The organism is Caulobacter vibrioides (genome assembly GCF_002858865.1).
Lineage (GTDB): Bacteria > Pseudomonadota > Alphaproteobacteria > Caulobacterales > Caulobacteraceae > Caulobacter > Caulobacter vibrioides.
On the sequence record NZ_PJRR01000015.1, the window covers coordinates 1 to 108,651 of the forward strand.

Here is a 108,651-nt window from a genome sequence, read left to right on the forward strand (position 1 = left end):
GCGCGTGCAGCGTCGAGCCCAGCGGATCAATCGCCAGCCCATCGCCCAGCATACGCTCGGCGAACACCGCATCCGGCGCCTCCTCCAGCGCCGAAACCCAGCCCTGCAAGGGGGCCGTGAGAACGAGATTGGACACGATCAACGCTTCCTGGACACTAGTTCGCGGGCTTGAGGGTCATGCGCTCGACCACCCAGAAAGGATCGAGGCTCCTGGAGGTGAAGGTCAGGCAGAGATCGGCCTTTTCCGCCCGTGCGGGCAAGCGACCTTCGATGGTCGAGAGGCCAGGATTGCGCGCGGCGTCGCCAAGCGGAATCGCGGCGATCCTTTCGCCAGAGCAGCCCAGGCGCACCTCCAGCTCGCCGCCCGGCGTGGCCGGCGGATGCAGCGGGATCTTGTCGCGGTCTTTGCCGACCTGGAAGTTGAACGGGATCTGGGTGACGCGGGCGCTGAGCATCGCGCCCTTGTCGAGGCGCGCGCCTTCCCAGATCCAGCAGGGATTGAAGATGTCGACCATCATCATCGGACGCTGATCGAGCGCGGCGGGCGCATCGTCGATCATGGTCAGCGGCACCTGCTGGGTGCAGAGCTTGAGCTGACCGCTCGTTCGCGTCTGGAGAAGGTCCGCCGACATCGTCCAGGACCGCTCACGACCCAGCGGCTGGCCCTCAACGAAGGTCTGCGCTTTCAGCACCGCGCCGGTGGGTAGCGCTATGGGGCCGGCATAGGTCGAAGACGTCGCCGTCGGCGCCTTGCCATCGGTAGTGTAGCGGATCTGACCGACGCCGAGGCCCGTCGACAACGCCACACGCGTCTTGCCCCCCTCGGCCTCCGACAGCGCCGGCTGCGGCTCGAACGGAACCGGATTGGCCGCAACGCCGAGGACCTTCAAGCGCGCCATCTCGGCGGGGAGCCGCTTGGCGAAGCCGTCCCAGTCGGCGCTGGCTTCGGGCGACCAGGCCCGCTCGGCCAGGGCCACAGCGCGCGGGAAAGCCATCAGCTGCATGCGCTGGTCGGTCTGCATATGCTCGGTCCAGACATTGGCCTGGACGCCGAGGATGTGCTTGCGCTCGTCCGGTGTCAGTTGGACCGGCGCCGGGTCGAAGGCGTAGACGTCCTTCAGGCTGGAGATGTGACCTCGTCCGGTCGGCTCCTCGGCCGAGGCGCTCTGGCGGTGGTCGAGATAGAGCACCGGATGCGGCGACAGCACCGTGTCATGGCCCTGCTTGGCGGCGGCGATCGCGCCGTCGATGCCGCGCCAGGACATCACCGTGGCGTTGGGCGCAAGACCGCCCTCGAGGATCTCGTCCCAGCCGATCAGGCGGCGGCCGCGCTTTTCCAAGCTCTTGCCGACGCGCTGGATGAACCAGCTCTGCAGCTCATGTTCGTCCTTGAGCCCCAGTTCCTTGATCTTGGCCTGGACCTTCGGGCTGGCCTTCCACTGGTCCTTGATCGCCTCGTCGCCGCCGACGTGGATGAAGGTCGACGGGAAGATGTCCATCACCTCGTTCAGCACATCGTCGAGAAAGGCGAAGGTGGCGTCATCGGTGTTGTAGAGCCACGGGAAGATCCCCCAGTCGCCCATCTTGCTGGCGTCCGGCGGCGCGGTTCCCAGCTGGGGATAGGCGACGATCGGCGCCAAGGCGTGACCGGGGGTCTCGATCTCGGGAACCACGGTGATGTTGCGCGCGGCGGCGTAGGCGACCAGCTCACGGGCCTGGTCCTGAGTGTAGAAGCCGCCGTACTTCGGATACCTCACCGCCGCGCCGGGGTTGCGGCGCCAGGCGGCGACCTGCGTCAGCTTCGGATACTTCTTGATCTCCAATCGCCAGCCCTGATCGTCGACCAGATGCCAGTGGAAGGTGTTGAGCTTGTGCGCGGCCATCGCGTCGATCACCGCCTTGAGGGTGTCGAGCGACTGGTAGTGGCGGGCGCTGTCGATCATCAGGCCGCGCCAGGCGAAGCGCGGCGCATCCTCGATGCTGGCGGCGGGAAGCGCGACGGGCCCCTTGGCCTCGTCCGGGGTCGCCAGCTGCCAGAGCGACATCGCGCCGTAGAACAGGCCGGCGCGCTTGGCGGCGGCAATGGTCGCGCCCTTGGCGTTGATATCGAGCTTGTAGGCTTCGCCCCCCGGACCTTCGCGCGTGAGGACGATGGCGTCGGCTGCGGGCGGCCCCTCAACCACCTTGGGCCGGAAGCCTCGCGACCTCTGGATCAGGTCGGCCAGTTGCAGCGCCACGCCCTTGGCCTCGACGTCGCCCCTGGCGACATGGATTCGGGTGGCGGCCGACAGGGTGAAGGTCCCCTCGGCGCGAACGACCTTGGCGGGCGCCGGCGTGATCGTGAGACTGTCGGCGAAAGCGCCGGTCGCGAGCGCAGCGGTCAGCGCGAACGCCGAGACGGCGACGATACGGAGCGGGGTCAAGGTCACGCAGCCTCGCAGGAAAGGTCGTGGGCGGCCGGCAAAAAGCGGGCGGGACGGCAGGGCCGCCCCGCCCCAGCTCCATGCTTGCAGTCAGGAGGGGTAGGATCAATGCGCAATGACCGGAGACTTCGGATCCCGCCGAAGCCTCCGGCCGCTGACCGTCTTAGAACGCGACGTTCAGCGTGACTTGCAGCTTGCGGCCCGTGCGGTAGACGCCGCGCGGCAGGGCCGTGGTGTTTGCGTAGGCGTAGTATTCGCTGTCCAGCAGGTTCTGGCCGGAGAGCGACATCGTGATGTTCTTGGTCACGGCGTAGCCCACGGTGGCGTCGAGGGTCTTGGCGGCCTTGACGAACATGTCGTCGCCGCGATCGACGCCGGTGAAGTACTTCGAGCGCCAGGTGAAGGTGGCCCGGGCCGAGAACGGACCGTTCTCGTAGAAGGGGCTGAGGTTGACCTGGTTCTTCGAGCTGTAGGGCAGCGGCGCGCCCGACTGGCCCGAGGCGTCGGCGTAGGTGTAGTTGGCCAGAAGGCCAAAGCCCCCGCCGAAGGTCTGCTGGTAGGCCATCGCCAGACCCTTGACCTCAGCCGAGCCCGCATTGAACGGACGGCTGATCTGGTAGGTCGTGACCTTGCCTTGCGACTGGTTGAAGTACGATTCCGGCTGGGTGCGCTGCAGGATGTAGTTGGAGATGTCCTTGTAGAACACCTCCGCCGACAGGATCGCCTGGGGCTGGAAGTACCACTCGGCCGAGGCGTTGAAGTTGCTCGACTTGTAGGGCTCCAGCGCCGGGTTGCCGCCGCCGCCCGTGAGGATGCCGTCCGACAGCCAGAAATAGTTGGTCATGTCCGAATAGTTCGGACGCGCGATCACCTGGGCCGCCGCGAAGCGAAGGACGAGGTCCTCACGGGCGTCGACGATGATGTTCACGCTGGGCAGGACATTGTCGTAGCTCTTCTTGGTCGACTTCCAGCTCCAATCGGCCGCCTTGTTGCAGGCCGCGCCGGGCTTGCAGACATAGCCAGCGCTGTCGACCGAGGTCTTCACATAGCGGACGCCGAAGTTGCCGCGCACGTTGTCGGCCTTGAAGTTGGCCTGGGCGTACAGGGCGTCGATGTCTTCCTGGATGTTCCAGTTGCCGGCCGTGAACTCGGCGGCCGCGAAGATCGACGGCTTGGGCATGGTGGCGCCCGCCGCCAGCCACTTGCCGCTTTCGACGTACGAGACCATCGCATTGCCGTCGATGCGGAAGCGGTTCTGCATCTGGGTCCCGACGCCGTCGAAGCCCTTCAGATAGTTGCTGGGCACGGTCGAGGGATTGAACGACGAGGCCGGAGCGGCGACGCCGGTGATGGCGATGCCCGCGTACTGCTGGCCCGTCTGGTGTTCACGACGCTTATAGCCGACCTGGACGCGCTGGATCACGCCGTCGAAGTCCTTGCCGAAGTCGAACTGGGCGTACTTTTCCTCGTCCGAGGTGGGCTTGCTGACGAGGTTGCCGCTCCAGCCCGGATCGGTCGCAAACGCACTCGGATTGCCCAGCACGTTGGTGGTGTAGGTCAGGCTGCCCGGGCTCTTGGGCGCGCCGCTGATGTCGACCGTGTAGCTGGCCCAGTTCAGGAATTCGAGGAACACCTGACGCTTGGTGCCGCCGTCGGCGGTCGACTTGCCGACCTCGCCGTTCAGGTCCCAGCCATCACCCTTGTAGCCGCCCTTCAGATGGAAGGTGTCGGACTTCAGGCCGGCCTCACGGTGCTGCACGTCCAGAACGCTGAGCGCGTTGTTGAACGAAGCCTTGGAGACGACGCCATTGTTGACGGTCAGGCCGGTCAGGGCGCCCAGGCTGTTCCACGTGTTGCCCTGGAAGGCGTACATCGACTGGTTGGTGTTGTCGTAGTCGGCGTCGATCTTCAGCCAATTGAACTCCAGCGAGAGCTGGTCGTTCGGCTTGTACTGCAGCGCCGTGGTGTAGGTCGTGCGCGTGCGGCCCTGCTCGAAATAGGACGCGCCAAAGGCGTTCGGGCTGCGGGCGCCCAGGTTCGCCGTCAGCGTGCTGGCGCACGAGCCGACGCAACCCTTAGTCCGCGAGTCGACCGGATTGTCCGGGTTGCCGCCGGCCCACTGGTTCGCCGCGATCGTGCCGTAGGTCTCGACGCCGTCGCGACGCAGCTGATCTTCCGCGCGCTGGATCGAGAAGCTGGCGCCGAAGGTGTTGTCAGCGTTCTTCCAGCTGGCCAGCAGCGAGCCCTGCAGATCGCCCTTCTTCGAGCGATCGGTGTAGAGATAGCTTACCGCGCCGGCGATCGTGCCGGACTTCAGGTCCAGCGGCTTGCGGGTGTTGACGATAACAGTGCCGCCGATGCTGCCTTCGTCTATGCGCGCTTCGGGCGACTTGTAGACGTCGACCTTGCCGACGATCTGCGGCGCCAGCAGCGCATAGTTGAAGGTGCGGCCCGGAGAATCCAGGATGAACCAGTCGGCCGAGGCGACGGTCTGGCCATTGAGCAGGGTGCGGTTCAGCGCGGGGTCGGTGCCCAGGATGCTGACCTTCTCGCCTTGACCGAAGGCGCGATCGACGGTGACGCCCGGAACGATGGTCAGCGCCTCGGCGACGTTCGTGCTCGGGAACTTGCCCACATCCTCGGCGGTGACCACGTCGACGATCGCGTCAGCCTTGCGCTTGGACTCGATCGATTGCAGCAGCGAGGCGCGGATCCCGGTGATCACCACCTGCTCCACCTCGTTGCCGCCGCTCTGGGCCATGGCCGGCGCGGCGATCATGACCACCATGGCGCTGGCGGACGCCGCCAGGACGGATTTACGGATAGTCTTCATACTCGGCTTCTCCCCATTGTGCCGGGCCGATCAAGCCTGGAGCCGAACCCCAAGCCCAATGTGATACCAATTTCCTGGGAGGATCCGCAGAAAGTGGTACTTCTCAGGCCTCGGGAGGCGACTGTGACGGAATTTTCTCGAATGACAAGACCAAAAAGAAACCAATTGCAGACCGGGTCGTTATTGGTATGAGAATGGTCCTATGTTATCGGAGCGGACGGGGAGCGCCGCTCAGAGGCGCAGGGAAGCTCAAGGCAGGGAGGGCGCAGCCATGACGTTTGCGGAACGAATCGGCCGTCTCGACGCCACCGGCGATCACGCCCCACTGTACCGGCAGCTGCAGCGCGCGCTGCGCGAAGCCATCCAGAAGAAGGTGCTGGCTCCGGACGACGCCCTTCCCGCCGAGCGGGACATGGCGGACGAATTCAACATCTCGCGCATCACCGTTCGCAAGGCGCTGGACGGCCTGGTCAGCGAGGGCCTGCTGACGCGCCGCCAAGGCGCCGGGACCTTTGTCGCCGCGCGGGTCGAGAAGAGCTTCTCCAAGCTGTCCTCGTTCACCGAGGACATGATCTCTCGCGGCCGCGTCCCGCGCAGCGAGTGGATCAGCCGCAGCGAGGGCCAGGTGACCCCCGAGGAGTCGCTGACCCTGGGCCTGTCGCCCGGAACCCCGGTCTATCGGTTCGCACGGATCCGCTATGCGGACGGCGCGCCGATGGCGGTGGAATACACAACGATCGCGGCCTTCGCCCTGCCCTCCACCGAAGTGGTCGGCACATCGCTCTATGAAGCGCTGGAGACGACCGGTCACCGCCCGGTGCGCGCGCTCCAGCGGCTGCGCGCGGTGCTGTTCCAGGCCGAGCAGGCGGACCTGCTGGGCGTGCCCGTCAAGGACGCCGGCCTGCTGATCGAGCGGCGAGGCTTCCTGAAGGACGGGCGGGCCGTCGAGGTCACGCAATCCTACTACCGCGGCGACGCCTACGACTTCGTCGCCGAACTGAATTCCCTGTCCTGAGTACGCGCTGAAGTCGGAGGAGTAGAGCTTGGAGGCGACCGTCTTGACCCGTCATGAGACCCCCGCGCCCACAGGCGCGTCGCCTCCGAGCCTGGCGCCGGCCTCGACCCACATGTTTCGGGAGGCCGGCGAGGCCGCCAGGGTCGCCGCCGTCCAGCTGACCGCCAACGCCCCGAAGATCCAGGCGCTGGCCCAGCGCCTGCGCGCAAACCCGCCCAGGGTCGTGGTCACCTGCGCCCGGGGCAGCAGCGACCATGCCGCCACCTTCGCCCGTTACCTGATCGAGACCAAGGCCGGGGTGCTGACCTCGTCTGCGGGCCCTTCGGTCAGCTCGGTGTACGACGCCTCCCCTAACCTTGAGGGCGCGCTCTATCTGGCCATTTCCCAGTCGGGCAAAAGCCCCGACCTGCTGGCGGCTGTGAAGGCCGCCAAGGCGGCCGGCGCCCACGCCGTGGCGCTGGTGAATGTCGTCGACTCGCCGCTGGCGGCGCTGGCGGACGAGGTCATTCCTCTGCATGCCGGGCCAGAGCTCAGCGTCGCAGCCACCAAGTCCTACATCGCAGCCCTCGTCGCGGTGACCCAGCTGATCGCGGCCTGGACCGAGGACGCAGAGCTTACTGCGGCTCTGCAGGACCTTCCCGCAGCCCTGGCGGCCGCCTGGACCCTGGATTGGTCCCTCGCGGTCGAGCGCCTGAAGACCGCCAGCAACCTCTATGTGCTGGGGCGCGGCGTCGGCTTTGGCGTCGCCCTGGAAGCCGCCCTGAAGTTCAAGGAGACCTGCGGCCTGCACGCCGAGGCCTTCAGCGCCGCCGAGGTGCTGCATGGCCCGATGGCCCTGGTGAAGGACGGCTTCCCCGCCCTCATCTTCGCCCAGAACGATGAGAGCCGCGCCAGCGTCGACGAGATGGCCGCCGGCCTGCGGGCGCGCGGCGCCAGCGTGCTGATCGCCGGTGGCGCCGGCGACGCGCCAGACGCGCTGCCGACCCTTGCCAGTCACCCTGTGCTGGAGCCGATCCTGATGATCCAGAGCTTCTACCGCATGGCCAATGCGCTCTCGGTCGCGCGTGGCTATGATCCAGATAGCCCGCCGCATCTGAACAAGGTCACCGAAACCGTCTGATGCCGGCTGCTCTGATCAATGGCCGCGTCCTGACGGAGAGCGGCGTCGTCGAAGGCAAAGCCGTCCTGGTCAAGGACGGTCTGATCCTGGACGTCATCGACGCCGCGCAGACGCCTTCGGACGCCAAGCCTCGCGACCTGAAGGGCGGCCTGCTGGTCCCCGGCTTCATCGACACCCAGGTCAATGGCGGCGGCGGCGTGCTTTTCAACGACGCGCCCACGGTCGAGACGATCGCGACGATCGGCGCGGCGCACCGTCGCTTCGGGACAACGGGCTTCCTGCCCACCCTGATCAGCGACGATCTGCGCGTCGTCGACCAGGCGATGCGCGCCACCGAGGAGGCCATCGCGCAGGGCGTGCCTGGGGTCCTTGGCCTTCACATCGAGGGCCCATTCCTGAACCCCAAGCGCAAAGGCATCCATGACGCCGGAAAATTCCGGGTGATCGACGACGAGGCGCTGGCGCTGCTCACCTCGCTCAAGCGCGGCAAAACGCTGGTGACCCTCGCGCCGGAACGCACCACGCCCCAGATCATCCGGCGCTTGGCGGACGCCGGCGTGATCGTGGCCGCAGGTCACACCAACGCCCTCTACGCGACCATGCGTCAGGCCCTGGAGCATGGCCTGACCGGCTTTACGCACCTCTTCAACGCCATGTCGCCCCTGACGAGCCGCGAGCCCGGCGCAGTCGGCGCGGCGCTGGAGAGCCCGGACGCCTGGTGCGGGATCATCGTCGACGGCCGCCATGTCGACCCGGTGGTGCTGAAAATCGCTCTGCGGACCCGCGCCCTCGACCGCTTCATGCTGGTCACCGACGCGATGCCGACGGTGGGTCTGCGTGACAAGCGGTTCAATCTTCAGGGCCGGGATATCCGCGTGGTCGACGGTGTCTGCGTTGATGACCACGGCACCCTGGCGGGATCGGATCTCGACATGATCGGCGCAGTGCGCAACGCGATCGACCTGCTGGACCTTAGCTTGGACGACGCCGTGATGATGGCGTCCCACGCCCCGGCGAGTTTCCTGGGTCTTGGACACGGTCGCGGCCTGATCGCGCCGGGCTATGCGGCGGACCTATGCTTGCTGAATGACCGCCTGGAGGTCGCGGCCACCTGGATCGACGGCCAGGAAGGCTGAGACGGGTGCTTTGGATGCAGAAAGGGCGCCGACCGTGAGGTCAGCGCCCTTTCCATCTTTAGCCCTGGAGCCAGTGGAAGCTTAGAACTTCCACTTCACGCCCAGATAGTACTGACGACCGTAGTGCACGTACTCTTCCGAGATCATGCGGGTCGAGTCGTTGAGCTTGCTGTCCTTTTCATCGGTCAGGTTGATCATTTCCAACGTGACCGTGAAGTTCTTGAAGTTGTAGCTGACCTGGCTGTCGATGTTCAGCGTCTTTTCCTTGATGCGGACATCGTTGTTGTTGGTCGCCGACGGCGCCACCTGGATCAGGTACGGGTCACGATACGAGGCCGAGATACGGGCCTTGAAGTCGTTCTTTTCGTAGTAGAGCGTCGCGTTGTAGGCGTCGGGCGACAGGTTCACCAGCGGCTGGGTCAGCATGACCGCCGGCGTGACCAGGGCGCGGGGCGTGCCCGCATAGACCGGGTTGGCGATCACGTACTGGATGTCGCTCTGCACGTGGGTGTAGTTCACGATGCCGCCGAAGCCATCGAACGGCGCCGGCAGGAAGGTGAACGGACGCTGCAGCGAGACTTCAAAGCCCTTCAGCTTGCCGCCGGGGGTGTTGATCTGGGTCGTGACCGTGAACAGCGTATCGGCGGTGTTGCCGTTCGACAGCAGGTTGTCCGGCAGCTCGGTTTCAGCCCACGGCACCGCGACCGACGAGGTCTGGATGTAGGACTTGATGTCCTTCTGGAAGAAGCCGACCGAGAACAGGGTTTCCTTGTCCGGATACCACTCGAAGCTCAGGTCCAGATTGTTGGCGAGCATCGGGTTCAGTTCGGGATTGCCGCGCGTCAGGGTCTGAGCCTGCTGGCTCATCGCCGTGAAGCCGGGCGACAGGTTCGGCAGCTGCGGACGCGTCATCACCTTGGCGGCGGCGAAGCGGACGAAGAAGCTGTCGAACGGCTGGGCCGAGATGTTCAGCGACGGCAGGGTGTTGGTGTACTGGCGCCGGACCGTCTGGGTGGCGGCGATCGGCACGCGCTGGCTGAAGGTGCCGCCCAGCGTGGTGACGGTCTGGGTGGTGTTGCCGGTGCTGTAGTTGCCGGTCGCTTCCTGCTCGGTCTTCACATAACGGACGCCGAAGTTGCCGCGCACCGGGATGTTGAAGATGTCGTAGTCGAAGTCGCCCTGGATGTAGAAGGCGGTGTCCTTCTCGGTGATCGCCCGCATCGCGCCCAGTTGGTTCATGACGCTGAGACGGAAGTCGCCGTTGGCGTTCACGCAGTTACAGTCATAGCCGAGCTTCTGGCGCAGCTTGTCCAGGTCCGGGGCCAGCCACGAGGTCGGCACGCCGGCCGGGATGTCGAGACCACGGCCGAAGCCGGTGATCACGCGCGACACGTCGGCCACGGTGACGCCGGGCGGCAGGCCGAACGCGGCTTCGTTGGTGAAGGTGGTGGCGGAGTTGCCGGCCAGCACGCGCGAGTTCAGACGCTTCTCCCACGAGGTGAAGCCGTACTCCTTGTACTTGGCGCCATAGCGCAGCTTGAAGCCGTCGAGGATCTGGTAGTCGACGTCAGCGAAGATGGTCTTGAACGTGTTGACCGCCTTGCTCGGACGCATGCGCAGCAGCGAGGCGTCACCCAGGGTGTTCGAGCTGCTGTAGACGTAGTTGGCCGGGTTCGTCGCATCGAAGCCGTAGTTGAAGCTCGGCAGCTTATCGTTGGCCGAGTAGTCGTAGCTGTAGTTGTCGCTGTCGTAGCGCTCGAACGAGAACGTCGTCTGTTCCGGGTTGTCCTGGATCGAGCGCGACTGGCCGTAGCCGACCTTCAGGTTGCCGCCTTCACCAAAACGGGTGTCGTAGGTCAGGGCGAACTGATTGAACTCGGTCTTCAGGGTGTCGTGGCGGTACTCGGTCCGCACGTCGACGTCGTCGAAGGTGCCCTTGATCAGGGTGCCCTTGCTGTCGGCCGTGAAGTTCACGACGTCGGTCTGGGGCAGGCCAGCGCCGCTGCGGGCGAACGAGATGATTTCCAGATAGGTCTCGTCACGATTGTTCTGGAACTTGGCCAGCATCGTGTCGAGGGTCAGGGTCGAGCGATCATTCGGGCGCCATTGCAGCGAGCCGGTCACGCCCAGACGCTCTTGATCATAGTCCAGACGGCCGTAGCGCGGGATCCGCGGGTGCCAGAGGTTGTTGGCGGTGCCCGCGGCGGCGGTCACAGTCGGGGCGGTGCCGCCCGTGACCGTGCCGATCTGGGCGCAGGTCAGGGCCGGACCGCTGACAGGGTTGTAGGCCGCGCCCGTGCACGGGAACGCCGTCGAGGAGTTGAAGCGGACCGAGGGGTTTTCCCAACGACCGGTCGAGGAGCCTTCTTCGCGCTGGGCGCGGGTGGCGTAGGCGACCGACAGCAGCGCGCCGACTTCACCGATGCCGGTGTCCCAGCGATTGCTGACCAGGAAGGTGTAGCGCGGGTCGTTCTTCCGCGACAGATCGTTGTAGCCGACCTTGGCGCTGGCGCTCATCGTGAACTTGCTGAAGTCGAACGGACGGCCGGCTTGCAGGTCGACGATCGCGCCCAGCGAGCCTTCTTCGTTCATGGCCGAGGTCGACTTGCGCACCGTGACGCTGTTGAACAGCTCCGAGGCGAAGATCGAGAAGTCGAACTGGCGGCCGCGGTTGGCGCCGCCGGAGCCGTCCTTGCCGCCGGTGGTGGCCAGGGCTTCCAGGCCGTTCAGGCGCACGACGGTGAAGTCAGGACCCAGACCGCGGACGGTGATGGTGCGGCCTTCGCCGCCGTCACGGTCGATCGAAACGCCCGGCACGCGCTGCAGCGATTCCGCCAGGTTCAGGTCGGGGAAATCCGCGATGTCCTGCGCCTTGATGACGTCGACAAGGTCGTTTTCACGACGCTTGACGTCGAGCGCGTTGGCCAGCGAGGCGCGGAAACCAGTGACGACGACGGCTTCGATCTCGTCGGACGCGGGGGCCGGAGCGGTTTGCGCGCTCGCCGCGCCCGCGAAAGCCATCGCCAGCGCCAGGGCGCCGCCCGAGACGCCGTATTGCAGGCCGCGCACGCGCCCCGTGGTATTCTTGGACATAGAACCTCCTCCCGTTCGACCATTGGACGGCGACGTAGCCGCCGCCTTGGCCTTCGTCTCGGCTCCGCGTCCTTCCCGCGAAACCGCCCCTTGGCCTTGAAGTCTTCGTTTTTTGCCACCGGTGTCAGAAACCGATCTGTGTTCCTGACACCGGTATCAGAGTGCTAACAAAGCCGGGGGCGACCGGCAAGGCCACAAAGCGGTCACAACCCAACAGACTCCGCCGGTCGTTGCGTTTCCGACACAATGTTCGCTCAGCGAAGCGGGCCTCAGGCCTCTTCGGGGCGGAAATGACTGACCTTGTAGAGCCCCTGGAGCATGGAGTCGCGCTGTGCGGTTGGCAAGCTGCCCCCCACACTCCGCAAAAGCTTCAGGGCGTTCAGGTGGACGTCGACCGCGTCCCATCGCCAGGCGCCAACCTCAGCGCAGTTGTCCGCCAATCCGCAGAGAGACATGGCGGCGCGATCCAGACCGGTTCCGGCCACAAAGGCGCTGACGTCGATGATCCGCGACGCGAGGACGTACAGGGCCTCGAACGACTCGGACTCCCGGTTCTCGGCGCCTTTGCCAAAACGCGTCTCGATCTCGGCCAGGGTCTCGTCCAGGGCGGCCAGGGACGCCTCCCGAAGAGACTCCACGCCCGCCTCGGCCGCCGCGATGGCGTCCTGGGCGAGCAAGCCCCCCCGTTCCTTGATCATCTTGGACAGGCGGTTCGGTGGTTTAAATTTGCGGACGGTCATATCTGCACCTTCGCTGGGCGCATCATATTGCTGATTTCATCGTCGGACAGGTTGGGCGTCTGCGCCTCGCCCACCTCCGCCGGAAGGTCATCCTTGCGCCTGCCATCCGTCCCCGGAGGCGGGCCCATATGCTTGAATCGTCGATCCGGCCCGACGAAGGTCGGGCATTCGATGAACGCTCGGTCCTCGCGCGCGACCCAGAAGATGCGCTCCAGCAGCACCTTGGGCGTAATCGGCTTGGCCACCACATAGTTGGCGCCGGCGTCACGGATCTTGACGATCTGCGAAGTCCGCGTGTGACCCGTGACCAGGATGACGGGAATGAAGCGGTTGGCGTCCCCGCCCTCGCGTCTCAGCCACTCGATGAACTCGATACCATCGGTGACCGGCATCTGGACGTCGCTGATGATCAGATCGAAGGTCTTGGTCTTAATCAGAGACTGCGCGTCAGCGACGCTCTCGGCGCGATGCAGTTGCTTGACGCCGAAGCCGGAAACCACCTGGGACAGAATGTCCAGCGAGGGCCCGTTGTCGTCCAGCACGAGCACCGTCGCCCGTTCAAGGTTGATGCGGGTCGAAGGAAGGAGAGCGTCTGTCATCGGCGCCCTAGAAGAAGTCCAGCTCGCCGGCCTCGGCTTTCCACTCGGCTTCCTCGCTGGCGCGCAGCCTGACGACGAGATCCGAAAGGCCAAGCCCCTCCAGCAGCGGCTCGATCGACATGCTCCACTCCCCGGACGCATGCTGCCCGATGCGTTGAAGCACGGCCGAAAGGCCGTGAAGGCGTTGGCTCAGTTCGTCGAGCGCCTGAAGTCTGGTCAGGTTTGGTAGCGCCGCGCCACCTTCGGCCAGGTCGCCCACGAGGTGCTCGCAGTCCTGACAGATGGCAGCGGCCGAAGCCAACTCCGCCGCCAGACGTCGCGACAACTCGCCCACCGGAAGGAGCTCTTCGGGTGTCGCGATCGCGCTGGCCTGGAGCGGTTTTGCGGCCATGCCCTAGAACAGATCCACGTCGCCGCTCGCCACCGCCGGCATCGGCGGGGGAGTCGGACGCCGGACGTCCTGCGGCGCGTTGTCGACGGCGACCAGACGCTGACGAACCCGACCGGACGCCGGCCAGAACTCCACGCGCCGGGCCGAGACGCCGCCTGTGCTGGACGAGACGATCGGAATGCCTTCGTCGCGCAGGAAACGTTCGGCGAAGGCGGCGTTGCTGGCGCCCACGTCCGACAGGCCGTCGAACAGCTTGGCGCCGCCGAAGATCTTGGCCTCAAGACGCTCACGCCGCGCGCCGCGCTTCAGGAGGTCGTTGATCAGCACTTCCATCGCATAGGCGCCGTAGCGGACGGCGTCGCCGTCCCGGCGCCCGTCGCCGGAGTCCGGCAGCAGGAAGTGGTTCATGCCACCGACGCCGCTCTGCGGGTCGCGGATGCACGCGGCGATACAGGAGCCCAGCACCGTGGTCATGACCACGTTGGGATCGGCCGTCACATGGCTTTCCCCCTGTGTGACGTGCACCTTGACCGCGCGTTCCGGGTCGTCGTGATGGAATGAGGTCATGTCAGCTGCCCGAACACTTGCTCGATTTTTTCCTTCAGGCCTTGGACCGTGAAGGGCTTCACGCAGTAGTTGTTCACACCGAACTGCACGGCGCGCTGGACCAGTTCGCGGTCGGCGCGGCCCGTCAGCATCACGAAGGCGGTCTGGCGGATCGGCGGGTGCGAGCGAACCGCCCGCAGCAACGCCAGGCCATCCATCTTCGGCATGTTGAAGTCCGAGATGACGAGGTTCGCCGGCTTGGCCAGGAGGTTCTTGAGAGCCTCCTCGCCATCGGGCGCCTCACGGATGTCCTTGAAGCCGATCTGCTGAAGCGCATTCCGGATCAAGGCCCGCATGGTGAGCTGGTCGTCGACCACCAGAACGGAGATGGTGCTTGCTTGGGGCATGGTCTATCGCCTCGCGGAGGCCAAATCGAGGATGGACTGGCCCATCGAGGACAGGCTGACCTGTCGCTCCACGGCGCCGATTTCGAAAGCGGATCGGGGCATGCCGTAGACGACGCAGCTTGCTTCGTCCTGGCCCAGCGTCTTGGCGCCGGCCTTGCGCATCGTCAGCAGGCCCTGGGCGCCGTCGCGGCCCATGCCGGTCAGGATCACCCCCACCGCCTTGTCGCCGACGGCGTGCGCCACCGAGTTGAACAGCACGTCCACCGAGGGGCGGTGCCCGCTCACGGGGTCGCCCGCGACCAGACGGCAACGCAGACCCGCCGAGCGAACGACTTCGAGGTGCGTCGCGCCGCCCGGCGCCACGTACACCTTGCCGGGCTCCAGCAAAGCGCCGTCGGAAGCCTCCTGCACCTTCGCGCCGCTCGAACGATCGAGGCGGGCGGCGAAGCTGGCCGTGAAGGTGGCCGGCATGTGCTGGGTGATGACGGTCGGCGGACAGGTCTCGGGGAACAGTTGCAGGATCGACAGCAGGGCTTCCACCCCGCCGGTCGACGACCCGATCGCCACGATGTCGCCCGAGGGCATGAAGTCCTTGCGGCGCGTGGGGGCGCTGGTCGGCGCCGCGCCGGCGTTCGTGCGAACCGAGGCGCGGGCGGCGATCTTCACCTTCGCGACGATCTCGGCCAGGGCTTCCTGGGTGCCGGTGGCGTCGGCGGGCTTGCCGACGCAGTCCACCGCGCCCAGCTCCAGGGCCCGCAGCGTCATTTCCGCGCCGGCCTGGGTCAGGGTCGAGACCATCACCACCGGCATCGGCCGCAGGCGCATGATCTTCTCAAGGAAGTCGATGCCGTTCATGTTCGGCATCTCGATGTCGAGGGTCACGACGTCGGGGTTCAGGGCCTTGATCATGCCCCGCGCCTCGAACGGGTCGCCGGCGCCGCCGACCACCTCGATATCCGGATCACGGTTGAGGGCCGCCGAGATCAGGCTCCGCATCGTGGCGGAGTCGTCGACGACAAGAACGCGAATCTTGGCCATCAGCGTCCCACCTTCCGGTAGGCGGTCAAGCCGCAGCTCTCGAACGCGGTCACCGACGTGCCGACGCGTTCGGAGTGGCCGACATAAAGACGGCCGCCGGGTGCGACGAGCGGCGCAAACCGGTTCCAGACACGTTCCTGAGTAGGTTCATCAAAGTAGATCACGACATTCCGACAGAAAATGGCGTCGAACGGGCCTTTCATTGGCCAGGACGGACCGTTGAGATTTAGTTCGCGGAACGCGACGAGGCTTCTCGCCGCCTCACAAACACGCCAACCGCGGCGATCGCTTGTATCACGCTCGAAGTATTGGCCGCGCGCGGCGGTAGGAATGCCTTCCAGCAGGCTCTCGTCGTAGACGGCGGCCCGGCCCGTGGCGAGAACGTTGGTGTCGATGTCCGTGCCCAGGATCCGGATGTCCAGATCCGCAGCGTTCGGCCAGACCGACAGCACCGTGAAGGCCATCGAATAGGGCTCTTGCCCCGACGAGCTGGCGGCGGACCACAAGCGCAGGCGGCCACCGGCGCGGACCTTGTCGGCGACCGGCTCCAGGACATTGGCGCGCAGATCATCGAAGTGGTGCGGCTCGCGGAAAAAGCGCGTGACGTTGGTGGTCAGCGCCCGGAGCATCTCCTGGCTCTCGTCATGGCCCTTATCGCTGGCGACGAAGCTGCAGTACTCGTTGAACGAGCGCAGACCCAGGGCGCGCAGGCGCTTGGCGAGACGCGAATAGACCAGCGTCGCCTTGCTGTCCGGCAGGCTAATGCCCGCCAGGTCGTAGAGCAGCGCGGCGATGCGCTTGAAGTCCTGGTTCGTGAACGCGAACTCGCCATCGACGATGGCCTCGCGGCGGTCAGAAGAGGGTGCGGTGACAGTAGACATCAGGCGGCCATAGCCTCCCGTTCAGGTAGGATGCGGTCGAGCGAGATTTCGCTGATCATGCGCCCCTCGATCGAGATGATCCCCCGCACGAAGCTGCGAACGGCGTCGCACGCGACGTCAGGGGTCGGCTGGATCATGTCGTCATTGATCGACAGGATATCGGACACGGCGTCGACCAGCAGGCCCACGGTGCGATCGCCCGCCTTGACGACGATGAAGACGCTGCGGACGGTCGGCTCGATCACCGGCATGCCCAGACGGCAAGCCAGGTCCATGATCGGCAGGACCGCGCCGCGCAGATTGATGACACCGCGCATGTAGCCAGGCGACTGCGGCAGCGTCGTCGCGGGGCTCCAGCCCCGGATCTCGCGCACAGCCATGATATCCACGCAGTACTCCTGCTCGCCCACGCGGAAGGAGATCAGTTCGCGGCGATCAGCGCTGGTGGCGGCGGCTTGGTCAGTCATGACTTACTCCGCTGCGATCAGGCTGGGCTCGGGGGGACGCGGGGCGCCCCCTTCGCGACGGCGGAGGTTGATCGTGGCGTCGACGTCGAGGATCAGAGCCACACGGCCGTCACCGAGGATCGTCGCGGCGGCGACGCCTTCGACCTGCTGATAATTCTGCTCCAGAGACTTGATGACCACCTGACGCTGGCCATGGATGGCGTCGGCGACCAGGGCGGCCCGCGAGCCGTCTTCGCCTTCGACCAGCAGCACCACGCCATCCGTCGGATGCGGGCTTTCCTCGCGATAGCCCAGCGTCAGACCCACATCGATCAGCGGCACGAAGCTGTCGCGAACCGCCAGCACCGAGCCCACCGGGCCCAGCGGACGGACCTCTTCCGGCTTCGGACGCAGGCTTTCGACAATGGCCGCCAGCGGAACCACCAAGGTCTCGCCGGCGACGTCGACCACCATGCCGTCCAGGACGGCCAGGGTCAGCGGCAGGCTGAGCGTGAAGGTCGAGCCTTGGCCCGGACGCGAGGAGATCGAGATGCGGCCGCCCAGAGCCTGCACCGAGCGCTTGACCACGTCCATGCCGACGCCGCGGCCCGACACGTCCGAGATCTTTTCGGCGGTCGAGAAGCCCGGCAGGAAGATCAGGTTGTCGATTTCCTCGTCGGTCAGCTGCAGGTCGGGCGCAATCAGGCCCTTCTTGACGGCGATGCCGAAGACACGCTCGCGGTTGATGCCCTTGCCGTCGTCGGAGACCTCGATGACGATCCGGCCGCTGCGGTGCAGGGCCGCCAGGCGCACGACGCCTTCGGGGTTCTTGCCGGCCGCCTTGCGCTCCTCGGGGCTTTCCAGCCCGTGGTCGATGGCGTTGCGCAGCATGTGGGTGATCGGGTCGGACAGACGCTCGATGACGGTCTTGTCGACCTCGGTGTTCTCCCCGTCCATCACCAGGCGGGCCTGCTTGCCCGTCATGTTGGCGACTTCGCGGACCAGACGCGGCATGCGCTGGAACACCGACTTCACCGGCTGGGCGCGGATGGCCATGACGCTGTCCTGGATCTCGCGCGTCAGCTGTTCCAGCTCGTCGAGGCCCATGGCCAGGTTGGAGGATGGGGCGATGCCATACTCGCCGACGCGCTGCGCCAGCATGGCCTGGTTGATGACCAGCTCGCCGACGAGGTCGATCAGGCGGTCGATGCGCTCGGGATCGACGCGGATGACCGACTGGCCGGGGCCAGGCACTTCGACCGGGGTCGCCTTCGGCGCCGCAGCGGCTGCGGCGGCCGCAGGCGCGGCGGCGGCCGGCTTGGCGGCCTCGACGGCGGGGGCGACTTCAGCCACCGGGGCGGCGGCGGGCGGGGCGATCGGCGGAGCGACTTCGACAGGCTCGGGCGCCGGAGCGATCGGCTCGACGGCGGCCACGGGCTCGGCCGGCGCGGTCAGAGCGGCGATGGACGCTTCGACGGAGCCCTCGCCGCGCGTGATCTCCAGATCGCAGTCGCCATCGACGAACTCGAAAACCTCACGGATCGCGGTTTCGTCCTGGTCGGTCTCGAGACGCACGCTCCAGGTGATGAAAGCGGCTTCGGGATCGAGATTTTGCAGCAGCGGCAGGGCGCTGTCGTCGAGCGTCGCCTTGATCGGACCCAGGCGGCTGAGTTCGCGCAGCAGGAGCGCGGTTTCGTTCGCCTTGCGATAGAGATCGGACTTCGGCCGGATCGACACCGTCCAGACGTTCGACGGGATCAGCTCGGCGTCGGCCGCCTGCGCTTCGACCGTGATCGTCTGCGGCACGAAGACGAAGCCAAGATCGTCTCCGTCCATGGCGTCGTCATCGGCGCCGATCAGCGCAGGGGCGGGGGCGGGCTCTTCGGCCACCGTCGGCGCGGCGACGGGCGCAGGGGCCGTCGGCGTCGCGTTGGGGTCGGTCCACTGCTCCAGCTCTGCGGCCATGGCGGCCGAGGCGGCCATGTCGACATCGCCCAGGCCGCGGGCGGCGCTGACGTGGTCGGCCAGGATGTCCGAAGCGCGAAGAAGGACGGCGGCCAGTTCGACCGTGTTCGGCACCGAGCCAGCGCGTACGGCGTCCAGCAGGGTTTCGAACACGTGGGCGAAGCGAACCAGCGGCTCGAGACCGAAGGCCCCAGCGCCGCCCTTGATGGAGTGGACGGCGCGGAACACGGCATTGACCGTCTCAAGGTCGCCGGCCCCTTCTTCCATGGCCAGGAGACCGCCTTCGAGGTCGGCGAGCAGTTCCTCGCATTCCTGGAAGAAGGTGACCTTGATGGCCTCTAGCTCGTCCATTCCCGTAAGTCCTAATTCGCGTCTAGCAACGGGTATTCAATAACGGGGTACTGGGGTCCGTGACCGGGATCAGGCGGCGACGCGGCGGATGGCGTCGACGAGCTTTTCCGGGTTGAACGGCTTGACGATCCAGCCCGTGGCGCCCGCCTCGCGAGCCCGCTGCTTCTTGGCAGGGTCGCTTTCGGTGGTCAGCACCAGGATCGGGATCGCGCGGTAGTCGTCGTCGACGCGCACCGCCTCGATGAAGCCAAAGCCGTCCAGCTTGGGCATGTTGATGTCCGTGATGATCACATCGGGCCGATGTGCGGACAGGACTTCGAGACCGTGCTCGCCGTCCACCGCCTCGACCACATTGAAGCCGGCGCCGGCGAGCGCCATGCGCAGCATGTCCCGCATTGTCCGGGAATCATCGACCGTGAGAACCGTACGCGTCACGATTCAGCTCCTTGGAATTCCGTCGGAAGGAGCGCCCCTGCGGCGCCGAATAGACGGGTGGTTTCGACAAAGGCCTCTGAAGGCCCCTTGATGGAAAAGGGGTGACCGTCCTGTTCCCAGGCCTTGCGGGCGGCCAACAGCACTTGCAGACACAACCCGCCAAGACGACGGACCTGATCGGCTTCGACGATGATCTCCGCGCCGCGCCGCTCGAGGAAAGCCGCCTTCAGAGGGGCTGCGGTCTTGAGATCCAGGTTTTCGGGCAGCGAGATCGCGGCAACCATTAGAATTCCTCCCAACCATCCGAGGCGGGGGCCTGGGCTAGGGCCGCCGAACCGCTGCTCCGACCCGGACGGGCGAAGGTGTTCAGACGGGCCTGTTGCTCGGCCACCGGATTTCGCGCGGGGGCGTGATGACCCGCGTCGGCGACGGCCGGACGGGCGTAGGACGACGAACCGGAGCCCACCTGGAAGCGGGCCATCAGGCGGACCAGCTCGGCGGTCTCGCCCTTCAGCGAGTGCGTCGCGGCGGTCGACTGCTCGACCATGGCGGCGTTCTGCTGGGTGACCTGGTCCATCTGGTTCACAGCGGTGTTCACTTCGTTCAGGCCGGTGGCCTGTTCGGCGGCCGACGCGGCGATCTCGGTGACCAGGGCGTCGATCTCGCCGACCTTCGTCACGATCCGCTGCAGCGCCTCGCCCGTTTGACCCACCAGGCTCACGCCTTGGCTGACCTGCTGGGTCGAGCTGGAGATCAGAGCCTTGATCTCCTTGGCGGCCTCGGCCGAGCGCTGGGCCAGGGCCCGGACTTCCTGAGCGACGACCGCGAAGCCGCGGCCCGCCTCGCCCGCCCGGGCGGCTTCGACGCCGGCGTTCAGTGCCAGAAGGTTGGTCTGGAAGGCGATTTCGTCGATGACCCCGATGATCTGGCTGATCTGGCCCGAGCTCTTCTCGATCTCGCCCATGGCCGAGACTGCCTGGTGCACGACCTGACCGCTATGCGTCGCTTCGCCACGGGTGGTGGAGACGACGTCCGAGGCCTGACGGGCGCCGGCGGCGGTGCGGCGCACCGTGGCGGTCAGCTCGTCGAGGGCGGCGGCGGTTTCTTCCAGGCTCGCAGCCTGTTGCTCGGTACGGCGCGACAGGTCGTCCGAAGCGTGAGCGATCTCGTCGGCGCCGGTGCTTAGGCCGTCGGTCGAGGCGGCGATGACCTTCATCGTCTCCTGCAGCGAGCCCATGGCGGCGTTGAAGTCGTTCTTCAGCTTGCCGTAGTCGCCCGGGAAGTCGGCGGTGACGCGGAAGGTCAGGTCGCCCGAGGCCAGCTTCTCAAGACCCTCAGCCAGGTTGGAAACAACCAGCGAGGCTTCCTGGGCGGCGGCGGCGGCGGCGGCTTCCTTGGACCGACGTTCATCAGCCGTGAGGGCGGCGGACTTTTCCTGATCGGCGCGCAGTTGCTCAAGGTGCACCTGGTTGTCGCGGAAGACCTTCAGGGCCGTAACGATGGCGCCCAGTTCGTCACCGCGCGTCATCTTCTCAAGATCGATGCTGTTGTCGCCCTTCGACAGCTTATCGGTCGCGGCGGCGATGTCGTTGATGGACTTGCGCGTCGTCATGACCGTCAGGAACGCCAGAGCGCCGACCGCACCCAGAGTCAGGAGCGACATGATGATCGTCACGCTCATGGCGGCGGTGGCCTGAGCTTGACGCTTGGCGCTCTCGGTCTCGATTCGCTGATTAGCGGCGGCGACGACCTGGTCCAGCTGGCCCGTCATCTTGACGTATTGTTCTTCGAACGGCGCGATGAAGCCTGCGGCCATGTTGAAGTCGACGCTGATCATCCCGCTGACCGTGTCGATAGCGCTGCGGCACTCTTCAAGCGACTTGATCAGTTCAGCGATCTTCGGCTGTTCCTCGGCCGGCAGCTTGCTCTTCAGCGCCAGCAGGTCCTTCTTGACCGCGTCGGTCTCGACCAGAACGGCGGCCATACGCGCGTCGTTCTTGTCGACGTCGATATTGCCAGCCTTGTGAGTCATCACGACGAACAACTCGCCGTTGATGTTCGAGATGCGCTTGGAAATCCGCTGGATCTCCAAATTCTGACGCATGTCGCGTTCCACGACCTGCTTCAGCGCAGCCGACTGGCTCTTCTGAACAAGGATCGCGCCGCCGGCCATCACGGCCAGCATCAGAAGCGCGAACGCCGGCGCAAAGCCGATCTTGATGATCAATGGTAGATCGACGAGCCGGATCCGTTTCATCGCAAGGTCCCCTCCAACCAGCGCTCCGTGCCCACGGATCGCCAACATGAAGGGTGATAATCCCGATAGATTCCTAACAGACTCTGACTTGGTTAAAGGAAGTCAGAGATTTTCGTCCCATTTTGGAGCATGTGGTCGTTTGGTCGCAGGCTCCGCCGCATGGAATCTGCGAAACCCTCGCCGCATAATGAGAGTCACCAAAGCGGCAGATCGTGGTTACCTGAAAGTAAACCCGCAATCTTACCGTGCGACTCAGAATATCTTAACTTGCACCTGCGAATTTGCTCCTGCGTCCAGTTGGCGCGTCGTCCACAGGACGTGAATTCATTACTAGGAGCAGCGGGATGAAATATCCGATCGCTATTGCCGCGGGAATCGCTGGCAGCTTTTTTGTCGCTCAGGCCGCTTCGGCCGGCGGCGGTTTCGAAGATCAAATGGCCCGTTGTCTGCAGCAGCACGCCAATACGCGCGACGCCGCGCAGGTGATGCTGGAGTGCAACGCTGACGGCGGCAAGCTGTCGGACTGCAAGGTCGTGGACAACAGCGCTTCGGGCAAGGGCTTCGACAAGGCCGCGATGTGCATCGCCGAAAAGCTCCCGATGGGCGCCAAGACCGGCACCGTGAAGGTTCCGTTCCGCTTCCCGGGCGGCGCGTAAGCGTCTTTCCGATCGGAACACAAAACGCCCTCGTCGACCTGGTCGGCGGGGGCGTTCTGCTGTCTGGGCCGATGTTGGCGCCGGAACGACGAGAGACCGCGCCAAGACGACACGGCCCCGCTGTCGAGAAGCTCCCGAACCAAATCTGCTGAGCGCGTTCGTACGGTCTAAGCGAACATGCCTGAACCCAGGGCGCTCGAGGGCCCGCCCGCTAGAATTCTTCCCACTCTTCCTTGACCGCGACCGCCGTAGCGCCCCGTGAGATCGGCGGTCCGCCCGGCCGACTCTGCGGACGCGGCGAGCGAGCCGGTTGCGCCATCTGGACGGGAGCCGGAGATGCCGCCGCAGAGGAACGTCGCCCCTCGGAGGTCCGGAAGGTCTCCACCTGCCTCACCAGTTCTCCTGTCTGACTCTTCAGCGAATGGGTCGCCGCCGTGGTCTGCTCGACCATCGCCGCGTTCTGCTGGGTCACCTGATCCATCTGGTTCACGGCGGTGTTGACTTCATGCAGTCCGCCAGACTGCTCCTGCGCCGAGACGGAGATCTGCGCGATCAGCTCATCGATCTCGGCGACCTTCGAGACGATGCCGCGCAACGCGTCCCCCGTCTGGCCCACCAAGGCGACGCCCGCCTCGACCTGCTTGGTCGAGGTATTGATCAGCGCCTTAATCTCCTTGGCCGCGTCGGCCGAGCGCTGCGCCAACGCCCGAACCTCCTGAGCGACCACCGCGAAACCTCTGCCGGCCTCGCCGGCGCGGGCCGCCTCGACCCCCGCGTTCAGGGCCAGGAGGTTGGTCTGGAAGGCGATCTCGTCGATCACCCCGATGATGTTGCCGATCTCGCGGGAGCTTGTCTCGATCTCACCCATCGCCGCGACGGCCTGATTGACGACCGAGCCCGATCGCTCGGCTTCGGTCTTGGCGCCGGCCACGACCTCCTGCGCCTGTTTGGCGCCGGCCGCTGAGCGCCGGACGGTGGCGGTGATCTCGTCCAAGGCGGCGGCCGTCTGCTCGAGGCTGGCGGCCTGCTGTTCGGTGCGACGCGACAGGTCGTCGGCCGCGACACTGATTTCCTCGGTGCTGGAGCGGATGCCCTCCGTCGCGCCGCCGACGCCGCACATCGCTTGATCCAGAAGCTCCACGGCGTGGTTGAAGTCGGCCTTGAGCTTCTCGAATTCGCTGCAGACCTCACCATCGATCCGCGCCAGCAAGTCGCCGGCGGCGAGGCGGTCCAGCGCTTCGGCCAGGAGGGTGACGACGTGCTCCTGACGCGCTCGGGCGGCCTTCTGCTCGGCCTCCAGGCGTTGCCGCTCGTTCTCCAGGGTTTCAAGATAGATCGAGATGGCGAAGTCCATGTCCAGGAAGATCGCCTTCATCAGGGCGGCGACCGCCTCGCCCGCGCGGTCGGAGCCGCCCTTGGCCAGCAGCCCCCTGGGCCACATCGAGTCGATCACTGCGCGAACCAGATGGTCGCCGACGACGGCATAGCCGCCGATGTACCAGCGCGGCTCCAGGCCGATGCGGGCATGGGTCTGGCCGATCGCTCGCACCGCCTGCACGTAGTCGTCGCTGAACTGTCCTTCGGCGATTACGCCCCAGTGCGCCTGCTGCCGCGAACTCGCCGCGTTCATATGTCGGTCGTCACTGAAGAACTTGCGCGTCTCGGGGGTCGCCCGGACCTTGCCGTAGAAGTTGTCGAGCGCCTTGCCGATCTCGGCCCGGATAACCGGGCGCAGGTCGCGCAGCGCCGATCGCGCCTTGTCGTCGATGCCCATGAACGCGGTCCGTTCACCGATCGCGTAGTCCTGGTTCATGGCGGTCCCCATTGTTTCGCTTGGGGAAATCCTCGGACCCTTATCCCTAATGAGCGCTTAAATATTCCCGCATCGGGTGCGGCGCCTCGCCGCACCCCCGCTCAGGTTGCAACCGTTTGCACAGACTGAACGGTCAATATCGTGGGAACGAGGGGATGGTTTATCGATTGCATACGGCCGACGGGCGGAGGGGGCGACAGGGTGTCGCACTCACCCGCCGCGCTTCAGCGTTTCACGCGCAATGATCAGTTGCTGGACCTGGCTGGTGCCCTCGTAGATCCGGAAAATCCGAACATCGCGGTAGAGGCGTTCGATCCCGTAGTCGGCGACATAGCCGGCGCCGCCGAACACCTGCACCGCGCGGTCCGCCACGCGGCCGACCATTTCCGAGGCGAACAGCTTGGACGAGGCGGCCTCCAGGGTGACATTGACCCCGGCGTCGCGCTTGCGGGCGGTCTCAAGCACCAGCGCCTTGGCGGCCAGGGCTTCGGTCTTGCTGTCGGCGATCATCGCCTGGATCAGCTGGAAGCTGGCGATCGGCTGGCCGAACTGCTTGCGTTCGGAGGCGTAGGCCACGCAGTCGGCGATCAGGCGCTCGGCCACACCGACGCAGACGGCGGCGATGTGCAGGCGCCCGCGATCGAGCACCTGCATGGCGACCTTGAAGCCTTCGCCCTCGGCGCCCAGCCGGTTCCAGGCCGGCACGCGAACATTGTCGAAGGTCACGTCGTGGATGTGGGCGCCCTGCTGGCCCATCTTCTTTTCGGGCTTGCCGACCGTCAGGCCCGGCAGGTCGCGCGGCACCAGGAAGGCCGAGACCCCCGCCCCGCCCTTGGCGTCGGGATTGGTACGGGCCATCACCGTGAACAGCGAGGCCTTGCCGGCATTGGTGATGTAGCGCTTGGAGCCGTTCAGGATGTAGTCGTCGCCGTCCCGGGTGGCGCGGGTCTGCACGGCGGCGCTGTCGGAGCCCGCCTCCGGCTCGGTCAAGGCGAACGAGGTGATCACCGCGCCGGACGCGATCCCCGGCAGCCACTTGGCCTTCTGCTCGGCGTTGCCGAACATGACGAGGCCCTGGCTGCCGATCCCGACATTGGTGCCGAACACCGAGCGAAAGGCCGGCGAGGCGCGGCCCAGCTCGATGGCCACCAGCGCCTCTTCCTCCATGGTCAGGCCCAGCCCGCCGAACTCTTCCGGGATCGTCAGGCCAAAGAGGCCAAGGCCCTTCATCTCCTCGATCACATCGTCGGGGACGGCGTCGTTCTCGGCGACCTGGGCCTCGATGGGCCGCAGACGTTCGGCCACGAAGCGGGCGACCGTGTCGATCAGTTGTTCACGGGTTTCCAGATCGAGGGCCATTCGCTTCGTCTCCCAGTTTCCCAGCCCCTCGCGGAAACCGCGAGGGTGGCGTCAAACGCTTGTTTTGCCGGGAACTGTAGCGACGGCCCTCGAGAATGGAAGCCTTCCCTTACGCCCGCTCCTGCTGGGCCAGCACGCTCTTGCGCATGCCATAGGCCAGATAGACCACCGCCCCGATCAGGTGGGCGTAGAGGAAGTAGAGCTGGGTCTTCCCGGGCAGGCTGAGGAAGAGATAGAGGCAGCCCAGGATGCCGGCCGGGGCCACGATCGGCCACAGCGGGGTGGAGAACACCCGCGGACGGTTCGGCTCGCGCAGCCGCAGCAGGATCACCGAGGCGCCGACGGCGATGAAGGCCCACAGCGTGCCGGCGTTGGCCAGCTCTGCGATGTCCTTCAGCGACAAGAGGCCCGAGATCACCGCCGCCAGGACGCCGGTCAGCAGGGTCATCATCACCGGCGTGCCGGTCTTGGCGTTCACCTTCGATAGGGCGCGGGGCAGCAGGCCGTCGCGGGCCATCACGAAGAAGATCCGGCTCTGGCCGTACATGAAGGCCAGGATCACGGTCGGCAGGGCGATGACGGCGGCCAGGGCGACCAGCTGGGCGATCTTGCCGTGGTTCAGGCTCTCCAGGATGAAGACCAGCGGGGCCTCGCTCTTGGAGAAGACCTCGGTGCGCGAGGCGCCGATCGAGACGGCGGCGACGATCATGTAGATCGCCGTGCAGACGGCCATCGAGCCGACGATGCCGATGGTCAGGTCCCGCTTGGGGTTCTTGGTCTCCTCGGCGGCGGTCGAGACCGCGTCGAAGCCGTAGAAGGCGAAGAAGATCAGGCTGGCGGCGGCCATCACCCCGATCTTGGCGGCGTCGGCGGCAGCGCCCTCAGGCACATGGGCCTGGAAGCCGTTGGGCATGAACGGCGTGAAGTGGGCCAGGTTGAACGCCGGCAAGCAGAGCACGACAAAGACGATCAGGGCGATGATCTTCACGAAGACCAGCACCATGTTGACCGTGGCGCTCTCGCGGGTGCCCAGGGCCAGGAGGCCCGCCACCGCCATCGAGATGAAGACGGCCGGCAGATTGATCAGTCCGCCCTGGTGGGGTCCGGCCAGCAGGGCGTCGGGGAAGCCGATCATCTTGAACAGGCCATGGGCGTGGGCCGACCAGCCGACCGCCACCGCCGCGCAGACCAGGGTATATTCGAGGATCAGGCTCCAGCCGACGAACCAGGCGACCGGCTCGCCCATCGCCGCATAGCTGTAGGTGTAGGCGCTGCCCGAGGCCGGGATCATGGTCGACAGCTCGGCGTAGCACAGGGCCGCGCAGGCGCAGACGGCGCCGGCGATCAGGAAGGACAGGATCACGCCCGGCCCGGCCAGACCCGCCCCGACCCCGGTCAGGGTGTAGATGCCGGTGCCGACAATGGCCCCGACGCCCAGGGCCACCAGATGCGGCCAGCTCAGGGTCTTCTTCAGTTGGTGGCTGTCCGCATGGCCAGCGGTGATGGTGTCGATGGCCTTGCGGCGCGTCCAGAAGCTCACTTTGGGGGTCCCTCCGACCAGAGCATGGCAGCCGAAAGTGTCAGCGGTTTCGGCGTCCGCCATGCTCTGCAAATAGTAGCGAGCCTGTTTAACCGCTTCGGATCGAGATCCGAAGCGGACAGGCTCTCGATGCGGACCATGAAGCGGGTTTCGTTCCGCGCCAAGCCTCGACCTTAGAAGAAAATCCTCGTCAGGGCGTAGGCGAGGATCGCGACGGCCACCGTGAGCGTCACCAGCAGGATCGCCAGACGCGGCTTGACCTCGAGCAGGGCCTTGGGGCCGAGCTTGGCCGAGATGGCCCCCACACCGGCCAGCAGCAGGAAGCCCGAACAGGCGCCCAGGGCCGACACCAGGGCCGGCGGGATCAGATTGAGACCCCGGGCGGCGGCCAGGGCGGCGAAGCCCCAGACGAACAGCGGCGGAGCCTGCAGACCGGAGATCCGGCCGCCCTGGGCGGTGCGGGTCAGCATCAGGCCGATCAGCACCACGGCCGGGCCCAGCCACAGGATCCGCGACAGCTTGGCCAGGGCCGCCGTGCCCGCGACCTCCGGCGACACCGAGGCCCCCGCGCCGGCCACCTGCGCCACGTCATGGATCGACAGGCCGAAGAAGACGCCGGCCTGGTGGGCGGTCAGGCCCAGGGCGTTGGCGATCGGCGGATAGGCCAGCATGGCCACGGTCGAGAGCAGGTTGACCCCGACAATGACCAGGGCCGTCGTGCGCTGGTTCTCGGGGCTGGACGGGGCGGCCTGCGAGGCGGCCAGAGCCGCCGAAGCGCCGCAGATCGAGCAGGCGGCCGCCGCGATCAGGGCCTCGGCCAGCGGCAGGCCCAGGGCCGCGCCGGCCAAGGCTCCGATCCCGAGGCCGCCCAGCACCACCGCACCGCTGGCCAGCACGGCCGGACCGCCCAGGGCGGCGAACTCGCTCCAGCTGATCTGGGCGCCCATCATGGCCACGCCCAGCCGCAGGCCCGGCTTGGCGAACACGTCGAGCCCCGCGCCCAGCTGCCCCTGCAGACCCAGCGCGCCCAGCATCATGCCCAGCACCACCGCCAGCAGCGGGGCCGGGGCGTGCAGGCTCTGGGACAGGAGCTTGGCCAGCACCGCCATCAACAGACCGGCCAGCAGGCCAGGCCCGATGCGGGCGGCGCCCAGGCGCAGGGCCGCGGCGGTCATCCGCGGACGGTGTCGCCGCTGATCGGGGCGGCGGCGAAGGGCGCGTCGGCCTTGGCGCAACGGTTGCTCAGACGCTCGTGCAGGCGGCGCACGGTCTGGCTGCCGGTGCGCTCGAAGGCGAAGGGCAGGACGCCATGGATGAGGCAGGCCAGACCCGCGCCCAGCAGGGTGAAGCCAAAGCTCCAGGCCACGCCCATGTGCTGGGCGTAGGTCTCGCCCACCGATTTGGGATGACGCGTGAACGACAGGTCCATGGATGCCCCGCTGGCTGAAACCGAGGCGTTCTAGAATGGCGCGGATTCGGAGAAAGGCATTGTTTGAAAGGTTACCATTTCCGGGATATGGAGAATTTTGTTCTCCCTGAAAGCGGATTTCGAGATGATTGATCTTGATCAAATCGACCGCCGCCTGCTGGCCATCCTGCAGGAGGACGCCACGGTCCCGATCGCCGAGCTGGCCGAGCGGGTCGGCCTGAGCCAGACCCCCTGCTGGAAGCGGGTGCGCCGCCTGCAGGACGCCGGGGTGATCACCGCCCGCGTCGCCCTCCTGGACCGTGAGGCCCTGGACCTGGGCCTGACCGTCTTCGTCGCCGTCAAGACCGGCCACCACGACGAGGGCTGGCTGAACCAGTTCGCCGCCGGCGCCAGCGCCCTGCCCGAGGTGGTCGAGTTCTACCGGATGAGCGGCGATGTCGACTATCTCCTCAAGGTCGTGGTCAAGGACATCGCCGCCTATGACCGCTTCTACAAACGCCTGATCGCCACCGCCCCGCTGACCGACGTCTCGTCCAGCTTTGCGATGGAGCAGATCAAGTTCACCACCGCCCTGCCGATCGCCCCGACCTGAGGGGCGGGTCCAAAATCCTCCCCCCAGCGGGGGAGGTGTCCGCGCAGCGGACGGAGGGGGAAGTCCTGCTGAGCTTGCCCCTTCCCCCTCCGTCGTCTCTTCGAGCCGACACCTCCCCCGCTGGGGGAAGGATTTTCGGCGCGTTTCACCGGCTTCACACGGTTTCCCGCTGAAGGTTCGAAAAGGGATGCGGAGCGCCGGACATCCGTCCGGAGAAGATTGTGTTGTTACCGTTTCGACGAAGCCCGAACGCTCCGCGCAGCCGTTATCCGCCAGCGTCCCGTCGGGTGGCCCTGTTCAGGCCTTACCGGGACCCGGGCGCTTCTGTTTCCAGAAGCCCCAGCGATCGAAGAGGACGGGCTTTCAGCCAGACACGCCCTTTTGCCTTCAACCACGCCGACGGCGGGCGGGTCTGGCCAGCAACCAGATCCCCGGACCGTTCGAGTATCCCCCTCGAACCTCGTCCCGCTCGACCGCCCCCCGCCGCCGCAAATGGTCGCTGGCCACGCGCCCTTTCCTCGCGACGAGGTGGAACCATTGTGCGGGTGATCTCAACGCCGGGGATAGGTTGGCGCGTAAAAGTGACAAGGCGTTGATTTCGTTGGGATCGGCGTCGCCAATTCCGAGCGTTCACGCCCGCCAATCCCCGTAAGCTCATGTCATCCCGGGCGGCGAAGCCGACCCGGGACCCAGGGGTTGCAAGAGCGCCGCGCTTGGTCACCCCCTGGGTCCCGGCGCTCCGCGCTGCGCGCTGCGGCCGGGATGACACGAGAGGGGTGGCGGACGCTGTGCTTCTCCCCCCATCGGGGGATGAGAAAGGGCCGCTACCGCTTCTTGCCCAGCTCCGCGGCGATGTCCTTGGTCATGCGCCCGACCTTGCGGTGGGCGGCGGTGATCTGGTCGCGGGTCACGCCCCAGCGCTTCATCCAGTATTCGACGGCCTGGCGCTCGGTGAGATCCAGGCGGTCCTTGTCGATGAAGCCGCGCTTGTCTTTCAGGCCGGCCATTATCGGGTCATCCAGGGCTTTGAGTTTCCCGCCGCGATGCCGGCGGCCTGCTGCCGCTGAAACTTCCCGCCCCGAGGCGGCTTGGGCCGCGCGTCGAGCGCCGCCTGCTTCAGGCGCAGGGCGCGCTGGATCGGGGTCTCGTCAAGGGGCGCTTCGGGGGGCGGGGCGGTGGTCATGGGGAGAGCCTAGCCCTCTTCCGCTTCCAGGGGGAGTCGTGGCTGCCGGCCGGAACTCCCCATGCCGCCATGCCGAGTACAAAGTGGACCTGCCCGACCCTAAACACCCGATCTCCCCGGCGAATGCCGGGGCCCAGATTCATCCGGGACGACTGGAGTGAATGCGCCTTGAGGCCTTGCCGAGAGACAAGCGCTGGTGGGTTCGATCTGGACCCCGGCATTCGCCGGGGAGGTCGGATGTTGGGGAAGGCCCGTGAGCGCCCCTTCCCGCCTCGGGAAGGGAGCCATCCTTACATCTCACGGCGAGACGATCGCCAGCCTGTCCAGGTCACGACAGGCATGCCCTAGGGCCAGCGCGCAAGTCGCATCGGGCGACTATTTCTCCAGCCACCCGATGCCGCTTACCCTGTGGAACTTCAGACTCCGGCGTCGAAAGCCGCCGTGAAACCGAAGCAGAGAGCGTTGGTGTTGTCACGCACCATAAACGTCCCGTAGGCCAGCGCCCATTTTAGGTTCTGGTTAGCGTTTAGAGGCGCGATGCCTGAAAGGGTCGAGGACACACCCAAGTTCAGGTCGGTCTCTTCGATCATCAAGCTAAGGATCTTGGCCACAACGACGGCGTTCGACGGCAAGTCCTGAGCTTGGAGATAGTCCGAAAGGATACCCTGGACACATTCGGCATCCTGTGGGTTGCTGAGGTCGATGACGATGCCCGAGGTCGGTGGACAAGGTGTGAAATCTGGATACCGCGCGGTGAAGATCGACGTCGCCTTAGTCTTCAACGCTGCTAGGGTTGTCTTGAGCGCAGCCTGTAGACCATCATCACCATCTGCTTGGAGCTGCGTACCCTCGAGTGTCCTCGCTTCTTTGGCCGCTCGCGTGAACTTGGGCGTCTCATAGTAGACCCTATAGACGCCATTGCTCAAAACGGGGGCCACACCGGCGATCTTTTCGATTTGGGCAATGGTCGTGGTGACGTTGGTCGCCACTGTCGCGATCTGTTGGGCCATCGACAGAATCGTTGTCCCGACGTCCGATCCACCGCTACTCATAGGCTTATCCTCCTGTTTTAGCTGAATATTTCAGCGAAATAACTTTGGGAGGCATAATTGATAAATGCAATTTATACATGTTGCGCCTTGCGCAAATCTGACGAGGAACTTTGCGGATCATGCAAGGAGTCAGCGCGGACAACCGTCAGGAACCGCGTCAGCGCAATCTTGGCATCGTTGGCGTAAGGCATCAGGGCGCCTAACACCTGCTGGTCGTCGGCGGAATGAGCTTGTCGTTTATGGTCTTCTGGATGGCCACGCCCAAGCACCAACCAATCCATCGAGACATCCAGGACCTCGCACACGCTGATAACGTGGCTCAGTGACATGGCGCCGCCTTTCTTCCAGCGGCTTAGGGCGCTCTCGTGAACACCCAGCTCGTAGGCCAGAGCCAGCATCTTCCGGATGCCCCGGAGAGCAATCGCCTCCCGCAAGCGCGCACTCATCGTATCGATGCGCCTGATCATCGCATTCCCCTGGACACCCACGCTCCCCTAACGCGAGGTGAGAAGCTTGGACAACCTTGCCGGATCGTCAGTGTCATTAAGCACAAGGCGAAACTTTGGAGATCGAGCGCGAAACAAAAAAGGCGGAGCCTCGCGGCCCCGCCCTCTCCAAATCCCGCGAACTCAGAGCAAACCTACTCCGCCGCCACCTTCGCCGAGTAGCCGAGGATCGCCTTGGTCTCCAGGAACTCGCCGAAGGCGTGGTCGCCCCACTCGCGGCCGTTGCCGCTCATCTTGTAGCCGCCGAACGGGGCCATCAGGTCGGGGCCGGCGCCGTTGAGGGTGACCTGGCCGGCGCGCAGGCGGCTGGCCACCTTGCGGACCGCGTCCTGGTCGCCGCCCGAGACATAGGCCGCCAGGCCGTACTCGGTGTCGTTGCCGACGGTGACGGCTTCATCCACCGTGTCGTAGCCCAGGATCGAGACCACCGGGCCGAAGATCTCTTCCTTGGCGATGGTCATCTCGTTGGTGACATTGGCGAAGACGGTCGGCTTGACGTAGTAGCCCTTGTCCAGGCCTTCGGGACGGCCGACGCCGCCGGTGACCAGGGTGGCGCCCTCGTCGATCCCCTTCTGGATCAGGCCCTGGATCTTGTTCCACTGGGTCTCGGAGACCACCGGGCCCATCTTGTGGTTGCCGTTGGGGTCGCCGACCGTGTGGGCCTCGGCCGCGGCCTTGGCGATGGCGATCACCTCGTCCATGCGCTGGCCGGGCACCAGCATACGGGTGGGGGCGTTGCACGACTGGCCCGAGTTCAGCATCACCGAGGCCACGCCGCCGGCGACGGCCTTCTGGAAATCGGCGTCGTCGAGGATGATGTTGGGGCTCTTGCCGCCCAGCTCCTGGTGGACGCGCTTGACGGTCGGGGCGGCGTTCTTGGCCACCTCGATGCCGGCGCGGGTCGAACCGGTGAACGAGACCATGTCGACTTCCGGATGGCTGGACAGGGCCGCGCCGACCGTGGGGCCGTCGCCGTTGACCAGGTTGAACACCCCGGCCGGAACCCCGGCGGCGTGCAGGATCTCGGTCCAGATATAGCCGCTGAACGGCGCGATTTCCGAGGGCTTGAGCACCATGGTGCAGCCGGTGGCGATGGCGGGACCCACCTTGCAGGCGATCTGGTTCACCGGCCAGTTCCACGGCGTGATGAAGGCGCAGACGCCGATCGGCTCCTTGACGATGCGGGTCGTGCCGCGGTCTTCCTCGAACTTGTAGCCCTTGAGCACGGCGGCGGCGGTCTGGACGTGGCCGATGCCCATGGCGGCCTGGGCGCGCTGGGCCAGCCACGCGGGGGCGCCCATCTCCTCGGTGATGGCCTTGGCCATATCCTCGAAGCGCTTCTGATATTCGGCGATGATGCGCTCGAGGATGTCGATGCGCTCTTCGCGGCTGGTCTGGCTGAAGCTGGCGAAGGCCTTGCGGGCGGCGCGGACGGCCTTGTCGACATCGGCTTCCGAGCCCATCGAGATGACGCCGCAAACCTCTTCGGTGGCCGGGTTGATGACGTCCAGCGTCTTGGGCTGGGCCGGGTCGACCCAGGCGCCGTCGATATAGAACTTCGTATACTCGCGCATGCCTTCGCTCCTGCCCTGTGGGTCCGCTCTAGTTGGGAGACGCGGCGGACGGTTTCAAACAGCCATTTAATGTGATCGGCGTTCAGGTGGGAAGGGGGCGTCTTTCGATCGACGCTCCATAATTCGTGTCATCCCGGACGCGCCGCAGGCGTGATCCGGGACCCAGGGGTTGCGTGAGCGCCGTGCCGGCGGCCCCTGGGTCCCGGCTCTACGCGCTGCGCGCTTCGGCCGGGATGACACGAAGGGGTCACCACATCGGATCGGTCTCATCCCCATGCAGCGCCTCGGCGATGCGCTTGCGGGTGGCCTTCGTCGTCTCCTCGGGCAGGTCGTGGGGATCAAACCAGCCGACCGCGTGGATCTCGCCCGCCGCGTTCGACGGACAGGGCTCCCAGGCGTCGACGCGATAGAGCAGCACGTGGTCGCCCGGATGCAGCACCTCGTTGCTGTGGGCTGAAACCAGGCGCGGGCGCGAGAGGGCGCGGATCCCGGCCTCCTCGGCCAGTTCGCGGATCACGGCGGTCTCGGCCGTCTCGCCGCGCTCGACCCCGCCGCCGGGCAGGTACCAGCCCTTGACGTAGGTGTGCTGGATGAGAAGGACCTTGCCGTCCGCGTCGGTGACCACGGCCCGCACCCCCAGCGTCAGACCGCGCGCCAGGCGGAACCAGGCATAGACCAGCGGGCGGGTGAACGGTTCGATGCGGCGACGCCAGAGCATGGGGAGGTTTAAATCCTGCCTCAGACCCCATGTCATCCCGGAAGCCTCGGAGAGGCTGTCCGGGACCCAGGGGCGGCTCGCACGGCGCTCTGTCACCCCCTGGGTCCCGGCGCTCCGCGCTTCGCGCTACGGCCGGGATGACACCGGGGAGAAATACGCAGCCGCCCGTGCTTGCGAACAGCGGCCTGCGCCTTTAAAGGCCAAGCGATCACATTCTCTATCGGAGCCGCGCCATGATCGCGATCGGTATCATCGCCCTCTTCCTGGCCGTCATCATGGGCCTGAACCTGACCGAGTTCGGCCGCATCGACTAAGATGACTTCGCGCGGCGCGGCCCTGGTCACCGGCGCGGGACGCCGGATCGGCCAGGTCCTGGCTCTTGAAGCCGCGCGCGCCGGCTACGACGTCGCCATCCACTACCGCGCCTCGGCCGACGAGGCCGAGGCCACCGCGCGCGCCGTCCAGGATCTGGGCCGCCGCGCCCTGCTCGTCCGCGCCGACCTTTCGGACGAGGAAGAGACCCGCAGCCTGGTCGCCCAGGCCGCGTCGCTGGGTCCCCTGACCCTGCTGATCAACAACGCCTCGGCCTTCGAGGACGACCGCGTCGGCGGCTTGTCGCGGGCCAGCTGGGACCGCCACCTCGAGACCAATCTGCGCGCCCCGATCGTGCTGGCCGAGGCGATGGCGGGGGCCCTGCCGGACGAGCGTCAGGGGCTGGTCGTCAATCTGATCGACCAGCGCGTCTGGCGGCCCAATCCGCAGTTCTTCAGCTACACGCTCAGCAAGGCGGGCCTGTGGTGGGCCACCCAGACCCTGGCCCAGGCCCTGGCCCCGCGCATCCGCGTCAACGCCATCGGTCCGGGTCCGACCCTGCCCTCGGTGCACCAGGCGCCGGGCGAGTTCGAGGCCGAGGCGGCCGGGGTGCTGTTGCAGCGACGCGCCAGCCCCGAGGAGGTCGCCGCCGCCTTGCGCTATCTGATTGACGCGTCCTCGGTCACGGGACAGATGATCGCCGTGGACGGCGGCCAGCACCTGGGCTGGAAGACGCCGGATATTGTTGCTCCCTAGAGCCTGCTTGGAACAACAGGCTCGACCAAGTTGAAAGAAAGGCCGCGCCTTGGCCGCTTCGCCCCTCGCCGACACCGCGCCCGCCGCCGACATCGCCCGCATCATCGTGACCAAGGTCTTCGTGCGCGGCCTCAAGGTCGACGCCCAGATCGGCGTCTATGACCACGAGCACGGCCGGCTGCAGCCGCTGGTCGTCGATGTCGAGCTGGACGTCGCCGCCAGCCACTGCGAGCGCCTGGGCGACACGGTCAATTACGAGATGGTCGGCGAGGCCGCCCGCGCCCTCGTCGCCGAGGGCCATATCGATCTGGTCGAGACCTTCGCCGAGCGCCTGGCCCAGGCCTGCTTCGCCGATCCGCGCGTCACCCGCGCCCGCGTGCGGGTGGAAAAGCCCCTGGCCCTGGCCCCGCACGCCGCCGCCGCCGGCGTCGAGATCACCGCCGTCCGCGCGTGACCATGATCACCTTCAGCGCCCGGCTCGCCCCGTTCCAGCCCGAAACGGTCTGGACCCTGGAGGCCGGGACGCTGATCGAGACGCGCGGCAGGATCGAGCGCCGCTTTCCGCTGTCGTCCCTGACCCGCTACAGCCTGTCGCTGGCCCCGGACGGGCGTCGGCGGGTGCTGCTGGTCGTGTTCGGACGGCGGAGGCTGCTGATCCCGTCGCAGAGCTATGTCGGCCCCGGACGGTTCGAGGACCGACTGGCCGCCTTCTCGGTTCTGGCGCGCGCCCTTGCGGCCGTGGGTGCGGACCTGTCGCCGCGCGCGCGCTTTGGCCTGGCGCGGCTGGAGGCCAGGACGGCCCTGACCTTCGTCATGGGCCTGTTGGCCTTCGGCGCGGCCTCGACCCTGCTGTTCTCGCTGACCGCCGGCATGGTCGCGGTGGGTGTTGACCTGGCCGCGCGCATGGCCTTCGTCCTGATCCTGATGGTCGCGGCCTTGCCCTGGCTGGCGCGTCCGGCCGACTTCGACCCGCGCGATCCGCCCGCCGATCTGTTGCCCTGAAACAGAAAAGAGCGCCCCGACCTTGCGGCCGGAGCGCTCCTTCTGGGAGACCTGAAAGGGCCTATCAGCGCGGCATCAGCACGCTGTCGATGACGTGGATGACGCCGTTGCTGGCGGCCACGTCGGTGGCGGTGACGGCGCTCTTGCCGCCCTTTTCGTCAGTGATCACGACCTTGCCGCCGCTGATCGCCGCCTTGAACTGGCAGCCGCCGACGGTGTTGATCGTGTAGCTGCCGCCGTGCTTCTGGATCGCGTCGGTCAGGGTCTTGGCCGTCACCTTACCGGCCACGACGTGGCAGGTCAGGATCTTGCTCAGGGTGGCCTTGTTCTCCGGCTTCACCAGGGTCTGCACCGTACCGGGCGGCAGCTTGGCGAAGGCGGCGTTGGTCGGGGCGAAGACCGTGAACGGACCGGCGCCCGACAGGGTGCCGACCAGGTCGGCGGCCGTCACGGCGGTCACCAGGGTCGAGAAGTCCGCATTGCCGGCGGCCACGCCGACGATGTTCTGCTTGGCGCCGTGGTGTTCGGCGAGGGCGGGACCGGCCACGGCGGCGGCGGCCAGGGCCAGCACGGCGGCCCGGCGTTGCATCGAACGCATCATTGTCTGAAACCTTCCATCAAGTCTTCGGGTTGGGGGATCTGAAGAGGTCGACGGCGCGCGGTCTGATGATGATTACGGCCCGGCGTCGGCGCCGGATCGATCCGAGGAGATGACTTTTTTGTAAGGTCCGGCGGACGCGCCCAACGTGACATCGCCTTCATGACGCCACCTTCATTTGCATCACGGCCTGATCAGCGCGACGATCTGGATAACAAGACTATTCCAGGCTCAACCGTGACCGACCCCACCCCAGACACCGCCGTCCCGCCGACGCTGCAGGACGACAAGGCCCTGCCCATCGCGATCTACGCCCTGCACATCGGCGGCGCCGTGACCGGCGGCTTCACCTGCCTGATCGCCGCCATCCTGGCCCATATCAGCCGCAAGGGCGCGCCCGACTGGCTGGCCAGCCACTATGAATTCCAGATCCGCACCTTCTGGCTGGCGCTGCTGTTCAGCCTGATCTCGCTTCTGCTGACCGCAGTCGGGATCGGTGTCGTGATGCTGGTCGCGGTCGGCCTCTGGGTCATCGTCCGCGCCGTCGTCGGCCTTTCGCACCTGCTGAAGGGCCAACCCTATCCCACGCCCAAGAACTGGATGCTCTAAGCCATGTCCGACACCGCCGTCGCCCCTCGCGCCGAGGAAGACAAGATCCTGCCCGCCGTGGTCTACGGCCTCTATCTGCTGGGCTTCACCAATGGCCTGACCTTCTTCGTCGGCCTGATCGTGGCCTATGTGAACCGCGACGCCGCAGGCCCGATCAACGCCAGCCACTACACCTTCGCCATTCGGACCTTCTGGCTGGCCATCGCCTGGTTCCTGATCGGCCTGCTGCTGACGATCTTTGGCGCGCCGCTGAGCCTGCTGCTGGTGGGCATCCCCGTGCTGTTGGCCGGGATTGCGATCATGGGCGCCGTTGGCGTCTGGTTCGTGGTTCGCTGCGTGCTGGGAATCTACTATCTCGTCCGCGGCGAGGCGTATCCGCGCCCGCGTAGCTGGTTGATTTAGAGGCGCCGCCTCCGTCCGGCGCCCGTCTACGGATCATTCCGGCGGCTCCCTTCCCCTGTCAGTTGAGACGGCTCGACGGGGTCGGGGCCGCCGGATGACTAGTGCGGCCTGGCGGAGGGACGCCCGTGGTGGGCGAACGTCTGGGGGACGCGATGTTGGCGCGACTGGTTGGGATCATCTTGGGGCTGATCCTGGCGTCGTCGGGATACGTGGTGGCGGGCTGGGGCTCGCTGGGGACATGGGCCACGACTCTCGACCTTGGTCCGTTTGAACCGCATCGACCCGCCGTCGGCGTGGCGGCGGCGATCGTGGGCGGGGTGCTCATCGTCGCCGCCCTGCTTCCCCGCCCAAAACGCAAGCCGCGCAAGACAGCGCCCGCGCCCCTGGGGCTGGAGCTTCCTGACGAGGCCGCGCCCAGCGCCAGCCCCGTCGCCGCCGCCGCCGCACCCGCCGCGCCTGTGGCGACCCCCGTATCCCACACCGCGCCTGCGGCGCCCGCCGCAGCGCCCGTCGCACCGCCCCGCACCTTCGCCGAGATGCGCGCGCGCCTGATCACACTGAGCCGGGAAGATTCCTGGGGCGAGTGCGCGCGGCTGCTGGCCGCCATGAAGCGGGCCGCCCATACCGACGAGGAACTGGCGATCGTCCATCGCGATCTGGGCGATTTCGCCCGCGCCCAGGGCCAGTTGGACGAGGCCGGCGAGGCCTATGAGACGGCGGTGGCCTATGCCCGCCAGGTGCGCCAGACCCGTCCGACCGACGCCAGCACCGACCTCCTGGCCGGCGCGCTGTCGGGCGTCGGTGATGTCGCCGAGGCCGAAGGACGGCTGGATGCAGCGCTTTCGGCCTTCGAGGAGGCTCTGGCCCTGCGCCGGTCGCGCGGCGCGCGCGAGGCGAACGACCCCAACGCCCAAAGGGCCCTGTCGGTGAACCTGGAGCGCCTGGCCGACCTGCGCGAGGATCGCGGCCATCGCATGCGCGCGCTCGATCTCTATCGCGAGAGCTACGACATCGCCGGTCGCCTGGCGGCCGCCGATCCGGCCCGCTTTGGTCCAGACCTCGCGGCGACCCGCGCGCGGCTCAGCGAGCTGGAAGCCCGCATCTCGACCTGACGAAAAGTCGAGCGCCGGCAAAGACTAGACCTCTCGTCATCCCGGAAGCCTCGGAGAGGCTATCCGGGACCCAGGGGCCGGCGCATTGCGGTCGCCCCTGGGTCCCGGCGCTACAGCCCGCTACGCGGTCTTCCGGCCGGGATGACGAAAGAAAATGGTTTCAGCTGATTGAGCAGGGGCCCTATCGCCCGGCTTCCTGCGCGAGGAACCGCCGGATCCAGTCCGCCATCCGCGCCCGGTCATTGGGACTATCCAGGCTGGCGATCGCCGCATCGGCCTGCGGATCGGTGTAACGCGTCCCGCGCCGCGCCTCGATCAGGGCCTTGGCGTAGTCGGGCGCGAACTCCGGGTGGAACTGCATCGAGATCGCCGGCGCGTCGTCATAGGCCAGGATGCCGTAGGGCGTGAACGCGCTGCCGGCCAGAACCCGCGCCGTGGGCGGCAGGTCCACGACCTGGTCCTGGTGCGAGCCCGGCACGGCGACCTCTGCGGCGTCATCCATCCAGACGGCGCGCTCGGCGACCGCGTAGGCCTGCAGGCCCACGCCCCAGCCCTTGGGCGACTTCTCGACCTTGCCGCCGAACGCCTCGGCCATGATCTGATGGCCAAAACAGACCCCGACCAAGGGGGTCTCGCCCCGAGCCGACCGCAAGAAGGCCTTCAGCGGCTCGATCCAGGGCAGCGGATCATAGACCCCCGCCGAGGAGCCGGTAATCACATAGGCGTCGTTCTCGGCCGGATGCGCCGGCAGCTCGCCGCGTTGGACGTCGTAGGCGCGGTAGGCGTGGCCATCGCCCAGCAGGGTCTCGAACATCGATCCATAGCCGCCATAGGTCGCCTTCAGCGGGCCCGGCGGCTCGCCCGTTTCCAGCAGGCCGATCTTCAAGACGCGCGTCGCCACGGCGATCAGTAGACCATGCCCTGGGCGACGGCCTTCAGGCGCTCGATGGCGCTGAACTTGTCCTCGATGAAGTCCTGGTCGATCCACCAGAGCTCGATCTCGCGCATGACCTCGCCGACCATCGGCCCCTTGGGCACGCCGGCCTTCATCACCTCCTCGCCCGACAGCGGGAAGGCCGGCGGGTTCCAGGTCTCGGCCAGGGCCAGCAGGGCGCGCCACTGGGGCGCGGTGGAGTCACGGCCAGAGCCGGCCCAGGCCAGCTTGATCCGATCGCAGAAGGTGCGGGTCCCCAGGCCATAGACCGCCCGGCGCGCCTCGCGCGGGCTCATCCACGAGACGACGCGCGGGTTCTTGCCGACGGCCTCGACCAGGCGATCACGGACATTGTTGGGCAGGCGCAGGCGCTCGGCCAGCTGCTCGGCGACCTTGGGGTCGTCGGGAATCAGCGCCGCCAGGCGCAGGTCGGGGTCGTTCTCGAACAGCTGCTCGGTCTCGATGCCGACCAGGGCCTCGAAGCGCGCCAGCGACTTCACCGACGGCAGGATCGAGGACAGCACGCTGGTGGCGGCCATCAGACGGAAGGCCGGACGCGGATCGTCCGCCGCCAGCATCTTCATCAGCTCCTTCTGAGTGCGCTCGGCCGCGCGGCCCGAGACCATGCCCTTCAGCGCCTTGCACGCCGCCAGGCCCTTCTGGTCCGGCTCGCCCCGGCCGTACCAGGCCTGGAAGCGGAAGAAGCGCAGGATACGCAGATAGTCCTCGCGGATGCGGGTCATCGGATCGCCGACGAACACCACCCGGCCCTCATGGGCGTCGCGGATCCCCTCGCCGGTGGGATCATAGACCCGACCGTCCGTATCCGCATAAAGCGCGTTGAAGCGGAAGTCGCGCCGCTCGGCGTCCTGGTTCCAGTCCTGGGTGAAGGCCACCACCGCCCGGCGGCCGTCGGTCGAGACGTCCTTGCGCAGGGTGGTGATCTCGTAGGGGCGACCGCCCGACACCGCCGTGATCGTGCCGTGGTCGACGCCGGTCGGAATGGCGCGCAAGCCTGCCTGCTCCAAAGCGTCGATGACCAGATCGGGCGTCAGGGTCGTGGCGATGTCGATGTCGTCGACAGGCTTGCCCATCAGCGTGTTGCGCACGCATCCGCCGACGAATCGCGCGCAGCCCGCATAGCCGCGCGCTTCCAGCGCGGCGATGACCGCCTTGGTCTCCGGAAGCGCGATCCAGGGCGCGTTGCCGATCATTTCACTGCTCAACGCCTGACTCCCACTCACGCGTCCGATCCCCTCCAACGAAGGGGCGACATTGTTAGGCCACTAGACCCCGGCTTCGCCAGACAAGAAACGCCCTATTCGGAGGCGGGTCGTCCGGTTTCGTCGTGGAGGGCCTCGTAGAGCGACCGCAACATGCCCGCCGTCGCGCCCCAGATGAACCGATCGTTCCACGGCATGGCGTAGAAATGTCGGCGCGGCCCGCCCGGAACCTCGCGGTGCTGGCGCTGGTGGTTGGCCGGATCCATCAGGAAATCGAACGGCGTCTCGAAGACGTCGGCGACCTCCTCGGGGCTGGGCGTGAAGGTCGCCTTGGGATCGATGAAGCCCACGACCGGGGTCACGTGGAAGCCGGTCACGGTCTGGTAGCCGTGCAGCAGTCCCGCCACCGTGACGAGGGCCGGGTCCAGCCCGACCTCCTCCTGCGCCTCGCGCAGGGCCGTGCCCCAGGGCGTCTCGCCCGGATCGCAGCGGCCGCCCGGGAAGGCGATCTGGCCGGTGTGGCTGCGCAGGGTGTCCGCCCGGCGGGTCAGCAGAATGGTCGGGCCGTCGTCGTGCTCGACCAGTCCCACCAGCACGGCGGCGGGACGCAGGGCGTGGGGATTGTCGACCTTCAGGCCCGGATTGAGATCGAAGTCCGAACGCAGCGGGTTGGCCAGGCTCGGATCATAACCCGCGATCGGATGCAGGCGGCTGGTGATCCAGGCGCGGCGCTCTTCGCGAGTCATGCCAGACCCTTGCCGGGCGCGGCGATCGGGAAGAAGGCCCCGCCCGAGCGCACGCCCCAGACGCCGTCCTCTTCCACCGCCGTCTCGGCCAGCTCATAGAACACCGAACGCGCGATCAGCGCCTCCAGGCCCCGGCGGACGTGGACATAGGGGCGCGGCTCGCCCGTTTCCTGGTCGATCGTGACGCGGATCGGGTTGTCCGCGCCGGCCGTGACCGTGTCGCCGACATTGGTCTGGAAAACCAGATCCTCGCCCTCGCGGTCCACGCGCACGGCGATGAACGGCGCGTCCTCGACGGTGATCTTCATCTTCTCGACCGGCGTCACCAGGTGGTAACCGTCCGGATCGAGGCGCAAAACGGTCGAGAACAGGCGCACCAGCGCCTCGCGGCCGATCGGCGTGCCCTCGTGGAACCAAAGGCCGTCCTTGCGGATGCGGATGTCGATCTCGCCGCAGTGGGGCGGGTTCCAGAGGTGGACGGGCGGCAGGCCGCGCTCGCCCGCCGCTTTCACGGACTGAGCGACGCCATCCAGGCCAGACTTGAAGGGCGTGTCGGTCATGCCCGTTCAGTTAGGCTGTCGCGCGCTCCGGCTCAAGCGCGAGGGTCAACGGCGACGGGACCGGACAGGCCTTGATCCCCGCCGTCGCGCAGCGGCAGCAGCAGCACGCGCCGCTGATCCACCGGTCCGGGCATGATGACGCCGGCCGTATGGGCGTTGGTGAAGCCGACCCGCCCGAAATAGGGGCCGTCGCCCACCAGCAGCACCGCCCGCCAGCCGGCGGCGCGGGCGGCCTCGCAGGCGGCCTCGACCAGCGCCTGGCCAAGGCCGGCGCTGCGCTCATCGGGATCGACGGCCAGCGGCCCGAGGAAGGCGACCGGCTCGCCGCCGATCGTCACGGGCCACATCCGCACGCAGCCGACGGGCGCGCCGTCCCGCAGCGACACGAACGAGCAGTCGGCCAGCAGAGTGTTGCCCTCGCGCAAGCGCTCGGACGACTTGGCGAAACGACCGGGACCGAAGACCCGGTCGATCAATGCGGTGACGGCGGCTTCCATCGCCGGGGTCTCGAGGACCAGCGGCGGATAGGGCTCGGGAGAAACGGACTTTTGAACGGAGGTCATCGGCCTTCGGGAAATGCGAAAGGGCGTCGGGGGCTCCCGACACGAAGGCGCGCGGGAGGGCTTCAGATCGTGGCGCGTTCGCGCTTCATTCGTCGCAGGCGTCGCATGCCTGAAAACCTCCAGAAGATGCGCGCGCTGTAGGGCCAAGCCTTTGCGAGGTCAATAACGTTGCGGTGCGACGACTTGGCCGTATGTTCGGCGGCCATGTCCGACACTGCCGCCCCGCCGTCCGAGCCCGCGCTCGAGAACCCTACCCGCGCCCTGTTGCGGGAGCGTGACTTCCTCCTGTTCTGGGCGGCGCGGTTCGTCTCCACCCTGGGCGTGCAGATCCAGTCGGTGGCGCTGGGCTGGCAGGTCTACGCCATCGCCCGGATGACCAAGTCGGTCGGCGAGTCGGCGTTCCTGGTCAGCATGATCGGCCTGGCGCAGTTCCTGCCGCTGTTCCTGCTGACCCTGGTGGCGGGCGAGACCGCCGACCGCCGGACCCGCAAGCTGATCGTCGCCGCCACCCTGGCCCTGGACGCGATCAGCGCCGGGGTGCTGCTGGTCCTGGCCTTGATGGGCTCGCACCAGCTGTGGCCGATCTTCGCCATCTCGGTGCTGTTCGGCGCCAGCCGCGCCTTCCTGTCGCCGGCCAGCAGCGCCATGGGTCCGATGCTGGTGCCGCGGCCGCTGCTGCCGCGCGCCATCGCCTGGAACTCGCTGTCCTGGCAGGCCGGATCGATCGGGGGCCCGGCGCTCGGCGGCCTCCTGCTGATCCACTCGCCGGCCCTGGCCTTCGGGGCCTCGTTCGGCCTCTATCTGGTCGCGGCCCTGCTGGCCCTCTCGATCCGCAAGCCCACCAAGCCTGAACAGCAGCCCGGCTCGCGCGTCGAGCTGATCAAGGAGGGGCTGTCCTACGTCTGGAACAACAAGATCGTGTTCGGCTCGATCTCGCTGGACCTGTTCGCCGTGATCCTGGGCGGCGCCACGGCCCTGCTGCCGGTGTTCGCCAAGGACGTGCTGCACATCGGCCCCGGCGGCTTTGGCCTGCTGCGCGCCGCGCCGGCGATCGGCGCGTGCCTGGTGGGGCTCTATCTGGCGGCCAACCCGATCCGCCGCCACGCCGGCAAGATCATGTTCGCGGGCGTGGCCGTCTTCGGCCTCGCGACGGTGGTCTTTGGTCTCTCCAAGCTGGTCTGGCTGTCGGTGGCGGCCCTGGCGGTGCTGGGCGGGGCCGACATGCTCAGCGTCTATGTCCGCCAGACCCTGGTGCAGATCGTGACCCCCGACGCCATGCGCGGCCGCGTCGCCGCTGTCTCCGGCGTGTTCATCAGCGCCTCCAACGAGCTCGGCGAGGTCGAGAGCGGCGCCGCCGCCTGGCTGCTGGGCCCGATCGGCGCGGCGGTGTTCGGCGGGGTCGGGGCCATGGCGGTGACCGCCATCTGGGCGTTCCTGTTCCCGGAGCTGCGCAAGGCCGACCGGCTGGAGTAGTCCTCCTCCCCGCAGCGCGGGGGAGGAAAACCTCAGACCCCCGCCAGCTTGCGCAGCGCCTCGCCGGTCAGGCGGCGGATGATCCACTCGTCCATCGCCGCCGCGCCGAGGCTGTCATAGAAGGCGATCGACGGGGCGTTCCAGTCCAGCACCGTCCATTCCAGGCGGCCCAGGCCCTCGTCGACGCAGCGCTTGGCGAGGTTGGCCAGCAGCGCCTTGCCCGCGCCCGAGCCCCGCGCCGACGGCCGCACGAACAGGTCCTCCAGATAGATCCCGTGCCGCCCCACGAAGGTGGAGTAGTTGTAGAACCACAGCGCAAAGCCCACCGGCTGGCCGTCGATCTCGGCGATGTCGGCGAAGGCCCGGGCCTTGTCGCCGAACAGGGCTGCGGCCGTGTCGGCTGGCGTCGCCTGGACGGTGTCGAGCAGCTTCTCATACTCGGCCAGATCGAGGATGAACTGGTGGATCAGGCCAGCGTCGGCGGGCGTGGCGGGACGGACGGTGACGGTCATGGCGGTATCCAACGACTACAGGGACTTCGTTCTGGAGCTGCTGGCCCCGTTGGGGCAGGTCAGCGCCCGGCGCATGTTCGGCGGAGTCGGGATTTATGCGAACGGCCTGTTCTTCGCGCTCATCGCCGACGACGTGCTCTATCTGAAGGGCGACGAGGATCTGAAGGTCGCGTTCGAGGCCGTCGGCGCCCAGGCCTTCGCGCCGTTCGAGGACGGCAAGACCATGGCCTACTGGACCGCCCCCGCCGAGGCGCTGGACGACCAGGACCTCCTGCTGGACTGGGCGCGCAAGTCGCTGGCCGTCGCGGCGCGCAAACAGAAACCCTCTCCCAAGGGGAGAGGGCGGGGCCCGCGCTGAAAGCGCGGGAGGGAGAGGGGGTAAGGCGTCGGCCGACGAAACCCCTCACCTCCCACCGCTCCGCGGCGGGTCCCTCCTCTCCCTCTGGGAGAGGATCTCAATCACCCGATCTTCACCCCAGGCGGCGGCTCGCTGCTCTCGGGCACGAAGAAGTCCGGCATCAGGCTGGCGGTCGGGTCGACCTTGTAGTGATCGAAGTCGCGCACGCCCTCGCCATAGAGGAAGGTGTCGTCGATCAGGAAGTTGCCGCTGAAGTCCCGCGAGGGCTTGTTGAAGATCCCATAGGCCGCGTCGGCCATGATCTCGGGCGTGCGGCAATGGCGCAGGCCTTCCTCGCCGGTCAGGGCGAACTGGATGGCCGCCGTGGCGATGCCGGTGCGCGGCCACAGGGCGTTGAAGGCGATCCCGTCGGGCTTGAACTCCTCGGCCATGCCCAGCACGCACATCGACATGCCGAACTTGGCCATGGTGTAGGCCACGTGCGAGCCGAACCAGCGCGGCGACATGTCCAGCGGCGGCGACAGCATCAGGACGTGCGGGTTCTCAGCGTTCTTCAGGTGCGGGATGCAGGCCTTCGACGTCAGGAACGTGCCGCGCGTATTGATCTGGTGCATCAGGTCATATCGCTTCATGTCGGTCATCAGGGTCGGGGTCAGCGAGATGGCCGAGGCGTTGTTGACGCAGATGTCGATGCCGCCGAACTGGGCCACGGCCTTGTCGACCGCCTCCTGCACGCTGGACTCCTCACGCACGTCGACGACCAGCGGCAGGGCCTTGCCGCCCGCGTCCTCGATTTCCTTGGCGGCGGTGTAGATGGTGCCGGGCAGCTTGGGATGGGCCTCGGCTGTCTTGGCCGCGATCACCACATTGGCGCCGTCGCGGGCGGCGCGCACGGCGATGGCCAGACCGATGCCGCGCGAGGCGCCGGTGACGAACAGGGTCTTGTTCTTGAGGCTCATGCGGGATCTCCACGGGTTTTAAACAGTTGAACGCCGACGACGGCGAAGCCGAGCAGGAAGGCCATCTTGGCCATGTGGGCGACCGGGCCGTGATCCTTCAACGCCAGACCGACAAGTCCGACGACCAGGGCCGCGATCCACAGGCCCGCCGCCAGCCGCAGCACGCGCGCCCGCAAGAGGTCCATGGCCCAGACCACCATGCCGATCGACCAGATGGCGGACGCGATCATGTAGGACGCCTCGCCGAACACCTCGGCAGGCGAGGTGCGCACCAGCAGGACGCCCAGGATCGCCAGGACGAAGCCCGCAAGGCCCAGCGGGCCCGTGGCGCGGGCGGTCAGGGCCCGCGCGCCCAGCATGCCGATCAGCAGCAGAAGATCGATCAGCGTGTAGACGAGATGCGGCTGGGGCTCGACCAGGCGCGGGTAGATCAGGAAGGGCGCGACGACGTCTATCGCCACGCCCAGCAGCACCGCCACGCCCGCGAGGCGCAGCGTGGTGGCCCGCTCCATCAGGCGCCGGCCCCGACGATGTCGACCGACAGATCCCAGAGCCGATCGGCGGCCTCGGGGTCCAGGGCGTGCGGCATCACGCCGGTCCAGGGGTTTTCCTTGCTCCAGGGCAGCGCCTGGTTGCAGTCCTCCAGATAGAGCCCGCCGACGCCCTCGAGCTCGCTTCCGACCGCCGCCCAGACGCTGGTGGCCGCGCCTTGTTCGGTCGTCTTGAAACCCTCGCGCGGCTGGTCGTTCTCATCCAACCAGCCCAGAGCGCGCTGCTCCTCGATCGGCAGGTGGCGTTGCAGCGGGGTCAAGATGCCGCCCGGCATCACGGCGTTGGCGTGGACGCCCTGATCCTTGAAGCGCTTGTCGAAGCCCACCGCGAACAGGCTGTTGGCGGTCTTGGCCTGGCCATAGGCTTCCCACTTTTCGTAGGGGCGGGTGGTGTAGTTGGGATCGTCGAAATGGATCCCCGAGCGTCGGTGGCCGATCGACGACAAGGACACCAGCCGCGAAGGCTTGCCGCTGGCCTTGGCGCCGGCGATCAGGTTCGGGGCCAGCAGCAACGACAGCAGGAAATGGCCCAGATGGTTGGTGCCGAACTGCATCTCGAAGCCGTCGGCGGTGCGCATCAGCGGACTGGCCATGACGGCGGCGTTGTTGATCAGGATGTCGATCCGCCGATCGCCCCAGACATTGGCGAAGTGACGGATGGCCTCAAGGTTGGAGAGATCCAGCATGCCGAAGCTGACCCGCTTGGACCCGGCCTCTTCATTGATGGCGTTGGCGACCTCTTCGCCCAGCTCCGGCTTGCGGGCGGCGATGATCACTTCGGCGCCCGCCAGGGCCAGGGCGCGGGCGGTCTCCACCCCGATGCCGGTGGCCGCGCCGGTGACGATCGCCACGCGACCTGAAAGGTCATGCCCGGCGACAACCTCACGCGCCGTCGACTTGGCCCCAAAGGCCGATGTGATCCGTCCGCTCATGCCCGCTTCCTCCCGCTTGTTGTTATGTCGGCTAGGCTACATCTGGATCGCGCAAATCCCCAGAGCGATCGCAAGGCACAGCGGACCGTAGGCGCGCCGGTTCAGACGCCAGAACGGCGTGCCCTCGGCATAGCGGAAGATCCGCGGAACATAGGTGGCCGCGCCGCGCGCGGCAAAGACGGCGAACAGCGCCCAGCGGCCGGCGTCCAGCCAGGGCTCCAGGGGCGTAGGCGGCCAGACCGAAGCCAGAACCAGCGCCCCGCCCGCCAGGAGCGCCAGGGCCACGGCGACGCAGGCCAGAAGGCTCGGCGCCTTCATGTCGCGCGTGCGGCCCACCACATGCTCGACCAGCGAGGCCTCGTCATGGCCGGGCCACCGCCCGCCGAACGCCCAGTAGAGATGGACGCCCGCGAGCAGGAAAAAGACCCCGGTCAGCAGCAGGGTCAGCAGCACGGCCTAGCCGGCCTTGCTGAAGTCGGGCGCGCGGCGTTCGGCGAAGGCCATGAAGGCTTCGCGGGCCTCGGCGGTCTGCAGACGCGCGGCGAACTCCGCGCCCTCGGTGTCCATCAGCTGGGCGATCTTGTCGGCGTCGCGCATCAGCCGCTTGGTCACGGTCAGCGCGCCCAGCGGACGCTTGGCCAGCTGGTCGGCGGCGGTGCGAGCCCGGGCGCGCAGATCGCCCTGCTCCACAAGCGCGTTGGCCAGGCCCCAGGCCACCGCCGTGGCGCCGTCCACCGCCTCGCCGAGGGCGAACATGGCGTAGGCGCGGGCGTGGCCCACCCGCGCCGGCAGCAGCCAGCTGGACGCGGCCTCCGGCACCAGGGCCAGGTTGACGAACGGGGTGGTCAGGCGCGCGTCGGGGCTGACGAACACCAGGTCGCAGTGCAGGAGCATGGTGGTCCCCACGCCGACCGCCTGGCCCTGCACGGCCGCGACCAGCGGTCGGGTGGCGTGGGCCAGGGCCTTCAGGAACCGGGTCACGTGCCGCTCGCCGCTGAAGGCGCCGGTGGCCTGGGCGGCGAAGTCCTGCAGGTCGTTGCCGGCGGTGAAGCTGTCGCCATCGCCCTGGAAGACCACCACACGGATGGTCGGATCCTTTTCGGCCGCCTCCAGGCTGTCGGCCAGTACGCCGTACATCGCGTTGGAGAGCGCGTTCTTCTTTTCCGGGCGCGCCAGGGTGAGGGTCATCACGCCGGCGTCGATCTGCACCGTCACATGGTCGGTCATTGCGGGTCTCCCTTGGGGAACTTGGTCTGCAGACTGGCGAGCCAGCGCGAGACCACGCTGATTTCCTCGTCCGTGAAGCCTTCGGTCAGCTGGGCGTTGACGCCGCGAAGCCCGGCCTTGGCCGTATCGCGCGCGGCGCGGCCCTTGTCGGTCAGGTGCAGGTGCATGGCGCGGCCGTCCTTGGCGTCGGCGCGGCGCTCGACCAGCTCGGCCCGGGCCATGCGGTCGATCAGGCCGGTCATGGCCGAGGGGGCCAGATCGAGGGCGTCGGCCGCCTCGCCGATCAAGGCGCCGTCCCGCTCGCCGAGAAAGAACAGCACGCCCGACTGCGCGGCGGTCAGCCCGCCCTCGGCCGCCATGCGCCCCTCGATCCAACGCTGCACGCGCCGGTGTCCGGCGTTCAGCAGAAAGACCAGTCGACGGTTGGGCGGCGTGGACATGCGCCAACCGTATATTTCACATGCGAAATGTCAAACGATCGTTTTTAGACTTCGCTAGAATTCGCCGCGTACCAGGCCACCCCGTCGCCATCGACCTCGCGCTTCACCCGTCCGCGCCGGATCAGGCAGTTGAGGTGGGCCAGGGCCTCGCCGGTCGCCATGCCCAGGAGGTCAGGCCCGATGGGACGCGCGAACAGCGCGCCGAAGGTGTCGACCACGCGCTTGCGCTCGGAAAGCTTCTTCTCCAGCCGGGCCAGGCCCCGCTCGTGGCCGGAGATCAGGGCGTCGATGCGGGTGTGCAGGCCCTCGAAGGGATCGTTGTGCGCCGGCAGCACGATCACCTCGTCGGGCACGGTCGCCTTGACCTTGGCCAGGGAGCGCAGCCAGTCCGACAGCGGATCAGCGTCCGGTTCGGTCGGGAACACCGACACATTCGACGAGATACGCGGCAGCACCTGGTCGCCCGAGATCAACAGCTTGAGTTCCGGGCACCACAGGCAGGCGTGATCGGGCGAATGGCCTTGCCCGGTGACCACGCGCCAGGTGCGGCCGCCGATGTCGAACTCCTCGCCGTCGCTCAGGCGGCGATAGCTGTCGGGCAGGGCGTAGATCGCCTTGCCGAAGCCGCCGAAGCGGGCCTTGTAGTTCTCGATCGCGTCCTCGTCCCAGCCGGCGGCGCGGAAGAACCGCACCCCGTCTTCCGGGGCCTCGCGGCCGGTGTCGGCCACCAGCATCCGGCACTGGAAGTATTCCAGGCGGGTCATCCACAGCCGGCAGTCGAACTTGCGCGTCATCCAGCCGGCCAGGCCGATATGGTCCGGATGCAGGTGGGTGACGATCACGCGGGTGATCGGCTTGCCGCCCAACGCCTCGGCGAAGGCGGCGCGCCAGGCCTGGCTGGTCTCGCGGGTCTGGACGCCGGTGTCGACCACCGCCCAGCCCTCGCCGTCCTCGATGGCCCAGACGTTGATGAACTGAAGCGAGCCGCCCAGCGGCATGCGCAGCCACAGAACGCCGGGCGCGACCTCGACCGCCTGGCCAGAGCCCTGCTCCGGCGCCGTCTCGAAGGGATAGACGAGTCGTCCGGCCTTCTTCGGTTCCGACACCGATTCTGTCGTGTCGTCTTCGAACCCGTCGCGCATTTCACTCCCTCCGCGCGCCCTTTGACCGACGCTTATTCCGGATCTTACCCATTTTTTGCCCCTGGGGGCCGTCACGATCACGCCTAGGTCGGAGGGCATCTTGACCCCCGATGCAAGCACGCGCTTATGTCCGCGCGAGGAATCCACCCAGGAGATGTATCCCATGAGGCCTTTCGCGATCGGCCTGACGGCCGCCCTCGCGGTCGCCGTACTCGTTCCGTCCGCCGTCATTTCGGCGCAGAAGGAACAGAAGGGCAAGCCCGCCATCGACGCCAAGGCGCGTGAAGCGGGCATGAAGGAAGCGCCGGCCATCATGCAGGCCAGCGGCGCCAGCTGCACCGTGTCGGACGCTCGCTATATCGGCGAGGACAAGAAGGCGGGCGCCAAGTACTTCGAAGTCGCGTGTAACGAAGGCATGGGCTTCGCGCTCGTCGCCAAGAAGGACACCGCGCCGCAAGTCTATAGCTGCCTCGAGTCGAGCCAGCCGGGTCCGGACGGCAAGGTCGGCGGTCTGGCCTGTATCCTGCCCGGCAACGCCAACCCCGGCGCGGGCCTCGACGCCTACGTCAAGAAGGGCGGCGCCTCGTGCGAGATCGAGAACACCCGCGCCATCGGCACGGGCGCCAAGAACTCGTACTTCGAAGTCGCCTGTAAGGGCGGCGCGGGCTATGTCGTCCAGACCACCGCGCCGATGAACATCGGCGGCGAAGTCGCGGTCAACAGCTGCCTGCTGTACGAAGAAGGCGGCAATGTCAGCTGCAAGCTGACCAACCGTCAGACCCAGCTCCAAATCGTCGACACGCTGAACACGGCCGCTGCGGCCGCCGGCACCAAGTGCGCGATCAAGGACAAGCGCTACGTCCTCAGCACCAAGGCCGACAACTACTTCGAAGTCGCCTGCGAAGACGGCAAGGGCTACATGTACCAGCAGACCTCGGCCACCGGGGCCTTCAACCGCGCCATCCCGTGCGCCCAAGCCGGCTTCGTCGGCGGCGGCTGCACCATGACCGACGCGGTGGCCGCTCAGACCGAGCAAGCCGGCTTCTACAGCAAGCTGGCCGGCAAGGCCGGTTTCACCTGCGACGTCGAGAAGTACGGCCTGCTGCCGACGAACGACCCGAAGAAGGAAATCGTCGAGCTGAAGTGCAAGGGCAGCGACGTCGGCGGCATCGCCGTATTCACCGCCACCGACGGCAAGGTCTTTGACTGCCTGACCGCCGAGATGAACGGCTTCCGCTGCTCGTTCACCAAGAAGGACACGCAGTACGCCCGCCTGACCAAGGATCTGATCGGCTTCAACAAGGCCTCGTGCCAGGTCTCGGACGCCCGCATCATCGGTTCGACCGACACCGAGGGCTTCATCGAAGTGGCCTGCTCGGACGGCCTGCCGGGCTGGGTCCTGGGCTATCCGATCGGCGTGGCCAAGCCGGCCGCCAAGGAGTTCCTGTCCTGCACGCAGGCCAAGGGCATCGGCGGCGGCTGCAAGCTGCCGACCAACAAGCCGAAGGCCTGATCCAGGTCACGGCCTGACAAAAAAGAGCCCGCCCGGAGCGATCCGGGCGGGCTTTTTCTTTGGGCGGAGAGGGGGCGAAGAGCCCCCCCCCCTACATCGCCGCTTCGATCAGGCGCGGACCCGGCGTGGCCATGGCCCGGGCGAAGGCCTCGTCGAAGGCCTCGGCGGTGGCGACGCGCTCGGCGACCATGCCCAGGCCTTCGGCGAGCTTCACCCAATCGATGCGCGGATCGCCCAGGTCCAGCAGCTTCGCGGCGGCGGGACCCGGATTGCCGGCGCCTGTGCGGCCCAGCTCAATGCCGAGGATGCGGTAGGCGTGGTTGGCGAAGACCACCACGGTCACGTCCAGCTTTTCGCGGACCACCGTCCAGAGGCCCTGGACCGTGTACATGCCCGCGCCGTCGCCGGTGAGCGCCAGGACCTTGCGGTCCGGACAGGCCACCGCCGCGCCGATCGCCAGCGGGATCCCCTGGCCGATCGCGCCGCCGGTCAAAGACAGCCAGTCATGCGCCCGGGCGGCCTTGGTCTGGGTGAAGATCGGCAGGCCCGCTGTCACCGCGTCATCCGAGATGATCGTATCCGTGGGCATATGCCGCGCGATCGCCGCGCCGATCGCCCAGGCGTCCAGGCGTCCGGCCGGCGCATCAGGCGCGGCATAGGTCTCGACGGAGCCGGCGGCGGGCGCGCCCAGCGCGTCGGCCAGGGCGTTCAGCGCGGCGGCCGCATCGACCTCGCGACCGCACAGGGTTTCGACCGAACAGCCCTCAGGCACCAGCACACTAGGACGGTCGGGATAGGCGAAGAAGGCGACCGGGGTCTGGGTGGCGACCAGCACCATCAGGTCGACGCCGTCGAGGTCCTTCAGGGCCAGCTCGCCGAAATAGGGCAGCTTGTCGGGACGGAAACGGCCCTCGCCCCGCGCCTGGCGGGCGGTGAAGGTGTCGGTCAGCACCCGCACGCCGTGGGCGGCCAGCCGCCCGGCCGCCGCCAGCGCCGCCTCGCCACAGGCGCCCGAGCCCAGCAACAGCACCGGCTTGGTCGCACCGCCCAGCGCCTTGGCGACGGCCTCGACCGACGCCGCATCGGGCGCGGCGAAGGCGGGCGGCGTCACCACCGGTCCCTTGACCGTGGCTTCGTTCCAGGCCGCATCGGCGGGCAGGACGAGACAGGCGTTGCCGCCCGGCGTCCCGTAAGCGGCGATGATCGCCTCGGCGGCCAACGGCCCGACGCTGTCGGCGGTCTCGGCCGACTTGACCCAGACAGAGTTGGGCGCAGCCAGGGCGGCGATGTCGCTATTGAGCGGCGCGTCGAAGTCGCGGTGATAGGTGGCGTGGTCGCCGATCACATTGACCACCGGCGTGAAGGCGCGGCGGGCGTTGTGCAGATTGGCCGCGCCGTTGGCGTAGCCGGGTCCCAGGTGCAGCAGGGTGCAGGCGGGCTTACCGGCCATCCGCCCATAGCCGTCGGCCGCGCCGGTCGCCACGCCCTCGAACAGGCAAAGCACGCTGCGCATGCGCGGCTCGCGGTCCAGGGCCGAGACGAACTGCATCTCGCTGGTGCCGGGATTGGCGAAACAGGCGGTCACGCCGTTGTCGGCCAGGGTGGTGATCAGGGCGTCCGCGCCGTTCATGGTCTTCTCCGTACCTGTGCCCCTTCCTTCCGACATTTCGCCGGCTGCGCCAACCCGGCGACGCATCAAGCCGATTGCACAAGGCGGTCGGAGCGGCGCAGTCTGCCAAAAAAAAGGGGGGAACATCGCCATGTCAGGAATGAGCGCGGCCGCGCGCTGGACGCTGATTGCATCCGTGATCGCCGGGGTCAGCTATGTCGCCAGCTGGGGCCTGACCCTGCCGCCCGGCGTCGAGACGGCGTGGAAAGGCGCGGGCGTCGGCCTCTTGGCGATCCATGCGGCGCTGCGGGCGCGATCGCTGGACGGCTGGCTGCTGGCTGCGGTGATGGCGCTGGGGACCGGCGGCGACGTGCTGCTGGAGACTCACGGTCTCACGGTCGGCGCGATCTCGTTCCTGCTGGGACACGTCGTCGCCAGCGGCCTTTATCTTCGCCACCGCAAGGCCGTGTCTCTCGTGCCCCTAGCGCTGATTCCCGTCGTGGTCGCCGTGTCGTTCCTGCTGCCCACTGACCGCGCCGGCGCGCCGGGGATCGCGCTCTACAGCCTGTTCCTGGCGGTGATGGCCGCCGTGGCCCTGATGAGCCGGTTCCCGTTCAAGACCGTGGGCCTGGGCGCGCTGATGTTCGTGGTCTCGGACCTCTTGATCTTCGGCCGCCTGGGGCCGCTGCCCGACAACCTGGCCACGGGCCTGGGCGTCTGGGGGCTGTACTACTTCGGCCAGTTGCTGATCTGCCTGGGCGTGGCGGGGGCGCTAGCCCACCCCTCCACCGACCTCCCCGGCGAAGGCCGGGGTCCAGATTCAGCCTGAGACTTTGGGGATGACGCGCCTACCGCCCTGACCAAGCCCGAGATGTTCACGGGTTCGATCTGGACCCCGGCCTTCGCCGGGGAGGTCGGGTTAAAACACCATCACCCCTTCATCCGGCGCCTCAGAAAAAAGCCGCTCCAGGTCCTTGGGCCGCCGATCCCGCGCCAGGGCTTGGTTGATATAGCCCTTGTCGGTCAGCTCGCCGCTGGCCGCGTCGGGCGCGCCGTCCAGGATCAGGGCGCGGGCGATGCGGCCGCCACCGCCCTTGGCCGCCGCGTTCATCCGCGAAAGACCCTCGACGATCGCCGCGCGCACCGCCTCGGGGCTCCCGAGACGCTCGACCGCCTTGGCGTCGAGGAACAGCATCAGGCCCACGCCCTCCTGCCCCTCGCCGCAGACCACCGCATCGGAGACCACGCCGCCGATCGCCGACACCGCCGCCACCCGCAGGGCCCCGGCCGCGACGAAGGTGCCGCTGGCCAGCTTGAAGTTCTCGACGAGGCGCCCGTCGAACACCAGCCCCGCGGCGGGATCCTCCGGATCGGCCAGCCGCGCCGCGTCGCCCAGGCGGTAAAAACCGTCCTCGTCGAAAGCCTGGGCCGTGGCCTCGGGCTGGTCGAGATAGCCGGGCGAGACCTGCGGCCCCTTCACGCGGATCTCGAACTTGCCGCCCTCGCCCGCAGGCACCAGCTTCACTGCGGTGCCGGGCGTGGGCAGGCCAACCATACCCGAGCGCGCGTTCAGCCAGTGGATGTTACAAGCGGTCGGGCCGGTCTCGGTCGCGCCATAGCCGGCGGCGAAGGTGATGCGTTCGCCCACCGTACGCACCGCGACAGCCTGGACGCGGTCGAGGATCGACTGGGCCATCGAGGCGCCGCCGTACTGCAACACGCGGACCTTCTCGAAGAACTTGGCGGCCAGGGCCTCGTCGCGCTCCAGCTCGCCGACGAACATCGCCCAGCCGGCCGGGACCATGTTGTGATAGGTCGTCGCCACCTCGGACAGGTTACGCACCGTCTCGCCAAAGCGCCCCGGCAAGGGTTGGCCGGCATCGATATAGAGCGTCCCGCCCCGGTGCAGCACCATGTGCAGGATGGCGTTGGCGCCGAGGCTGTGGCTCCAGGGCGCGGAATTGACCAACACCGGCGGGTCGGGGTCGGCATAGCAGGCCTCGATCTGGGCCGCGTTCAGCGCGATGTTGGCATGGGTGCAGACCACGGCTTTCGGCTTGCCGGTCGAGCCGGAGGTCAAGAGCAGCTTGGCCACATCGTCCGGCTGAGCGACAGGCGCCAGCGGCGGGCTCTTCAGCAAAGCCTCGAAGGCGACGTCGCCGGGTCGCGCATTTCGGCTGACCACCACCGGCAGTCCGGCCAGGAACGGCGCGGCCAGGGCGTCGCCGAACGCTTCGGCGTCGTCGGCGTAGACGGCGGCGGGCTTCAGCCGTTCGACGGCGTGCTGCAGCCGGGTGAGATCCGCGCCCTTCAGCCCGTACTGCGGCGACACCGGCGCGGCCGGGGCGCCCAGGCTCATGGCGGCGTAGGCGATCAGGGCGTGATCGACGCCGTTGCGGGCCAGGATCAGCATCGGCTGGCTTCGGCGCAGACCCAGACCTTGCAGTCCGCCCGCCAGGGCTTCGACCTGCGTCTTGGCGTCCGCATAGGTGACCGTCCGCCAGCCTTCGCCGGCACGCTCGGCCAGCCAGACCCGGTCCGGCGCCTGCGCGGCCCAGCGGGCCAACGGCGCGGTCGTGGTCCGCACCGCGTCCGAATAGGGCATGGGATTGCGCAGGATCAGCGTCTGCCCCTGTCGCTCGACCTCCAGCGCGCGGGGCGCGTAGCGAGCGTCACGGAAGGGGGCTGTGTCGAGGGTCGATCCGTCCATGACCTGTTATGTCGCGGGTCATACGGCTGTTCAATCCATGCGGCGCGATGACGGCCCTCCGGCGTCTTGGCCCGCTGATAAGCCCATCCCCCTCGTGTCATCCGGGCGGCGTCGCCGACCCGGGACCCAGGGGGTGTCAAAGCGCTGCGCCTGCCGCCCCTGGGTCCCGGCTCTACGCTGCGCTACGGCCGGGATGACACGGGTTGCAACACAGCGTGTCACCCAAGCTCCCTTCCTCCGAGGGATAGAAACTCCCCCCTCTCGACATTTTTCAGCGCCCGCTGTCGAATCCGTCCGAACCGGCGCGTCTCTGGGGTCGAGGCGCTGCGATGATCGCGCGTCAAAGGGAGAAGACCATGCAATACGCCCTGCTGCTGTACGAGAACGAAGCGGTCTACGCCGAAGAGGGCGCCATGAGCCTGGAGGCGATCATCGCGGCCCATAACGCCTTCGCCGCCGACCTGGCCCAGCAGGGCGTGCTGCGCGGCGGCCAGGGCCTGAAGTCGTCGGACACCGCCACCACCCTGCGCAAGTCACGCGGCGCCGAGACCCTGCATGACGGCCCCTATGCCGAGGCGCGTGAACAGTTGGGCGGCTTCTACGTGATCGATGTCCCGGACCTCGACGCAGCCCTGGCCATCGCCAAGCGTATCCCCTTCGCCGGCGACGGCGCGGTCGAGGTGCGCCCCATTATCGACGAAGATTGAGCCCTCTCGATCAAACGGCGCGGCGGGACGGCGGCAGGATCGTCGCCGCCCTGGCCGCCGCCTTCCGCGACCTGGACCTGGCCGAAGAGGCCTATGCCGAGGCCTGCGCGCGGGCGGCGGCGGTATGGCCCGCCGCGCCGCCTCTGGATCCGGCGGCCTGGCTTTACGCCACCGCGCGACGCTGCGCGCTGGATATGATCCGTAGACGGAATGTTCGGTGTCGAAGCGCTCCTGAACCGCCCGCGCCGCAGCCCTCGGCTGAGGATGCGCTGACCTCCGACGACCGGCTCATCCCGGACGAGCGGCTGCGCCTGATCTTTGTCTGCTGCCACCCCGCCGTCGCGCCGGAGTCCCGCGCGGCCCTGACCTTGCGCCTGGTCTGCGGTCTGTCGGTCGCCGAGATCGCCCGCGCCTTTCTGGTCGCTGAACCGGCCATGTTCCAGCGCCTCACCCGCGCCAAGAAGAAGATCGCGGAGGCGGGCGTGTCGTTCGAGGTTCCCGGCCCGGAGGCCTGGCCCGAACGGATGGCGGCGGTGCTTTCGACGCTGGAGGTCGCCTACGCTCGCGCGCACGAGGACGCCGCGGGCTCGGGCCCGCACGCCGGCTACGCCCGCGAGATGCTGGACCTGACCGCCGTGCTGGCGGACCTGGCGCCGAGCGAGCCGGAAGCCCTCGCCTTCGCCGCCCTGGTGCGGTTCGCCGAGGCGCGGCGGCCGGCCCGGCTGGACGTGGACGGCGCCATGGTCCCTCTGGCCGACCAGGACCCGAAGCGCTGGAACCGCGCGCTGATCGCTGACGGGGACGCGCTGCTACGCCGCGCCGCGCAGCTGAACCGTCCAGGACCGCGTCAACTGAGGGCCGCGTTGCACGGGGCCTGGGCGCTGCGGCGATCCCTCGCCGAACCGCCGCCTTGGGAGACGCTGCTGGCGCTGTACGATCTGCTTCTGGACGCGGGGTATGACCCCTTCGTCCGCCTCAACCGCGCCGTCGTTCTGGCGGAGGTCGCAGGGCCGGCGGCGGCCCTGGCCGAGGTCGAGGCGCTGGACGCGGGGCGGCTGGACGCGTTCCAGCCGTATCATGCGGTCAAGGCCGACCTGCTGGCGCGGCTGGGACGCGTTGAGGAGGCGTCAAACGCCTATGACCGGGCGCTGGAGATGGCGCCGGGCGAAGCGGAGCGGCGTTGGTTGATCCGGAGGCGGAGCTTTATGGCAAGCGCCGACTAGCGCCCCCTCCGTCACGCCGTCTATCGACGGCGCGCCACCTCCCCCGCAAGCGGGGCAGGAGGGCGGTCGTGTCTTCCTCACCCGTGAAACGGGGGAGGTGGCGCGATGCGGATACGCAGCGCGACGGAGGGGGCGTCCCCTACCCCGCCAGCGTTTCCAGGAACCGCACCGGCTCGCCCTTGCCTTCGGCGATGATCTCGTCGTCGCGCATCACCACGATGCCGCGCACGATCGTCGCCACCGGCCAGGCCTTGGCCTCGAAGCCGTCGAACGGCGTCCAGCCCGAGCGGGTGGCCATCCAGTCGTGGGTGATGACCCGACGGGCCTTCATGTCGACGATGGTGAAATCGGCGTCGAAGCCCTCGGCGATACGACCCTTGTCGGCCAGGCCGAAGATGCGGTTCACGCCGTGGCTGGTCAGATCGACGAAGCGCTCCAGGGTGAGCTTGCCGTCGACGACGTGGGTCAGCATGATCGGCACCAGGGTCTGGACGCCCGGCATGCCCGAGGGCGAGGCCGGATAGGGACGGGCCTTTTCCTCGCGGGTGTGCGGCGCGTGGTCGGAGCCGATCACGTCGGCGACGCCGGTGTCGATCCCGCGCCAGATGCCGGCCACATGGTCGGCCTCGCGGATCGGCGGGTTCATCTGCGCAAAGCCCTTCAGGCGCTCATAGGCCTCGGGGGCGACCAGGGTCAGGTGCTGGGGCGTGACCTCGACGCTGGCGACGTCCTTGTTCTGGGCCAGGAAGTCGATCTCTTCCTTGGTGGTGACGTGCAGCACGTGGATGCGCTTGCCCAGGCCCTTGGCGATGCGGACCAGGCGGTGGGTCGACTGCAGGGCGGCCTGGGCGTCGCGCACCTCCGGGTGGCTGGTCCAGTCGCCGGGACGGGCCAGGCTGCGGCGCTCGGCCAGGCGGTATTCATCCTCGGAGTGGAAGGCGGCGCGGCGGTTGACGTGGCGCAGCACGTTCTCGACGCCCTCGTCGTCCTGGACGAGCAGAGAGCCGGTCGAGGCGCCCATGAACACCTTGATGCCGCAGCACCCCGGAAGCCGTTCCAGTTCGCCCAGGAAGGTCGCGTTCTCGTGGGTGCCGCCGACATAGAAGGCGTGGTCGGTGTGCATCCGGTTCTTGGCCCGCGAGAGCTTGTCGGCCAAGGCGTCCGGGTCGGTGGTGGTCGGCTCGGTGTTGGGCATCTCGAAGACGGCCGTGACACCGCCCAGGGCCGCGCCGCGCGAACCGCTCTCGAGATCTTCCTTCCACTCCAGACCCGGTTCGCGGAAGTGCACCTGGCTGTCGATGACGCCGGGCAGCACGGTCAGGCCAGTGGCGTCGAACACCTCGCCGGCGCTGGCCTGAGAGAGGTCGCCGACCGCAACGATCTTGCCGCCGCGCACGCCGATGTCGGTGAAGTCCCGGCCGGCGTGGTTCACCACCTCGCCGCCACGCACGATCAGGTCGAAGGTCTGGGTCATCGGACGGCTCCTCGGAGGGGTTCAAGGCATCTAGGGCCGACCTGTTCGAGAGGCAACCGTTTCGTGACGGCCGACGCGTCTCAGGGCCCGGAGGGCGCCGGACGCGTCAGGTCGAAGGCGACGCGGAACAGCCGGTTAGGGCGCGAGAGCTCGTAGGTGAACTGGCCGTCGGTGAGCCCCAACGCCCAAACATTGGTGTTCGAGACCGTCCGGTTCAGCCGCGTGAACAGGGCCTTGGACTCCTCATCGACCGGGAAGCGCTGCAAGTCCGCTGACCCCGGCGCGACGGTGTCGCCGCCATAGCGCGACAGCTCATCCTCGACGCCGTCGGGGTGTCGATGGTCGTGCTTGAGGCGCAGGCGGCCGTCGTCGAGACGGGTGATGATCCAGGTCCGCGAGCGATCCTCGCCGACCCGGAACGGGATGCGGATCTGCCGCGCGTCACAGTGCGCCACGGTCATCACCAGCTCGGCCTTGCGGAACGCCTCGTCGGCCGCATCGCCGGCGGCGACCTGACCCACGAAGGTCTTGCCGCACAGCGCGCTCAGGCGCTCGAAGAACTGCTCACCCGGCGCCCCGGCGAAGGCTGCGCCCGGCGCCAGGACGATCAGCGCACAAAGAGCGACGACGGCCTTCATCGGGCTTTCCTCGGCCGCGCTGCGCGGCGTTGGGTCTTGAGCGGCTCAACCGCGTCCTCGATCGGGCGCTTTGCCTCGCCCTCATCGGCAGGGTCGCTGAGCGCGTCGGTGGGCGCCGCCTCGATCGGGTCGACGGTGGTCTGGGCCATGACCTCAGGCTCGGCTGGGGGCGTCGATCCGACGATTTCGGCTTCCGAAACGGCATCGGACACAATCGGCGGGACGGTCCCAGACACCTTGGCCAGCAGATCCTTGGCGGCCTTGAACACCGTAGTCACCGGAAGATCGCTCATGTGGCGGATCGCCTGGGAGAGCTCGGGATCGATGGTCAGGAACTGATCGAACGACCTTGGCCCGCGCACCGCCACAGCGTGCTCGCCCCACGGCGCATAGCGGCGCTCGTCGGAGGGACCGAACAGCCCGACCGTCGGCGTGCCGGCGGCGGCGGCGATGTGCATCAGGCCCGAGTCGTTGCCGATGAACAGGCTGGCGCGCTTCAGGCAGGCATAGGCGGTGAGCAGATCCACCTTGCCGGTCAGGTCGATGGTGCGCCCGCGCGCCGAGGCCATGCGCAGTTCCTCGACCATGCGGGTGTCTTCCGGACCGCCCAGGATCAGCAGCCGGCCGCCGGCTATCGGGCCGTCCTTGTCCAGCAGCTGGGCGGCGGTCTGGGTGAAGCGCTCGATCGGCCAGACCTTGCCGATCCAGTTGGCCGCCGGGCCCACGGCCAGGATCGGTCCGGTCTCGCCGCCCTCGGTCAGGCCCAGCAGTTCGTCCGCCAGGGCCTGCACCTCGGGCGTGATGTAGAGATAAGGCGGCGGCGGATCGCCCTCGAGCTTCAGCGTGCGGGCCGCGTCCACCACCTTGTGGACGACCTCGCCCGGGATCTTCTTCCAGATGGCGCGCTTGTCACGACGCAGGAACAGCGCCGTGGCCGAACCGCGGAGATCGACGATCAGGCTCCACTTCTTGTGGCGCACCTGGCGCCAGAGCTTGAACCAGTGGCCCTTGCCCTTGGCCTTCTCCATCACGATCACCCGGTCCAGACCGGGGACATGGGCGAAGAGCGGCGCGGCCAGCGGGCCGGCGACGATGGTGAAGCGCGCGTTGGGGATCTGGTCGGCCAGCATCTTGATCAGGCCGGACGACAGCACCGCGTCACCGATACGCGTCGCCGTGATGAAAAGGATCGGAAAGGCCCTCTGTGTCATCGGTACACCTATAGGCCGGTCGGTGAGTCGGCGCACCCCACGTTAACACTTGAGTTACCTCAAGGACTGGCGTCGCCCGCGACACGGCGCCACATGTGCCCTCATGACCGCACCTTGCCTCGCCCGCCTCGCCTCCCGCGCCGTCATCGCCGTGTCCGGCCCGGACTGGCGAAGCTTCCTGCAGGGCCTGCTGACCCAGGACGTCGCGACCCTGGCCGTCGGCGAGCTGCGCTTTGCGGGCCTGCTGACCCCGCAGGGCAAGCTGCTCTATGACCTGTTCGTCGCCGGAACCCAGGACGGCGCCCTGCTGGACGTGGCGGCGGCGCACCGCGAGGCCATCCTGACGCGCCTTTCGATGTACCGCTTGCGAGCCAAGGTGGAGCTGGTCGCCAGCGATCGTCCGGTGATCGCGGTGTTTGGCGGCGCGACGTCGGGCGAGGGCCTGTACGCCGATCCTCGCCTGCCGGCCCTGGGCGCCCGCGCCTATGACGACCGGGCGACCAACGCCGACGAAGACGTCTATGAAGCTCATCGCCTGGCCCTGGGCGTTCCCGGCCCCACCGACTGGGGCAGCGAGGCGACCTATCCGATCGAGGCCAATTTCGACCTCCTGGCGGGGATCGACTTCAAGAAGGGCTGCTTTGTCGGCCAGGAGACCACCAGCCGCATGAAGCGGCGCGGCACGATCAAGAACCGCATGCTGCCGATCACCTTCGACGGCCCGCCGCCCCCCTTCGGCGCCGAGGTGCTGGCCGGCGAGCTGCGCGCCGGTGAGGTGCTGAGCGGCCGCGACGGCCAGGCCATGGCGCTGCTGCGCCTGGACCGGATCGACGGCGCGGCGCTGACCGTCGAAGGACGTCCGGTCCGCGTCGAGCGACCGGACTGGGTGGCCTGAGACCTACGGTTGCGGGCGTCCCCATTTCGGGGCAGAGACTTGAGAACGATGGTCGCCGTAGTCCGCGACCGCGATCGCTTTAGGGGGCAATGGAAACATGAATCGTCGCAAAATTCTCGGCGCGGGCGCGCTGCTGGCCGTGACCGCCATGGCCGGACCGGTTCTGGCCGCCAGCGCCGATCGCTTCTCCGTCAAGGTTCGCGGCAAGGGCCCCGACGTCATCCTGATCCCCGGCCTGTCGTCGTCGCCGGAAATCTGGGAGTCGACCGCCCAGGCGCTGGAGGGCCGCTACCGCGTCCACCTCGTCCACGTCGCCGGGTTCGCAGGCGCGCCTACCGCCGGCAACGCAGACGGCAAGGTCGCCGCGGGCGTGGCTGAAGGCCTGGCGGGCTACATCCAGGCTAAGGGCCTGAAGTCGCCGGCTGTGATGGGCCACTCGATGGGCGGCACGATCGGCATGATGCTGGCCGCGCGCAGCCCCGGCCTGGTGGGCAAGCTGATGGTCGTCGACATGTTCCCGAACCTGGCGGTGGCCTATTTCGGGCCCGGCCAGTCGCCGGAGTCGGTCGCCCAGCGCGCCGCCGGCTTCCGCGCCCAGATCGCCGACGCGCCGGCCGAGGCCTTCAAGGCGATGCAGGAGCAGGTGATGGTCGGCATGGTCCGCACCGAGTCCGCGCGCGCCGCCATCGTCAAGCACTCGCTCGACAGCGACCGGCAGGTCGCCGGACGGGCCATGGAAGAGCTGCTGACCACCGACCTGACGCCCGAACTGGCCAAGATCACAGCGCCGACCACCGTGGTCTGGGCCTGGAACAGCAGCATGCCGGCGCCGGCGGCGATGTTCAGCGGCTGGTATCAGGGCGCCTATGGCCCGCTGAAGGGCGCCAAGGTGGTGCGTATCGACGACGCCGCCCACTTCATCATGATCGATCAGCCGGCCAAGTTCATGGCCGAGGTCGAGAGCTTCCTGGCCAGCTGATCTAAAGCCGTTGCTAGAGCCCTTTAGCTTTAGATGGAATCATCTAAAGCTAAAGGGCTCTAAATGTTTGATTTTAGAGCCTGTTTATCTGGTTTAGATGGTTCCATCTAAACCAGACAGGCTCTAGCGGCAGCGGCCGTAGCGGTCCGGGGACGCCCCCGGGCCGCCGCGCCAACCGGGCGGGTTCTCCCAGTTCGTGCCGGAACCCCCGCCCGGACCGGGCGGGTTGCGGTCGTTGTCGAACCAGCACTTGCCGGCCTGGTTCCACCAGCCAAAGCCCGGGTGATAGTAGCCGTAGACGTGGTTGTAATAGTAGCCGTCGCGATAGCGGAACTCGACCCGCTGGCCGTTCCAGCGATAGTAGCGGCGATCGGGCGAGACGCCCGGTCCGCCCCGCCAGCCCGGCGGATTCTCCCAGTTGGTTCCGGGACCACCGCGAGGCCCCGGCGGGTTGTGGTCGCGATCCCTGTGCAGGGCCAGGGCCGGCGTCGTGGCCAGGGCGGTCGTCGCCAAGGCCAGCATGGCGAAGGTCTTCAGGCGCTTCATCGGCGCGTTTTCCTCGTCTCTAACGTCCCTCGCCAGACTCCACGCGCAAGATCCGGAAATCCGTCGCCTCAAGCCTTATGTTCCTGAAAAGTTCTAGGCAGCCTGCGAAGTTTCTGCCAGCTTCGCCGCATGAACGACATCGCCCGCTGCACCTGGAAAGGCATGAACGGAGACCCGTTCTACGAGGCCTATCACGACACCGAGTGGGGCGTGCCCGAGTGGGACAGCCGCGCGCTCTGGGAAAAGCTTGTCTTGGACGGTTTCCAGGCGGGCCTTTCCTGGATCACCATCCTGCGCAAGCGCGAAGCCTTCCGCGCCGCCTTCGCCAATTTCGATCCCGAGAAGGTCGCCCGCTTCGATGAGGCCGATCGCGCCCGGCTGATGGCGGACGCCGGCATCATCCGCTCGAACGGCAAGATCGACGCCACCATCGCCGGCGCGCGCCTCTATCTCGACATGCGCGAGCGGGGTGAGGACTTCGGCCAGTTCCTGTGGGACATGGTCGGCGGCGCACCGATCCAGAACCAGTGGGAGGCGGGCCAGGTCCCGGCCCAGACGCCCCTGGCGGTCGAGATGTCCAAGGCGCTGAAGGCCAAGGGCTTCAAGTTCTGCGGACCGGTGATCGTCTACGCCTTCATGCAGGCCACCGGGCTGGTCAACGACCACCTGGTCACCTGCTTCCGGCACGAGGACTGCAAGGCGCTAGGCCGCCACTAAGCCGCAGGGGCGGGTTCGCCCTGGGCATAGGCCGCCGATAGCTGCCTGTAGGCCTTGGAGCCGAAGGCCAGCAGGGTGACGATAAGCCCGACCACGCCGGCCAGGGTGAACACCAGCGCCATGCCCCGGTCCGGGCCTCGGCCGAACCAGTCGCCGATGGCGGCCGCGCCGGCGCCGTGGGTCATGAACGGGATGACGATGAACTGGGTCAGCGGCCCGATCAGGAACGCGGTCAGCGGTGAGGCGGCCTGCTCCACCGACTGGGCGAAGCCGAACACCCGGCCCTGGCGCTCGAACGGCACCACCTTCTGCAAGGTGGTCTGCTCGGCGGCCTCGGCGTAGGGCCCCAGCAGCATCCAGACAAAACAGCCCATCGCCAGCATCACGATCGACGACTTCAGCGGGAAGACGCAGCACACCGCCCAAGAGATCAGATTGACCAGCAGCAGGGTGCGCAAGGGGTTCTTCCCCAGCCCTGTCTTGCTGATCGCCAGGCCGCTGATGATGAAGGCCACCGACAGGAAGCCGAATAGCAGACCCCAGGCCTGCACCGACACCATCGACAGGCCATAGGCGTCCAGCAGGGCCATGAAGATGCCGCCTAGGAAGTTGTTGAAGGTCGCAAACAGGATCAGGGCGAAGAGACCGGGCACGGCGGCCACGACCTTGATCGTGCCGGCCAGGTCGATCCGCCGGGGCGCGACCGGCGCGCCATGTTCCGCCTCGACGCGCGGCTCATCGACGGGAACGGTCAGCAGGTGGACCAGGGCGGCGACCGTAAAGCCCAGAGCGAAGGTGAGGGCGGCGAGCATGCCGCCCCAGGCCACCAGGAAGCCGCTGATCACCGAGGTGGTCAGGAAGCCGACACCGCTGACCATGCCGACCAGGCCATTGGCCTTGTCGCGGCGATCCTCGGGGATCAGCAGCGTCACGAGCGTGGGCAGGGCTATGGTGCGGATATTGCCGGCGATGACGCCCAGCATCGAAAGTCCGATCAGCGCCCAGAGCCACGGCCGCGCGACATCGGCGATGGCGCCCTTGGGCGCCAGCAGCAGCACGGCCAGGGCCAGGGCGTACAGCAGCAGCGACGCGAGGCTCGACCCTGCCATGGCCAGCTTTTTGCGATGGTGGTCGACGAGGCTGCCGAACCAGATGCCGCAGGCCGCCGTCAGCACCAGATAGACGCCCGCGATCATGCCCGTCGCGAACACCGACTTGGTCTCCAGATAGACATAGAAGGTCAGGGCGAACCAGATCGTGAAGTTGGTGATGTTCGCGACCAGATTGTTGACCAGCAGGTGATGGAACGGGGTCACGAAGCGCGTCTCCACGGCGAGGCCCGGACCCTGCCAGTCGCCGGCGCCGGAGGCAACGAGCGCTAGTCTTGTGACGCCAGTTGGCTGACCCGCACCCAGTCCACCTCCATCGTCGCCGGCAGCGCGGCCTCGTCGATCCCCTTGGCGTTGACGCTCTCGGGCCAGCGGCCACCGAAGGCCAGGTTGATGATCAGGTGGAAGGGCTGGTCGAACGGCGCGGCGCTCGCCGGCTGGTCGTCCCGCTTCCAGTCTTGCGGCTTGGCGCGGGCGTACTCCCGGCCATCCAGGAACCAGACGATCGCCTCGGGCGACCATTCGACCGCATAGACATGGAAGCCGTCGGGCGAGGCCGGCAGGGGCGTGCTGGCGCTGACCTGCTTGTGGGCGCCGGTCGCGTCGCCCGCGAAGTGGATCGTGCCGAACACGCGGTTCTCGCGCCCGTCCGCGCAGGCCTCGCCCACCGGCGGGCAAGGCGCGCCCAGATTGACGGTTTCCAGAATGTCGATTTCGCCGGACCTTGGCCAACCGCCATAGGTCGACAGCTCGGGCATCATCCAGATCGCCGGCCAGACGCCCTGCCCGCCCGGAACCCGCGCCCGCGCCTCGACGCGGCCATAGCGCCAGCTGAACTTGCCCTGGGTGACGATCTTGCCCGAGGCGTAGTCGCCGGTCTTCAGCGGCCCCGTCGGTCCGGCCCAGGGATTGGCTACCCCCCACGTCTTGCGCTTGATCACTGTCAGGCGCAGCGCGCCGTCCTGGACCGACAGGGTCTCGGGACTGTCGGCGTAGCATTGCCGCTCGTCATTGCCACCGCCGCCGCAGTCGATTGCGGGCGTCCATTTGGTCTCGTCCAGCGCGGTCCCATTGAACTCGTCGGACCAGACGAGCTTCCAATCGTCCCGGGCATGGACGGGTCCGGCGGCCAGCAGGACCGAGCATACGGCAAGGACGGCGAGAGGGCGTGACATAGGAGAACCCTAACGGCATCAGCCGGACCGCTCCAGCCGCGCCCTTGCTGATTCCCATTGGCGCCGAACCGGCCTAAACAGCCGCCATGCCGCCCGGACCCGACATGACGCTGGAGCTGGCCTGCGGACAGGCCCCTGTCTGCGGGGTGGACGAGGCCGGGCGCGGCCCATGGGCCGGGCCGGTGAGCGCCGGCGCGGTGATCCTGGATCCCGACCGCATCCCCAAGGGCCTGAACGACTCCAAGAAGCTCTCGGCCAAGGCCCGCGCGGCCCTGGAGGAAGAGATCAAGGCCGTCGCCATTTCGTGGTGCGTGGGCCTGGCCTCCATTGAGGAGATCGCCCAGCTCAACATCCTGCACGCCGCAGGCCTGGCCATGCGGCGCGCGGTCGAGGGGCTGGCGGTGACGCCCGCCTTCGCTTTGGTCGACGGCAACTACGCCTTCAAGCTGCCCTGCCCGGTCAAGACGGTGATCAAGGGCGACTCGCTGTCGTGCTCGATCGCCGCGGCCTCGATCCTGGCCAAGGAGGCCCGCGACCGGATCATGATCGAGGCCGACGCGCTCTATCCTGGCTACGGCTTCGCCGGCCACAAGGGCTACCACGCGCCGATCCATGTGGAGGGGCTGCGGCGCCTGGGCCCCTCGCCGATCCATCGCCTGGGCTGGGCCCCGGTGAAGGCGGCTCTGGCGGCGGCGGCAGTGAACGGCGAGCTAGACCTTTGATCGTCTTCAGCTTTTGAGTCCGATAAGACTCAAAAGTGGCTGAAAGGCCGTGGTTAACGGCCCGCTAACCACGTCTCTCAACACCGGATTTACCAGGAAGACTCATGATTCCGCTCTCTTTCTTGAGGACGTGGGACCATGAAGTTCGGGCCGGAAACCATCATCCACGGCGACTGCATCGAGCAGATGAACGCCCTGCCCGAGAAGTCGGTCGACCTGATCTTCGCCGATCCGCCCTATAACCTGCAGTTGGGCGGGGACCTCCTGCGTCCCGACAATTCCAAGGTCGACGCGGTCGACGACCACTGGGACCAGTTCGAGAGCTTCGCCGCCTACGACAAGTTCACCCGCGAGTGGCTGAAGGCCGCCCGCCGCGTTCTGAAGGACGACGGCGCGATCTGGGTGATCGGCAGCTATCACAACATCTTCCGCGTCGGCGTGGCCGTGCAGGACCTGGGCTTCTGGATCCTCAACGACATCGTCTGGCGCAAGTCCAACCCGATGCCCAACTTCAAGGGCACCCGCTTCGCCAACGCTCACGAGACCCTGATCTGGGCCTCCAAGAGCCAGAACGCCAAGCGCTACACCTTCAATTACGACGCCCTGAAGATGGCCAATGACGAGGTGCAGATGCGCTCGGACTGGACCATCCCGCTGTGCACCGGCGAGGAGCGCATCAAGGGCGCCGACGGCCAGAAAGCCCACCCGACCCAGAAGCCCGAGGCCCTGCTCTACCGCGTCATCCTGTCGACGACGAAGCCGGGCGACGTGATCCTGGATCCGTTCTTCGGCGTCGGCACCACTGGCGCGGCCGCCAAGCGCCTGGGCCGCAAGTTCATCGGCATCGAGCGCGAGGCCGAATATCTCGAGCACGCCAAGGCCCGTATCGCCAAGGTCGTGCCGATCGCGCCGGAAGACCTTGAAGTGATGGGCTCCAAGCGCGCCGAGCCGCGCGTGCCGTTCGGCACCATCGTCGAGGCCGGCCTACTGTCGCCGGGCGACACGCTTTACTGCAGCAAGGGTACGCACGTGGCCAAGGTGCGCCCCGACGGCTCGATCACGGTCGGCGACCTGTCGGGTTCGATCCACAAGATCGGGGCTCTCGTTCAGAGCGCGCCGGCCTGCAACGGCTGGACCTACTGGCACTTCAAGACCGACGCGGGTCTGGCGCCGATTGATGTGCTGCGAGCGCAGGTGCGGGCGGGGATGAACTGAGGGCCCTGCGTCCTTCGAGGCTCGCCTACAGCTCGCACCTCAGGATGAGGACGGTGGATTGCTCGTGAATTCCTCATCCTGAGGCGCCCGCGACAGCGGGCCTCGAAGGACGCAGGGTCGTTCAGAGCAGCCGCTGCGCCGCCATAGCCGCCTTCAGGAACACGCTGGGCAAAGCCCCCAAGCCTTCGCGCGGCGTCCAGACGAAGTCGCCGTCATTGGCGCCGTCAGCCGCGAACACCCGCAAGGTCAGCGAGAAGTGCGTGAACACGTGCTCGACCGCGCCCAGGTCGCGCCAGGCGGCGGCGAGCGGCGCGGCGGCCACCGCCTCGGCGTCGTCATAGGACGCGGTGCGCCAGTCCGACGTCGGCAGCCCCAGCATCCCGCCCAGCAAGCCCTTCGGCGGACGGCGGACCAGAGCGACCTCATCACCGCGCGTCAGCACATAGGCCACGCCGTGCCTGCGCGGACGATCCGCCTTCCTGGTCTTCCTCGGATAGGTCTCGGGCGCGCCGCCCAGATAGGCCGCGCACCAGAGCGAGACCGGGCAGCGGTCGCACAGCGGGCCCTTCGGCTTACAGACGGTCGCGCCCAGATCCATCAGCGCCTGGGCCCAGTCGCCGGGGCGCTCGTCGGTGACGAGGTCGCCGGCCAGGGCCTTCAACTCGGGCTTGCTGTCGGGCATCGGCGCCTCCACAGCGAACAGCCGCGACATCACCCGCTCGACATTGCCGTCGACGACATTGGCGGCGCGGTCGAATGCGATCGCGGCCACGGCGGCGGCGGTGTAGGCCCCCACGCCCGGCAGAGCGCGCAGACCCTCTTCGGTGCCCGGAAAGACGCCGCCGTGATCGTTGGCCACCGCGCGCGCACAGGCCAAGAGGTTGCGGGCGCGGGCGTAGTAGCCAAGCCCCGCCCAGGCGGCCATCAGGTCGCCGTCCTCCACGGCCGCGAGGTCTAAGACCGTCGGCCAGCGCTGGGTGAAGCTCAGGAAATAGGGCGTGGCGTGGGGCACCGTGGTCTGCTGCAGCATCACCTCCGACAGCCAGACGCGGTAGGGATCGCTGCGCACGCCCGCACGGCGCTCAGTGGGTCCGACGCGCCAGGCCAGATCACGCGCCTGGGCGTCGTACCAGGCCAGCAGGGCCGAGCGGAGAGCGTCGCGGTCTTTCATGGCCCTTCGCCTACCGCGAACCGACGGCCCCATGCTAGTTTCCTCGCATGCGTCGCCCCCTGCCCACGCCGGAAGAAGCCATCGCGATCCTGCGCAGCAAGCGGACTAAGCCACAGCGCCGTCCGCCGCCGCCGGCCGGCAAGAACCTCGCGCCCCTGCTGAAGGACCTGGAAGACCGCTTCGGCAAGGGTCCCGCCGCGCTGCAGGCCCGCTGGAAGGAGATCGTCGGCGACACCCTGGCGCGGCGCACCGAGCCGGTCCGCATCATCAAGGGCCGCAACGGCGAAGGCGGGGCCCTGGAGTTGCGGGTCGACGGGCCGGTCGCGTCGCTGATCCAGCATCAGGCGCCGCAGATCACCGCCAGGCTCGATATGCTGCTGGGCAAGGGCGTGGTCACCCGCCTGCGGATCGTGCAGGGCCCGGTCAAGGCGCCCGCCGCCGCGCCGTCCACGCGCCTGCGCCGCAAGCCGCCGCTCGACGCGGCGCTGGAAAAGCAACTGGCCGACAGCCTGGCCGAACAGCCCGACGGCGCGCTCAAACAGGCCCTGCTGAAGCTGGGTCGCGGGGTCCTGTCTTCGGAGCGCTAGAGACGGGATCGGACCATTGACAAGGCGGGCCCGCTCACGCTCATGACGCTGGTCACGGTTGCGCCTTTTTCGCCGCCTAGAGCGTGACGCCGAAAGTGGGAACCGGTTTCGGTGCTATTCACGCTCTAACTCTATGATTTCGAGCCTTCTTATCGCTTCAAAACGATTCCGTTTTGAAGCGGAAGGCTCTAACGAGAATCGCGTTTAACTTCCCAATCGACCGCCAAGGGGCCCATTCATGCGTTCGCTGCTCAGCCGAGTCACCATCGTCGCCGCCCTCGCGGCCAGCCTCGCGGCCTGTTCGCCCAAGAGCGCCGAGGTCACGGCCGAGGACATGGTCCTGGGCGATCCGAACGCCAAGGTCACGGTCATCGAGTACGCCTCGGTCGCCTGCCCGCATTGCGCGACCTGGAACGCCGAAGTGTTCCCGGCCTTCAAGGCCAAGTACATCGACACCGGCAAGGTCAAGTACGTCCACCGCGACGCCCTGACCGGCGAGCCGCGCCTGGCCAACGCCGGCGCGATGCTGGCCCGCTGCGCCGGCAAGGATAAGTACTTCCAGGTCACCGAAGCCCTGTACCGCGCCCAGACCAACATCTTCACCAGCGGCGACATCCGCGGCGAGCTGCTGACCATCGCCCAGGCCGCCGGCATGAACGAAGCTCAGTTCAACAGCTGCCTCAGCGATGAGAACGCCGCCAAGTCGGCCGAGCGCATCGAGAAGATGATGACCGACAACAACATCCGCGGCACGCCGACCTTCGAGGTCAACGGCAAGCGCCTGGGCGGCGAAGAGGGCGGCGAGCAGACGCTGGCCCAGCTGGACGCCGCGATCGCGGAAGCTTCGAAGTAATGACCCTGGACCGGCGCATCCTGATCGCCAGCGGCCTCGCCCTCACGGCGGGGCCATCGGTCGCTCGCGCCCGGTCCTTGCCGCCCGCGCCCGGCGACATGGTGCTGGGCGCGGCCACCGCGCCCGTCCAGTTCGTGGTCTACGCCTCACCCAGCTGCGGTCACTGCGCCCACTGGTGGACCACCGAGCTGCCGGCGATCCGCAAGACGTTCATCGACACCGGCAAGGTGCGCCTCGTTTTCCGCGAGTTTCTGACGCCGCCCAACGAGTTCGCCGCCGCCGGCTTTCTGCTGGCCCGGCGCGTGCCCGGCAAGTATTTCGAGGTCCTCACGACCGTCTTCCAGAAGCGGGAGACCATCTTCGAGAGCGGCCGCCTGTGGGAAGGCCTGCAGGCGATCGCCCAGCAATACGGTCTGACCGAGGCCCAGTTCACCACGGCCATGAACGACACCAAGGCGCTGGACGGGGTCAACACCCGCTTCCGCCGCGCGATCGGCGAGGATCAGGTCGAGGTGACGCCCACCTTCTTCGTCAACGGCGCGCCCTATGAGGGCGAGGCCGACCTCGCCGCCCTGTCGAAGATCTTCGCCCTGGCGGCGAAGGGCTAGGGATCGGAAGGGACCGCCTCCGTGCAGTTCCAGCGCCTCCGCCTGTCGGGCTTCAAGTCCTTCGTCGAGCCGACGGAGTTCCGGATCGAGCCGGGGCTGACCGGCATTGTCGGCCCGAACGGCTGCGGCAAGTCCAACCTTTTGGAAGCCTTGCGCTGGGTGATGGGCGCCAACTCCGCCAAGGCCATGCGCGCCGGCGGCATGGACGACGTGATCTTCGCCGGCAGCGGCGCACGCCCCGCCCGCAACCACGCCGACGTCACCCTGACGATCGACAACGCCGACCGCACGGCGCCGGCCCAGTTCAACGACGACCCGATCCTGGAAGTGGTCCGTCGCATCGATCGGGGCGAGGGCTCCACCTACAGGATCAACGGCCGCGAGGTGCGGGCGCGCGACGTTCAGCTCCTGTTCGCTGACGCCTCAACGGGCGCCAACTCGCCGGCCCTGGTGCGCCAGGGCCAGATCAGCGAGCTGATCGGCGCCAAGCCGCAGAACCGCCGCCGGATCCTGGAAGAGGCGGCCGGGGTCTCAGGCCTGCATACCCGCCGCCACGAGGCCGAACTGCGCCTGCGCGCGGCCGAGACCAATCTCTCGCGTCTGGAGGACGTGGCCCGCGAGCTGGAGACCGCGCTGAACCGGCTTCGTCGCGAGGCAAGGCAGGCCGAGAAGTACAAGCGCCTGTCGTCCGAGATCCGGGCCGTGCAGGGCGCGGTGCTCTACGCCCGCTGGACCGAGGCCCGCGACCACCTGGAGCGCACCACCAGCGAGGCCACGGCCGCCGCGCGTCTGGTCGAGGAGACCGCCCGCGCCAGCGCCGCGGCCCAGGTGGCGATCACCGAGGCCGAAGCCGCCATGCCGCCGCTGCGCGAAGAGGCCACCATCGCCCAGGCGATCCTGGGCCAGCTGGCGATCCAGAAGGACCGCGCCGAGCGCGAGGCCGAGGCCGCCGCCGCCGAGTTCGAGCGCCTGTCCAACGACCTTTCCCGCATCGACGCCGACCGGGCCCGCGAGGCGCAAGCCAAGGACGACGCCGCCGCCGCCCTCGCGCGGATCGAGCCTGAGCTGGAGGAGGTCCGCGCCCTGGTCGCCGCCGCGCCCGAGCGCGGTCCAGAGCTGGCCGCCGCCGCCAAGGCGGCCGAAGAGGCCCGCGCCGCCGCCGAGGCCGCTGTCGAACAGCTGGCCGCCCGCGTCGCCGCCGAAGAAGCCCAAGGCCGCGCCGCCGCCGCGCGCCTGTCCGAGGCCGAAGCGCGCGCCAACCGCACCAACCGCGCGCTTGAGCAGGCCCGCGCCGAGCGCGCCGCTGTCGGCCCCGAGGTCGACCCGGCCGCCGCCGACGCCCGCCAGCGCTTCGCCAACGCCGAGGCCGCTCTGGCCGCCGCCCGCGCCGCCCTGGAAGAAGCCGAGACCGCGCGCGTGAAAGCGGCCGAACAGGAGGCCCAGGCCCGTCAGCTGGCCCGCAGCGTCGAGGACCAGCTGGGCCGCCTGCGCACCGAAGCGCGGGGTCTGGCGCAGCTGACCGCGCCGCGCAGCAAGAGCGGCCACGCCCCGGCGCTGGACAGCGTCTCGCCCGACAAGGGCTATGGCGCGGCCCTGGCTGCGGCCTTGGGCGATGATCTCGATGCGGCGCTCGATCCGAAGGCCCCCTCTTACTGGGGCGGCGCCGAGGCTCCTGCGCCGGTGTGGCCGGAAGGCGCCGAGCCCCTGGCGCCGCTGGTCAAGGCCCCGCCGGCCCTGGCCGCCCGCCTGTCGCACGTGGCCGTGGTCACCCGCGCCAACGGCGACTGGCTGCAAAAGGAGCTGAAGCCGGGCATGCGCCTGGTCTCGAAAGACGGCGACCTTTGGCGCTGGGACGGCTTCGTGGCCCGCGCCGACGCGCCCCGCCCCGCCGCCGTGCGGCTGGAGCAGCGCACGCGCCTGGCCGAGGTCGAGGCCGAGATCGACGTCATGGCGCCGCGCGCCGAAGCCACCACCATCGCCCTGAAGGCCGCCGCCGATCGCCTGCGCGCGGCCGAGGACCTGCTGCGCGACAAACGCCGGGGCCCGCCCGACGCCGAGCGCCTCTTGACCCAGGCGCGCGAGCAGGTCGCCAAGTTCGAGCGCGAACAGGCCCTGCGCGCCGCCCGCGCCCAGTCTCTGGACGACACCATCGGCCGCTTCGAGGCCGAGAAGGTCGAGGCCGACGCCGCCTTGGGTGAGGCCCGCGAGGCCCACGCCGCCGCCCAGACCTCGGGCGACCTGCAACCTCAGTTGGCCGAGGCGCGGCAGGCCGCCGCCCAGGCGCGCGAGGCCGCCGGCGCGGCGCGCACCGCCCTGGATGTCGAGACCCGCGAGCGCGCCGGCCGTCAGCGCCGCTTGGAGAGTCTCGAACGCGATCGCGCCGACTGGAGCAAGCGCGCCGAGGCCGCCGCAAAGCGGGCGGAGTCGTTGGAGGGCGATCGCGTCAAGGCCGCCGCTGCCCTGGAAGCCGCGCGCGAGGCGCCGGCCGCCCTGCAGGAAAAGCTGGTGGCGCTGCTCGACGAATTCGCCGCCGCCGAGGCGCGTCGGGCTAAGGCCAGCGACGCCCTGGAGACCGCCGAGACCACACGGCTGAACGCCGACCGCGCGGCGCGCGCCGCCGAGCAGGCCGCCGGCGAGGCGCGCGAGAAGCGCGCAGCCCTGGTTGCGCACCTGGACGGCGCCCGTCAGCGCTTCGCCGAGGTCGCCTCGGCCATCCGCGAACAGGCGCGCATGGAGCCCGAGGAACTGGGCCGCCATGTCGCCGGCGAGGCCGTGGCCGTGCCCAAGGACGCCGCCGGGGTCGAGGCCCACCTGTTCGCCCTGGAACGCGAGCGCGACGCCATCGGTCCGGTCAACTTGCGCGCCGAGGAGGAGGCCCAGGAATACGCCGGCCGCCTGGAGACCATGCGCAGCGAACGCGCTGACCTCTCGGGCGCGGTGACCAAGCTGCGGGCCGGGATCGAGGAGCTGAACGCCGAGGGACGCGAACGGCTCTTGGCCGCGTTCGACGTGATCAACGCCAACTTCCAGACCCTCTTCCAGGCCCTCTTCGGCGGCGGCCAGGCAGAGTTGAAGCTGATCGAGAGCGATGACCCTCTGGAAGCGGGGCTGGAGATCTTCGCCTGCCCGCCCGGCAAGCGCATGGCCAGCATGAGCCTGATGAGCGGCGGCGAGCAGGCCCTGACGGCCAGCGCCCTGATCTTCGGCGTGTTCCTGGCCAATCCGGCCCCGATCTGCGTGCTGGACGAAGTCGACGCGCCGCTCGATGACGCCAATGTCGACCGCTACTGCAACATGCTGGACGAGATGCGCCGCCGCACCCAGACGCGCTTCATCGCCATCACCCACAACCCGGTGACCATGAGCCGCATGGACCGGCTGTTCGGCGTGACCATGGCCGAGCGCGGCGTCAGCCAACTGGTCAGCGTGGACCTGAGCACGGCGGAGAAACTGGTGGCGGCTTAAAAATCCTCTCCCCGTGGGAGAGGTGTCGGCGCAGCCGACGGAGAGGGGAAAGACCGGGCCAGGACAACTTCCCCCTCCGGCCCTTCGGGCCACCTCCCCCGCTTGGGGGAGGATTTAGAACCCCAGCGCCATCCGCAGCGGATTGGCCGGATCGGCCAGCAGCTTCACGGCCATGGCGCACGAGATCACCACCAGCAGCGGCCGGATCAGCTTGGGTCCAAAGCGCATGGCCAGGCGCGAGCCGACCTGCGCCCCGATGAACGCGCCGGCGGCCATGACCAGGCCCACGGGCCAGACGACCGCGCCTTTCAGCGTGAACAGCACAAGGCTGCCCAGGTTGCTGGCGGCGTTGGCCAGCTTGGTGTGAGCGGTGGCCTTCAGCGCGCCGTAGCCCAGCAGGGTGACGATGGCGACCATGTAGAAGGCGCCGGCCCCGGGTCCGAAGATCCCGTCATAGAAGCCGATCAGGGGCGCGACGAAACAGGCGAACGGGATGAGGGCCATGCGCGGGGTGACGTCCTCGGCCTTGATGGCGCGTGAGAGGCCGAAATAGAGGGCGATGGCGATCAGCATCAGCGGCACGACGGCGCGCAGAAACTCGGGAGACAGAAGGCTGGCGCACAGGGCGCCGCCAAGGCCCGCCAGGGCCGATGCGCCGGCGACGGGCAGGGCCGTCCTCCAGTCGATCAGGCCGCGCCTGGCGAAGGCGCTGGTCGAGGACAGGGAGCTGATCGCACCCTGCAGCTTGTTGGTGCCCAGGGCCTGAACGGGCGACAGCCCGGCCAGCAGCAGCGCGGGCAAGGTGACCAGCCCGCCGCCGCCCGCAATGGCGTCCAGCGCCCCCGCCAGAGCGGCGACGACGAAGAGGCTGGCCAGGATGTCCAGTGAGACCATGAAGGGCTCATGATCCCGTTCGGCCACGGGCGCAAAGAAAAAGGCTGCGGTGATGCTCAGAGTGGGCGCAGGCCCGGCTGGAAATCCTCGTCCTTCGACAAGCTCAGGATGAGGATTTTGCGCCAACCGAGGCTGGCAATCGTCCTCACCCTGAGCTTGTCGAAGGGCGAGGACGGCGCCAGCGACGGCATCACGATCAAGGGCCACGGGCGCAAAGAAAAAGGGGCCCCAAAAGGACCCCTTGTCGTCTTTAGCCCAGCAGGCTGGCCCACTGGTGGGCGCGGGAGGCCTTGCTGTTGGCCGGCTTGCCCAGGGCGCGCAGTTCGTCACGCTCCTTGGCCTTCTCTTCCTTGCGCATGCGCTGCTCGGCGGCTTCGATGGCCTTGCGCTCCTTACGCTCGGCGCGCTTGACGGCCATCTGCTCTTCCTGGCGAGCCAGGGCTTCGAGGCGGGCCTTTTCCTTGGCTTCGGCGCGGGCGGCGCGGACAGCCTCAAGTTCGGCGGCGCGTTGCTCTTCGCGCTTGTCGAAATCGGGATCCTGGACCGTCGGCTTGGCCTTGAACTTGGCCAACATGGCCTTCTTGGCTTCCTGTTGGGCGGAAATACGATCGGCGAATCCGGTGTTCTTCAGGTGCGACATGAATCTTCGTGTTGTTTGGAGGCGGCGGCTCTTAAGCCCAGATTGACGGAAAAATCAATGCGTCATCGGACTCCGACGCCCCGTGCCTATGGGGGGCGACGCATAAAGAGCACACAGCACCTGGGGCCTCAGACCCGGATTTGTTAGGGCGGGGCGATCAAACAGCGCTGCGCTCCCCCAAAACGTGGGTCGGGCGGGGGTGCGCGACGGCAACAGGCGGGCCTTCGAGCATACGATCAGGGGACGGTTTTGCCCCTCAATGGGCTCAGCGCCGAAATCCTTAAGTAATACCGTCACTTGTCGCGAAAATCGCTCACCTTGACGCACCGCAGCGAGCTCTATAGGTTCCGCGCCGATCAAGCCGGCCGGAAAAGCGCCTCGTTTTGGCGCGTCCTCGGCGTTTTCGGACCTGCCGCTTCCCATGCCCAAGGCCGACGAACCGAACGACAAGGCTATCGAAAGCCTGGACGCTCGGCTCGCCGCATTTGAGGCGAAGAAGGCGGCGGAGAAGCCCTCCAAGGCGACGTCCGAAAAGGCCACGCAGGACGGCTACCGTCTGCTGGCGGACTTGATCGGGGGCGTACTGGTGGGGGTCGGCTTCGGCTGGCTGCTCGATCACTACGCCCACACGAGCCCCTGGGGCATGATCGGCGGCCTGCTGATCGGTCTGGGGCTCGCGATTTTCTCCATCGTCCGCAAGGCGATGAAACTGAGCGCGCAGGCGTCGGCGCCGTCCCCCACCGGGAACGCCGACGAAGACACGGGAGGCGGGTCTACCGCCCCCAAGCAGAAGAGAGACTAGGGCCGATGGCCGATCCGATGCACCAGTTCCAGATCCAGAAGATCGTGGAACTGCCCACCGTGACCGTTCCTGGCCTCGGCGCCATCGACCTGTCGATCACGAACTCCGTGGCCGCCATGATGTCGGCCGCGCTGCTGATCATCGGCTTCTACGCCCTGTCGGCGAAGAAGGCCGTGGTCCCGGGCCGCCTGCAGTCCGTCGGCGAGATGCTCTACGGACTGGTCGATGGACTTGCAGAGTCGATCATCGGCCACGACGGCAAGAAGTTCCTGCCCTTCATCTTCACGCTCTTCGCGTTCGTGCTGTTCATGAACGTCCAGGGCATGTTCCTGGTGTTCACCGCCACCTCGCAGCTGGCCGTGACCCTGACGCTGGGCCTGATGGTCATCCTGACCGTGGTCGCCGTCGGCTTCGCCAAGAACGGCCTCAAGTTCTTCAAGCTGTTCGCCCCGTCGGGCGTGCCGTGGCCGCTGTATTTCCTGCTCGTGCCGATCGAGATCCTGTCGTTCCTGATCCGCCCGATCACCCTTGGCCTGCGTCTGTTCGGCAACATGCTGGGCGGTCACGTGGTGCTGAAGATCTTCGCCGGTTTCGTGGTCGCCCTGGGCGGTCTCGGCGTGCTGGGCTGGGCCGGTGCGGCCCTGGCCCTGACCTCGGTCGTCGCCCTGACGGCCCTCGAGTTCATGGTGGCCTTCCTGCAGGCCTTCGTGTTCGCGGTGCTTGCCTGCGTCTACATCAACGACGTCGTGCACCTCGACAGCCACTGATCAACCTTTAGTCTTTCAACCTACATACCCTTCCTAAGGAGTCTCAATCATGGACGCTGCTGCTGCTAAGTACATCGGCGCTGGTCTGGCGATGCTCGGCATGATCGGCGCGGGCGTTGGCCTGGGCGTGATGTTCGGCAACTACTTCCAAGGCGCTCTGCGTAACCCGACCGCCGCCGCTCAAGAGCGCCCGATGCTCTTCCTGGGCATGGCTCTGACGGAAGCCCTGGGCATCTTCGCCCTGGTTATCGCCTTCCTGATCCTGTTCTCGTAATCCGATCCCTGGGGCGCGGCGCTTCACCGGAAGCGACGCGCCCCATGCTTTTGTTTTCTCGCGCTTCCTGGAGCGGGCCGGAACACGGTCCGCTCCAAGCGCACTAGCTGAGAGGCGCCCTCGCCCATGGCGACGGAACATCACGGCACGACCGAGACGACGGAAGCCCCCCAGAAGCACGAAAGCGGCGGCCTTCCGCAGCTGCAGTTCGAGCACTGGGGTGGTCAGATCGTCTGGCTGCTCATCATCTTCGCCGTTCTCTATGCGGTGCTGTCCAAGGGCCTGCTGCCCCGGGTCAGCGGCGCGATCGACGAGCGCGGCGCCAAGATCGCCGGCGACATCGCCGACGCCCGTCGCATGAAGGACGAGGCTGAAGCCCAGGCTCGCGCCGCAGCGGCGGAAGTCGCCGAGGCTCGCGCCAAGGCCCAGAAGACCGCTGCGGACGCCAAGGCCAAGGCTTCGGCCGAAGCCGCCGAGCGTCAGGCCAAGGAAGAGGCCGTGCTGGCCGAGAAGCTGGCCGCGGCCGAGGCTTCGATCCAGACCGCTCGTGACCAGGCCATGAGCCAGGTCCGCGTGGTGGCCGAGGAGACGGCCGGCGCGATCGTCGAGAAGCTGACGGGCAAGGCGGCCTCGGCCGCCGAGCTGAAGTCGGCTCTGGCCTAAGGAGCTGACAATGGAACACCAATCCCTGTTCAGCTTCAGCAACCCGGAGTTCTGGGTTCTGGCCGCTCTGGTGATCTTCTTCGGCCTGCTGGTCGTTCTGAAGGTCCTGCCCGGCGCGCTGTTCGGCGCTCTGGACGGCTACGCCGCCAAGATCAAGGCCGAGCTCGACGAAGCCCAGCAACTGCGGGAAGAGGCCCAGGCCCTGCTCGCGGACGTGAAGGCCCAGCGCGAGGACGCCGAGCGTCAGGCCGCCGCCATGCTGGAAGCCGCCAAGGCCGACGCCAAGCGTCTGGCCGAGGAAGCCAAGGAAAAGCTCGAGGAGCAGATCAAGCGCCGCGCCGAAATGGCTGAGCGCAAGATCGCCCAGGCCGAGGCGCAAGCCGCCGCCGACGTGAAGGCCGCTGCGGTGGATCTCGCCGCCCAAGCCGCCGAAACCGTCCTGGCCGCCCGTCTGGCGGGCGCCAAGGGCGATACCCTGGTGGACGCCGCGATCGGCCAGATGGGCGCCAAGCTGCAGTAGCAGCAGGCCTCATCGGCTAGACAAGACGAAGGGCGCGGATCGCAAGGTCCGCGCCCTTTCTCTTGGGCGGTGCGTTGGGGCGGAGCGATGGCTTTCGGACCGCGGACATCGCGAACGTGGACGATGGGTGGGTGGCGGAAGTAGGCCCGAGGATTGAGGTGGCTAGGGCAAACTCGCAGAGGTTAGGTCAGCGACGAATCTCGCAAGGCAGGTCTGATCCACCTCAAAACTGAAGCGCACTTGTTGGTCATTCCCGCCACAATCAAACAGCAAACCACTGACACGAACACGACCTATGCCATCGCCTTCGAAGCGTAGGTAGTGGTCTTCCCACATCGGCTTGAGAGTTGCCTGCCCTTTGAGGGTGCGATCCAGTTCGCGCAGCGCCGCGATAAACTCAGCTAAGGGATAGGGCTCGAAATGGAACGGATAGACTGCTGAAAGCCAAGCTGAGCGAACTGTGAGGTTGCATCCATAGCCGGAAGCATCCGCGTAGCGCTCGATGTTCGTCATCGCGAGAAACGGATTATCCGTGTGGGTGGCGAGGATAACATCCATGTGCCCAGCTTAAGCGCTGCCGCAATGTCCACAATGGGTGGATTGCGGACCTAGTTTTCCTTCTCCCCTTGCGGGAGAAGGTGTCAGCGAAGCTGACGGATGAGGGGTTGAAGGGCATCTCAGGATAGCGGAGCGCGACCCCTCACCCGACCGCCTTCGGCGGCCACCCTCTCCCTCAAGGGGAGAGGGAAGCACGTCCGCAACGGGTCCGGACTTGACCCTAGCCTCCCTCCAGGAACCCGACCTTCCCGGCGACGCATCAATACAGCCTTCAGTGAGGCCGCGCCGAACCCCCTACCCCTCCTGACCGTCCTTCCGGCGCTTGCTGGGCTTGAGGATGACCTTGTCGATGCGCGAACCGTCCATGTCGACGATCTCGAGGTCGAAGCCGCCGATCTCGACGTGCTCGCCTTCGGTCGGCAGCCGGCCCAGGCGGTCGAGGATCAGGCCGGCTACCGTGTGATAGCCGCCGTCGGCCTCGAAGTTTTCGCCGAGATGATCGTTGAGCTCCTGAATGTCGAGCCGGGCGTCGATCAGCCAGCCGCCGTCCTCGCGGCGGATGATGCGCTTTTCGTCGTCGTCGTGATCTTCCGGGAAGTCGCCGGCGATCATTTCCAGCAGGTCCAGCGGCGTGATCGCCCCCTGCAGCGAGCCGAACTCGTCGACGACGAGGGCCATGTGCAGGCTGGTCGACTTGAAGAGCTGCAGCGCCTTGAGCAGCGACATGGTCTCGGGGATGGCCAGCGGCTGCTGGACGTGGGCCTTCAGGTCCAGCGGTTCGCCCGAGAGACAGGCGTCCAGCAGGTCCTTCTTCAGCAGCACGCCGACGTCGCCGTCGAGGTCACCCTCGGTGGCCACCACGATGCGCGAGTGGGCGCTGGCGCGGATCTCCTTGAGCACGGTCTCGGTGTCGTCGGCCAGGGAGACCCAGAAAAGGTCGCGGCGCGGGGTCATGGCCACGCGCACGGGACGATCGCCCAGGCGCAGCACCTCCTGGATCATCGAGCGCTCCTCGGGCTCGATCAGGCCTGCGTCCGCGCCTTCGGCCAGCACGGCCTCGACCTCTTCGGAGGTGACGCTGGTGTTGCGCTCGTCACGCACGCCCATCAGGCGCAGCACGGCGGCGGTCGAGACGGTGAGCAGGGTCACGAAGGGCCGCAGCACCGTGGCCACCACGGCCAGGAACGGCGCCATGCGGCGGGCGATGGCGTCGGGGAAGATCAGGGCCAGGCGCTTGGGCACCAGCTCGCCCAGGATCACCGAGACATAGGTCAGGCCGATGACGACGAGCGTCGTGGCGATGGCCTCTGAGTATTTGGCCAGGGCCGGGACGCTGGCCTCCAGCCAAGCGTCCAGGGCGGCGGCGATGGTGGCCTGGCCGTAGGCGCCGGCGAAGATGCCGATCAGGGTGATGCCCACCTGGACGGCGGACAGGAACCGCGTCGGATGTTCGGACATCTCCAAGGCCAGCTTGGCCCCGCGATCCCCCCGCTCGGCGAAGCCCTGCAGGCGAGCCTTGCGCGCCGAGACAACGGCCAGTTCGGACATGGAAAAGACCCCGTTCAGCAGAACGAGGAAGAGGACGACAACGAGCGAGACGAGGATCATGGCCCTTCAGGGTCAGGGACGCGTCGTCGGACGGCGACTGCGGCGGGGGCGCAAGGGCCCTGCTCGACCACTATACAAAGAAAAACGCCGCGGCTCCTAGAGCCGCGGCGCCTTTCTATGGACTTCGCCCGCCGATGCGGCGGCCCTGATCAGAGCAGGCGCGTGCGGATGACCTGTGACAGCAGGTCGATCATCGAGACCGCCACGACGATGACCAGCACGATGCAGCCGGTCTGGTCGAACTGGAACGCGTTGATCGAGTCGTACAGAATCTGACCGATGCCGCCCGCGCCGATGATGCCCAGCACAGTGGCTGCGCGGCTCGACGACTCGAAACGGTACAGCGCATAGCTGGTCCACAGCGGGGCCACCTGCGGGATCACGCCCCAGACGATCTCCTGCAGCTTGACCGCGCCCGTGGCCCGCACGCCCTCGACGGGCCCCTTGTCGATCGACTCGACGGCCTCGGCGAACAGCTTGGCCAGCACGCCGCCGGTGTTGAACATGATCGACATGACGCCGGCGAACGGGCCCAGGCCCACCGCGGTGATGAAGATCAGCGCGACGACCAAGTCCGGGATCGAGCGGATCAGGTCAAGCACCCGGCGCACCGGCTGCTGCACCCACACCGGCGCGATGTTGCGCGCGCCCAGAAGGCCCAGCGGAATGGCCACGATGATGGCCAGCGCCGTGCCCCACATGGCCATCTGGATGGTCTGCCACATCTTGCCGATGAACAGGCTCCAGTCCATCGACATGAACAGCTGGGCGTCCGTGAACGGCTTGAAGAACAGCTGGGCGAAGCCCTGCGTCTTCTCGGTGTCGGTGAACAGCTGCGGGAACTTGTCGATCTCGGCCGGCTGGAAGCTGATGATCAACAGCAGGATCACCCCGCCCCACAGCAGGGTGTCGAAGGCCAGGGCTGAGGCCGACCGCTTCGGCGGCGGCGGAATCGCCCCTTCAATCTTGGCGGCTTGGCTCATCAAGGACCTCAGTTGGCCGGCTGGGCGACGACGCCCGCCTTGCCTTCGGCGGCCAGGCGCTCAGCCTTGACGCCGTCGAGGACCTTCTGCGCGGCCGCGACCTTGGCCTGATCGCCCGCCTCGCGGGCCAGGCCCAGCTGCTCGGTGGCTTCCATCTCGCGGACCACCAGCAGGTGGGTGTCGTCGGCCGGCTTGAAGCCGCCGATCGACAGCCGCTTCAGATAGCCGCGCTGCTGCTCGGCCTCGGGCGTGTCGCCCTGGGCGTAGGTCAGGAAGAACTGACGCAGCTTTTCCTTAACGACCGGGTCGATGTCCTTGCGCCAGACCAGCGGATCTTCCGGCAGGGTCGGCGATTCCCAGATCACCCGGATCTTGTCGGTCACGCCCTCGCCGCGCGCCTTGGACAGACCGATGGCGGTGGAGTTGTTGGTCGAGGCGTCCAGCTTGCCGTTGGCCACGGCGAACAGGTTCGCCTGATGGTTGGCGCTGATCACCGTCTTGAAGCACGTCTCGGGCTTCTTGTTGGCCGGGATGAACACATAGGTCATCGGCGCCAGGGTGCCGGAGGTCGACTTCTTGTCGCCGATGCCGAAATCCAGGCTCTTGTCGCACTTCAGAAGGTCCTGGACCGACTGGATCTTGCTGTCGGCCGGCACGATGATCACCGACTTGTAGCCATCGGTGCCCGACGGATCGAACGTGCGGGCGAACACCTCGCCGTTCGAGCGGCGAACCGCCTCAAGGCCCGACTGGTTGGAGAACCAGCCAAGGTCCGTCTGCTTGGCGCCCATGGCCACGATCAGCGACGAGTAGTTGGACGAGAAGAACGGCTTCACCTTCAGACCGGTCTGCTTCTCCATGTCCTTCAGGATCGGCGTCCAGTAGCTCTCCATGTTCTGCGTCGACTCGGTCGACAGGATGGAGAAGGTCACCTCGTTATTGGCCGCCGGCGCGTCGGACTTGCCCGAGCAGGAAGCCAAGGCCAAGGCCGAGAGACCGGCGGCGATCACGAGAGCCGAACGACGGCTGATCATTGGGGAGCTCCTTCCCAGAACACGTCTTCGAATTCCGGGCCGTAGATATCGATGAGTTTTTCGCGCTTCAGCTCGGACGCCGGGCCGTCATAGACCTTCTGGCCGGCCTTCAGGGCCACGACCCGGTCGCAGTAGCGCAGGGCGTAGTCCACCTGGTGCAGGGTGACGACGACCGTCAGGCCGTCGCTTTGATTCAGGTCACGAAGAATCTCCATGACCTTGCGCGCCGAAACGGGGTCGAGCGAGGCGACCGGCTCGTCGGCGAGGATGATCTTGGCCTTCTGCACCAGCGCCCGGGCGATGGCGCCGCGCTGCTGCTGACCGCCCGACAGGGTGTTGGCGCGCTGGGCCGCGTAGTCGGAGACCCCGACGCGATGCAGGGCCGCCATGGTCGCGTCGCGCGTCTCCTTGGGCCACCAGCCCAAGAGCCCTTGGACCACCGGGATCCGCCCCAGCGAGCCCAGGGCCACGTTGCTGAACAGCGACAGGCGGCCGACCAGGTTGAACTGCTGGGCGATGAAGCCGATGCGGACCCGCGCCTTGCGCACTTGATCCGAAACCTTGCCACGCGCCTGCACCGGCCCGCCGAACGCGGTGATGGCGCCCTCGCCCTCATCAATGGTCTGCAGACCGTCGATCGAGCGCAACAGCGTGGATTTGCCCGACCCCGAAGGGCCAATGAGCGCGATCATCTCGCCTCGATTGACATCGAGCGAGACGGCGTCCAGCGCGCGGCGAGACCCGAAGGTCTTCGAGGCGGCGCGGATCGAAAGAACAGGGTCCGACGTCATGGTCGGGGCGAATCCTTAACGTGGTTTCACAGGTTGGGAAATGCGTTCTCCGGTTTGCGGTCGGGACGCAACGGATTTGTGACGGCCACCCGTGTTTTATCCGGCCAGGACCGCGCGGCGTCCCCAGCGAAAAGCCCTTGTATTTTCAGCCTCTGAGCGGTTGGGGGCGGCGAAATCACGCCCACCGGCGCCCGACGCGGCCGCCTGGATCAATTCATCCCGAAACGGGGCCATAAAAGGGTCTTTACATCCCGGATCATTGCCCCTATTTCGCACGGCTCCGGCGGACCCGAAGTCCTCTAAACGCTGCTAACGCCGGCCTGGGTTTAACTTCCAACAGGGGGTTACGTGAATTGCGCACGTACCATTCGCCCCTGGACCTGGTCCGTGAGCGGTCACCGGAACGTCCCGTCGCACTCGTGCGGCCTGACGCGGTTGCCGTAGCTGCGCGCTGGTTCCAGTCCGAATTTAAAGGTGACGTTTTCTACGCGGTGAAGGCCAACCCTTCGCCGTGGGTGATCCGCGAGCTGGCCAAGGCCGGCGTGCGATCCTTCGACGTCGCGTCGCTGAACGAGGTCGAGCTTGTGGCCAACGAGGCCCCGGGCTCGCGCATGGCCTTCATGCACCCGGTCAAGAGCCGGGCGGCGATCTCCGCCGCCTATTTTGACCATGGCGTGAAGACCTTCTCGTTCGACACCCACGAAGAGCTGGCCAAGATCCTGGACGCCACGGGCCAGGCCAAGGACCTCAACCTGATCGTCCGCATGGGCGTGCAGGCCGAGGGCGCGGCCTACAGCCTGTCGGGCAAGTTCGGGGTCGAGATGCATAACGCGCCGGACCTGCTGCTGGCCGCGCGCCGCGCGACCCAGGACCTGATGGGCGTCAGCTTCCACGTCGGCAGCCAGTGCATGCGCCCGACCGCCTTCCAGGCGGCCATGGCCCAGGCCTCGCGGGCTCTGGTGCGCGCCGGCGTGCTGGCCGATGTCGTCGACGTCGGCGGCGGCTTCCCGTCGATCTATCCGGGCATGGTCCCGCCGGATCTCTCCGAGTATCTGGCGGCCATCGACCGCGGCTTCGCCGAGATGATGGTCCACGAGACCACCGAGCTCTGGTGCGAGCCCGGCCGCGCCCTGGTGGCCGAAGCCTCGTCGCTGCTGGTCAAGGTCGAGCTGAAGAAGGGCGATGCGCTCTATCTGAACGACGGGTCGTACGGCTCGCTGTTCGACGCCGCGCACATGAAGTGGCCGTTCCCGGTCAAGCTGTACCGCAAGAGCGGCGAAGTGGTGGAAGAAGGCCTCAAGCCCTTCCGCTTCTATGGCCCCACCTGCGACAGCGTCGACCACATGCCCGGCCCGTTCTACCTGCCGGAAAGCGTCGACGAGGGTGACTACATCGAGATCGGCATGCTCGGCGCCTATGGCGTCGCCATGAACACCCGCTTCAACGGCTTTGGCGAGACCGACACCGCCCAGGTGCAGGACGCGCCGATGGCCTCGATGTACGGCCTGGCCAAGCGCTCGATCCCGGTCGTCCGTCAGGAGACGGAAGAGCGCAAGATCGTCCGCTTCTCGCGCCCCAAGGGCGCGGCCGGCAAGCGCAAGCGCCGTCGCTGATCCGACACGGTTCGCCAGTAGATCGTTTCTGAGTTAAACCGCGCGCCGCGCTCGACGTTCTGAAACGTCGAGCGCGGCTCGTACTTTTCGCTCCCTCCGGTCGCTCCGTCCCGGTGAAGAGCTTGTTTCAACGACGGGCGTCCAAAGTCAGGGAAACCGAAGCGATGAACGCTCCCGTTCCGAACAACCAAAAAGCCGAACTGCTGCAGAAGGTCGTCGAGCACGTCGACATCACCAGCTACGACGCCCGCCCGATCATCGACTCGATGCGCAAGATGTCGTTCAGCTCGCGCGACACCGCCCGCGCCGCCGACATCTTCAACATGGCCCTGGCCGACAAGGGCTGCTCGACCTGGCTGATCCTGGCCGGTTCGACCTCGGCCGGCGGCTGCATGCACGTCTACCGCGACATGGTGAAGAACGGCATGATCGACGCCGTGGTCGCCACCGGCGCCAGCATCGTCGACATGGACTTCTTCGAAGCCCTCGGCTTCAAGCACTATCAGGCCGCCGGCCCGGTCGACGACAACGTCCTGCGCGACAACTACATCGACCGCATCTACGACACCTATATCGACGAAGAAGAGCTGCAGGCCTGCGATCACACGATCCTGGAAATCTGCAACAAGCTCGAGCCCCGTGGCTATTCCTCGCGCGAGTTCATCTGGGAGATGGGCAAGTGGCTGGCGGAAGGCAATGCCAAGAAGGAAGGCTCGCTGATCCAGACCTGCTACGAAGAAGGCGTGCCGATCTTCTGCCCGGCCTTCGTCGACAGCTCGGCCGGTTTCGGTCTGGTCAAGCACCAGAAGGAAAAGATCGCCGAGAAGAAGCCCTACCTGATGATCGACGCGGTCGCCGACTTCCGTGAACTGACGGACGTCAAGATCGCGGCCGGCACCACGGGCCTGTTCATGGTCGGCGGCGGCGTGCCCAAGAACTTCGCCCAGGACACCGTCGTCTGCGCCGAGATCCTCGGCGTCGAGGCCGACATGCACAAGTACGCCATCCAGATCACGGTCGCCGACGTGCGCGACGGCGCCTGCAGCTCGTCGACGCTGAAGGAAGCCGCCTCGTGGGGCAAGGTCTCGACCACCTACGAGCAGATGGTCTTCGCCGAAGCCACCACGGTCGTTCCGCTGATCGCCTCGGACGCCTACTGGCGCAAGGCCTGGGAAGGCCGCGAAAAGCCGCGCTGGAACAAGCTGTTCGGCAAGTAAGCCTGACGGTCCGGCGGGCTTGATCGGCCGGAGTTGAAAATGCAGGGTCCCCGAACGTGATTTCGGGGACCCTTTTTCATGCGCGCTGTCTGGCTCGTCACCACCGCCGCCCTGATGCTGACCGGCTGCGCCACGCTGAACGGCGACGCGCCCAGCAACCGCTACCTGGCCAAGGGCGCGTTTGACGCGCGCGACCACCTGCCGCCACCGCCGGCCAAGGGCTCAGAGGCGGCCTTGCGAGACCGCGAGATCTTCCGCGCCACGCGCGCCCTCAAGGACACGCCGCGCTGGTCGCTGGCCCAGGAGGACAATGTCGAGGAGAAGGTGCTCGACGGCTACGCCTGCGCCCTGGGCGTCACCCCGTCGTTCGAACGCAATCCGAAACTCGCCGCCACCCTGCTGCGCATGAGCCGCGATGTCCGCTCGGCCGTCGCGGGTCCGAAACTGAAGTACCGCCGCCCCCGCCCCTATTTCAGCGAGGAGGGGCCGATCTGCATCAAGCGTAGCCTGGGCCTGGCGCTCTCGCCGGACTATCCCTCAGGCCACGCCACCTGGGGCTGGAGCGTCGGCCTCGTTCTGGCCGAGGTGGCGCCCGACCGCCGCGAGGCGATCCTGACCCGCGCCCAGGCCTATGGCGAAAGCCGCGTGGTCTGCGGCGTGCACAACATGAGCTCGGTCGAGGCGGGCCGGATGAACGCGGAAAATCTGCTGTCGGCGCTGAAGTCGTCCGACGCCTTCAAGGCCGATCTCGCCGCCGCCCGGGCCGAACTCGATGCGGCGCGCGCGGCGGGTCCGGCGCCGGCGCCGGCGCGCTGCGAGGCCGAGGCGGCGGCGCTATCCAAACCTCTCCTGTAGCTTGCGCCAGCGCCACCCGACCTCTACCTCTTGAGCATGGCCAACGCTCCCTCCTGCGGACACGACCACCACAACCACGGCGTCGCCGGCGCGGCCCTGGCGGCCGAGCTCGACGCGGCCGAGGCGCGCTGCGCGGCCGCCGACCAGCGCCTGACCGCGCCGCGCCGTCGGGTGCTCGAACTGTTGCTGGAAGCCGGCCAGCCGGTGAAGGCCTATGACCTGATCTCGTCCTTCGGGGGAAGCGGCCCGCCGGCCAAGCCGCCGACCGTCTATCGCGCCCTCGACTTCCTGGAAAAGCAGGGCTTCGCGCACCGGATCGAGAGCCTCAACGCCTATGTCGCCTGCCGCAAGGAGGCCGACGGCCACGCCGCCGCCTTCCTGATCTGCGACTGCTGCGGCGCGACCCGCGAGATCGAACCCAAGGCCAGCGCCGAGATCATCGCCGCGGGCGAAGCCGCAGGCTATGCGCTGACGGGCGTGACAATCGAGGCTCACGGCCTGTGCGCGGATTGCCGAAGCTGAGCAAACCCCGCTAGGTTCGAACAACCGTTCACCATCGCTTGAGTCCTCGCCATGACGACCGCCCAGCCGCTACCCGGCGTCGAGATCTGGCGCGGCGGGGTGAACACCTGGGACTGCGACGAGATGGGGCACATGAACGTGCGCCACTATGTGGTGCGCGCCCAGGAAGGCCTAATCGGCATGGCCGCCGAGCTTGGCCTGCCGCACGCCTTCTCACCCCACGCCAACGCGACCCTGCTGGTCAAGGAGCAGCACATCCGCTTCCTGCGCGAGGCCCATGCCGGCGCGCCGCTCTATATGCTGGGCGGGGTGATCGAGATGGGCGAGACCGAGGCGCGGATCCTACAACTGCTGATCCACCCGACCTCCGGCGAACTGGCGGCCACCTTCCAGACCACGGTCGTCCACGCCACGCCGCGTGACGGCCAGCCGTTCCCGTGGCCAAGGATCGCCCGCGAACGCGCCGAGGCCCTGAAGGTCGCGATTCCTGAACGCGCCCAGGCCCGCAGCATCGACCTCTCCCCGTTCACGCCCACCGCCAGCCTGGCGCGCGCCGAGGCCCTCAACCTGTCGCGGATCGGGCTTGGCGGTCTCTTGCCGTCGGAATGCGATGTGTTCGGCCGGATGCGCACCGAGCAGTTCATCGGCCGGGTGTCGGACGGCATCGGCACCTTCATCCATCCGTTCCGCGACCTGGTGGTCGAGCACGCCGACCAGAAGCCGCAGCGGATGGGCGGCGCAGTTCTGGAGTACCGGATCGTGCATCTGGCCTGGCCACGCGCCGGGGATCGGATCGAGATCCGCTCAGGCCTGCTGGGAACCGACGCCCGGACCATGCGCATCGTCCACTGGATGCTGGACCCGGCCACGGGCGAGCCCTGGGGGACCTCCGAGGCGGTGGCCATCACCTTCGACCTCGACGCCCGCAAGGTGGTGCCGGTGACCGACGCCGCGCGGGCGGCGCTGGCCACCCATGAAGTCAGCGGGCTGGCGCTCTAGGCCGTCGCCATCTCGAACAGGGCGTCGCGCACCAGGTCCGGCCGCTCCATGGGCAGGAAGTGGCTCGTGCCTTCGATCGTCTCGATCCGGACATCGCGCCCCCGCCGCGCGAAGCCGTCGCCGGCGCGGCAGGTCGAATGCTTCTGGGCCTTGAGGATGCGCACCGGCGCGGTCACCCGCCGCACCGCGCGCCAGGGATCGTGCGCCTGGGCGGCGTAGTTCGAGGCTTCCCAGGCCGGGGCGCAGGCCAGGCGCACCTTGCCGTCCGGCGCGTCGACGACTCCGCCGGCGACATAGTCGGCAAGCATGGTCTCGGGCCAAGTTTTGAAGGCGCCGCGCCCCTTGTAGCCGGCGAACACCGCCTCGCGATTGTCGAACACCGCCCGCCGCTTCAGCGCCGCCTGGGCGATCGGCAACTGCAGGAAACCTCGGCCCGAGGTCCACGGCGCCTTGGCGTAGAGATTGGCCAGCCAGGGCATGATGACCGGGTCCAGCAGCAGCAGGCCCTTGACCCGATCCGGACGCTCGGCGGCGGTCAGCAGGCTGACCGTGCCGCCCATCGAATGGCCGGCCAACACCGCCGGCGGTCCGTCCAGAACGTCCAGCAGGCCGACCAGGTCATCCCGCAGATCCCGCCATGACCGGCGCCCCTTGGGATCAGCCGGCAGGGTGGTGGCGCCGTGGCCGCGCTGGTCGATGGCCAGGACCCGCAGGCCGGCCGCCAGCGGCGACAGCAGCGTGCGGTAGGTCTGGGCGTTGAAACCATTGGCGTGGACGAAGACGATGTCGATCGCCCGGTCTTCGGGGCCAAACTCCAGGGCCGCGATCTCGCCGCCAGGGACGGCCACGACACGTCGGCGAGGTTCGCGAAAGACGGCCGCGTCCATGCGGTGGCTCCCTGAAGGTGATCGGCCGTAAGTTAGGCCTCTCCAGCCGTCGCGTCCATGGAGCTCGGGATGAATAAGCTCGCCACCGTCGGCTATGAGGACGATGCCAATTGCCGCCATCGCCGCCGACCGAATCCGCCCGACGCGGAAATGCGAAGTGGTGAGTTTGTAAGGGGGCTACTTCGAAGCTCCGCTCCTCAGTTCCTGTGTCATCCCGGCCGAACCCCGGCGAAAGCCGGGGGTAGAGCCGGGACCCAGGGGGTGACGAAACACTGCGCGCGCCGCCCCTGGGTCCCGGATAGCCTCTGCGAGGCTTCCGGGATGACACCCGTTTTGAGCGTGCCGCTAAGCCCCTTAGGCCTGGGTCAGCTGCCACTCGCCGCGATTGTCGCGGCAGGCGCTGTAGCGCTGGGTCGAGGTCGCCTGACCGCCGCCCGAGACGGCCGCGTCGATGACCCGGCAGCTGGCGGCCATCTGGCCGGTGGGGCGGACCAGCGAGGCGGCCGCATAGCCGACGCCAAAGCCGCTGCGGCCCACCAGCACCCAACCGCCCGTCGGCGCCTGGCCGATGGCGTCGAAGGTCTCGCCGGCCGCCAGCTTGCCGACCACAGCGGTCTTGGTCGACGGGCCTGCGCGCAGGTTCACCGTCGAGGCGGCCGTATAGGCCCCTGGGGTGGCGGCCAGGCTCTGCAGGCTCTGCACGCCCTGGGCGTAGCGGATGGTGCGGCCGTCGATCGGCGGACCATAGCTGGACGAGACCACATTGATGCGGCCCGAATTGCCGGTGCGGCTATTGCTCCAGGTCTGGGAGACGCCGGTCTCCAGCGCCTTCTTGGTGGCCTGCTCGGCCAGGGCCGCGTCGGTCGACTGCATGCGGCAGCCGATATAGGCCCCCGCCGCCGCGCCGGCGGCCGCGCCGACCAGGGCGCCCAGGGTCTGTTCGTTCTTGGCCAGCTTGCTGCCCAGCAGAGCGCCGGCCGCCGCGCCGATCAGGGCGCCGCCTTCCTGCTTCTTGCCCGAGCCTTCGCAGGAAAACAGGCCGCCCAGCGGCTTGGACTGCTGGGCCAGCACCGGTGCGGGCGCGACCGTCAGGCTGGCGCCCAGGACGGCGGCGATGGCCAGGGCCGTGGCGGGGGTCTTGCGCGTCGTCATGTCGTTTCCCTTTTCCGTAGGGTCAGTGTTGTCGCCGCCCTCCCCCCGTCCGATAGTCGCGGACAACATAAGGGAGGCCGGCATGAGCAACCAGGATCAGGCGAACTATAGCTGTTTCAAGGTCGAGATCGAGGCTGGCGTCGCGCACATCCAGCTGAAGCGTCCCGAAGCCATGAACACCATGACACGGCCGTTCTGGAATGAGCTTCCCGCGATTGTAAAAGATATTGATGACAATGCGCGGGCGCGCTGCATCGTCATTTCCTCGACCGGCAAGCATTTCAGCGCCGGCATGGACCTGTCGGTGTTCACCGACGACGAGGGCGTCACCGCCCGCCAGGACGCCGACCGCTGGGTGGCCGCCGAGAGCTTCCGCCGCTTCGTCCATCACCTGCAGGACACCTTCAGCTGCCTGGACAAGGCCCGCATGCCGGTGATCGTCGCGATCCAGGGCGGCTGCATCGGCGGGGCGGTCGACTTCATCAGCGCCTGCGACATCCGCTATGCGACCACCGACGCCTTCTTCCAGATCCAGGAGATCAACATCGGCATGACCGCCGATGTCGGCACCTTCCCGCGCCTGTGCAAGCTGATCCCCGAGGGCTGGGTGCGGGAGCTGGCCTATGCCGGCCGCCGCCTGCCCGCCCAGCGCGCGCGCGACATCGGCCTCGTCAACGAAGTGTTCGACACCCACGAGGAGGTCGTCGCCCACGCCCTGGCCACCGCCCGCGAGATCGCGCAGAAGTCGCCGCTGGCCGTGGCCGGCAGCAAGGTGATGATCAACTACGCCCGCGACCACTCGATCGCCGACGCCCTGGACTACATCGCCACCTGGCAGACGGGCATGTTCAGCGGCCCGCACATGGCCGAGGCGTTTACGGCCAAGGCCCAGAAGCGCGATGCGGTCTATCCGGACCTGCTGCCGCTGAAGAAGAAGATGTGAGGCGGTCCGAAACCCTCTCCCAAAGGGAGAGGGTTTTCTACTGGTAAATGAACGCCATCGGCGTATCCGCCGCCGGCAGGCAGTTGCGGTCCACCGGCTTGGTGGGGTCCTGGAAGAAGCTGCGGATCATCTTGCGAACGCACGGGCTGCTGCGCGAAACGCCGTGGGTGGCGTTGGTGACGATCACCACCTGCGAGCCCTGATAGCCCTTGGCGGCGGCGCGGGTCAGTTCCGGCGGGCAGCCCGGATCGATCTCGGCGGCCAGGAACAGGGTCGGGATGGCGGTCTTGACCGGCGCCTGCTCGACCTTCGAGATCGGACCAAAGTCGAGCGCCGCGCAGACATCGTGGATGCGCTGCATCGAGGCGACCATCAGGCGGGCGATCGGATCCTTCTGCGTCCCGTCGGCCACGGCGGCGCGGGCCTCGAAGGGGATTTCCTCCTTGCACAGGTGGGTCATGAACTGACCCTCGCTGTAGTAGTCGCGGCTCTCGACGAACTCGGCCACCGGCGAGACGTCGCCCTCAATGATCTTCCAGAGATCGCGCGGCAGGACACTGGCGGTGAAGTAGCTGGCGTCCATCAGCCAGCCGCCGAGGTCATCGGCCGTGTAGGTCTTGCCGTTGATCGTCTGGGGGCCCGCCAGCCAGCGTTCGGCGACGACGGCCAGCTTGGCCTTCAGGTCCGGATAGCGCTTGGCGCACTCGGCGACCTTTGCGCACTTGGCCATGACGATGTCGATCGAGCTGGAGACCATCGCCGGGCCGCCGACGGTCCAGTCGGCCTCGGGCGGCCAGGGCGAGTCTTGCACCACCGCGCGCACGCCCTCAGCCGCATGCGTCTGGATCGCCGCCTCGATGCGGGTGCCGTACGAGCCGCCATAGAGGTCGATCAGCGGCAGCTTCAGGAGCTTGCGCAGGTCCTGGACGTCCTTGGCGACCTCGACGGCGTTGTAGCGCGACAGGTTCACGCCCTTGGCCTGGAAGGCCTTCATGCAGGCGATGATCGCCTGGGCGTCCTTGTCGCTGGGCGGGCCGGCGTCGGTCAGGTTGGCGCCCGGACAGTCGAGGTTGGGATCAGACTGCCCGCCGCCGCGCTGGTCGATGAAGATCCAGTCCTGATCGACCGCGACATACTCAAGCGCCGCCTTGCTCTTGAGCATCCGTGGCAAGCCGCCGACGGCCGAACCGCCGGGTCCGCCGTGCAGATAGACGACGGGCGGTTGGCCGGCCTTGGGCGCGCTGGCCTTGACGATGGCCACCGCCACCGTGATCCGGCGGCTCTTGGGGTCGCCCCGCGTCTCGTCGACGACCAGGGTCCCGCAACGCACCTGCCGCGCGGCGTCCTTGTAGTCGCCCTTGCAGGCCGTCGGCTTGAACTGCGGCGCGGCGGCATGCGCAGCTCCGCCAAGACCAGCCAGAGCCAGGGCGCCGGCGGTGACAATCCAGGACAGACGCGACATCAAAGACTCCTACGGTTCGCGTGCATCAACACCAAGGTTAACGCCCACCGCAAGACTCAGTGCGAGATTATGCTTCGATCATGGACGGCTGAGGGCTTCGTCGCCCCCATCCTAGAAGCGATAGGCCACCGAGAGCACCGCCGACGGCTGGGTGGCCTCGACGACGATCGGGCTCTTGCGCGCATCGCCGGTCAGACGGCTGAGGCTGGCGGTCGCGCCCAGGCTGACCTTGTCGTTCAGGCGATAGTTGGCGCTCAGCGACATCGAGACGTCCTTGACGCCGCCGCCCGGACGATAGACCGGCAGCTTCGAGGCTGCGGACTGCGCAGCGCTGATCCCGAAATAGGCGCGGTTGTACTGGCTGTCGGCCCAGGTCGCCGAAGCGCTAGGCGTCACGCTGAGACGGTCAGACACACGGATCGGATAGGCCAGGCTCGCATCCACCAGCGCGCCGTCGACATCCCCCGACACCACCTTGGTCGCGCCCACGGTGGCCAGCACGTCGCCAAAGCGCATGTCGGCCGCCACGCGCAGACCCGCGCCGCCGTCCAGGCGCCCGATACCCGTCGGCGCGTCGCGTCGACGATAGCCCGGCACGAAGGTCGCGCCGGCGCCGACCTTGACCTGGGGTCCGTCGACGACGTTGTAGCCAAAGCCCTTGCGACCGCTGGCGAAGAACCGGCCATAGGTGACGTCGATCACCGGGAACGGCATCAGGCGGTAGTCGTCCCCGCCCTGGTAGCCGGGCGTATACACGGCGGCGATCCCGACGACGGCGCGATCCGGCGCGCGCGACTGCGCGGCGGCGGGCGTCGCCGCCGCTAGGGCCCCCAGGGCCAAAAGGCTACGCGCGGCGTGCGTGCGAAAAGAGATCATGGTCCGGACGGGCTCCTAGTCGATGTCCCGTATATACGCGAACGCCGTCGACGCGGATGTGACGATGAAATTAAAAGTTGAGGGGCGCGCCGTCGGCGGGCATCTCGGCGCCGCTCAGGTCGGCTCCCTCCAGCCGAGCCCCTGAAAGATCAGCCTCGATGAATCTGGCCCGCGGCGCGCTGGCGCCACGCAGATTGGCCCCCCGCAGCGCCGCGCGGGTGAGATCCGTGCGGATCACCCGATCCTCCGCGATCCGTAGCGGACCCAGCTTGGCGTCGGACAGGTCAGCCCGGGAGAGCTGAGCGCCTACGAGACGCGCGCCTCGCAGGTCAGCCCCGCGCAGCTTGACCCCTCGCAGGTCGGCGCCGGCGAGGTTGGCGCCCTGCAACTGCGCGCCTTCCAGGTCCATGCCGAAGAACACCGCGTTCGGCGCCGAAAGGCCGCTCAGCCGCCGGTTCTTCAGGCGGCGCAGCGGCCGGAAGTCGACTTCCGACACCCGCGCGACCGTGCCGTCGCGGCCTTCGGATTTGCAGAACAGCTCGTGGGCCTCCAGCACCTCGTTTAGCGGCAGATCGTCGACATAGATGATCGGCGGCGGCGCGCGCAGAACCTGGGTCAGGTCCGCGCCGGTCAGGTCCGCACCGCTGAGGTCGGCGCCCACCAGCACCGCGCGGCGCAGGGAGACCTTGGAGAGGTCGGCGTTGTACAGATTGGCGCCCGAAAGATCCGCCCCGTCCATCAGCGCGTTCGTCAGCCGGGCGCCCTGCAAGCTCACGTTGGACAGGTCGGCGTCGGTGAAGTCCGCCCGCTGCGCGAACGCGCCGGACATCTGCGCGCCATTCAGGTTGGCCCCTTGCAGCAGGGCGTAGTCGAGCTCACCGGGGCGCTTGGAATGCTCGAGGATCCGCAGCCCCTTCTCCTCGTCCTGCACGGCGGTGACGCCTTCTCGCAGGTCGCAGTTCGACAGATTGGCCCCGCCGAGGTTGGCGCCGCGCAGGCAGGCGCCGCGCATGTCGCTGCGTGACAGGTCCGCATCGCGCAGGTCGGAGTCGCGGAGATCCGCGCCATAGAGCGTCGCCCAGCACAGCCTGGCCCCGCGCAGGGCCGCGCCGCCCAGCAGCGCGCCCGTCAGGTCGGCCTCCGAAAGATCGACCCCGTCCAGCTCGTAGTTGTTCAGATTGACGTACTGCAGCACCGCCCGACGCCCCTTGGGCAGACCCTTCAGATAACGGGCGTGCGCCTCCAGCAGCTCGCGGACCACCGAAGGGTGGACATTGCGGATCAGGCTCGCTTGAGACGGCTTGGCGGACGGCATCGTTCGGGGACGAAACGCTCAAAAGGGACGGAGATGACGCGAGAACAGCGTGCACGGTCCCACGACAGCCTTAAGCAAGCGTTCAAAAGTGCGACAGAAAGTCGCTATTCGTCAGAGCGAGCGACACTACCCGCAATGCGGGCGCCAGGCTCGGCGAGACGCGATACGGCTTAGCGCGGCGCGGTCGGCTTGTTGTTGGGGTCGCTGGGCGGCGAACCACCGCCCGTGGCGGCCTCGATCAGGGCCGCGATGCGGTCGGTCGAGTCGGCGGCCTGGGTGATGATGTCCAGCGGCGAGGCGCGGACCGAGGCGGCCACCTGGTTGGCGGCGGACTTGGCGGCCGAGACCACGGCGTTCTGGGCCATGGCGATCTTGCTGGTGGCCATGGCGATCTTCATCGCCTGGGCGTCCTGATAGATGAAGCCGTTGGTCGGATAGACCGTGGTGCCAAGGTCACGGATCGGATCGTACCAGACCTTGACCTGCGTCCAGTCACCGTTGGGCGAGACGTCGACGACGGTGACGTCCTTTTCGATCTGGCCGCGATCGCCTTCGATCACCGACCAGTTGGCGTGGGTGACCTGGATGACGCGGTCCGTGAGCACCTGGCTGACGAACGCCACGTGACCAAGGTTCATGCGGGCCGTGGGCTTGAAGGAGAGGACCGAGCCGATCTTCGGGGCCGAGCCCGTGTCGTACTTGCCGGCCGCCTGGCTCCACCAGGTGCGGGCGTCGCCGAAGATCTGGATACCCGACATCAGACGCGCGAACGGGACGCACTGCCAGTAGCCGTCAGCGTTCGCGCCGGACATCGGCACGAGGCTGATCATGGCGGCAGCGGCCAGGGAACCCAGAAGGGTCCTCGTCCGTTTCGTCATGCTGTGGGCACTCCCCCGCGTCACTGGGTGAAGGGATAACCCTACCGACGATTGGTGAAAAGAGTGTTTATCACGCTCCAGCCGCCGCAAGGCGTCGCTCCCGCCATGTCTCAGCCCAAGCTTTCATCCGCGCCCGACACGGATTTTCGATGACGTGGAACGAGATTGCGGACAACGGGACAAGCGCGGCGACAATCAAAATCCAGATCAACAGCGGCAATTTGTCGCCCTCGATATTCAGGACTTTCGTGGCCGCATTGATCGCCAGGATTTTCCACGGAATGCAGATCATATAGGTCGAGTAGCTGATCTCACCCAGATACACGAAAGTCTTCTGAGTGGCGAAACGCGAGCCGGCTGAGGCCAGACTGGCCAGCATGAAGATCAGCCCGCCCAGAAGCATCACGATGCTCAAATCCGGGGCGCCGAACTGGATCGCCGCCAGGATGGCGAGCCCCAGAACCACCGCGCCGGGCCCGGCGAGTCGGGTCGGAAAGCGCCCCGACCGCCACAGGGCGTGCAGCGCGCAGCCATAGGCGAAGCACGGCACGATACGCAGCGCGCCCCAGCGGATGGTGGCCTCGGTCAGGGAGAATCCCGCCAGCGCCTCGAAGACGGGATAGATCACCGCAATCAGCGCCAGGGCGGCCAGAACCGCGACAAGGGGCCTGCTGCGCAAACGCCAGGCGGCGAAGGCGAAGACGGGGAAGGTCAGGTAGGCGAACCACTCGGCCGAGATCGACCAGGAGGCGTGGTTCCACCCCGCGACCGGCGCCAGGCCCCAGGCGTGAACCAGCAGCAGATTCGCCGGCAGCGACGGCCAGGACAGAATGTTCGGGTCGACCGCGAGCCCCGCCACCGCGCCCGCCAGCGCCATGGCGCCGACACCGACCAGCGTCGCCAGGTGCAGCGGATAGACCCGCGCCAACCGGTTCCACAGAAAGTCGCCATAGCGGAACCGGCCTTCGCCGAACCCCGCCAGATAGACATGGCAGAGGATAAAGCCCGACAGCACGAAGAACGCCTCGACGCCCAGATAGCCCTTGGAGGCGATCGCCGGCGTGAACCCGACATCGAGGTTCGGCCAATAGTGATAGAGCACCACCCAGAAGGCGGCGAAAAACCGGAGCGCCGTAAGCGGCTTTACGTGGGCTGCATCGGGCATGAATTCGGTCTCCGGCGTCGCTTTTCCAGACGCGAGGTCTCGACAAACAGGGCGTTCATCCCCATTAGGTCACGCTCACGGTTCCGTGCGGGGAGGCGCGGCGCCAGAACCCTATTGGGGACCCATGAACGAAATCCTTAGCCTTGCCGTCGATCCGGCCGCCTGGGCCGCGCTCATCACGCTGATCGTGATGGAAGTGGTTCTGGGCATCGACAATCTGATCTTCATCTCAATCCTGTCGAACAAGCTCCCCGAGGAGCACCGGCAGAGGGTTCGCCGGATCGGCATCTCTCTGGCGCTGATCATGCGTCTGGTCTTGCTGTCGACGATCGCCTTCATCGTCGGCCTCACCGCGCCTGTGTTTGACCTGGGGATCAGCGGCCCGGTCGGAGCGCATGGCGAGCCTGGTTTCGAAACGGCCTTCTCCTGGCGTGACCTGATCCTGATCGCCGGCGGCGTCTTCCTGATCTGGAAGGCCACGAAGGAAATTCACCACGCGGTGGATCCCGCCAAGAGCGATGACGTGCTCGAGAAGGACAAGGCCACCGTCGTCATCAACAACGTCGGCTCGGCGATCTTCCAGATCATCCTGCTGGACCTGGTGTTCTCGATCGACTCGATCCTGACCGCCGTGGGCATGACCGAGCACCTGCCGATCATGGTCATCGCCGTGCTGGTCGCCGTGACCGTGATGCTGCTGGCCGCCGACCCGCTGGCCAACTTCATCAACAACAACCCCACCGTGGTCATGCTGGCCCTGGGCTTCCTGCTGATGATCGGCACCGTGCTGATCGCCGAAGGCTTCGGCGGCCATGTGCCGAAGGGCTACATCTATACGGCCATGGCCTTCTCGGCCGGGGTCGAAGGGCTGAACATGCTGGCGCGCAAACGCGACGCCAAAAAGCAGGAACAGCAGACCTAGGTTTCTCAGCTTAGGCGATTTGACCAGAAATCCCCGGGGCGGCTCGCTCCGGGGATTTTTTGTTGTCTGAACGCCCGCGACCGCCTCAGAGGAAACTGTAGGGATCCACGTCGATCACGACCCGCACAGAGTTCGGAACCTTGGCCCGGGCGCGCCAGGCGGCCATGAAGCCCTGCAGGTCGACATTGCGCTCGGCGCGCACCAGGAACCGCTTGCGCCGTCGGCCGCGCACCAGCGCCAGGGGCGCATCGGCGGGGCCGAACACCTCGACCCCTTCGGCGTTGGGGATGACCGCCGCCAGCGCCTCGACATAGGCGTCCAGCGCCGCGCCGTCCGGCCCCGAGGCGATCACCGCCGCCAGACGCCCGAAGGGCGGCAGGCCCGCGTCCTCGCGCATGGCCATCTCGGCCTCGACGAAGGCGTCGCGGTCCTGCGCCGCCAGGGCCCGCATCACCGCATGGTCGGGGGCGTAGGTCTGCAACAGCGCCCGCCCCGGCTTCTCGTGCCGCCCCGCGCGTCCCGCCGCCTGGGCCAGAAGCTGGAACGTCCGCTCGCCCGCCCGCAGATCACCGCCCCGTAGCGACAGATCAGCGTCGACCACGCCCACCAGAGTCAGGTTCGGGAAGTTGTGGCCCTTGGCGGCGGCCTGGGTCGCCACCAGGATGTCGATCTCGCCGGCCGCCATGCTGGACACCAGCGCCTTGGCGCCCTCGGCGTCCATCACCGTATCGGAAGAGAACACCGCCACGCGGGCGTCGGGGAAGATGTGCCGCGCCTCTTCCTCGACACGCTCGACGCCAGGGCCGATCGAGACCAGCGAGTCCTTGGCCCCGCAGTGCGGGCAGGCCTCGGGCTTCTTCATCGAAAAGCCCGTCAGGTGGCAGACCAGACGCCCGGTGTAGCGGTGCTCGACCAGCCAGCTGTCAGTGTCGGGCGACTTCATCTTCTCGCCACACGCCTTGCACAGGACGAGCGGCGCATAGCCCCGGCGGTTCAGGAACAGCATGGCCTGTTCCCCGCGCTGCAGCGTCACCGCCATGGCCTTGATCAGCGGCGGCGACAGCCAGCGACCGGGCTCCGGCGGGGTCTGGCGCATATCGACCAGACCGATGTCCGGCAGTTGCGCCGCGCCGTGGCGAGCGGACAGCCTCAGCCAGCGATAGCGCCCGGTCTGGGCGTTGTAGAGGCTCTCCAGCGACGGCGTCGCCGAGGCCAGAAGCACACTGGCGCCCTCGATCTTGGCGCGCGCCACGGCGAGGTCACGGGCCTGATAGATGAAGCCTTCTTCCTGCTTGAACGAGCTGTCGTGCTCCTCGTCCACGACGATCAGGCGCAGTTTGCGGAAGGGCAGGAACAGGGCCGAGCGCGCGCCCACGACAATGCGCGCGTTCCCGCCCGCGACCGCCTCCCAGACCTGGCGGCGACGCGGCGGCGAGACGCCCGAGTGCCACTCGGCGGGAAGCGCGCCGAACCGTTGCTCGAACCTGGCCATCACCGCCTGGGTCAGAGCGATCTCGGGCAACAGGACCAGCACCTGGGTCTCGGGGTCCTTCAGCGCCTCGGCGACGGCTTCCAGATAGACCTCGGTCTTGCCCGAACCGGTCACACCGTCGAGCAGCGCGGCCTGGAAGCCGCCGCTCTCCAGCATGTCCTTGAGCACGTCGACACAGGCGGCCTGGCCGGGGTTGAGCGCCCTGGCGGGCAGCGACAGGTCGGGCTGCGGCAGGCCGCGTTCGGGCTCCACGAAATCGACGGCCAGAACGCCCTCGTCGACCAGCCCCTTGACCACCCCCGCCGAGACGCCCGCCGCCGAGGCCAGGGCCGCGCCCGAGAGCTTTGTCCCCTGCGCGGCGGCCATCACCTTGAGCCGCGCGGGGGTCACGCGAGCGGGCTGAACGCCCGTCAGCACCAGAACCTTGTCGGGCTTGGGCGGCGGATGGCGCAGGCCTCGCAGGGCCATGGCCAGGGGCCAGCCGGGGACATCGACCGAGTAGCGCGCCGCCCACTCGACGAACGCCAAAGCCCCCGGCGGCAGCGGCGGATCATCGACCCGTTCCAGCACCGGCTTCAGCGGCCGATTACCGCCGGTCCCGTCGCGCAGGGCCGTCACCACGCCCCGGATGACGCGCGGTCCCAACGGCACGGTCACATGGTCGCCGACGGCCAGCGCAAGGCCCTCCGGCTCGGCGTAGTCGAAGGCCTCCGGCAACGGCATCGGCAGCAGGACGGAAGCAATGCGCGGCATGGCGTGAGCTTCTGCCGCGAAACCGTCCCCAGGTCGAGAGCGCCGCGTCTTGGCGTCATCAAGCCGGTGTTAACCGTCTTGGCGCTTCATCTGGTCGCCTTGAGTCTGAAGCGGGTGGGGACGAGATGAGCGACGCGACGCGAGCGACCAGGACGATGGTCGTGGACCCCGAAAGCGTGCGTGACTTCCTCCGCACCGAGCCGGAATTCCTCCGCCAGGACGAAAGCCTGCTGGGCGAGCTGGGCCTGCGGGTCGACGCGGCCAACGTCGTCGACTTTGGCCCGCGCGCCCTGGCCCGCGCCGCCGCCGCCCATCGCCGGGAGGCCAGCGTCCGGCAGGCCATCGAGGCCAACGCCCGCGCCAATTACTCGGCCCAGGCCCAGACACACGCTGCGGTCATCGACATGCTCGACGCCCGCAACCACTCCGATCTCGCCCGCCGCGTCGATGAGATGGCCCAGTTGCGCTTCGGACATGCCGCCGGCGTGATCGCCCTGGAAGGCCCCAGCCGCGTCCCGGCCGGTTGGCGGGCCCTGGCGGAGAGCCAGGTCGATATGCTGCTGGGCGACGCGCCCATCGCGCGCATGGGCTTCTTCGCCCCGGCCCTGCCGCTGTTCGACGACAAGGCCGAGACGATTCGCAGCATGGCCATCGTCCGCATGGCGATCTGGGAGCCCCGTCGCGAGGCGCTGATCGCCTTCGGCTCGACCGACCCCGAAGGCTTCACGCCGGACATGGGCACCGAACTGGTCAACTTCCTGGCCCGGGTCGTCGAGCGCACGGCCGAACGCTGGCCCGTCCTGTGAGCGCCCGCCAGGCCTATGCCGCCTGGCTGGATCACCTGACGCTGGAGCGCCGGGCCTCGCCGCGCACGGTGCGGGCCTATGGCGACAATGTCCTGGCCTATCTGAACTTTCTTGAGACCCATCGCGGCGAATCTCTGAGCCTGTCCGCCCTGGCCGAGATCTCGGCGGCGGACCTGCGCGGCTATCTGGCCTGGCGTCGTCAGGGCGAGCATGCGCTTGCGCCCCGCTCGCTCTCCCAGGCCCTGTCCTCGATCCGAGCGTTTCACCGCTATCTCGATCAGCGTCATGGCGTCGCGAACGCGGCCGTAGATCTGGTTCGAGGCCCCCGGCTGAAGATCGGGCTGCCGCGTCCGGTCTCCGAAGACCAGGCCCGCGACCTGATCACCCAAGCCGCCGAAGACACCGAACGCGATCCCTGGGAGACGGCCCGCGACGAAGCCGTCCTGACCCTGCTGTGGGGCTGTGGCCTGCGCATCAGCGAGGCCCTCTCTTTGCGGATGAGCGACGCGCCCCTGTCGGCGACTCTGCGGATCACCGGCAAGGGCGGTAAGACCCGCATCGTGCCCGTGCTGGACGCGGTGCGCGACGCGATCGGGGTCTATCTCGACGAGCTGCCGTTCAACCTGGCGCCCGACGAGCCGCTGTTCCGCGCCAAGCGCGGCGGGCCGCTCTCGCCCCGCCATGTCCAGGGGCTGGTCCAGACCCTGCGTGGCCGCCTGGGTCTCTCTGACCGGGTGACGCCCCACGCCTTCCGGCATGCGTTCGCGACGCACCTGCTGGGCGCCGGCGCGGACCTGCGGGCGATCCAGGATCTGCTCGGCCACGCCTCGCTCTCAACCACGCAACGTTACACCCAGGTGGACGCCGCCGGCCTGTTGGCCGCCTATCAGGCCGCCCACCCCAAGGGATGACCCCGAGCAAGCACGCCGGGAGGTTCATCGCGCCCGTCCGTCGCGATGCGACACACTGTCGCGAAGGGCGACCGCCGAAACGCCATTAACCGCGATTTTACCGCATCAGGGCGTTGTGGGGGCTTGAGAAATTTCCCTCTGCGTCCCGCGTCTGATCGCTGACGAGGCCCCCTATGAAGCTCGACGACCTGAAAATTTCGACCAAGGTCGCCCTGCCGGCGGTCGCGCTGACCATCGTCAGCCTGGCGCTGGTAGGCGTTTCGTTCGTCGAGTCGCGGAAGGCCGAAGCTATCCGCTCGATGCTCATCAATGAGCGCGCGCCCGCCGAACTCGAGGCGTCCGAGTTCAACCGTCGCGTTGTGACCATCGGCTATGCGGCCTATCGCGTCGTTGCGAGCCAGGGGACCTCCAAGGAAGCCAAGGAAGCCAGCGCTGAACTGGACGCCGCTTACAAGACCGCCAAGGACAAGCTGCGCGGCATCAACACCGTGGATCCGACCGCCGAAAAGGTCACCAAGGACTTTGGCGCGCGCCTGGACAAGATCTACACCAGCGCGCGGCAGGGGGCTGATCTTGGCCTGCAGGACGTGGACGAAGCCGGCATGATGGTCATGGCGGTGCTCGATCCCGAAATCGTCAGCCTCAAGACCGACGTCGAGAAGTACACCACCGGCCACGCCGCAGAGACCGAGGCCCTGGTAACCAGGCTCGATCGCGAGGTCAGCCAGGGACGCATCATCAGCCTCGTCTTCGGCCTTTTAGCGATCGCCAGCGCCCTGGCCTTCGCACTGTGGATCGGCTCACGGAAGATCGCCGCGCCGCTGATCGCCACCGCCAAGACCATGGACTTCCTGGCCCAGGGCTCAGTCGACGTCGACGTGCGCGGCGCCGAGCGCAAGGACGAGGTCGGCGCCATGGCCCGCTCGGTCCAGGTGTTCAAGGACAACGCCGTGGCCCTGCGCACCGCCGAGGCCGCGCAGCAGCGCGCCAATGCCGAGGTCGAGGCCGAGCGTCGTCGCAATCAGGAACTGGCCGAGGCCGCCGCCAAGGAACAGGCCTTGGTCATGGAGGCCATAGCCGGTGGTCTCGCCCGCCTCTCAGACGGCGACCTGACCTATCGCCTGGATCAGCAGTTCCCCGAGGCTTACAAGCGCCTGCAGAGCGACTTCAACGGCGCCATCGCCCAGCTGGAAGAGGCCATGGGCACCATCGTCCACGCCGCCAGCAGCATCGGCGCCGGCTCGGATGAAATCGCCTCGGCCGCCGACGACCTGTCGCGCCGCAGCGAGCAGCAGGCCGCCAGCCTGGAAGAAACCGCCGCCGCTCTGGATGAGATCACCGCCACGGTGCGGCGTTCGTCGGCCGGGGCCCAGGAAGCCTCCAAGGTGGTCGGCTCGACCCGTTCCGACGCCGAACGCTCCAGCGTCGTGGTGCGCAACGCCGTCGACGCCATGAACCAGATCGAGAAGTCCTCGCAGTCGATCAGCCAGATCATCGGCGTCATCGACGAAATCGCCTTCCAGACCAACCTTTTGGCGCTGAACGCCGGCGTTGAAGCCGCCCGCGCGGGCGAAGCCGGCCGCGGCTTTGCGGTCGTCGCCCAGGAAGTGCGGGCCCTCGCCCAACGTTCGGCCGATGCGGCCAAGGAGATCAAGACCCTGATCTCGACCTCGTCGCAGCAGGTCAATCAAGGCGTCGCGATGGTCGGCCAGACCGGCGAGGCTCTACAAACCATCGTGGCGAAGGTGGGCGAGATCGACGCCCTGGTCAGCGAGATCGCCGCCTCGGGCCAGGAGCAGGCCACCGGCCTCAACGAGGTCAACGCCGCCGTCAACCAGATGGACCAGACCGTCCAGCAGAACGCCGCCATGGTCGAGCAGTCGACCGCCGCCTCCCACGCGCTCAAGAGCGAGGCCGGCAATCTGATGCAGATGATCTCGCGGTTCCGGGTCCAGGGCTCGGCGTCTGCTGCGGCCACCGGCGGCTCCAAGCGCGCCAGCCGCTCCGCCGCCCCGCCGCCGGCGGCGCACCGCCCCTCGGCGCCCGTCCATGTTTCGCCCGGCCCGACGCTCGCCAGCGCGGCGAGCCGTCCGGGCGCCAATCCGGTCGCCGCCGCTCAGGCCAAGCTGGCCAAGGCCGTCGGCGCGTCGTCCAGCGACGACTGGGAAGAGTTCTAAACCGGTTTAGTAAGCGTAAGCCCCGCCGCCCCCCTCTGGCGGGGTTCCTCCCCTCGAAAAACAGACTGGCCCCGCTTCCTCAGGAGGCGGGGCCTTTTTCTTGGCTGTATTCGCGTTGAGCGTGGGCGCTCACGCGGATTGGAAATCCTCGTCCTTCGACAAGCTCAGGATGAGGATTTTGTGCGAACCGAGGCCAACAGTCGTCCTCACCCTGAGCTTGTCGAAGGGCGAGGGCGGCCGCCACGACGCATGCACATCCAATGTGATCAGCTTTTTCTGTGGACGCGCCACCGCCGCCCAGGGATCCAAACGAGAACGGCGGAGCTCGCATCGCGAACTCCGCCGTTCCCAAGAACAAAAGGAATGTCGTTCCGACGCCGGAGCGACGACGCCTTCGCCTACGCCTGCATCGTCCAGCCTTCGACGCCCATGGCCGCCTGGCGCAGGGCTTCCGAGCGGGTCGGGTGCGGGTGGCAGGTGCGGGCCACGTCTTCCGAAGCGCCGCCGAACTCCATGGCCACGCAGTACTCGGCGATCATGTCGCCGACGTTCGGGCCGACCATGTGGGCGCCCAGAATGCGGTCGGTCTTGGCGTCGGCCAGGATCTTCACGAAGCCGTCGGTCTCGTGGTTGATCTTGGCGCGGCTGTTGGCCAGGAACGGGAACTTGCCGACCTTGTAGGCGACGCCCTCGGCCTTGAGTTCGTCCTCGGTCTTGCCGACCGTGGCCACCTCGGGGCTGGTGTAAACCACGCCCGGAATGATGCCGTAGTTCACGTGGCCGGCCTTGCCCGCGATCATCTCGATGCAGGCCACGCCCTCGTCCTCGGCCTTGTGGGCCAGCATCGGACCCGAGGTGACGTCACCGATCACCCAGACGCCGGCGACGCCGGTCTTGAAGTGATCGTTGGCGATCATGCCGCGCTTGTCGGGCGTGACGCCGACCGTCTCCAGGCCCAGGCCTTGGGTGTACGGGCGACGGCCGATGGCGACCAGCACGTAGTCGGCCTCGATCGTCTGGGCCTCGCCCCCGGCGACCGGCTCGAAGCTCAGCTTCACGCCCTTGGCGCCGGCTTCAGCGCCCGTGACCTTGGCGCCCAGCTGGAACTTGAAGCCCTGCTTGACCAGGATCTTCTGGAAGGCGTTGGCCACTTCAGTGTCGGTGCCCGGCAGGATGCGGTCCAGATACTCGACGACGGTGACCTCGGCGCCCAGGCGCTTCCAGACCGAACCCAGCTCCAGGCCGATCACGCCGGCGCCGACGACCACCAGGCGCTTGGGCACTTCGGGCAGCGACAGGGCGCCGGTGGAGTCGATGATGCGCTTGTTGTCGACGCTCACGCCCGGCAGCGGGGTGGGCTCCGAGCCGGTGGCGATCACGATGTTCTTGGTCTCGAGGGTGGTTTCCGAACCGTCCTCGGCTTTCACGACCACCTTGCCGACGCCGTCGATCCGGCCCCAGCCCTTCACGTATTCGACCTTGTTCTTCTTCATCAGGAACTCGACGCCCTTGGTCAGGGCTTCGACGCTCTCGGCCTTCTGGGCCATCATCTGGGAGAGGTTCAGCTTGGGCTTCACCTCGATGCCCAGCTTGGCGAATTCGGGACCCGTCGCGGCGGCGTACAGCTCCGAGGCGTGCAGCAGGGCCTTGGACGGCATGCAGCCGACGTTCAGGCAGGTGCCGCCCAGCTTGCCGCGGCCTTCGACGATCGCGACCTTCAGGCCCAGCTGGCCGGCGCGGATCGCCGCGTTGTAGCCACCAGGACCGCCACCGATGATGACGACGTCGTACTGAGCCATGGGTCTATCGCCTTCAGGACGCGCCATAAGCGGCGCCGGACAAGATATGGGCCTCGCCGGCCGTTCTGTCAGACCTTTGGAGGCGCGTGTTCCTTAGAACCAGAGTGTTAAAAACGGAACCACCTTTCGTCGACCGCGCCCTTGAAAATCAAGGAGAACGCGGCGCGGCGCCGAGCGGCGGAGCGCCCCACCCTGGGTAGCGCGACAAGCTTGACATGAGACGGCCTGGAGCGGTCCGGTCGTGGTGCCCAGCGCCCGGGAAGGCGACACCCGGACGGTGCTGTATTCGGGCGACGACGACGACGCCACGCTCGGGGACGCGATAGTGCGGACGGGCCGTTAGGCTGACCAGTCTTCCAGTTCGAGCGCCCCCACGCGGCGGAACTCCTTGATATTCGAGGTGGCGAGCGTCCAACCGCGATTGCGGGCCTGCCCCGCAATGAGCAGATCATATGGGCCAATAGGGGTCCCTGTTCTGCGCAACTCATCTCGGATAGAGGCGGCGGTGATCACATCGCTCTGGTCCAAGGGTTCAACTAGAATCTCTTCCAGAACCGCTTTCGTGGCGGTCCATTGCCGCTCGCGGTCGCGGCTGGCAAAAGCTCCGAATTGAAGCTCGTAGTAAGCGATCAAGGACGTCACCAGCGGCCGCCCCCCGAGGATCGCCGCATCGTAGCGCGCACGGACACCCGGTCGGCGGCCGCGAATGAGATCGATAATAACGTTAGTGTCGAGCG

The 108,651-nt window shown here is 67.6% G+C and carries 114 protein-coding genes and 4 pseudogenes (1 of these 118 only partly in view); 44 read left to right on the forward strand and 74 right to left on the reverse strand.

Features of this window, described 5'->3' with window-relative positions; all coding sequences use genetic code 11:
• The 3 genes from CVUC_RS11295 to CVUC_RS11305 all read right to left on the reverse strand — a co-directional run.
• On the reverse strand, window positions 1-142 hold a 142-nt coding region (locus CVUC_RS11295), incomplete at its 3' end, for a PTS glucose transporter subunit IIA (protein ID WP_145991838.1).
• Between the two features lie 13 nt (window positions 143-155).
• Window positions 156-2,429: a beta-N-acetylhexosaminidase gene (locus tag CVUC_RS11300; protein ID WP_096032374.1), complete on the reverse strand. Its 2,274-nt coding sequence runs from the start codon at window positions 2,427-2,429 to the stop codon at window positions 156-158.
• A 157-nt stretch (window positions 2,430-2,586) separates the two neighbouring features.
• Window positions 2,587-5,256, reverse strand: coding sequence for a TonB-dependent receptor (locus tag CVUC_RS11305; protein ID WP_096032373.1), 2,670 nt, complete (start codon window positions 5,254-5,256; stop codon window positions 2,587-2,589).
• A 123-nt stretch (window positions 5,257-5,379) separates the two neighbouring features.
• Here CVUC_RS11305 and CVUC_RS11310 point away from each other — a divergent pair, with 123 nt between their 5' ends.
• From CVUC_RS11310 to nagA, 4 genes are all read left to right on the forward strand, one after another.
• Complete coding sequence (locus tag CVUC_RS11310) at window positions 5,380-5,448, forward strand: hypothetical protein (RefSeq protein ID WP_101685824.1); 69 nt, start codon at window positions 5,380-5,382, stop codon at window positions 5,446-5,448.
• A 79-nt stretch (window positions 5,449-5,527) separates the two neighbouring features.
• Entirely contained in the window at window positions 5,528-6,271 is a 744-nt protein-coding gene (locus CVUC_RS11315; RefSeq protein ID WP_010918333.1) for a GntR family transcriptional regulator, read from the forward strand.
• Window positions 6,272-6,299: 28 nt separating this feature from the next.
• The gene (locus tag CVUC_RS11320; RefSeq protein WP_096032372.1) at window positions 6,300-7,391 is read left to right on the forward strand and encodes an SIS domain-containing protein; all 1,092 of its coding nucleotides are present in this window, start codon (window positions 6,300-6,302) and stop codon (window positions 7,389-7,391) included.
• Window positions 7,391-8,527, forward strand: coding sequence for an N-acetylglucosamine-6-phosphate deacetylase (gene nagA / locus CVUC_RS11325; RefSeq protein ID WP_096032371.1), 1,137 nt, complete (start codon window positions 7,391-7,393; stop codon window positions 8,525-8,527). Before CVUC_RS11320 ends, nagA begins: the two co-directional genes overlap by 1 nt.
• An 81-nt stretch (window positions 8,528-8,608) precedes the next feature.
• On the opposite strand, the gene CVUC_RS11330 is transcribed toward nagA, so the two are convergent.
• The 13 genes from CVUC_RS11330 to CVUC_RS11390 all read right to left on the reverse strand — a co-directional run bounded on the left by CVUC_RS11330 (window position 8,609) and on the right by CVUC_RS11390 (window position 21,724).
• Window positions 8,609-11,620 carry a TonB-dependent receptor gene (locus CVUC_RS11330; protein ID WP_096032370.1) on the reverse strand — a complete coding sequence of 1,004 codons (3,012 nt, stop codon included), beginning with the start codon at window positions 11,618-11,620 and terminating at the stop codon, window positions 8,609-8,611.
• A 269-nt stretch (window positions 11,621-11,889) separates the two neighbouring features.
• A complete protein-coding gene (locus tag CVUC_RS11335) occupies window positions 11,890-12,360 on the reverse strand; it encodes a chemotaxis protein CheE (RefSeq protein WP_101685820.1) in 471 nt (156 codons plus the stop codon).
• A complete protein-coding gene (locus CVUC_RS11340) occupies window positions 12,357-12,959 on the reverse strand; it encodes a response regulator (protein ID WP_010918328.1) in 603 nt (200 codons plus the stop codon). The genes CVUC_RS11335 and CVUC_RS11340 overlap by 4 nt, the downstream gene beginning before the upstream one ends.
• Window positions 12,960-12,966: 7 nt before the next feature.
• On the reverse strand, window positions 12,967-13,350 hold the full coding sequence (locus CVUC_RS11345) for a chemotaxis protein CheU (RefSeq protein WP_096032369.1): 384 nt from the start codon (window positions 13,348-13,350) through the stop codon (window positions 12,967-12,969).
• A 3-nt stretch (window positions 13,351-13,353) separates the two neighbouring features.
• Window positions 13,354-13,917 (reverse strand): chemotaxis protein CheD, encoded by a 564-nt coding sequence (locus CVUC_RS11350; protein WP_010918326.1) that lies wholly within the window; start codon window positions 13,915-13,917, stop codon window positions 13,354-13,356.
• A complete protein-coding gene (locus tag CVUC_RS11355; protein WP_010918325.1) occupies window positions 13,914-14,303 on the reverse strand; it encodes a response regulator in 390 nt (129 codons plus the stop codon). The genes CVUC_RS11350 and CVUC_RS11355 overlap by 4 nt, the downstream gene beginning before the upstream one ends.
• A 3-nt stretch (window positions 14,304-14,306) precedes the next feature.
• Window positions 14,307-15,341 (reverse strand): protein-glutamate methylesterase/protein-glutamine glutaminase, encoded by a 1,035-nt coding sequence (locus tag CVUC_RS11360; RefSeq protein ID WP_010918324.1) that lies wholly within the window; start codon window positions 15,339-15,341, stop codon window positions 14,307-14,309.
• Window positions 15,341-16,222 (reverse strand): CheR family methyltransferase, encoded by an 882-nt coding sequence (locus CVUC_RS11365; RefSeq protein WP_010918323.1) that lies wholly within the window; start codon window positions 16,220-16,222, stop codon window positions 15,341-15,343. Before CVUC_RS11365 ends, CVUC_RS11360 begins: the two co-directional genes overlap by 1 nt.
• Window positions 16,222-16,689, reverse strand: coding sequence for a chemotaxis protein CheW (locus CVUC_RS11370; RefSeq protein WP_010918322.1), 468 nt, complete (start codon window positions 16,687-16,689; stop codon window positions 16,222-16,224). Before CVUC_RS11370 ends, CVUC_RS11365 begins: the two co-directional genes overlap by 1 nt.
• Window positions 16,690-16,692: 3 nt before the next feature.
• The gene (locus tag CVUC_RS11375; protein ID WP_096032368.1) at window positions 16,693-18,984 is read right to left on the reverse strand and encodes a chemotaxis protein CheA; all 2,292 of its coding nucleotides are present in this window, start codon (window positions 18,982-18,984) and stop codon (window positions 16,693-16,695) included.
• A gap of 69 nt (window positions 18,985-19,053) precedes the next feature.
• A complete protein-coding gene (locus CVUC_RS11380; protein ID WP_010918320.1) occupies window positions 19,054-19,419 on the reverse strand; it encodes a response regulator in 366 nt (121 codons plus the stop codon).
• Window positions 19,416-19,703, reverse strand: coding sequence for an STAS domain-containing protein (locus CVUC_RS11385; RefSeq protein ID WP_010918319.1), 288 nt, complete (start codon window positions 19,701-19,703; stop codon window positions 19,416-19,418). The genes CVUC_RS11380 and CVUC_RS11385 overlap by 4 nt, the downstream gene beginning before the upstream one ends.
• Complete coding sequence (locus tag CVUC_RS11390; protein WP_164468055.1) at window positions 19,703-21,724, reverse strand: methyl-accepting chemotaxis protein; 2,022 nt, start codon at window positions 21,722-21,724, stop codon at window positions 19,703-19,705. The genes CVUC_RS11385 and CVUC_RS11390 overlap by 1 nt, the downstream gene beginning before the upstream one ends.
• A 296-nt stretch (window positions 21,725-22,020) precedes the next feature.
• Between CVUC_RS11390 and CVUC_RS11395 the strand changes: the two genes are divergently transcribed.
• The gene (locus CVUC_RS11395) at window positions 22,021-22,332 is read left to right on the forward strand and encodes a hypothetical protein (protein WP_024265550.1); all 312 of its coding nucleotides are present in this window, start codon (window positions 22,021-22,023) and stop codon (window positions 22,330-22,332) included.
• A 211-nt stretch (window positions 22,333-22,543) separates the two neighbouring features.
• Here CVUC_RS11395 and CVUC_RS11400 read toward each other — a convergent pair whose 3' ends face one another.
• The 5 genes from CVUC_RS11400 to CVUC_RS19880 form a co-directional block, all read right to left on the reverse strand.
• On the reverse strand, window positions 22,544-24,157 hold the full coding sequence (locus CVUC_RS11400) for a methyl-accepting chemotaxis protein (protein ID WP_096032366.1): 1,614 nt from the start codon (window positions 24,155-24,157) through the stop codon (window positions 22,544-22,546).
• Between the two features lie 198 nt (window positions 24,158-24,355).
• On the reverse strand, window positions 24,356-25,504 hold the full coding sequence (locus CVUC_RS11405; protein WP_096032365.1) for an acyl-CoA dehydrogenase family protein: 1,149 nt from the start codon (window positions 25,502-25,504) through the stop codon (window positions 24,356-24,358).
• Window positions 25,505-25,613: 109 nt separating this feature from the next.
• Window positions 25,614-27,065 carry an amino acid permease gene (locus tag CVUC_RS11410; RefSeq protein WP_164468266.1) on the reverse strand — a complete coding sequence of 484 codons (1,452 nt, stop codon included), beginning with the start codon at window positions 27,063-27,065 and terminating at the stop codon, window positions 25,614-25,616.
• Between the two features lie 152 nt (window positions 27,066-27,217).
• Window positions 27,218-28,219 (reverse strand): putative sulfate exporter family transporter, encoded by a 1,002-nt coding sequence (locus CVUC_RS11415; RefSeq protein WP_164468054.1) that lies wholly within the window; start codon window positions 28,217-28,219, stop codon window positions 27,218-27,220.
• The gene (locus CVUC_RS19880; RefSeq protein WP_012639959.1) at window positions 28,216-28,473 is read right to left on the reverse strand and encodes a DUF6356 family protein; all 258 of its coding nucleotides are present in this window, start codon (window positions 28,471-28,473) and stop codon (window positions 28,216-28,218) included. The genes CVUC_RS11415 and CVUC_RS19880 overlap by 4 nt, the downstream gene beginning before the upstream one ends.
• A gap of 97 nt (window positions 28,474-28,570) precedes the next feature.
• Here CVUC_RS19880 and CVUC_RS11420 point away from each other — a divergent pair, with 97 nt between their 5' ends.
• The gene (locus CVUC_RS11420; RefSeq protein ID WP_096032363.1) at window positions 28,571-29,065 is read left to right on the forward strand and encodes an Lrp/AsnC family transcriptional regulator; all 495 of its coding nucleotides are present in this window, start codon (window positions 28,571-28,573) and stop codon (window positions 29,063-29,065) included.
• A 275-nt stretch (window positions 29,066-29,340) separates the two neighbouring features.
• Here the strand turns inward: CVUC_RS11420 and CVUC_RS20845 are convergent.
• A pseudogene (locus tag CVUC_RS20845) lies at window positions 29,341-29,421 on the reverse strand (hypothetical protein); the annotation flags it as partial.
• A gap of 236 nt (window positions 29,422-29,657) precedes the next feature.
• Between CVUC_RS20845 and CVUC_RS20430 the strand changes: the two are divergent.
• The gene (locus CVUC_RS20430; RefSeq protein ID WP_233279809.1) at window positions 29,658-29,717 is read left to right on the forward strand and encodes a hypothetical protein; all 60 of its coding nucleotides are present in this window, start codon (window positions 29,658-29,660) and stop codon (window positions 29,715-29,717) included.
• A gap of 172 nt (window positions 29,718-29,889) precedes the next feature.
• On the opposite strand, the gene CVUC_RS11435 is transcribed toward CVUC_RS20430, so the two are convergent.
• From CVUC_RS11435 to CVUC_RS11460, 7 genes and pseudogenes are all read right to left on the reverse strand, one after another.
• Complete coding sequence (locus CVUC_RS11435; protein WP_010918311.1) at window positions 29,890-30,072, reverse strand: DUF3606 domain-containing protein; 183 nt, start codon at window positions 30,070-30,072, stop codon at window positions 29,890-29,892.
• Window positions 30,072-30,248, reverse strand: coding sequence for a hypothetical protein (locus CVUC_RS11440; protein WP_096032362.1), 177 nt, complete (start codon window positions 30,246-30,248; stop codon window positions 30,072-30,074). The genes CVUC_RS11435 and CVUC_RS11440 overlap by 1 nt, the downstream gene beginning before the upstream one ends.
• A gap of 99 nt (window positions 30,249-30,347) precedes the next feature.
• A pseudogene (locus tag CVUC_RS20435) lies at window positions 30,348-30,487 on the reverse strand (hypothetical protein); the annotation flags it as partial.
• 177 nt (window positions 30,488-30,664) lie between these two features.
• Entirely contained in the window at window positions 30,665-31,258 is a 594-nt protein-coding gene (locus CVUC_RS11445; protein WP_125469912.1) for a hypothetical protein, read from the reverse strand.
• Between the two features lie 113 nt (window positions 31,259-31,371).
• Complete coding sequence (locus CVUC_RS11450; RefSeq protein WP_096032360.1) at window positions 31,372-31,767, reverse strand: helix-turn-helix domain-containing protein; 396 nt, start codon at window positions 31,765-31,767, stop codon at window positions 31,372-31,374.
• Window positions 31,768-31,940: 173 nt separating this feature from the next.
• Entirely contained in the window at window positions 31,941-33,380 is a 1,440-nt protein-coding gene (locus CVUC_RS11455; RefSeq protein ID WP_096032359.1) for an aldehyde dehydrogenase family protein, read from the reverse strand.
• Between the two features lie 247 nt (window positions 33,381-33,627).
• Entirely contained in the window at window positions 33,628-34,098 is a 471-nt protein-coding gene (locus CVUC_RS11460; protein ID WP_164468053.1) for an NUDIX domain-containing protein, read from the reverse strand.
• Window positions 34,099-34,331: 233 nt separating this feature from the next.
• Between CVUC_RS11460 and CVUC_RS11465 the strand changes: the two genes are divergently transcribed.
• The 4 genes from CVUC_RS11465 to CVUC_RS11480 are packed head-to-tail and all read left to right on the forward strand — an operon-like array spanning window position 34,332 to window position 36,168.
• On the forward strand, window positions 34,332-34,412 hold the full coding sequence (locus CVUC_RS11465) for a hypothetical protein (protein WP_024265548.1): 81 nt from the start codon (window positions 34,332-34,334) through the stop codon (window positions 34,410-34,412).
• 1 nt (window position 34,413) lies between these two features.
• Window positions 34,414-35,166, forward strand: coding sequence for an SDR family oxidoreductase (locus CVUC_RS11470; protein ID WP_096032358.1), 753 nt, complete (start codon window positions 34,414-34,416; stop codon window positions 35,164-35,166).
• A 49-nt stretch (window positions 35,167-35,215) separates the two neighbouring features.
• Window positions 35,216-35,620, forward strand: coding sequence for a dihydroneopterin aldolase (folB, locus tag CVUC_RS11475; RefSeq protein ID WP_164468052.1), 405 nt, complete (start codon window positions 35,216-35,218; stop codon window positions 35,618-35,620).
• Window positions 35,617-36,168 (forward strand): hypothetical protein, encoded by a 552-nt coding sequence (locus tag CVUC_RS11480; protein WP_010918303.1) that lies wholly within the window; start codon window positions 35,617-35,619, stop codon window positions 36,166-36,168. Before folB ends, CVUC_RS11480 begins: the two co-directional genes overlap by 4 nt.
• Window positions 36,169-36,232: 64 nt before the next feature.
• Here the strand turns inward: CVUC_RS11480 and CVUC_RS11485 are convergent, their stop codons facing one another.
• Complete coding sequence (locus CVUC_RS11485; RefSeq protein ID WP_010918302.1) at window positions 36,233-36,769, reverse strand: fasciclin domain-containing protein; 537 nt, start codon at window positions 36,767-36,769, stop codon at window positions 36,233-36,235.
• Between the two features lie 234 nt (window positions 36,770-37,003).
• Between CVUC_RS11485 and CVUC_RS11495 the strand changes: the two genes are divergently transcribed.
• The 3 genes from CVUC_RS11495 (at window position 37,004) to CVUC_RS11505 (ending at window position 38,889) form a co-directional block, all read left to right on the forward strand.
• Window positions 37,004-37,375 (forward strand): DUF4870 family protein, encoded by a 372-nt coding sequence (locus CVUC_RS11495; RefSeq protein ID WP_164468051.1) that lies wholly within the window; start codon window positions 37,004-37,006, stop codon window positions 37,373-37,375.
• Window positions 37,376-37,378: 3 nt separating this feature from the next.
• On the forward strand, window positions 37,379-37,777 hold the full coding sequence (locus tag CVUC_RS11500; RefSeq protein WP_010918299.1) for a DUF4870 family protein: 399 nt from the start codon (window positions 37,379-37,381) through the stop codon (window positions 37,775-37,777).
• 140 nt (window positions 37,778-37,917) lie between these two features.
• Window positions 37,918-38,889 (forward strand): tetratricopeptide repeat protein, encoded by a 972-nt coding sequence (locus CVUC_RS11505; protein ID WP_164468265.1) that lies wholly within the window; start codon window positions 37,918-37,920, stop codon window positions 38,887-38,889.
• Between the two features lie 181 nt (window positions 38,890-39,070).
• Here the strand turns inward: CVUC_RS11505 and CVUC_RS11510 are convergent, their stop codons facing one another.
• The 6 genes from CVUC_RS11510 to CVUC_RS20025 form a co-directional block, all read right to left on the reverse strand.
• Window positions 39,071-39,775 carry a glutamine amidotransferase-related protein gene (locus tag CVUC_RS11510; protein WP_164468050.1) on the reverse strand — a complete coding sequence of 235 codons (705 nt, stop codon included), beginning with the start codon at window positions 39,773-39,775 and terminating at the stop codon, window positions 39,071-39,073.
• Window positions 39,776-39,795: 20 nt separating this feature from the next.
• Window positions 39,796-41,049 carry a CCA tRNA nucleotidyltransferase gene (locus CVUC_RS11515; RefSeq protein ID WP_024265544.1) on the reverse strand — a complete coding sequence of 418 codons (1,254 nt, stop codon included), beginning with the start codon at window positions 41,047-41,049 and terminating at the stop codon, window positions 39,796-39,798.
• Window positions 41,050-41,141: 92 nt separating this feature from the next.
• A complete protein-coding gene (locus CVUC_RS11520; protein WP_096032354.1) occupies window positions 41,142-41,792 on the reverse strand; it encodes a CoA pyrophosphatase in 651 nt (216 codons plus the stop codon).
• Window positions 41,789-42,352, reverse strand: a complete 564-nt coding sequence (locus CVUC_RS11525) for a DUF1285 domain-containing protein (protein WP_096032353.1) — start codon at window positions 42,350-42,352, stop codon at window positions 41,789-41,791. Before CVUC_RS11525 ends, CVUC_RS11520 begins: the two co-directional genes overlap by 4 nt.
• A 32-nt stretch (window positions 42,353-42,384) precedes the next feature.
• Window positions 42,385-42,915 carry a GNAT family N-acetyltransferase gene (locus tag CVUC_RS11530; RefSeq protein WP_096032352.1) on the reverse strand — a complete coding sequence of 177 codons (531 nt, stop codon included), beginning with the start codon at window positions 42,913-42,915 and terminating at the stop codon, window positions 42,385-42,387.
• A gap of 62 nt (window positions 42,916-42,977) precedes the next feature.
• A complete protein-coding gene (locus CVUC_RS20025) occupies window positions 42,978-43,022 on the reverse strand; it encodes a hypothetical protein (protein ID WP_024265543.1) in 45 nt (14 codons plus the stop codon).
• A gap of 97 nt (window positions 43,023-43,119) precedes the next feature.
• Here CVUC_RS20025 and CVUC_RS11540 point away from each other — a divergent pair, with 97 nt between their 5' ends.
• The gene (locus CVUC_RS11540) at window positions 43,120-44,388 is read left to right on the forward strand and encodes an MFS transporter (protein ID WP_096032351.1); all 1,269 of its coding nucleotides are present in this window, start codon (window positions 43,120-43,122) and stop codon (window positions 44,386-44,388) included.
• 32 nt (window positions 44,389-44,420) lie between these two features.
• On the opposite strand, the gene CVUC_RS11545 is transcribed toward CVUC_RS11540, so the two are convergent.
• Window positions 44,421-44,900 carry a GNAT family N-acetyltransferase gene (locus CVUC_RS11545; protein ID WP_096032350.1) on the reverse strand — a complete coding sequence of 160 codons (480 nt, stop codon included), beginning with the start codon at window positions 44,898-44,900 and terminating at the stop codon, window positions 44,421-44,423.
• Between CVUC_RS11545 and CVUC_RS11550 the strand changes: the two genes are divergently transcribed.
• A complete protein-coding gene (locus CVUC_RS11550) occupies window positions 44,890-45,258 on the forward strand; it encodes a TfoX/Sxy family protein (protein WP_164468049.1) in 369 nt (122 codons plus the stop codon). The two genes, CVUC_RS11545 and CVUC_RS11550, sit on opposite strands and share 11 nt — an antisense overlap.
• A gap of 101 nt (window positions 45,259-45,359) precedes the next feature.
• On the opposite strand, the gene CVUC_RS11555 is transcribed toward CVUC_RS11550, so the two are convergent.
• Genes CVUC_RS11555 through CVUC_RS11585 form a run of 7 tightly spaced genes read right to left on the reverse strand, consistent with a single transcriptional unit; the run spans window position 45,360 to window position 50,509 of the window.
• Window positions 45,360-46,217: an SDR family oxidoreductase gene (locus tag CVUC_RS11555; RefSeq protein ID WP_010918288.1), complete on the reverse strand. Its 858-nt coding sequence runs from the start codon at window positions 46,215-46,217 to the stop codon at window positions 45,360-45,362.
• Window positions 46,214-46,729: a hypothetical protein gene (locus CVUC_RS11560; protein WP_010918287.1), complete on the reverse strand. Its 516-nt coding sequence runs from the start codon at window positions 46,727-46,729 to the stop codon at window positions 46,214-46,216. Before CVUC_RS11560 ends, CVUC_RS11555 begins: the two co-directional genes overlap by 4 nt.
• Entirely contained in the window at window positions 46,729-47,700 is a 972-nt protein-coding gene (locus CVUC_RS11565) for an SDR family NAD(P)-dependent oxidoreductase (RefSeq protein ID WP_096032348.1), read from the reverse strand. Before CVUC_RS11565 ends, CVUC_RS11560 begins: the two co-directional genes overlap by 1 nt.
• A gap of 36 nt (window positions 47,701-47,736) precedes the next feature.
• A complete protein-coding gene (locus CVUC_RS11570; RefSeq protein ID WP_012639951.1) occupies window positions 47,737-48,153 on the reverse strand; it encodes a DUF3995 domain-containing protein in 417 nt (138 codons plus the stop codon).
• A gap of 3 nt (window positions 48,154-48,156) precedes the next feature.
• On the reverse strand, window positions 48,157-48,927 hold the full coding sequence (locus CVUC_RS11575) for an enoyl-CoA hydratase (RefSeq protein WP_096032347.1): 771 nt from the start codon (window positions 48,925-48,927) through the stop codon (window positions 48,157-48,159).
• Complete coding sequence (locus tag CVUC_RS11580; RefSeq protein ID WP_010918284.1) at window positions 48,924-49,367, reverse strand: MarR family winged helix-turn-helix transcriptional regulator; 444 nt, start codon at window positions 49,365-49,367, stop codon at window positions 48,924-48,926. Before CVUC_RS11580 ends, CVUC_RS11575 begins: the two co-directional genes overlap by 4 nt.
• 44 nt (window positions 49,368-49,411) lie before the next feature.
• A complete protein-coding gene (locus tag CVUC_RS11585; protein ID WP_096032346.1) occupies window positions 49,412-50,509 on the reverse strand; it encodes an MBL fold metallo-hydrolase in 1,098 nt (365 codons plus the stop codon).
• Window positions 50,510-50,663: 154 nt separating this feature from the next.
• On the opposite strand from CVUC_RS11585, the gene CVUC_RS11590 reads away from it, so the two are divergent.
• Window positions 50,664-52,022 (forward strand): hypothetical protein, encoded by a 1,359-nt coding sequence (locus tag CVUC_RS11590; protein WP_096032345.1) that lies wholly within the window; start codon window positions 50,664-50,666, stop codon window positions 52,020-52,022.
• A 91-nt stretch (window positions 52,023-52,113) separates the two neighbouring features.
• Here the strand turns inward: CVUC_RS11590 and CVUC_RS11595 are convergent, their stop codons facing one another.
• On the reverse strand, window positions 52,114-53,652 hold the full coding sequence (locus CVUC_RS11595; protein WP_096032344.1) for an acetolactate synthase large subunit: 1,539 nt from the start codon (window positions 53,650-53,652) through the stop codon (window positions 52,114-52,116).
• Between the two features lie 130 nt (window positions 53,653-53,782).
• Between CVUC_RS11595 and CVUC_RS11600 the strand changes: the two genes are divergently transcribed.
• The gene (locus CVUC_RS11600) at window positions 53,783-54,460 is read left to right on the forward strand and encodes a lysoplasmalogenase (RefSeq protein WP_096032343.1); all 678 of its coding nucleotides are present in this window, start codon (window positions 53,783-53,785) and stop codon (window positions 54,458-54,460) included.
• A 90-nt stretch (window positions 54,461-54,550) separates the two neighbouring features.
• On the opposite strand, the gene CVUC_RS11610 is transcribed toward CVUC_RS11600, so the two are convergent.
• Window positions 54,551-56,341 carry a feruloyl-CoA synthase gene (locus CVUC_RS11610; RefSeq protein WP_096032342.1) on the reverse strand — a complete coding sequence of 597 codons (1,791 nt, stop codon included), beginning with the start codon at window positions 56,339-56,341 and terminating at the stop codon, window positions 54,551-54,553.
• A 356-nt stretch (window positions 56,342-56,697) separates the two neighbouring features.
• Between CVUC_RS11610 and CVUC_RS11615 the strand changes: the two genes are divergently transcribed.
• Together CVUC_RS11615 and CVUC_RS11620 are read left to right on the forward strand one after the other, a co-directional pair.
• Window positions 56,698-57,048, forward strand: a complete 351-nt coding sequence (locus CVUC_RS11615; RefSeq protein ID WP_024265538.1) for a YciI family protein — start codon at window positions 56,698-56,700, stop codon at window positions 57,046-57,048.
• Window positions 57,045-58,271: an RNA polymerase sigma factor gene (locus CVUC_RS11620; protein ID WP_096032341.1), complete on the forward strand. Its 1,227-nt coding sequence runs from the start codon at window positions 57,045-57,047 to the stop codon at window positions 58,269-58,271. Before CVUC_RS11615 ends, CVUC_RS11620 begins: the two co-directional genes overlap by 4 nt.
• A gap of 20 nt (window positions 58,272-58,291) precedes the next feature.
• Here the strand turns inward: CVUC_RS11620 and CVUC_RS11625 are convergent.
• The 4 genes and pseudogenes from CVUC_RS11625 to CVUC_RS11640 all read right to left on the reverse strand — a co-directional run.
• Window positions 58,292-58,406 (reverse strand): annotated as a pseudogene (locus CVUC_RS11625) (hypothetical protein); the annotation flags it as partial.
• A 4-nt stretch (window positions 58,407-58,410) separates the two neighbouring features.
• Window positions 58,411-59,745, reverse strand: coding sequence for a dihydroorotase (locus CVUC_RS11630; protein WP_096032340.1), 1,335 nt, complete (start codon window positions 59,743-59,745; stop codon window positions 58,411-58,413).
• 80 nt (window positions 59,746-59,825) lie between these two features.
• A complete protein-coding gene (locus CVUC_RS11635; RefSeq protein ID WP_096032339.1) occupies window positions 59,826-60,383 on the reverse strand; it encodes a hypothetical protein in 558 nt (185 codons plus the stop codon).
• Complete coding sequence (locus CVUC_RS11640) at window positions 60,380-61,594, reverse strand: glycosyltransferase family 9 protein (protein ID WP_096032338.1); 1,215 nt, start codon at window positions 61,592-61,594, stop codon at window positions 60,380-60,382. Before CVUC_RS11640 ends, CVUC_RS11635 begins: the two co-directional genes overlap by 4 nt.
• Before the next feature lie 103 nt (window positions 61,595-61,697).
• Between CVUC_RS11640 and CVUC_RS11645 the strand changes: the two genes are divergently transcribed.
• Both CVUC_RS11645 and CVUC_RS11650 read left to right on the forward strand, forming a co-directional pair.
• Window positions 61,698-62,489 (forward strand): YgfZ/GcvT domain-containing protein, encoded by a 792-nt coding sequence (locus CVUC_RS11645; RefSeq protein WP_096032337.1) that lies wholly within the window; start codon window positions 61,698-61,700, stop codon window positions 62,487-62,489.
• Window positions 62,490-62,586: 97 nt separating this feature from the next.
• Window positions 62,587-63,468: an alpha/beta fold hydrolase gene (locus CVUC_RS11650; protein ID WP_096032336.1), complete on the forward strand. Its 882-nt coding sequence runs from the start codon at window positions 62,587-62,589 to the stop codon at window positions 63,466-63,468.
• Window positions 63,469-63,591: 123 nt separating this feature from the next.
• On the opposite strand, the gene CVUC_RS11655 is transcribed toward CVUC_RS11650, so the two are convergent.
• Window positions 63,592-64,014 (reverse strand): hypothetical protein, encoded by a 423-nt coding sequence (locus tag CVUC_RS11655; RefSeq protein ID WP_164468048.1) that lies wholly within the window; start codon window positions 64,012-64,014, stop codon window positions 63,592-63,594.
• A 129-nt stretch (window positions 64,015-64,143) separates the two neighbouring features.
• Here CVUC_RS11655 and CVUC_RS11660 point away from each other — a divergent pair, with 129 nt between their 5' ends.
• Window positions 64,144-64,731, forward strand: coding sequence for a DNA-3-methyladenine glycosylase I (locus tag CVUC_RS11660; protein WP_096032334.1), 588 nt, complete (start codon window positions 64,144-64,146; stop codon window positions 64,729-64,731).
• Here CVUC_RS11660 and CVUC_RS11665 read toward each other — a convergent pair.
• Both CVUC_RS11665 and CVUC_RS11670 read right to left on the reverse strand, forming a co-directional pair.
• Window positions 64,728-66,062, reverse strand: a complete 1,335-nt coding sequence (locus CVUC_RS11665; RefSeq protein WP_096032333.1) for an MFS transporter — start codon at window positions 66,060-66,062, stop codon at window positions 64,728-64,730. The genes CVUC_RS11660 and CVUC_RS11665 overlap by 4 nt on opposite strands.
• A 47-nt stretch (window positions 66,063-66,109) precedes the next feature.
• The gene (locus tag CVUC_RS11670) at window positions 66,110-67,015 is read right to left on the reverse strand and encodes a glycoside hydrolase family 16 protein (RefSeq protein WP_096032332.1); all 906 of its coding nucleotides are present in this window, start codon (window positions 67,013-67,015) and stop codon (window positions 66,110-66,112) included.
• Between the two features lie 86 nt (window positions 67,016-67,101).
• Here CVUC_RS11670 and CVUC_RS11675 point away from each other — a divergent pair, with 86 nt between their 5' ends.
• Window positions 67,102-67,737: a ribonuclease HII gene (locus CVUC_RS11675; protein WP_096032331.1), complete on the forward strand. Its 636-nt coding sequence runs from the start codon at window positions 67,102-67,104 to the stop codon at window positions 67,735-67,737.
• 138 nt (window positions 67,738-67,875) lie between these two features.
• Window positions 67,876-68,952 carry an adenine-specific DNA-methyltransferase CcrM gene (gene ccrM, locus CVUC_RS11680; protein ID WP_096032330.1) on the forward strand — a complete coding sequence of 359 codons (1,077 nt, stop codon included), beginning with the start codon at window positions 67,876-67,878 and terminating at the stop codon, window positions 68,950-68,952.
• Between the two features lie 121 nt (window positions 68,953-69,073).
• Here ccrM and mutY read toward each other — a convergent pair whose 3' ends face one another.
• Entirely contained in the window at window positions 69,074-70,123 is a 1,050-nt protein-coding gene (gene mutY / locus CVUC_RS11685; RefSeq protein ID WP_096032329.1) for an A/G-specific adenine glycosylase, read from the reverse strand.
• A 47-nt stretch (window positions 70,124-70,170) separates the two neighbouring features.
• On the opposite strand from mutY, the gene CVUC_RS11690 reads away from it, so the two are divergent.
• The 4 genes from CVUC_RS11690 (at window position 70,171) to smc (ending at window position 75,636) form a co-directional block, all read left to right on the forward strand.
• The gene (locus tag CVUC_RS11690; RefSeq protein WP_010918264.1) at window positions 70,171-70,710 is read left to right on the forward strand and encodes a DUF721 domain-containing protein; all 540 of its coding nucleotides are present in this window, start codon (window positions 70,171-70,173) and stop codon (window positions 70,708-70,710) included.
• Window positions 70,711-70,948: 238 nt separating this feature from the next.
• A complete protein-coding gene (locus tag CVUC_RS11695; protein WP_010918263.1) occupies window positions 70,949-71,563 on the forward strand; it encodes a DsbA family protein in 615 nt (204 codons plus the stop codon).
• Entirely contained in the window at window positions 71,563-72,171 is a 609-nt protein-coding gene (locus CVUC_RS11700) for a thioredoxin domain-containing protein (RefSeq protein ID WP_010918262.1), read from the forward strand. Before CVUC_RS11695 ends, CVUC_RS11700 begins: the two co-directional genes overlap by 1 nt.
• 21 nt (window positions 72,172-72,192) lie before the next feature.
• Complete coding sequence (smc, locus tag CVUC_RS11705; protein ID WP_096032328.1) at window positions 72,193-75,636, forward strand: chromosome segregation protein SMC; 3,444 nt, start codon at window positions 72,193-72,195, stop codon at window positions 75,634-75,636.
• 114 nt (window positions 75,637-75,750) lie between these two features.
• Here smc and CVUC_RS11710 read toward each other — a convergent pair whose 3' ends face one another.
• The 3 genes and pseudogenes from CVUC_RS11710 to CVUC_RS11715 form a co-directional block, all read right to left on the reverse strand.
• The gene (locus CVUC_RS11710; RefSeq protein ID WP_096032327.1) at window positions 75,751-76,530 is read right to left on the reverse strand and encodes a TSUP family transporter; all 780 of its coding nucleotides are present in this window, start codon (window positions 76,528-76,530) and stop codon (window positions 75,751-75,753) included.
• Between the two features lie 45 nt (window positions 76,531-76,575).
• Window positions 76,576-76,737: pseudogene (locus tag CVUC_RS20445) on the reverse strand (hypothetical protein); the annotation flags it as partial.
• Between the two features lie 43 nt (window positions 76,738-76,780).
• Complete coding sequence (locus CVUC_RS11715; RefSeq protein WP_010918259.1) at window positions 76,781-77,170, reverse strand: DUF6481 family protein; 390 nt, start codon at window positions 77,168-77,170, stop codon at window positions 76,781-76,783.
• A gap of 421 nt (window positions 77,171-77,591) precedes the next feature.
• Between CVUC_RS11715 and CVUC_RS11725 the strand changes: the two genes are divergently transcribed.
• From CVUC_RS11725 to CVUC_RS11745, 5 genes are all read left to right on the forward strand, one after another.
• On the forward strand, window positions 77,592-77,972 hold the full coding sequence (locus CVUC_RS11725; protein WP_096032325.1) for an AtpZ/AtpI family protein: 381 nt from the start codon (window positions 77,592-77,594) through the stop codon (window positions 77,970-77,972).
• Between the two features lie 5 nt (window positions 77,973-77,977).
• Window positions 77,978-78,739: a F0F1 ATP synthase subunit A gene (locus tag CVUC_RS11730; RefSeq protein ID WP_010918256.1), complete on the forward strand. Its 762-nt coding sequence runs from the start codon at window positions 77,978-77,980 to the stop codon at window positions 78,737-78,739.
• A 49-nt stretch (window positions 78,740-78,788) separates the two neighbouring features.
• Window positions 78,789-79,013: a F0F1 ATP synthase subunit C gene (locus tag CVUC_RS11735; RefSeq protein WP_004615714.1), complete on the forward strand. Its 225-nt coding sequence runs from the start codon at window positions 78,789-78,791 to the stop codon at window positions 79,011-79,013.
• Window positions 79,014-79,139: 126 nt separating this feature from the next.
• On the forward strand, window positions 79,140-79,676 hold the full coding sequence (locus CVUC_RS11740) for a hypothetical protein (RefSeq protein WP_096032324.1): 537 nt from the start codon (window positions 79,140-79,142) through the stop codon (window positions 79,674-79,676).
• A gap of 10 nt (window positions 79,677-79,686) precedes the next feature.
• Window positions 79,687-80,196 carry a F0F1 ATP synthase subunit B gene (locus CVUC_RS11745; protein WP_010918254.1) on the forward strand — a complete coding sequence of 170 codons (510 nt, stop codon included), beginning with the start codon at window positions 79,687-79,689 and terminating at the stop codon, window positions 80,194-80,196.
• Window positions 80,197-80,212: 16 nt separating this feature from the next.
• On the opposite strand, the gene CVUC_RS11750 is transcribed toward CVUC_RS11745, so the two are convergent.
• From CVUC_RS11750 to phnC, 6 genes are all read right to left on the reverse strand, one after another.
• On the reverse strand, window positions 80,213-80,350 hold the full coding sequence (locus CVUC_RS11750) for a hypothetical protein (protein ID WP_233279808.1): 138 nt from the start codon (window positions 80,348-80,350) through the stop codon (window positions 80,213-80,215).
• An 8-nt stretch (window positions 80,351-80,358) separates the two neighbouring features.
• Entirely contained in the window at window positions 80,359-80,754 is a 396-nt protein-coding gene (locus CVUC_RS11755; RefSeq protein WP_096032323.1) for a WapI family immunity protein, read from the reverse strand.
• A 294-nt stretch (window positions 80,755-81,048) separates the two neighbouring features.
• Entirely contained in the window at window positions 81,049-82,362 is a 1,314-nt protein-coding gene (locus CVUC_RS11760) for a hemolysin family protein (protein WP_101685822.1), read from the reverse strand.
• A gap of 149 nt (window positions 82,363-82,511) precedes the next feature.
• Window positions 82,512-83,348 carry a phosphonate ABC transporter, permease protein PhnE gene (gene phnE, locus CVUC_RS11765; RefSeq protein WP_010918252.1) on the reverse strand — a complete coding sequence of 279 codons (837 nt, stop codon included), beginning with the start codon at window positions 83,346-83,348 and terminating at the stop codon, window positions 82,512-82,514.
• A 5-nt stretch (window positions 83,349-83,353) separates the two neighbouring features.
• Entirely contained in the window at window positions 83,354-84,379 is a 1,026-nt protein-coding gene (phnD, locus tag CVUC_RS11770; protein WP_010918251.1) for a phosphate/phosphite/phosphonate ABC transporter substrate-binding protein, read from the reverse strand.
• Window positions 84,376-85,170 carry a phosphonate ABC transporter ATP-binding protein gene (gene phnC, locus CVUC_RS11775; RefSeq protein WP_096032322.1) on the reverse strand — a complete coding sequence of 265 codons (795 nt, stop codon included), beginning with the start codon at window positions 85,168-85,170 and terminating at the stop codon, window positions 84,376-84,378. The genes phnD and phnC overlap by 4 nt, the downstream gene beginning before the upstream one ends.
• A 353-nt stretch (window positions 85,171-85,523) precedes the next feature.
• On the opposite strand from phnC, the gene CVUC_RS11780 reads away from it, so the two are divergent.
• The 5 genes from CVUC_RS11780 (at window position 85,524) to CVUC_RS11800 (ending at window position 90,376) form a co-directional block, all read left to right on the forward strand.
• Entirely contained in the window at window positions 85,524-86,783 is a 1,260-nt protein-coding gene (locus tag CVUC_RS11780) for a type III PLP-dependent enzyme (protein WP_010918249.1), read from the forward strand.
• A gap of 164 nt (window positions 86,784-86,947) precedes the next feature.
• Window positions 86,948-88,000 carry a 1,9-bis(guanidino)-5-aza-nonane synthase gene (locus tag CVUC_RS11785; RefSeq protein ID WP_096052652.1) on the forward strand — a complete coding sequence of 351 codons (1,053 nt, stop codon included), beginning with the start codon at window positions 86,948-86,950 and terminating at the stop codon, window positions 87,998-88,000.
• Between the two features lie 78 nt (window positions 88,001-88,078).
• Window positions 88,079-88,855 (forward strand): acid phosphatase, encoded by a 777-nt coding sequence (locus tag CVUC_RS11790; protein WP_096032320.1) that lies wholly within the window; start codon window positions 88,079-88,081, stop codon window positions 88,853-88,855.
• Window positions 88,856-88,891: 36 nt separating this feature from the next.
• Window positions 88,892-89,377, forward strand: a complete 486-nt coding sequence (locus CVUC_RS11795; protein WP_024265534.1) for a Fur family transcriptional regulator — start codon at window positions 88,892-88,894, stop codon at window positions 89,375-89,377.
• Between the two features lie 51 nt (window positions 89,378-89,428).
• Complete coding sequence (locus CVUC_RS11800) at window positions 89,429-90,376, forward strand: thioesterase family protein (RefSeq protein ID WP_096032319.1); 948 nt, start codon at window positions 89,429-89,431, stop codon at window positions 90,374-90,376.
• On the opposite strand, the gene CVUC_RS11805 is transcribed toward CVUC_RS11800, so the two are convergent.
• Together CVUC_RS11805 and CVUC_RS11810 are read right to left on the reverse strand one after the other, a co-directional pair.
• Window positions 90,373-91,263, reverse strand: coding sequence for an alpha/beta fold hydrolase (locus CVUC_RS11805; protein WP_010918244.1), 891 nt, complete (start codon window positions 91,261-91,263; stop codon window positions 90,373-90,375). The two genes, CVUC_RS11800 and CVUC_RS11805, sit on opposite strands and share 4 nt — an antisense overlap.
• Window positions 91,264-91,617: 354 nt before the next feature.
• Window positions 91,618-92,415 (reverse strand): SH3 domain-containing protein, encoded by a 798-nt coding sequence (locus tag CVUC_RS11810; RefSeq protein ID WP_024265533.1) that lies wholly within the window; start codon window positions 92,413-92,415, stop codon window positions 91,618-91,620.
• Window positions 92,416-92,497: 82 nt separating this feature from the next.
• Between CVUC_RS11810 and CVUC_RS11815 the strand changes: the two genes are divergently transcribed.
• Window positions 92,498-93,358, forward strand: coding sequence for a crotonase/enoyl-CoA hydratase family protein (locus CVUC_RS11815; RefSeq protein WP_096032318.1), 861 nt, complete (start codon window positions 92,498-92,500; stop codon window positions 93,356-93,358).
• 37 nt (window positions 93,359-93,395) lie between these two features.
• On the opposite strand, the gene CVUC_RS11820 is transcribed toward CVUC_RS11815, so the two are convergent.
• From CVUC_RS11820 to CVUC_RS11840, 5 genes are all read right to left on the reverse strand, one after another.
• Entirely contained in the window at window positions 93,396-94,823 is a 1,428-nt protein-coding gene (locus CVUC_RS11820; protein ID WP_096032317.1) for an alpha/beta hydrolase, read from the reverse strand.
• 108 nt (window positions 94,824-94,931) lie between these two features.
• Window positions 94,932-95,696 (reverse strand): MipA/OmpV family protein, encoded by a 765-nt coding sequence (locus CVUC_RS11825; protein WP_096032316.1) that lies wholly within the window; start codon window positions 95,694-95,696, stop codon window positions 94,932-94,934.
• A 70-nt stretch (window positions 95,697-95,766) separates the two neighbouring features.
• On the reverse strand, window positions 95,767-97,011 hold the full coding sequence (locus CVUC_RS11830; protein ID WP_096032315.1) for a pentapeptide repeat-containing protein: 1,245 nt from the start codon (window positions 97,009-97,011) through the stop codon (window positions 95,767-95,769).
• Window positions 97,012-97,181: 170 nt separating this feature from the next.
• Complete coding sequence (locus CVUC_RS11835; RefSeq protein ID WP_096032314.1) at window positions 97,182-97,889, reverse strand: CHAP domain-containing protein; 708 nt, start codon at window positions 97,887-97,889, stop codon at window positions 97,182-97,184.
• Between the two features lie 70 nt (window positions 97,890-97,959).
• A complete protein-coding gene (locus CVUC_RS11840) occupies window positions 97,960-99,054 on the reverse strand; it encodes an acyltransferase family protein (protein WP_096032313.1) in 1,095 nt (364 codons plus the stop codon).
• Window positions 99,055-99,178: 124 nt separating this feature from the next.
• On the opposite strand from CVUC_RS11840, the gene CVUC_RS11845 reads away from it, so the two are divergent.
• On the forward strand, window positions 99,179-99,976 hold the full coding sequence (locus CVUC_RS11845; RefSeq protein ID WP_096032312.1) for a TerC family protein: 798 nt from the start codon (window positions 99,179-99,181) through the stop codon (window positions 99,974-99,976).
• A gap of 85 nt (window positions 99,977-100,061) precedes the next feature.
• On the opposite strand, the gene CVUC_RS11850 is transcribed toward CVUC_RS11845, so the two are convergent.
• Window positions 100,062-102,221 carry a primosomal protein N' gene (locus CVUC_RS11850; protein ID WP_096032311.1) on the reverse strand — a complete coding sequence of 720 codons (2,160 nt, stop codon included), beginning with the start codon at window positions 102,219-102,221 and terminating at the stop codon, window positions 100,062-100,064.
• Between the two features lie 125 nt (window positions 102,222-102,346).
• On the opposite strand from CVUC_RS11850, the gene CVUC_RS11855 reads away from it, so the two are divergent.
• From CVUC_RS11855 to CVUC_RS11865, 3 genes are all read left to right on the forward strand, one after another.
• The gene (locus CVUC_RS11855) at window positions 102,347-103,027 is read left to right on the forward strand and encodes a DUF484 family protein (RefSeq protein ID WP_010918234.1); all 681 of its coding nucleotides are present in this window, start codon (window positions 102,347-102,349) and stop codon (window positions 103,025-103,027) included.
• On the forward strand, window positions 103,024-103,938 hold the full coding sequence (locus CVUC_RS11860; protein ID WP_096032310.1) for a tyrosine recombinase XerC: 915 nt from the start codon (window positions 103,024-103,026) through the stop codon (window positions 103,936-103,938). The genes CVUC_RS11855 and CVUC_RS11860 overlap by 4 nt, the downstream gene beginning before the upstream one ends.
• Window positions 103,939-104,111: 173 nt before the next feature.
• Window positions 104,112-106,115, forward strand: a complete 2,004-nt coding sequence (locus CVUC_RS11865; protein ID WP_096032309.1) for a methyl-accepting chemotaxis protein — start codon at window positions 104,112-104,114, stop codon at window positions 106,113-106,115.
• 129 nt (window positions 106,116-106,244) lie between these two features.
• Here the strand turns inward: CVUC_RS11865 and CVUC_RS20030 are convergent, their stop codons facing one another.
• The 3 genes from CVUC_RS20030 to CVUC_RS11875 form a co-directional block, all read right to left on the reverse strand.
• Complete coding sequence (locus CVUC_RS20030) at window positions 106,245-106,424, reverse strand: hypothetical protein (protein ID WP_205685762.1); 180 nt, start codon at window positions 106,422-106,424, stop codon at window positions 106,245-106,247.
• Window positions 106,425-106,513: 89 nt separating this feature from the next.
• Window positions 106,514-107,914 (reverse strand): dihydrolipoyl dehydrogenase, encoded by a 1,401-nt coding sequence (gene lpdA, locus CVUC_RS11870; RefSeq protein ID WP_096032308.1) that lies wholly within the window; start codon window positions 107,912-107,914, stop codon window positions 106,514-106,516.
• Window positions 107,915-108,253: 339 nt separating this feature from the next.
• Window positions 108,254-108,651: the 3' portion of a type II toxin-antitoxin system VapC family toxin gene (locus CVUC_RS11875; protein ID WP_125469911.1), read on the reverse strand. 10 nt of this gene lie beyond the right edge of the window; the window shows 398 of its 408 coding nt (coding positions 11-408); its start codon lies beyond the right edge, outside the window; its stop codon occupies window positions 108,254-108,256.

What these genes read in the sequence shown, in the direction of transcription:
- CVUC_RS11305 (WP_096032373.1), bottom strand. Translation starts at nt 5,256, where the DNA reads ATGAAGACTATCCGTAAATCCGTCCTGGCGGCGTCCGCCAGCGCCATG.
- CVUC_RS11315 (WP_010918333.1), top strand. Translation starts at nt 5,528, where the DNA reads ATGACGTTTGCGGAACGAATCGGCCGTCTCGACGCCACCGGCGATCAC.
- nagA (WP_096032371.1), top strand. Translation starts at nt 7,391, where the DNA reads ATGCCGGCTGCTCTGATCAATGGCCGCGTCCTGACGGAGAGCGGCGTC.
- CVUC_RS11330 (WP_096032370.1), bottom strand. Translation starts at nt 11,620, where the DNA reads ATGTCCAAGAATACCACGGGGCGCGTGCGCGGCCTGCAATACGGCGTC.
- CVUC_RS11335 (WP_101685820.1), bottom strand. Translation starts at nt 12,360, where the DNA reads ATGACCGTCCGCAAATTTAAACCACCGAACCGCCTGTCCAAGATGATC.
- CVUC_RS11340 (WP_010918328.1), bottom strand. Translation starts at nt 12,959, where the DNA reads ATGACAGACGCTCTCCTTCCTTCGACCCGCATCAACCTTGAACGGGCG.
- CVUC_RS11345 (WP_096032369.1), bottom strand. Translation starts at nt 13,350, where the DNA reads ATGGCCGCAAAACCGCTCCAGGCCAGCGCGATCGCGACACCCGAAGAG.
- CVUC_RS11350 (WP_010918326.1), bottom strand. Translation starts at nt 13,917, where the DNA reads ATGACCTCATTCCATCACGACGACCCGGAACGCGCGGTCAAGGTGCAC.
- CVUC_RS11355 (WP_010918325.1), bottom strand. Translation starts at nt 14,303, where the DNA reads ATGCCCCAAGCAAGCACCATCTCCGTTCTGGTGGTCGACGACCAGCTC.
- CVUC_RS11360 (WP_010918324.1), bottom strand. Translation starts at nt 15,341, where the DNA reads ATGGCCAAGATTCGCGTTCTTGTCGTCGACGACTCCGCCACGATGCGG.
- CVUC_RS11365 (WP_010918323.1), bottom strand. Translation starts at nt 16,222, where the DNA reads ATGTCTACTGTCACCGCACCCTCTTCTGACCGCCGCGAGGCCATCGTC.
- CVUC_RS11370 (WP_010918322.1), bottom strand. Translation starts at nt 16,689, where the DNA reads ATGACTGACCAAGCCGCCGCCACCAGCGCTGATCGCCGCGAACTGATC.
- CVUC_RS11375 (WP_096032368.1), bottom strand. Translation starts at nt 18,984, where the DNA reads ATGGACGAGCTAGAGGCCATCAAGGTCACCTTCTTCCAGGAATGCGAG.
- CVUC_RS11385 (WP_010918319.1), bottom strand. Translation starts at nt 19,703, where the DNA reads ATGGTTGCCGCGATCTCGCTGCCCGAAAACCTGGATCTCAAGACCGCA.
- CVUC_RS11390 (WP_164468055.1), bottom strand. Translation starts at nt 21,724, where the DNA reads ATGTTGGCGATCCGTGGGCACGGAGCGCTGGTTGGAGGGGACCTTGCG.
- CVUC_RS11395 (WP_024265550.1), top strand. Translation starts at nt 22,021, where the DNA reads ATGAAATATCCGATCGCTATTGCCGCGGGAATCGCTGGCAGCTTTTTT.
- CVUC_RS11400 (WP_096032366.1), bottom strand. Translation starts at nt 24,157, where the DNA reads ATGGGGACCGCCATGAACCAGGACTACGCGATCGGTGAACGGACCGCG.
- CVUC_RS11405 (WP_096032365.1), bottom strand. Translation starts at nt 25,504, where the DNA reads ATGGCCCTCGATCTGGAAACCCGTGAACAACTGATCGACACGGTCGCC.
- CVUC_RS11415 (WP_164468054.1), bottom strand. Translation starts at nt 28,219, where the DNA reads ATGACCGCCGCGGCCCTGCGCCTGGGCGCCGCCCGCATCGGGCCTGGC.
- CVUC_RS19880 (WP_012639959.1), bottom strand. Translation starts at nt 28,473, where the DNA reads ATGGACCTGTCGTTCACGCGTCATCCCAAATCGGTGGGCGAGACCTAC.
- CVUC_RS11435 (WP_010918311.1), bottom strand. Translation starts at nt 30,072, where the DNA reads ATGGCCGGCCTGAAAGACAAGCGCGGCTTCATCGACAAGGACCGCCTG.
- CVUC_RS11440 (WP_096032362.1), bottom strand. Translation starts at nt 30,248, where the DNA reads ATGACCACCGCCCCGCCCCCCGAAGCGCCCCTTGACGAGACCCCGATC.
- CVUC_RS11445 (WP_125469912.1), bottom strand. Translation starts at nt 31,258, where the DNA reads ATGGCCCAACAGATCGCGACAGTGGCGACCAACGTCACCACGACCATT.
- CVUC_RS11450 (WP_096032360.1), bottom strand. Translation starts at nt 31,767, where the DNA reads ATGATCAGGCGCATCGATACGATGAGTGCGCGCTTGCGGGAGGCGATT.
- CVUC_RS11455 (WP_096032359.1), bottom strand. Translation starts at nt 33,380, where the DNA reads ATGCGCGAGTATACGAAGTTCTATATCGACGGCGCCTGGGTCGACCCG.
- CVUC_RS11460 (WP_164468053.1), bottom strand. Translation starts at nt 34,098, where the DNA reads ATGCTCTGGCGTCGCCGCATCGAACCGTTCACCCGCCCGCTGGTCTAT.
- CVUC_RS11465 (WP_024265548.1), top strand. Translation starts at nt 34,332, where the DNA reads ATGATCGCGATCGGTATCATCGCCCTCTTCCTGGCCGTCATCATGGGC.
- CVUC_RS11470 (WP_096032358.1), top strand. Translation starts at nt 34,414, where the DNA reads ATGACTTCGCGCGGCGCGGCCCTGGTCACCGGCGCGGGACGCCGGATC.
- CVUC_RS11485 (WP_010918302.1), bottom strand. Translation starts at nt 36,769, where the DNA reads ATGATGCGTTCGATGCAACGCCGGGCCGCCGTGCTGGCCCTGGCCGCC.
- CVUC_RS11500 (WP_010918299.1), top strand. Translation starts at nt 37,379, where the DNA reads ATGTCCGACACCGCCGTCGCCCCTCGCGCCGAGGAAGACAAGATCCTG.
- CVUC_RS11520 (WP_096032354.1), bottom strand. Translation starts at nt 41,792, where the DNA reads ATGACTCGCGAAGAGCGCCGCGCCTGGATCACCAGCCGCCTGCATCCG.
- CVUC_RS11525 (WP_096032353.1), bottom strand. Translation starts at nt 42,352, where the DNA reads ATGACCGACACGCCCTTCAAGTCTGGCCTGGATGGCGTCGCTCAGTCC.
- CVUC_RS11530 (WP_096032352.1), bottom strand. Translation starts at nt 42,915, where the DNA reads ATGACCTCCGTTCAAAAGTCCGTTTCTCCCGAGCCCTATCCGCCGCTG.
- CVUC_RS11540 (WP_096032351.1), top strand. Translation starts at nt 43,120, where the DNA reads ATGTCCGACACTGCCGCCCCGCCGTCCGAGCCCGCGCTCGAGAACCCT.
- CVUC_RS11545 (WP_096032350.1), bottom strand. Translation starts at nt 44,900, where the DNA reads ATGACCGTCACCGTCCGTCCCGCCACGCCCGCCGACGCTGGCCTGATC.
- CVUC_RS11555 (WP_010918288.1), bottom strand. Translation starts at nt 46,217, where the DNA reads ATGAGCCTCAAGAACAAGACCCTGTTCGTCACCGGCGCCTCGCGCGGC.
- CVUC_RS11560 (WP_010918287.1), bottom strand. Translation starts at nt 46,729, where the DNA reads ATGGAGCGGGCCACCACGCTGCGCCTCGCGGGCGTGGCGGTGCTGCTG.
- CVUC_RS11565 (WP_096032348.1), bottom strand. Translation starts at nt 47,700, where the DNA reads ATGAGCGGACGGATCACATCGGCCTTTGGGGCCAAGTCGACGGCGCGT.
- CVUC_RS11575 (WP_096032347.1), bottom strand. Translation starts at nt 48,927, where the DNA reads ATGACCGACCATGTGACGGTGCAGATCGACGCCGGCGTGATGACCCTC.
- CVUC_RS11580 (WP_010918284.1), bottom strand. Translation starts at nt 49,367, where the DNA reads ATGTCCACGCCGCCCAACCGTCGACTGGTCTTTCTGCTGAACGCCGGA.
- CVUC_RS11585 (WP_096032346.1), bottom strand. Translation starts at nt 50,509, where the DNA reads ATGCGCGACGGGTTCGAAGACGACACGACAGAATCGGTGTCGGAACCG.
- CVUC_RS11590 (WP_096032345.1), top strand. Translation starts at nt 50,664, where the DNA reads ATGTATCCCATGAGGCCTTTCGCGATCGGCCTGACGGCCGCCCTCGCG.
- CVUC_RS11595 (WP_096032344.1), bottom strand. Translation starts at nt 53,652, where the DNA reads ATGAACGGCGCGGACGCCCTGATCACCACCCTGGCCGACAACGGCGTG.
- CVUC_RS11600 (WP_096032343.1), top strand. Translation starts at nt 53,783, where the DNA reads ATGTCAGGAATGAGCGCGGCCGCGCGCTGGACGCTGATTGCATCCGTG.
- CVUC_RS11610 (WP_096032342.1), bottom strand. Translation starts at nt 56,341, where the DNA reads ATGGACGGATCGACCCTCGACACAGCCCCCTTCCGTGACGCTCGCTAC.
- CVUC_RS11615 (WP_024265538.1), top strand. Translation starts at nt 56,698, where the DNA reads ATGCAATACGCCCTGCTGCTGTACGAGAACGAAGCGGTCTACGCCGAA.
- CVUC_RS11630 (WP_096032340.1), bottom strand. Translation starts at nt 59,745, where the DNA reads ATGACCCAGACCTTCGACCTGATCGTGCGTGGCGGCGAGGTGGTGAAC.
- CVUC_RS11635 (WP_096032339.1), bottom strand. Translation starts at nt 60,383, where the DNA reads ATGAAGGCCGTCGTCGCTCTTTGTGCGCTGATCGTCCTGGCGCCGGGC.
- CVUC_RS11640 (WP_096032338.1), bottom strand. Translation starts at nt 61,594, where the DNA reads ATGACACAGAGGGCCTTTCCGATCCTTTTCATCACGGCGACGCGTATC.
- CVUC_RS11645 (WP_096032337.1), top strand. Translation starts at nt 61,698, where the DNA reads ATGACCGCACCTTGCCTCGCCCGCCTCGCCTCCCGCGCCGTCATCGCC.
- CVUC_RS11650 (WP_096032336.1), top strand. Translation starts at nt 62,587, where the DNA reads ATGAATCGTCGCAAAATTCTCGGCGCGGGCGCGCTGCTGGCCGTGACC.
- CVUC_RS11655 (WP_164468048.1), bottom strand. Translation starts at nt 64,014, where the DNA reads ATGAAGCGCCTGAAGACCTTCGCCATGCTGGCCTTGGCGACGACCGCC.
- CVUC_RS11660 (WP_096032334.1), top strand. Translation starts at nt 64,144, where the DNA reads ATGAACGACATCGCCCGCTGCACCTGGAAAGGCATGAACGGAGACCCG.
- CVUC_RS11670 (WP_096032332.1), bottom strand. Translation starts at nt 67,015, where the DNA reads ATGTCACGCCCTCTCGCCGTCCTTGCCGTATGCTCGGTCCTGCTGGCC.
- CVUC_RS11675 (WP_096032331.1), top strand. Translation starts at nt 67,102, where the DNA reads ATGCCGCCCGGACCCGACATGACGCTGGAGCTGGCCTGCGGACAGGCC.
- ccrM (WP_096032330.1), top strand. Translation starts at nt 67,876, where the DNA reads ATGAAGTTCGGGCCGGAAACCATCATCCACGGCGACTGCATCGAGCAG.
- mutY (WP_096032329.1), bottom strand. Translation starts at nt 70,123, where the DNA reads ATGAAAGACCGCGACGCTCTCCGCTCGGCCCTGCTGGCCTGGTACGAC.
- CVUC_RS11690 (WP_010918264.1), top strand. Translation starts at nt 70,171, where the DNA reads ATGCGTCGCCCCCTGCCCACGCCGGAAGAAGCCATCGCGATCCTGCGC.
- CVUC_RS11695 (WP_010918263.1), top strand. Translation starts at nt 70,949, where the DNA reads ATGCGTTCGCTGCTCAGCCGAGTCACCATCGTCGCCGCCCTCGCGGCC.
- CVUC_RS11700 (WP_010918262.1), top strand. Translation starts at nt 71,563, where the DNA reads ATGACCCTGGACCGGCGCATCCTGATCGCCAGCGGCCTCGCCCTCACG.
- CVUC_RS11710 (WP_096032327.1), bottom strand. Translation starts at nt 76,530, where the DNA reads ATGGTCTCACTGGACATCCTGGCCAGCCTCTTCGTCGTCGCCGCTCTG.
- CVUC_RS11715 (WP_010918259.1), bottom strand. Translation starts at nt 77,170, where the DNA reads ATGTCGCACCTGAAGAACACCGGATTCGCCGATCGTATTTCCGCCCAA.
- CVUC_RS11725 (WP_096032325.1), top strand. Translation starts at nt 77,592, where the DNA reads ATGCCCAAGGCCGACGAACCGAACGACAAGGCTATCGAAAGCCTGGAC.
- CVUC_RS11730 (WP_010918256.1), top strand. Translation starts at nt 77,978, where the DNA reads ATGGCCGATCCGATGCACCAGTTCCAGATCCAGAAGATCGTGGAACTG.
- CVUC_RS11735 (WP_004615714.1), top strand. Translation starts at nt 78,789, where the DNA reads ATGGACGCTGCTGCTGCTAAGTACATCGGCGCTGGTCTGGCGATGCTC.
- CVUC_RS11740 (WP_096032324.1), top strand. Translation starts at nt 79,140, where the DNA reads ATGGCGACGGAACATCACGGCACGACCGAGACGACGGAAGCCCCCCAG.
- CVUC_RS11745 (WP_010918254.1), top strand. Translation starts at nt 79,687, where the DNA reads ATGGAACACCAATCCCTGTTCAGCTTCAGCAACCCGGAGTTCTGGGTT.
- CVUC_RS11755 (WP_096032323.1), bottom strand. Translation starts at nt 80,754, where the DNA reads ATGGATGTTATCCTCGCCACCCACACGGATAATCCGTTTCTCGCGATG.
- CVUC_RS11760 (WP_101685822.1), bottom strand. Translation starts at nt 82,362, where the DNA reads ATGATCCTCGTCTCGCTCGTTGTCGTCCTCTTCCTCGTTCTGCTGAAC.
- phnD (WP_010918251.1), bottom strand. Translation starts at nt 84,379, where the DNA reads ATGATCAGCCGTCGTTCGGCTCTCGTGATCGCCGCCGGTCTCTCGGCC.
- phnC (WP_096032322.1), bottom strand. Translation starts at nt 85,170, where the DNA reads ATGACGTCGGACCCTGTTCTTTCGATCCGCGCCGCCTCGAAGACCTTC.
- CVUC_RS11785 (WP_096052652.1), top strand. Translation starts at nt 86,948, where the DNA reads ATGAACGCTCCCGTTCCGAACAACCAAAAAGCCGAACTGCTGCAGAAG.
- CVUC_RS11790 (WP_096032320.1), top strand. Translation starts at nt 88,079, where the DNA reads ATGCGCGCTGTCTGGCTCGTCACCACCGCCGCCCTGATGCTGACCGGC.
- CVUC_RS11795 (WP_024265534.1), top strand. Translation starts at nt 88,892, where the DNA reads ATGGCCAACGCTCCCTCCTGCGGACACGACCACCACAACCACGGCGTC.
- CVUC_RS11800 (WP_096032319.1), top strand. Translation starts at nt 89,429, where the DNA reads ATGACGACCGCCCAGCCGCTACCCGGCGTCGAGATCTGGCGCGGCGGG.
- CVUC_RS11805 (WP_010918244.1), bottom strand. Translation starts at nt 91,263, where the DNA reads ATGGACGCGGCCGTCTTTCGCGAACCTCGCCGACGTGTCGTGGCCGTC.
- CVUC_RS11810 (WP_024265533.1), bottom strand. Translation starts at nt 92,415, where the DNA reads ATGACGACGCGCAAGACCCCCGCCACGGCCCTGGCCATCGCCGCCGTC.
- CVUC_RS11815 (WP_096032318.1), top strand. Translation starts at nt 92,498, where the DNA reads ATGAGCAACCAGGATCAGGCGAACTATAGCTGTTTCAAGGTCGAGATC.
- CVUC_RS11825 (WP_096032316.1), bottom strand. Translation starts at nt 95,696, where the DNA reads ATGATCTCTTTTCGCACGCACGCCGCGCGTAGCCTTTTGGCCCTGGGG.
- CVUC_RS11830 (WP_096032315.1), bottom strand. Translation starts at nt 97,011, where the DNA reads ATGCCGTCCGCCAAGCCGTCTCAAGCGAGCCTGATCCGCAATGTCCAC.
- CVUC_RS11835 (WP_096032314.1), bottom strand. Translation starts at nt 97,889, where the DNA reads ATGACGAAACGGACGAGGACCCTTCTGGGTTCCCTGGCCGCTGCCGCC.
- CVUC_RS11840 (WP_096032313.1), bottom strand. Translation starts at nt 99,054, where the DNA reads ATGCCCGATGCAGCCCACGTAAAGCCGCTTACGGCGCTCCGGTTTTTC.
- CVUC_RS11845 (WP_096032312.1), top strand. Translation starts at nt 99,179, where the DNA reads ATGAACGAAATCCTTAGCCTTGCCGTCGATCCGGCCGCCTGGGCCGCG.
- CVUC_RS11850 (WP_096032311.1), bottom strand. Translation starts at nt 102,221, where the DNA reads ATGCCGCGCATTGCTTCCGTCCTGCTGCCGATGCCGTTGCCGGAGGCC.
- CVUC_RS11855 (WP_010918234.1), top strand. Translation starts at nt 102,347, where the DNA reads ATGAGCGACGCGACGCGAGCGACCAGGACGATGGTCGTGGACCCCGAA.
- CVUC_RS11865 (WP_096032309.1), top strand. Translation starts at nt 104,112, where the DNA reads ATGAAGCTCGACGACCTGAAAATTTCGACCAAGGTCGCCCTGCCGGCG.
- lpdA (WP_096032308.1), bottom strand. Translation starts at nt 107,914, where the DNA reads ATGGCTCAGTACGACGTCGTCATCATCGGTGGCGGTCCTGGTGGCTAC.